This is a genomic window from Mycolicibacterium novocastrense (assembly GCF_001570485.1).
GTDB classification, from domain to species: Bacteria; Actinomycetota; Actinomycetes; order Mycobacteriales; family Mycobacteriaceae; genus Mycobacterium; species Mycobacterium novocastrense.
The window spans coordinates 1-115,343 of sequence record NZ_BCTA01000099.1; the positions used below are offsets into that span (position 1 = coordinate 1).

Sequence of the window (115,343 nt, forward strand, 5' to 3'; positions counted from 1 at the left end):
CACCGAGGAGATCCTGGCCGGGGTCTACGCCCAAGTCCTTGGACTGGAGCGAGTCGGCGTCGACGAATCCTTCTTCGAACTCGGCGGCGATTCCATCCTGTCTATGCAGGTCGTGTCCCGCGCCGCATTCGGTGGAGTGATCGTGAAACCCCGCGACGTCTTCGTCGAGCAGACAGTGTCTCGGTTGGCCCGCGTGGCGCGGGTGGCCTGGGTGGTGGTCCGTGACGGTGATGAGGTCGGCCCCGACAAGGTTGAAGCCACCCCGATCATGCGGTGGCTTCAGCAAGCGGATGGCGCAGTTGATCAGTTCAACCAGACGGTGGTGGTGCACGCCCCCGCGGGTGTGACCGAGGCCGATGTGGTGGTGGTACTGCAGGCATTGCTGGATCGACATCCCATGCTGCGGGCCCGCATCGACGATGAATATTATCGCGGGGCCCCGTGGACATTCGCGGTGCCCGAGGCCGGATCGGTGAACGCCGGTGGGTGCCTGCAGGCGGTCGACGTGCTGTCCGACGCGGCGGTGGTGGAGGCCCGTTCGCGCTTGAACCCGTTGGCAGGTGCGATGGTAAGCGCGGTGTGGGCAGCCGAGACGAATCAACTGGCCTTGGTGGTCCATCACCTGGCGGTCGACGGTGTGTCGTGGCGAATCTTGTTGGAAGACTTGAACATTGCCTGGGCTCAGCACCGCAGCGGGCAGCCGATCGAGTTGTCGGCGGGCGGAACATCGTTCGCCCGTTGGGCGCGGCTGCTCGAGGAACACGCGCACGACCCTGCTGTGGTCGCCCAGGCCGAGGTGTGGCGGCGTGTCGCCGCGACCCCTGCGGCGTTGCCGGCGGTGGAGCCGGGGGTGGATACCTTCGCCAACGCCGGGCAGCTCTCAACGCAGTTGGATCCCGAGACCACGCGAATGCTGCTCGGCGAGGTGCCAGCGGCCTTCCATGCCGGCGTGCAGGACATTCTGCTGATCGCGTTCGGCCTCGCGGTTTCGGAGTTCCTCGCCAGTGGCGCTGCGCCCGTCGGCATCGACGTCGAGGGGCACGGCCGCGCCGACGAATTGGCCGATGATGTCGACTTGTCGCGCACGGTGGGCTGGTTCACCACCAAGTATCCGGTGTCGTTGACCGTTGGTGGTTTGTCGTGGGCACGGGTGATCGCCGGTGACCCCGCGCTCGGCTCGGTCATCAAGTCCGCCAAAGAGGACCTGCGCGCCATGCCCGACGGCCTGACGTACGGGGTGTTGCGCTATTTGAACTCCGATGTCGACCTGGACGGGCCAGACCCTCGAATCGGGTTCAACTACCTCGGACGCCTAGGTGCTGCCGCCGGTGAACTGTCGGATGAGTTCTGGCGTGTCAGCCCTGACAGCGGCGCTGTCGCCCGCGCCAGCCTGGACATTCCGTTGACGCTTCCGCACACGATCGATCTGAACGCCAGCACGGCCGACACCGAGTCGGGTCCGCAGTTGCACGCCAACTGGACGTGGGCGCCCTCGGCGGTCGAGGAGGGTCAGGTCAGCCGGCTGGGCCGACTGTGGTTCGAGGCGCTGGCCGGCATCTGCGCACACGTGCGACGCGGTGGGGCGGGCCTGACTCCGTCCGACATCACTCCGGTTCGGCTGAGTCAGCAGCAGGTCGACGAACTGGAACAGAGATACCGCATCGCGGATGTGTTGCCGTTGACCCCGCTGCAGCAGGGCCTGCTGTTCCACGCCGACGCGGCCCAAGCCGCCGGTGACGACGTGTATGCGGTGCAGTTGGTGCTCACCGTTGCCGGTCCGCTCGACCAGTACCGGCTGCATGAGGCGGTGCGTACGGTGGTGCGTCGCCATCCGAATTTGGCCGCCCGGTTCAACGAGCAGTTCGACCAGCCGGTGCAGATCATCCCGCGTGATGCTGAGGCAGGGTGGCGGTATGTCGAGCTCGCCACCGATGCCGACGAGCAGGCACAGCACGTTCACGCAGCCGAACGGGAGGCGGTGTTCGACCTCGCCGAGAGTCCAGCGTTCCGGGTCGCTCTGATCCGCACCGCAGCGGACCGGCACCAGATCGTGATCACCAGCCACCACATCCTGATGGACGGTTGGTCGCTGTCGATCGTGCTCCAGGAGATGTTCGTCAGTTACTACGGGCAGCGGCTGCCGGCTGCGGTGCCGTACCGGCGGTTCTTCACCTGGCTGGCTGACCGCGACCACGACGCCGCCCAGACAGCGTGGCGCCGAGTCTTGGACGGCTTCGCCACTCCGACTTTGGTCGCTGCACCGGACCGGCTGGGTATCGGGCCGCGGGATACTCGAACGTTCTGGTTACCGCAGGTTGCGACCGGTGCGGTCAGCGAACTGGCGCGAACACATCGCACCACGGTCAGCACTGTGTTGCAGGGCGCCTGGGCGCTACTGCTGACCTCGTTGACCGGCCAGCACGACGTGGCGTTCGGCGTGACGGTGTCGGGTCGGCCCACAGAGGTGCCAGGTGCTGAGTCGATGGTGGGCCTGATGATCAACACCGTGCCGATGCGGGCGAACACCTCGGCGGAGACCACCGTCGCCGATCTGCTCGAACAGCTGCAGAGCAACTACAACGACACCTTCGAACACCAGCACATGGCGCTGCGCGACATCCACCGGCTCACCGGGCACCGCCAATTGTTCGACACCGTCTTCGTTTACGAGAACTACCCGTCCAACACCGCGGCACTCTCGAGCGCCGACGACCTGGGCATCGTCGACGTCTCCAACCGCGACTTCTACCACTACCCACTCGCGGTTCAAGCGGTACCCGGTCGTGAACTGGAACTGCGCGTTCAGTTCCGCACGGATGTGTTCGACGCTGCAGACATCGAATCGCTCGTCGAACGCTTCGAGTGGGTGCTGTCGGCCATGATCACCGATCCCACACGACAGCTGTCGACGATGAATCTGGTTGACGGACAAGACAGGGCCCGAACGGATTCGGTTCCGCTACCCGAAACCCACAGCACCGGTGCTGCCGATCGAGCGCCGGCTACCGTGACCGAGCGCGTAGTGGCCGGCGTTTTCGCCCATGTACTGGAAACAGACCACGTGGGCATCGACGATTCGTTCTTCGATCTGGGCGGAGATTCGCTTTCGGCGATGCGCGCAATCGCCGCGATCAACGCCGCCCTCGACAGCCGGCTCGCAGTCACTGCGCTGTTCGACGCTCCGTCGGTCAGGACCTTGAGCCAGCGGTTGACGGCCCAGTAGACGCGGACGTCCGCGCGACCGTCACCATACGTACGGCACCAGGCGGTGGCGAACCTTCTCGGTGTACTCGCGGTATCCGTCCAGCTCCGCCCTCAGCATGTTCTCCTCGTCGCGGATGCGGAAGGTGAGGATGGCCACGCCGACTATGACGAAGACGAGCCCGACGTAGGAGCCCAGCGCCAGCGGTATGCCGACCATCAGGATCACGTTGCCGCTGTACATGGGGTGCCGCACAATCCCGTAAAGACCTGTCGAGATGACGGTCTGGCCTTCCTCGACGCGAACGGTCGCAGCCGCATGGCTGTTTTGGATGACCACCAGCATCATCACCGTGACGCCGACGGCTACCAGAATGATGCCCAATATGCAGATCGACGTGGGCACCGAGGACCAGCTAAAGCGATGGTCGAGTGCGCTGACTGCCAACATCGACGCGAGAGTCATCCACGATCCGGCCATGACGAACTTCTGGGTCCTGCGCGATTCCGCCGCTGGACCCCCACGCATCCGCCGCTCGAGCGCGACCGGATTCGTTCGCATCAGGTAGATGCTGGGAATCCACCCCGAGAGGGCGAACACAACGAGGAAAACCCACGCTTGCCAGTAGTCGAAGGTGCCTGCCGCCAGGAACAGGATCAGTCCGAACGTGACAGGTTCGACTAGACCGAACGCCAACATCTTAGGAGTGGTCTTCAACGATTCCCCTTCTGGTCCCTGGGCTTCCGGCGAACCGGTCGGCCCGCAGCGCACGTTTGTAAAGTACCGTCCGCCACGGCGACTGGTACGCGAACGGGTCGCACGTCGGACAGCCGCCATGACCACGGCCGGTAACCGATCACCCGGGCACTGGTCACGATCCGCTCGATATCATCTGCGGGTATCGAAAAGCCGGGGATTGTGTCGATCGGAGGCGCATGACTGCACGAGTCGAGGAGTTGGAGTTCCAGGCAGAGGCCCGCCAACTCCTGGAATTGCTGATCCACTCGGTGTACTCCAACAAGGATTCGTTCCTGCGGGAGTTGATTTCGAATTCGTCCGACGCGCTCGACAAGCTGCGGCTGGAGGCGCTGCGCAACAAGGACCTGGACGTCGACACCGCCGATCTGCACATCGAGATCGTCCCGGACAAAGAGGCACGCACCCTGACCGTCCGCGACAACGGCATTGGCATGACTCACGACGAGGTCGTCGAACTCATCGGCACGCTCGCCAAGTCGGGCACCGGCCAACTCCGCCAGCAGTTGCGCGAGGCCAAGAACGCGGCCGCCGCCGAGGAACTGATCGGCCAGTTCGGGATCGGTTTCTACTCGACGTTCATGGTCGCCGACAAGGTCGAGCTGCTCACCCGCAAGGCCGGCGAGAGCCAGGCCACCCGGTGGGTCTCCAGCGGTGAGGCCACCTACACCATCGAAACCGTCGAGAACGCGCCCCAAGGCACCTCGGTCACCCTGCACCTCAAGCCCGAGGACGCCGAGGACCAGCTGCACGATTACACCTCGGAGTGGAAGATCCGGGAACTGGTCAAGAAGTACTCCGACTTCATCGCCTGGCCCATCCGGATGGACGTCGAGCGCCGCACCCCGCCGAGAGAAGAGGGCGGCTCCGAAACTGGTCAGGAGACCGTCACCGTCGAGACGCAGACCCTCAACTCGATGAAGGCGCTGTGGGCCAAGTCCAAGGACGAGGTTTCCGACGAGGAATACAAGGAGTTCTACAAGCACATCGCCCACGCCTGGGACGACCCCCTCGAGGTGATCGCGATGAAGGCCGAGGGCACTTTCGAGTACCAGGCCCTGCTGTTCATCCCGTCGCAAGCGCCGTTCGACCTGTTCACCCGCGACGCCAAGGTCGGTATCCAGCTCTACGTGCGGCGCGTGTTCATCATGGGCGACTGCGAAGACCTCATGCCCATGTACCTGCGCTTCGTCAAGGGTGTCGTCGATGCACAGGACATGTCGCTCAACGTCTCTCGCGAAATCCTCCAGCAGGACCGGCAAGTCACCGCGATCCGCCGGCGGCTGACCAAGAAGGTCCTGTCGACGATCCAGGAGTTGCAGTCCGAGCGGCCGGACGACTACCGCACGTTCTGGACCCACTTCGGGTCCGTCGTCAAAGAGGGTCTGATGTCGGACTTCGACAACCGCGACACCCTGCTGCGGATCTCGTCGTTCGCCTCCACCCACAGCGACGACGAACCCACCACCCTCGCCCAATATGTCGAGCGCATGAAGGACGGTCAGGAGCAGATCTTCTACGCAACCGGACAGTCCCGCGAGCAACTCCTCAAGTCGCCCCATCTGGAGGCGTTCAAAGCCAAGGGTTACGAGGTGCTGCTGCTCACCGACCCGGTTGACGAGATCTGGGTTGGCTCGGTGTCCGACTTCGATGGGAAGCCACTGCAGTCCGTCGCGCGCGGCGAGGTCGACCTCGACTCGGACGAGGAGAAGAGCGACGCCGAACGCGAGGAACAGCAGAAGGAGTTCGCCGAACTGCTCGACTGGTTGAAGGAGACCCTGAGCGAGCACGTCTCGGAGGTCCGGCTCTCCACGCGTCTGACTGATTCGCCGGCGTGCCTGATCACGCCGACCTTCGGCATCACACCCGCGCTCGCCCGCATGTACCGCGCCTCCGGGCAGACGGTGCCGGTCAGCAAGCGGATCCTCGAACTCAACCCCAAGCATGCGCTCGTCGTGGGTCTTCGACAGGCGCACAAGGATCGCGGCGATGAGGCCGGGATGAACGATACCGCCGAATTGCTCTATGGGACGGCGCTTCTGGCCGAAGGCGACCTACCCGACGACCCGGCCAAGTTCGCCGGGCTCATCGCCGAGCGGCTCGCCCGCACCGTGTAAGCGAGTCGCCGAACCTGGGTACCCCCTATGTGCCCTGGTCAGCGGCCGCGGGAAGCCGTTGACCTCATCTATTGTTGAGGTTCTACGGTGATTTCATGAGCATGGAAACGGTCGCGCGGCAGGCGCTCTACCGGCAGTCGCATGCCCGCGGCGGTGACCTGCGGTCGCTGCTGAACGCGGCGTTACTGCGTCGCATCTGGCGCTTCGCCGGGCGCCACCATCCTCGGCTGCGCGCGTTCGTCGCCGTCAGCGTCGTCGCGGCACTCCTCGGCGTCGCCACCCCCGTGCTGGCGGGTAAGGTCGTCGACGCGATCACAGCAGGGTCGCGCGGCACGGTGCTTCTGCTGGCGGCCGTCATCGCTGCGGTGGCCGTCGCCGAGACCGGCGCCTCCCTCGTGACGAGGTGGCTGTCGTCGACGATCGGCGAGGGCTTGATCCTCGACCTGCGCACCGCAGTGTTCGACCACGTGCAACGGATGCCGGTCGCCTTCTTCACCCGCACCCGAACCGGCGCATTGGTCAGCCGGCTCGGCAACGACGTCATGGGCGCGCAGCGGGCCTTCTCCGACACGCTGTCGGGTGTGGTGTCCAACCTCGTGACGCTCACGCTGACGTTGGTGGTGATGCTGTCGATCTCCTGGCAGGTCACCCTGCTCTCGCTGGTGCTCGTGCCGCTGTTCATCGTTCCGGCCCGCCGGATCGGCCGCACCATGGCCCGGCTGTCGCGCGAGGCCGCCGCCCACAACGCGACCATGAACACCCAGATGACCGAACGGTTCTCGGCGCCCGGCGCGACGCTGGTCAAGCTGTTCGGCAATCCCGCGACAGAATCTCGCGAGTTCGCCGTGCGCGCGGGGCGCGTCCGCGACATCGGCGTGAAAACCGCGATGCTGCAGTCGGTCTTCATGAACTCGCTGACGTTCATGTCGGCCCTTGCGCTCGCGCTGGTCTACGGGCTCGGCGGTGCCCTCGCGATCGGGGGCCACCTGCAGGCCGGCGCGATCGTGTCGCTGGCCCTGTTGCTGACCCGGCTCTATGCTCCGCTGACCGCACTGGCCAACGCGCACGTCGAGATCGCCACCGCCCTGGTGTCCTTCGAGCGGGTCTTCGAGGTGCTCGACCTCGAACCGCTCATCGCCGAGAAGGCGGACGCCGTCCCCGTGCCCGCCGGCCCGGTGGCGGTGCAGTTCGACAACGTGCGCTTCTCCTACCCGTCGGCGGACAAGGTGTCGCTGGCCTCACTGGAGGAGGTCGCCGAACTCGACATCCGCGGCGGTGACGAAGTGCTGCACGGCATCTCGTTCACGGCGCAACCCGGTCAGATGGTGGCGCTGGTCGGCTCGTCCGGCGCCGGCAAGTCGACGATCGCCTCGCTTCTCGCCCGGCTCTACGACGTCGACTCCGGTGCGGTGACGTTCAACGGCGTCGACGTCCGCGACGTGTCCTTCGCGTCGCTCAAGGAGACGGTCGGCGTGGTCACCCAAGACGGCCACCTGTTCCACGAGTCGATCCGGGCCAACCTCACGCTGGCGGCATCCGATGCCACCGATGACGAACTGTGGGAGGCACTCGACCGCGCCCGGCTGGCCGACGTGGTCGCCGAGATGCCCGACGGTCTCGACACCGTGGTCGGCGAGCGGGGATATCGCCTGTCCGGCGGGCAGCGCCAGCGGTTGACGATCGCGCGCCTGCTGCTGGGCCGATCACGGGTCGTCGTGCTCGACGAGGCCACCGCCTCGCTGGACTCCGAATCGGAGGCTGCCGTTCAGCAGGCGCTCACCGAGGCGCTCGCCGGCCGGACGTCCATCGTGATCGCGCACCGGTTGTCCACCGTCCGTGCCGCCGATCTCCTCCTAGTCGTCGAGGACGGCCGCATCGTCGAGCGCGGCACGCACTTCGAACTTCTCGCCAACCGGGGCCGCTACGCCGAGTTGTACGAAACCCAGTTCGGAGCCCAGGAAACGGCCGCCGCGTGATTCGAACTATCGCGAAACTGCATTGGCGCAGGCGTCCACTCGACATTTCCCTGCTGGAATGCCGTTTCGGCGCACGAGGTTATCCGGTCGCCCCGCATGGGAAGATGGCCTAAGTGGTCGCTCCCGAAATCCAGGCCCTGCGCTCAGCGCCGGCCATCGCCCCGCCACCGCAACGCCGACGCGCGAGCTCGGACCTGTGGCGGATGCTGCCGTACCTGATGCCGTACCGGGCGCGCTGGATCGCGATGGTCACCGTCGCGATCGCCAGCCTCGCCGCCACCGTGTCGATCCCGCTGATGACCAAGGCCGTCATCGACGGTCCGGTGCGCCACCAGGACCAGCAGGGCCTGTGGCTGCTCGGCACCGCCGCGATGGGCGTCGGCATCACCGAGGCGGTCCTGTGGTTCATCCGCCGTTGGCTGGCGGCGCGCGCCACCATGGGCGTCGAGGCCGACATCCGCAAGGATCTCTACGCCCGGCTGCAGGTGCTGCCGATGAGCTTCCACGGGCGCTGGCAGTCCGGCCAGCTGCTCTCGCGAATCATGAACGACCTCAGCACTATTCGTCGCTTCATGTCTTTCGGTCTGCTCTTCCTTCTGCTCAACGGACTGCAGATCACCGTTGTGACGGCCATCCTGCTGACGATGTACTGGCCGCTGGGCGTGATCGTGCTGGTGTCGATCGTGCCGATCACACTGACCGTCCTGCACTTCCAACAGGAGTACACCCGGTTGTCGCGGCTGGCGCAGGATCAGGCGGGCCACGTCGCCACCCACGTCGAGGAGTCCGCGCTCGGGCTGCGGGTGGTGAAATCCTTCGGGCGCGAGGACTACGTCTACGACCGGTTCGACGAACAACTCTCCGATCTCTATGAAACGCAGATCGATCGCGTGTCGGTCTCGGCGAAGTTCTGGACGCTGCTCGAAGTCATCCCGAACCTGACCTTGATCGTGGTGCTCGGTTTCGGCGCCTACGCCGCCGGTGAAGGTCACGTCACCCTTGGCACCCTGGTCGCATTCATCACGATGATGCTGTCGCTGGTCTGGCCCATCGCCTCCCTGGGCTTTCTGTTGTCGATGACGCAGGAGTCGTTCACCGCCGCGAACCGGATCACCGAGATCTTCGATACGGCAATCGATATCGCCGACGGTCCCGTGGATGAACCGCCGAGCGGTGGACGCCTGGAACTCGTCGACGTCGGATTCCGATTCCCCGACTCGGACGATTTCGCTCTGCGCCATGTCACCCTCACCGTTGAGCCGGGGGAGACGCTCGCGCTCGTCGGGCCGACGGGATCGGGAAAGTCGGTGCTGGCCGCACTGCTGTCCCGGTTGTACGACGTGACCGAGGGATCCATCCGCATCGACGGCCGCGACATCCGCGAACTCACCCTGTCGGCGCTGCGTGAAACGGTGGCCACGGCCTTCGAGGACCCGACGCTGTTCTCCATGTCGGTCGCCGAGAACCTGAAGCTCGGACGCGCCCCCGAAAACCCAGCCTCCGATGACGAGCTGGCCGAAGCGATCGACGTCGCGGCCGCCCACTTCGTCTACGACCTGCCGTTCGGCCTCGAAACCCGCATCGGCGAACAGGGCATGAGCCTGTCCGGTGGGCAGCGGCAGCGGCTGTCGCTGGCGCGGGCGATCCTGGCGGCGCCCAAGATCCTCGTGCTCGACGACACGTTGTCCGCGCTCGACGTTCACACCGAAGCGGTGGTCGAGGAGGCGCTGCGCCGCGTGCTGCACTCCGTCACGGGAATTGTTGTGGCGCACCGCGCGTCGACGGTGCTGCTCGCCGACAAGGTGGCCCTGTTGGAGGACGGCACCATCACCCGCGTCGGCACGCACGCCGAACTGCTGGCGCGGGTGCCGCAGTACCGCTACCTGCTGGCCGCCGATGACGAACTCGACGACGGCACCGAGCGCGCGTGCGCGTGGGAGGACGATCGGGACCGCAGCCGCCTCGACCACGCCGTGGAGGAGCAGGAGGCGCTGCACCGCGACCCTGCGCAGCGACGCTTCGCCGCCTCGGAGGCCGAACGCCGATGACCGCCACCGACACCCCTGATACCGCGACATCAGAATGGCGCGGCAAGTTCGAAGAACAACACGACGACCTCCCGATCGACGAGACCCTCGACCGCCGCCGCGAAGCCCGCTCGCTTCTCGGCGACCTGCTGCGCCCCTACCGCTTCACCGTGGCGCTGCTCGCCCTCGTCGTGGTCGTGGAAAACGCGGCCCGCCTGTCGGTTCCGATCCTCGTGCAGCGCGGCATCGACCGGGGCATCCCGCCGATCGTCGACGGCGGCCCGGCCCACACGCTGCTGATGATCGTCGGCACCCTCGCCCTCGTCGTCGCGGTCCAGGCCACCAGCAGAATGTTCTTCCTCCGCCGCTCCGGGCGCATCGGCCAGAAAGTGCTCCTGGAGCTGCGCCGCAGGGTGTTTCGGCACTTTCAGCGCCTGGACATCGCCCTCCACGACCGGTACACCTCGGGCAGGGTGGTGAGCCGATCCACGAACGACGTCGAAGCCATCCAGGACATGCTCGAGACCGGCTTCGACAGCCTGGTCACCGCGGTGCTCACGCTGTTCGGGACCGCGATCCTGCTCGTGGTGCTCGACTGGCGGCTCGGCTTGATGTGCCTGGGCGCCTTCCCGCTGTTGATCGGGCTGGTGTGGTGGTTCCGCAACGAGTCCGCGAGAACATATCGCCGCGTGCGCGAGAGCGCCGCGCTGGTGATCGTGCAGTTCGTCGAGACGATGACGGGTATCAAGGCCGTGCAGGCCTATCGCCGGGAACCGCGCAACCAGCAGATTTTCGAAGACATTGCCGACCGCTACAAGGCCGACAACGAGCGCACATTCCAACTGCTCGCGATCTTCATGCCCGGTGTCAAGCTCGTCGGCAACCTCACCACCGGTGTGGTGTTGCTTTACGGCGGCTACCGAGTCCTCAACGGTGAGATGACGATCGGCACGCTGACAGCCTTCCTGCTGTACCTGCGGATGTTCTTCGAGCCGATGCAGGAGATCTCGCAGTTCTTCAACACCTTCCAATCGGCGGCCTCGGCACTCGAGAAGCTCGCGGGCGTGCTCGCCCAGCGGCCGGGCATCAAGGACCCGGAGCGCCCCGTCGCGCTGACCGATGTGCGCGGCGAGATCGCCTTCCGCGACGTCCGATTCGAGTACGTCGCCGACCGCGCCGTCCTGCCGGGGTTGACGCTCGAAGTGCCGGCCGGCCAGACCGTCGCGCTGGTCGGTACCACCGGCGCGGGCAAGACCACGATCGCCAAGCTGATCGCGCGGTTCTACGACCCGGTATCCGGCTCGGTGACACTCGACGGCGTTGACTTGCGCGACCTTTCGCAGAGCGACCTACGCCGCCATGTCGTGATGGTCACCCAGGAGAACTTCATGTTCGACGGGACCATCGCCGACAACATCCGGTTCGGCCGGCCCGACGCGACCGACGCCGAGGTCGCCGCGGCGGCCGAGGCCGTCGGCGCCGGCCGTTTCATTGCGGCGTTGCCCGACGGTTACGACACCGACGTCGCCAAACGTGGCGGTCGGCTCTCGGCGGGTCAGCGGCAACTCGTCGCGTTCGCGCGGGCGTTCCTCGCCGACCCCGCGGTGCTGATCCTCGACGAGGCGACGTCATCGCTGGACATCCCCAGCGAGCGCATGGTGCAGCGAGCGCTCGAGACTGTGCTCGCCGACCGGACGGCCTTGGTCATCGCGCACCGGTTGTCGACGGTGCAGGTCGCCGACCGGGTGCTGGTGCTCGAGCACGGCCGCATCGTCGAGGACGGTGCGCCAACGGATCTGATCGCCCGCGGCGACGGCCACTATGCCGCACTACACCGCGCCTGGGTCGAGTCGCTGGCCTGAGACCCGCCGCCGAAACTGAAGATATCCGCGAGATCGGCGCGCGAAACTTCGCGCACAAGTTCAGTTTCGCCGGAGTCAGGCCTGCGCCAGCAGCGCTTTGAGTTTCTCGTTGACCGCCGGCAATTCTGACGTGAGCATCGAGATGATCCGGTCGCGCGCACGCTCGCTGACGTTGGCGGTCACATGGTGCAACGCGTTGAGGCGCGCCGCGTCGACCCACGCCATCATGTCCGGGTCGGAGAACCACTGCAGTTGATTCTGGTTGAAGATCAACATCATCCGCAGCCAGTCGGTCGGTACATGCGGGTAGGGCACCGGCCGGCACAATGCGTTGCGGGCGTCGTCGTGGGGGTACGCCGTTTCGACGTGAGCGATGACGGCCGCGCTGAACGCCGGCTGACAGGTGCGCACCGTTTGCAGGGCGATGTGGTTGCCGTCGAAGATCGTCGTCACCGGCTCCTTGCCCAAACCATCTGCACTGCAGTCGATGTAGAGCACCGATCCGTCGATGTCGCGGACGCCGGCGTCCAACGTGATCCGGCCCGGCTCGATCGCCTGGACGTGGCCCATCCGCACGACGTCGGTGATGCGGCGCAGTTCGGATAGCTCGGCCTGCGACAGGATCGCGCACCGGTACATGGTCGGTTCGACGGACCGGTCGATGCGTTGCAGGCAGCCCTTGTCCTCGAGCCGGGTGAACAGGTCAGGAAGCGACTCCGCCTCGCGCACCGCAGCCAATTGATTGGCGAAGTCGCCGATCGTGTGCTTCGCGAACTGCCGTCCGGGCTGGATGGCCGCCCGGTCCAGCACCCATGACTCGCGGGGCTTGATCCACGTGATTCGCTCCGGTGCGACGCCGTGCCGAAGGAGCCACAGGCATGAGTCCATCGCCGTCTTCCCCGCTCCCACAATGACATAGCGGTCACGCGGATCGGGGAGGCGCGGCAGGCTATTGGGCGGCACGACGTGGACGCCGTCGGCGACGGTGTAGGTCGGGCGTCGCATCGACGGGACGACAACCTCCACCCGCGTGGTCACCACCCGCCGTGCGGTCACCTCGATGTCCTCGCCGCCGAACGTGCGCACCCGCCCGTCGCCGAGGTACTCGCTCATCGGCAGGTACGTCACCCGGCCGGTCGGCAGCAGGTGCTGGGTCATCACCGCATCGAAGTACGCGCACACCTCGGCGCCACTGGCCAACTCGTAATAGCCTGCGTTGAGCCCGAATTGGTCGACGGTGTCACTGCCCAGCCCACGGGAGTTCACCCCGTAGTAGGCCGACGGTTGGTGCAGCCGCACGAACGGGTACGCCGTCGTCCAGTGCCCGCCGGGCTGGTCGTTGCGGTCGACGACCACGACCGTTGCATCCGATTCCTGGACCAGCGTGTCGGTGAACGCGAGCCCCATCGCGCCCGCACCCACGACGAGGTAGTCGGCCTGCAGTGTCCGCCCCATTTATCGCACGCTAGCGAAGAACTTCGCGACGTCGTCGACGTACAGGTCGGGCTGCTCGAACGCCGCGAAGTGACCACCGCGCGGCATCGTCGTCCAGTGGGTGATGTTGTATCCGTTCTCGCACCAACTGCGCGGGGCTTGCAGGATCTCCTTGGGGAAGGACGCGACACCGGTCGGGAGCTCGACCCGATCGAATCCGCCGAACGCGTTGAAACTCTCCCAGTACAGGCGGGCCGACGACGCGCCCGATGCGGTCAGCCAGTACAACATCACGTTGTCGAGCAGTTCGTCTCTGGTCAGCACGTTCTCTGGATGGCCGTCGCAGTCCATCCACGACCAGAACTTCTCCACGATCCATGCGAGTTGCCCGGCCGGGGAGTCGACGAGCCCGTAGCCGAGGGTCTGCGGCCGAGTGGACTGTTGTTTGGAATAGCCCGAGTCCCACTTCTGGTAGTAGGAGCCGCGTTCCAGCGCCCGCTGCTCCTCCTCGGTCGGATTCTCGAGCTTGCCCGGCGGAAATCCGAGCGGCATGTTCAGGTGGATGGCCGTACAGCGGCCTTCGTTGCGGCCAATCTGCGTGGTGACCGCGGCACCCCAGTCTCCGCCCTGCGCGCCGAACCGCTCATAGCCCAGCGCGCCCATCAGGGTGTCCCAGGCCGAGGCGATCCTCTCGATGCCCCAGCCCGTCGCGGTGGGCTTCGCGGAGAAGCCGTAACCCGGCAGCGACGGGCAGACCACGTCGAAGCCGCGTTCGGTGAGCGGTTCGATCACCTTGTGGAACTCGACGACCGAGCCCGGCCAGCCATGGGTGATCAACAACGGAAACGCGTCGGGGCGCGACGAGCGCTGATGGATGAAGTGGATGTCCAGGCCGTCGATCTCGGTGGTGTAGTGGTCGAACCGGTTCAACGCCTCTTCCCGGGCCCGCCAGTCGTATTCTTCGGCCCAGTACCCGGCCAGTTCGCGGGTGTAGTCCAGCGGGATTCCCTGACTCCAGTCGTCGACGCATTCGGCCTCGGGCCATCGCGTGCGGGCCAGCCGCCCCTTCAAATCTTCGAGATCTGCGTCGGGAACTGCGATGCGGAACGGGCGGATCGCTGCCATGTCCGGATCTTGTCACGGGATGAATTCCGGCGTCGGCGGGAGTCGATATCTGTATGGCGGCGATGGCAACAGTGGGACGGCGGGCGTGCGCCGTGCTCGCGGCCGGCTCGGCCTGCCTACACGCGACGATGCTCGGCCACGCGGAAACCCCGTTCGCGGCGACCCTGATGGCGGCAATGGTCGCGGCATGCCTGTACTGCGCGCGTGACCTGTGGCGCGACGGACGCCAGCGCACGTGGTTAGCCGTCGCACTGATGAACCTGGCGATGATCGCACTGCACCTGCCCGCGCCCGGCCACCACCACGGCGCAGCGCCGACCACCGCGCCGTCAACCGTCATGGCACTGGCCACCGTGGTCGCCATGGCCGAGGCGACCGTCGCCGCGGCCGTGCTGTACGTACACAGCCGCGGCCGGGCGGTGGACGGCCCGTGATAATCGGCGGTGATGTGGACCCCGACGCTTATCCTGATCGCCGCCACCACGCTGCTGGCCTGTGTCGTGTTCGGCGGAGGCCTCTACGAGACCATCGTCGTCGACCCCGCCTGGCCGAAGCGTCCCGGCATCATCCAGGCACACAACGGTGGGCTCTCGCGCCGGCGGTTCTGGATCCCGGCGCACACCGCCTTCGAGGTGCTGCTCATCCTCGCGCTCATCGGCTCTTGGTCTCACCCCGACGTGCGCACCGCGCTGCTGGTGGCGCTGGCCAGCCACGCGGTGATGCGCGTGTGGTCGCTGGTCGACTTCGTCCCGAAGGCCGTGGTGTTCGAGAAGTGCGATCCGGCCGAGGTAGACGAGGCCGCGGCGGTGCGCTGGATCCGGCGCAGCCGGCTGCGATTACCGCTGGACCTCGTCACCTGCATCGCGATGCTTGTCGCGCTGGCGGTCGCATAAATGGGCTATCAGCGGGCATAGCTAGGGCCATGAGTGAGGACGCCGGCCGCGCGCCGCAGGAGAACCCGCAGAAGGACCGCTCGGACTGGGTCACCGGTGACGAGCCGATGACCGGTCCGCAGCGCAGCTACTTGACGACGCTGGCGCAGGAGGCAGGGGAGCAGGTCCCAGAGAATCTGACCAAGGCTCAGGCCTCCGAGATGATCGACCGGCTGCAACAACAGACAGGACGGAACCAATCATGATCTCGGCCCAGGATGTACGCGCTCTGCTGAAGTCCGAAGAGAAGAATGCCGTACTGGTCGTCATCGAGGGCCGGGTCGAGGTGATCGGCGCGGGCCGGCTCGCATCGGCCGACTACCGCGGCGCCCTCGAGGTGGTGGCCCGCGACGACCTAGTGCAGCGCCTCGGCGACTCGCCGTCCGACCGCGAAATCGAAGAGCAGGCAGCACAACTCGATACCGCGGTCTCCGAGTTGGGTGGTTGACTCACAGGCCGATTCCCCGGTAGCGCGCCAGCCGTGCCTGCAACCGTTGCTCGCCCGGAACGGCGCGCAGCCCGTGCAGTTCGTTGGCGACGACGGCCGACAACCGCTGCGTGAACTGCAGCGGTTCGTCGGCGGCATCGGGGTTTTCGGGCACGACCACGTCGACGATGCCGTTGCGCAACAGGTCCGCAGACCGAATACCCTGCGCCGCCGCCAGTTCCGGGGCGTGGTCGAGATCGCGGAACACGATCGCGCTGGCTCCCTCCGGCGGAAGCGGCGCCAGCCAGCCGTGCAGCGCCGCCAACACCCGGTCGGCGGGCACCATCGCCAGCGCCGGCCCGCCGCTGCCCTGACCCAACAGCACCGACACCGTCGGAGTGTCCAGGGTGACCAGTTCGGCCAGGCAGCGCGCGATCTCGCCGGCCAGCCCACCCTGCTCGGCCTCGACGGTCAACGCCGGGCCCGCCGTGTCGATCACGAGCACCAGCGGCAGCTGCAGACCTTCGGCCAACGCCATACCCCGCCGCGCCTCACGCAGCGCCGCAGGCCCGACCATTCCGCCGACCACGCGTTGTTGTCCGAGCACCACCGCGGGCTGCCCGCCGAACCGGGCCAGCGCCAACAGCGTCGTCGCCGCCTCGCCCTGCCCGGTGCCCGACAACAGCACCCGCTCGGTCGTCCCGTGCCGCAACAGATATCCCACGCCCGGGCGGTCCGGCCGCCGCGAGGCCTCCACCGACTCCCACGCCGGCACGTCGGGCAGCGGCCCGAGTTCGGGCCCAGACGGCGGCGAGCCCGGCGGATCGGCGACGACGGTCAGCGTCCGGTTCAGCGTCGCGCGCAACGCATCGAGCGGCACCACGCCGTCGATGACGCCGTGGCGGTGCAGGTTCTCGGCGGTCTGGATGCCTTCGGGGAACGGCTCGCCGTAGAGGTGTTCGTACACCCGCGGGCCGAGGAAGCCGATCAGCGCACCGGGCTCGGCGCCGGTCACATGCCCCAGCGATCCCCACGACGCGAACACCCCGCCGGTTGTGGGATGCCGCAGGTACACCAGGTACGGCAGATGCGCGCGCTTGTGCAGCTCGACGGCGGCGGCGATCTTGACCATCTGCAGGAACGCGACGGTGCCCTCCTGCATCCGCGTGCCGCCCGAACTGGGTGAGGCCAGCAGCGGCAGCCGTTCTGCCGTCGCGCGTTGTACCGCCGCGGTGATCCGCTCGGCCGCCGCCACCCCGATCGAGCCGGCCAGGAAGTCGAACTCGCACAGCACCAGCGCGACGCGGCGGCCGAACACGGTCCCTTCGCCGGTCACCACCGACTCGTCCAGACCGGTCTTGGCGGCCGCGGCGGCCAACGCCCGCCGGTAGTCGCCGTCGGCCCCGACATCGAGCGGAGGGCCGTCCCAACTGCGGAACGACCCGGCGTCGAGCACGGCATCCCGCACCGCGAGGGCACCGATCCGGCTCACAGCAACAGGCTAGAGCGCTTTATATAGGCTCGCTCCCATGATTGGTGTGACCCGCGACGGCCACGTGATGACCCTGGAGATGCAGCGCCCCGAGCGCCGCAACGCGCTCAACGCCGAACTCGTCGACGGGCTTCGCGAAGCGATCGAGAAGGCCACCGCCGAGGACGTCCGCGCGATCGTGCTGACCGGGCAGGGCCACGTCTTCAGCTCCGGCGCCGACCTCTCGGGCGGCCAGGGGGTCGCCGACGAACTGCCCGACAAGGCCCGCGCGCTCAACCTGGCGATCGACGCCGCGCCCGTCCCCGTCATCGGCGCCATCAACGGACCCGCGATCGGCGCCGGGGTCATCCTGTCGATGATCTGCGACCTGCGCGTCGTCGCCCCCGAGGCGTACTTCCAGTTCCCGGTCGCGAAATACGGCATAGCCCTGGACAACTGGAGCATCCGACGGCTGACCTCGCTGGTCGGGGCGGGCCGGGCCCGGGGCATGCTGCTGGCCGCCGAGCGGCTCACCGCCGACGTCGCGCTGCAGACCGGGATGGCCAACCGCATCGGCACGCTTGAGGAAGCGCAGGCCTGGGCGCAGGAGATCGCGGGCTACGCGCCGCTGGCCCTGCAGCACGCCAAGCGGGTGCTCAACGACGACGGCGCGTACGAGGATCCCTGGCCCGCGCACAAGGATCTGTTCGACCGGGCGTGGGCGAGCCAGGACATCATCGAGGCTCAGGTTGCTCGCATTGAGAAGCGACCCCCGAGGTTCAAGGGGGCCTGATGATCCGGTCGGCGCTGCGCCTCGGCTTCGGCACGGCCTCACTGCTGGCCGGCGGATGGCTGGTACGCGCATTGCAGGGCGCACCCGCGGCGCTGGGCGCTTCGCCCACCGAGATCGAACGCGTCGCACGGCACTCCCCGAATTACCGCGACGGTGTGTTCGTCAACCTCGAACCGGCGTCGATGATGAGCATCGACGCCGAACAGCAGCGACTGCTGGTGCGCGAGCTGATCGGATCGCGCGGCGTCGCCAAACCGGACGGCAAGATTCCCGTCGTCACCCCGTCACCGACCGAGCTCGACTCGACGCACGTGTCGGCGTGCTGGTTCGGACATTCCTCGGCGCTGGTCGAACTCGACGGCTACCGCGTGCTGGCCGACCCCGTGTGGAGCCGCCGGTGCTCACCGTCTCAGACGGTCGGTCCCGAGCGGATGCACGAGGTGCCCGCTCCGCTCGAGGCGCTGGCCGCCGTCGACGCGATCATCGTCAGCCACGACCACTACGACCATCTCGACATGGACACGATCACCGGACTTGTCCGCACCCAGCGGGCACCGTTCGTCGTTCCGCTCGGCATCGGGGCGCACCTGCGCAAATGGGGGATACCGGAGAGCCGGATCGTCGAACTCGACTGGAACGAGAGCCACACCATCGGCGAGCTCACCCTGGTGTGCACCCCGGCGCGGCACTTCTCCGGTCGCCAGTTCACCCGCAACACCACGCTGTGGGCATCCTGGGTGATCATCGGCCCCCGGCACCGCGCCTTCTTCGGCGGCGACACCGGATACACCAAGAGCTTCGCCCAGATCGGCATGGACCACGGGCCGTTCGACATGACGCTGCTGCCCGTCGGCGCCTACCACCCGGCGTGGCCGGACATCCACATGAACCCCGAAGAGGCGGTCAAGGCGCACCTGGACGTCGCCGACGCCGACCGCGGGCTGCTGGTTCCGATCCACTGGGCCACCTTCCGGCTCGCGCCACACCCGTGGGCTGAACCGGTCGAGCGGCTGCTGCGGGCGGCCGACGCGGAGAAGGTGCAGATAGCGGTGCCCAAACCGGGGCAGCGGGTCCGGTTGGACGCGACACCGCCGCTCGACCCGTGGTGGCGGTTCTAGCCCCGCCTTCCAGCGCACACTTTTTGCCGACGCACTCGCGGTTCGAGTACCCCAACAGTGCGCTCGTCGGGTTACCGTTCAGCTCATGAAAGCACTGGCCAGGGTGGCTGTCGTCGGGTTGCTGCTCGTTGCGGGCTGCGGCGCCGACCGCCCCGAACCCGCCCCGCCGTCCCCGTCGGGCGCGCAGGGCGCGCAGGCCGACGTCCCGCCCCCACTGGTGCCCGCGATGCCCCTACCGGAGAACGCGGTCGACAACGCGGTGGCCGAACTCGACGGCATGGCCGAGGACCTGATGCGCAAGTCGGGAATCCCGGGTATGGCTGTCGCCGTCGTGCACGGCGGAAAGACCGTGTACGCCAAAGGGTTCGGCGTCAAGGACGCCACCAAGCCCGACGGGGACGAGAACCGGGTCGACCCCGACACGGTGTTCCAGCTCGCGTCGGTGTCGAAGTCGCTGGCGGCGACCGTGGTTGCCCACCAGGTCGGTGTGGGCGCCGTCAGCTGGGACACCCCGATCGTGTCCGAGCTGCCGTGGTTCGCGTTGTCCAATCCGGTGGTCACCTCGATGGTGACGGTCGGGGACATGATGTCGCACCGGTCCGGGCTGCCCGACCACGCCGGCGACATGCTCGAAGATCTTGGCTACGACCGTAGGCAGGTGTTGGAACGGTTGCGCCAGCTTCCGCTGGACCCGTTCCGGATCTCCTACGCCTACACCAACTTCGGGTATACGGCGGGCGCCGAGGCGGTCGCGGTCGGTGCGGGCAAGCCGTGGGAGGTGTTGGCCGACGAGGTGTTGTTCCGTCCGCTCGGCATGGGGCAGACCAGCTACCGGTTCACCGACTATCGGGCCCGACCCAACCGCGCGGTCGGCCACATCCACATGGACGAGCGCTACGAACCGGCGTTCGTCCGTGACGCCGACCCGGAAGCCCCGGCGGGCGGTGCGAGTTCGTCGGTCAATGACATGACCCGATGGCTGGCCATGGTGCTCGCCAACGGCAGCCATGACGGCAGACAGATCGTCGCCCCGAAGGCCCTGCTGCCCGCGCTCACCCCGCAGATCGTGTCGAGCCCGGCCACCGAACCCGCGGCCAGGTCGGGCTTCTACGGCTTCGGCTTCAACGTCAGCTCGACCTCGGCGGCGCGCATGGAGCTGAGCCATTCGGGCGCCTTCGAGCTCGGCGCCGGCACGACCTTCCTGATCCTGCCGTCGGCCGACGTCGCGATCGTCGCGCTCACCAACGCCACCCCTTCGGGTGTGCCCGAATCGCTGGCCGCGCAGTTCGCCGACCTGGTGCAGTTCGGCGAGGTGCGCGAGGACTGGTACGGCCTCTACAGCGGGGCGTTCGCCGATATGGAGAAGCCGGTCGGGTCCCTGGTCGGCAAGCAGCCGCCGGCCAACCCGGTACCCGCTGCGCCGCTCGCGTCGTACGTCGGCACCTACCGCAACGACTACTGGGGGCCCGCCCGGGTCATCGAACGCAACGGCGAGCTGCGGCTGGCGCTCGGCTCGAAGCTCGACGTGCCGCTCGAGCACTGGGACGGCAACACCTTCACGTTCTCCTTCGTCACCGAGAACGCGCCGCCGGGAACGGTTTCCACCGCGGTGTTCGATGGGGTCGACCGTGACAAGCTCATACTGGAGTACTACGACACGTTCAAGAAGGGCACGTTCGTCAAGTGACCGCCGCACCCGAAATCCAGGCCGCCGGGCTGACCGAAGCCGAGGTCGCCCAACGCATCGCCGACGGCAAGACCAACGACGTCCCGACGCGGGCGGCGCGCAGCGTATCCGACATCGTGCGGTCCAACGTGTTCACCCGCATCAACGCCATCCTCGGCGTGCTGCTGATCATCGTGCTGTCCACCGGCTCGATCATCAACGGCGCCTTCGGATTGCTGATCATCGCCAACAGCGGCATCGGCATCATCCAGGAACTGCGCGCCAAGCGGACGCTGGACAAGCTCGCGATCGTCGGTCAGACAAAACCGTTGGTGCGCAGGCAGACCGGTGCGGGCTCCGCTACCCAGCAGCTCAGTCCCAGCGAGATCGTCCTCGACGACATCATCGAACTCGGGCCCGGCGATCAGATCGTGGTCGACGGTGAGGTGGTCGAGGACACCAACCTCGAGGTCGACGAGTCACTGCTCACCGGGGAAGCCGATCCGATCGCGAAAGACGTTGGCGACCAAGTCATGTCGGGCAGCTTCGTCGTTGCGGGCAGCGGAGCCTACCGCGCCACCAAGGTCGGCCGGGAAGCGTACGCGGCCAAGCTTGCAGAGGAAGCCAGCAAGTTCACCCTGGTGAACTCCGAACTGCGCAGCGGCATCAACAAGATCCTGCAGTTCATCACGTACCTGTTGATCCCCGCCGGGTTGCTGACCATCTACACCCAGCTGTTCACCACCGAATCCGGTTGGAAGCGCTCAGTGTTGGCGATGGTGGGTGCGCTGGTGCCGATGGTGCCCGAAGGCCTGGTCCTGATGACGTCGATCGCGTTCGCGGTCGGCGTGATCCGGCTGGGCCGCAGACAGTGTCTGGTCAACGAGCTGCCCGCGATCGAAGGCCTGGCCCGCGTCGACGTCGTCTGCGCCGACAAGACCGGCACACTGACCGAGAACGGTATGCGCGTCTCGGATCTCGAGCGGCTCGACGAGGCTGGGCCCACGTGCGAGCTGGGGAACGTCGGAAACATCCTGGCGCAGCTCGCCGCCGACGACGCCCGCCCGAACGCGAGCATGCAGGCCATCGCCGAGGCGTACAAGATGCCCCCCGGCTGGACGGCGACGGCCACCGCGCCGTTCAAGTCCGCCACCAAGTGGAGCGGCGCGTCCTACGGCGAGCACGGCAACTGGGTGATCGGCGCCCCCGACGTGCTGTGCGCACCGGGCTCCCCGATCGCCGAACAGGCCGAACGGATCGGCTCCTCCGGGCTGCGGGTGCTGCTGTTGGGGGCCAGCGACCTGCCCGTCGACCACCCCGACGCTCCCGGGACCGTGACCCCCGCCGCGCTGGTCGTCCTCGAACAGCGCGTGCGGCCCGACGCGCGCGACACCCTCGATTACTTTGCCTCCCAGAAGGTCTCGATCAAGGTCATCTCCGGTGACAACGCGGTGTCCGTGGGGGCGGTCGCGGGCTCGCTGGGCCTGCACGGCGAGTGCATGGATGCCAGGAACCTGCCGGAGGTCACCGACCAGCTGGCCGATGCGCTGGAGTCGCACACCACCTTCGGCCGGGTCCGCCCCGACCAGAAGCGGGCGATGGTACACGCCCTGCAGTCCCGCGGGCACACGGTCGCCATGACCGGTGACGGGGTCAACGACGTACTCGCGCTCAAGGACGCCGACATCGGTGTCGCGATGGGGTCGGGCAGCTCGGCATCGCGCGCCGTGGCCCAGATCGTGTTGCTGGACAACAAGTTCGCGACGCTGCCGTATGTCGTCGGTGAGGGACGGCGGGTGATCGGCAACATCGAACGCGTCTCGAACCTGTTCTTGACCAAGACCGTGTACTCGGTGCTGCTGGCGACGTTCGTCGGCCTGGCCGGCCTGGCGTCGAAATTCTTCGGCACCGACCCGCTGCTGTTCCCGTTCCAGCCGATCCACGTCACGATCGCGGCGTGGTTCACGATCGGCATCCCGGCGTTCATCCTGTCGCTGGCGCCGAACAAGGAGCGCGCGCACCCCGGATTCGTGAAGCGCGTGATGACGGCGGCCCTGCCGTCGGGCCTGGTCATCGGTGTCGCGACGTTCGTCTCGTATCTGGCCGCGTACCAGGGTCGCGAAGCCACGGCCGTCGAGCAGACCCAGGCGTCGACCGCGGCGCTGATCACCCTGCTGGTCGGGGCGATCTGGGTTCTCGCGGTCGTGGCGCGGCCGTACGAGTGGTGGCGGGTCGCATTGGTCGTCGTCTCCGGGCTGGCCTACGTCCTGATCTTCTCCATACCGCTGGCGCAGGAGCTGTTCATGCTCGACATCTCCAACGCCAAGACGACGTCGATCGCGCTGGGAATCGGCGTGGTCGCCGCCGCCGCGATCGAGGTGATCTGGTGGGTGCAGGGCGCGGTGCTGGGAGAGCGACGTCGGCTGTGGCGTGCCGAGTAGCCTCTAGTGCATGGCATTTCTCGACAAGGTGAAGAATCTGCTGGCCCGCAACGCCGACAAGGTGGACACCGCGATCGACAAGGCCGGTGACATCGTCGACCGCAAGACGCAGGGCAAATACGCTCAGCACGTCGACAAGGTCCAGGACGCGGCGCGCAACTACGTGAACAAGGACAACCCGTCCGCGCAGGGCGCACCGCAGCAACCGCCCCAGGCTCCGCCGCAGCAGCAACCGCCCCAGGCGCCACCGCAGCAGCAGCCACCGCAGCCCTGAGCCATGGCCAAACTCTCCGTATCCGTCGACGTCCCCCTGCCGCCGGAGCAGGCCTGGTCGTGCGCATCCGACCTCGCCCGCTACAAGGAGTGGCTGAGCATCCACCGGGTGTGGCGCACCAAGCTGCCCGAAACGCTCGAGAAGGGCACGACGCTGGAGTCGATCGTCGAAGTCAAGGGCATGCCGAACCGGATCAAGTGGACCATCGTGCACTACCGTCCGCCGGAGGCGATGACGCTCAACGGCGACGGTAAGGGCGGCGTGAAGGTCAAGCTGATCGGCAAGGTGCGACCGGCCCAGAAGGAGCCCACCGGATCCACGGTCACGTTCGACGTGCATCTCGGCGGTCCCGCGCTGTTCGGTCCCATCGGCATGGTGGTCGCCGGAGCCCTCAGAAGCGATATCCAGGAGTCGCTGAACCGGTTCAAGTCGGTGTTCGCGCCGGCCCAGTAGGCGGGTCGGTTCTTCGCGTCAGAGCGAGCCGGCGGCCAGGGCGTACTCGCCGAACGGCCGGGCCGATGCCTCTCGGCCGAGGCGGCGCTTCTCGAGGCTGCTGTCGAGGAAGACGGTGGCTCTGGCGCCGACGAGGTGCAGCACCGCGAGAACTCCGGCCGTCAGCGCGACGGTCGAATGCCCGATGAGGAACGCGGCAAGGCAGGCAGTCGAGGCCAACAACGCCATCGCATGCAGAAGCAGCGCCAGCGTGGCCAACCCGTCGGCGGCGCAAGACCCGTCGGCGGTCGGCATGTGGTCGGTCATCGTCATCCTTCGGTAGAGCAGCCCGCTTGATACCCCGACGGAATCGGCTCCAAACCAAGATCATCTGTGATGACGGACACGGGTGCTACCGCGGCGCTGACCGCACCCGGTCGCGCAGCTCCCGCTTGAGCACCTTGCCGTAGCTGTTCTTGGGCAGTTCGTCGATGAACTCGTAGCGTTTCGGGCGCTTGAACCGGGCGATGCGGTCGAGCAGGTGCGCATCCAACTCGTCGGCCGACGCCGACCCGACGATGAACGCGACCACCACCTCGCCCCACTCCTCGTCCGGCGCGCCGACCACGCCGGCCTCGACGACACCTGGATGTTCGAGGAGCACTTCCTCGACCTCGCGGGGATAGATGTTGCTGCCGCCGCTGATCACGACGTCCTTCGACCGGTCGCGCAGCGTGAGCAGGCCGCGGTCGTCGAACGAGCCCATGTCGCCGGTGCGTAACCAGCCATCCTGCAGCGTCGCGGCGGTGGCCTCGGGGTTCTGCCAGTAGCCCGACATCACGACGTCGCCGCGGCAGACGATCTCGCCGATCTCGCCGACATCGGCGGGTGTTCCGTCGGCCCTGCGCACCGCCACGTCCACCCCGGAGCGCGCATAGCCGACGGATCCGAGAACGGCGTCGTCGGCGCCGACGTGATCGGCTCGGCGCAACCCGGTGATGGTCATCGGCGCTTCTCCCTGGCCGTACAGCTGCACGAAGACCGGACCGAACGCGGCCATCGCCTTCTTCAGGCTCTCGACGTACATCGGGCCGCCGCCGTAGACGATGGTCCGCAGGTTGGGCGGACGGGCGCGACCGGTCTGCACCAGGCGTTGCACCATGGTGGGCGCGAGGAACGCGCTGCACCCGGGATGACGCTCGCACAGGTCGAGGAACTCGCTCGGCTCGAACGCCCCCGACTCGGGGATCACCTGGCGCGCCGCGCGCAGCACGTACGGCGGAATGTAGAGCCCCGAACCGTGCGACATCGGCGCGCCGTGCACCAGGGCGCAGTTCTCGTCGGGAGAGTCGAAGTCGGCCAGGTGCGACACCGTCATCGCCATCAGGTTGCGGTGTGACAGCATCGCGCCCTTGGACTTGCCGGTCGTTCCGCTGGTGTAGAACAGCCAGGCCAAAGCCTCTGGATCGGTGGTCGGCGGTTCCGAAGGTTCTGCGCTGAAACAGGTTTCGTAGCCGTCGGTGCCCACGACCGTTATCGGGACCCCCGTCTCCGATTCGAGCGCTGACGCGATCTTCGGCGAGGCGAACACGTGCGCGGCACCGGAATCCTCGAGGATCTGCACCATCTCGCGCGGGTGCAGCTTGTAGTTGATGGGCACATACACACATTCGGTGGCCCACACCCCGAACATCAGCTCGATGATCTCCGGACAATTCTCGCTGGCGACCGCGATCCGGGTGCCGGGCGTACCGAGCGAGGCGGCCAGCCGCAGGGCTCGCTCCCGCAACTGCGCCCACGTTTGGTGTTGCCGCTCACCGTGATACACCGCACCACGGTCGCCGAAGCGGCTCGCGGCCTGATCGAGCAGCGCGAACAGATTCACTGCCGGGCCACCCATTCGGCGTTGAGCGCGAAGTCCGACAGGTACTTCGTCGAACTCCAACCCCCGTCGACGACGATTGTCTGCCCGTTGATGAAACTCGCACCCTCCGAACACAGGAAGGCCACCGTGCTGGCGATGTCGTTCACCTCGCCCAACCGCGGGTACGGGGTCATCTCGGTGTTGATCTTGCGGAACCGCTCATCTTCGAGTCGCGTCGCCACCATCGGCGTCAGCGTCACCCCGGGAGCCACTGCGTTACAGCGGATTCCCTGCGGGCCGTACTGGCATGCGATGTGCTGAGTCAGCGAGGTCAACCCGCCCTTGGCCGCGGAGTACGCGCCACCGCGCAGGCCGCCGACGACGGCGAAGGTCGACGTCACGTTGACGATCCCCGAGCCGGCCTCCATGTGAGTGATCACGTCGCGGGCCAGCCGGAACGGGGCCCGCAGCATCAATCCCAGGAAGTAGTCCAGGGATTCGTCGTCGGTCTCGTGCAACGGCTTGGGGCTGCCGACGCCGGCGTTGTTGACCAGGAAGTCGATCCGACCCCAACGGTCGAGCGCGGTCTGCACGATCCGCTGCGGAGCGTCGTCGGCGGTGAGGTCGACCGCAACCGTCGCGACGCGGTCGGGGTCACCGACGGCCTTCGTCAACCCGGCGAGCCTCGTCTCGTCGCGGCCGGTGCCCAGCACCGCCATGCCCGCCTCGGCCAGTTTGGTCGCACAACCGAAGCCGATGCCGCTGCTCGCCCCGGTCACGATCGCTACCTGAACCATTCTTGCTCCTCGCGTCCGCGGTCATATCAGCGCCGCTCGTATCCGATGCTTCAACACTTTTCCGGCGTCGTTCTTGGGCAACGACTCCCACACCGCCACCTGCTCGGGTGCCTTGAACCGCGCGACCCCGTGCTCCTCGAGCATCGTCCGCATGGCCGTGACATCCGGCGGCGGCTGGTCACCGGCCACCACGACGGCGCACGCGCGCTCACCGGTGCGCTCATCCGGCACACCGACGATCGCGATCTCCGCTATGCCCGGGTGTCCGATCAGGATGTCCTCGATCTCCTTGGGCGAGATGTTCTCCCCGTTGCGGATGATGATGTCCTTGGCGCGACCGGTGACGACGAGGAAGCCGTCGTCGACCCACCGGCCGAGGTCGCCGGTGCGGAAGTAGCCTTCGTCGTCGAAGGCGGTGGTCTCGTCTTCTGGGTGCAGGTAGCCGACGAGCATCTGCGGCCCGCGGGCGCGGATCTCGCCGTCGACGAGTTTGATGTCGGCGATCCCCGGTCTGCCGTCGGTGTCGGCGGCGTGGTCGGCGTCGTCCAACGAGCCGACTGTGGTCACCGGAACCTCGGTCGAACCGTAGACGCGCGACACCGCCGCGTTGTCGAAATATGCGGTAGCACTTCGGATCAGCGACGGCGGCACCGACGCGCCCCCGCAGATGAAGACCTTCAGTTCGGGTAGCCGCGTCCCGGCCCGCTCGGCCGCACCGAGCAATCCGTCGAGGAACGGCGTGGCCCCCGCCATGTGCGTGACCCGCTCGTCGAGCATCAACGCCACCGCGGCGTCGGGATCCCACCGTTGCATCAGCACGGCCGTACTGTCCAGCAGCAGGGGGCATTCGAACGCGTAGATCGACCCGCCGATGTGCGCGATCGGGGACGGCACCAGGAACGTGTCTCCGGGCGCCACGCGCCAATGCCGGCCGATCTGACGGATCAGCGCGTGGACCGAGTTGTGCGTGTGCAGCACGCCTTTCGGCCGGCCGGTGGTCCCCGACGTGTAGAGGATCATGCGCACCGTGTCCGCGTTCAACACCGGCAGCACGCCCGTGCCCCCGCCGCCCAGGAGTGATTCGAACGGTGTGTGATCGCCCGCGTCCCCCCGTACGACGACGACTTCGGGCGGGGCGGGCATCGCGCCGGTCACGCGGTCGAGCATTGCGACATAGTCGTGTTTGTTGAAGTCGGACGGCACGAAGACCGCACGGACGTCGGCGTCGCGGAGAATGAACGCCAGTTCGCGATCGCGCAGCGACGGCAGGATCGGGTTGACCACCATGCCGGCCAGCGTCGCCCCGTGGTAGACGACGGCGGCCTCGTGCCAGTTCGGCAGCATGAACGACACCACGCTGCCGGCGGGCATCCGCGACATCAACGCGTGTGCCAGTGCCACTGCCCGGTCGTGCAGTTCGCGGCAGGGGAGTCGGATGTCGCCGTCCACCAACACGGTTCGCTCGGGCGTCGAGGCGGCCGAGTCGCGCAGTGCGTCGGCCAGCGTGTCGTGCACCCACAGCCCGCGCCGGTAGGCGTCGGCGCTGCGCTTCTCGTCGACCCGCACGGCCTAACCCTTGATCCGGCGCATCGTCATCGAGTGCCGGTACCGCGACGAGGGATGGGTGTTGATGGTCACCTGCGCGACCTCGCCGTCGGAGGTCGTGTACGCGCGGCGCATCTCCAGGGCGGCGCTGCCGGCATCGACCTTGAGCGCGTTGGCGAGCTCGGGCGAGACGGTGATGGCCGCCATCTCCTGATGCACCTCGACGATGCTGACCCCGAACAGGTCCTCGATCAGCGGAAAGATGGGTCCCGAATGGCGTTGCAGCAGACGGCCGACCGCGGCGAAGGCCCGATTGATGTAGTACTCGGTGGTGCAGACCGGGGTGTCGCTGCCCACGGCCTGCCGGCACCCGCGGACCGCCAGCCACTGCGTACCGGTCTTCAACCCGGTGTGGTCGGCCAGGTCGTCGTCGACGGTGACCATCGCGTTGGACTCGATCGTGAGCTGGGCTCCCGCCGCGAACGCCAGCAGGTCGTCGATCGAAACCACGTCCTGGGCATAGGAATTGGAGGCGGGTCGGGGAACCACGAGGGTCCCGGCGCGTGGCCGCGACGCGATCAGGTTGTCCTCCCGCAGCCGCCGCAACGCCTCGCGGACGGTGTAGCGGCTGACCGCGAAGCGTTCGCACAGTTGTTGTTCGGTGGGAAGCTGCGAGCCGACGGGATAGATCCCGTCGACGATCTCCTTGCGCAGGGTCCGCGCCACCTGCAGGTAGCGATGGTCGGTGGGGCTGACGGTCATGTGCGCCGCAGCGCGAGCACGCTGCCCTCGCCGTCGGCCGACACATACAGTGTGCCGTCGGGGCCGACGGCGATACCCGCGAACGGTCCCTGCGGTCCGGAGAACGGCGGCATGCCCTTGAGCGGCTTGGGCTGCACACCCGGCGGCGGACCCACCGGCAGGTCCGACGCGATCGTGGTGCGCGCGTCGGTGGCCAGGTTCACCGCGACGACCTCCTTGGCGCCGGCGTCGACGATGTAGAGCACCCCGTCGGCGACCGCGATGCCCTGCGGCCGCTGCAGACCGTCGACCACCGTTTCCGTCGCGCCGCCGACGGCGACCACCCGTCCCGCCCCGGATTCGGCGACCAGCGGGCGACCGTCGGCGTCGAAGGCCACCCCGACCGGATCCCGCAGATCCGTCGCCAGCACCTCGGGACCGCCCGACCCCAGCGCGTGCACGCGTCCGGTGCCGAGCTCGGTGAACACGATCCGCTCATTCGGGCCGACCGCGACCCCGTAGAGCTGGTCGAAACCGTCAGCGAGATAGTCGGTCAAGCCATCGGCGGGGCGGTACCGACCGATCTGGCCACCGGAGGTGGACACCACGAACGCGCCGCCCGCAACAGGTGCCACCCCGCGGAGGAAGCCCGGGTAGCCGGGGGAGAACAGCATCCCGACAGTCTGCAGCGAGCCGTCATCGCCGACGATGTAGAAGTAGGTGCCGTCGGCGACGTAGAGCCGACCGTCCTCACCGAAGGCGAGATCCAGCGGCCAGTTCAACCCGCCGCCGAGCAATGTGCGGGTCTGACCCTCACCGACGATCTCGGTGATCTCCCCGGTGAAGTTCGAGACGAACAGCCGGTCTCCGACGAACGTCAGGTTGTCGATCCCCGGGTTCAGCTGGGCCAGAACGGTTTTCTCCCCGTTGCGGGGGTCGATGCGCAGCACCTGGCCACTGGCCACCTGTGTGGAGACCAGATAGCCCTGCGAATCGAACTTCACCGCATCGGGGACGCCGAGGTCGGCGGCCACCCGTTGCGGCTCACCGCCATTGGGGTCGATGCGCCAGATCTCGTTGGCCGTCATCAACGGGTAATAGAGCAGGCCGTCCGGACCCACCTCCATGGCGTTCGGTGAGGGCAGGTTCTCCAACAGAATCCGCTCGGCGCCCGTGCCGCGGTCCAGTTCCATCAGCCGCCCACCGTCGCGGCACTCGTTGACGAACAAGCGATCCTGATGCACGGTGATGCCGTTCGCGCACGGTAGGTCGTCGCGCAGCACCCGCGTGCGACCCGCGGCGTCACGCACGCTGACCCGTCCGTCCATCACCTCGGTCGCGAACAGGTTGCCGTCACCGTCGAAGGCGACGTCGTCGGGGGCGACGATGTCGCCGCCCTTGGCGCTGATGGTCTCGAGCTTCCCGGTGCCCAGATCCAGCGCGCTGATCTGGCTACCCGTCACCTGGGCGACGTAGACGCGCCCGTCCGGACCGGTGCGCAGACCGTTCGCACCGAACAGCCGGCTCGGCGCGGTGATCCGCTCGACTCGCCATCCGGGCGCGGCGGTCGGATTTCCGCCCGGATAGCGAGACTGCTGCAGGGACCCCGTCGCCGGTTGTGTCATGACCTGGCACGTTAGCAAACCCGCTTAGTCCAGACAATAGGCTCGGAAAGAAGTCACCCCGGCCTTGACGGGTCGATTCACGCTGGGGAATAGTGTTCTGCAACATGGAGAGCAACACTCGTTGTCCGGACAAATAGCATGGACGACCTCTTGAGGCTGGACGGCCGGATCGTCGTGGTCTCGGGTGCGGGCGGCGGCGGAATCGGCACCACCGTGACCCGGATGGCCGCCGAGGCCGGTGCCACGGTGGTGGCCGTCAGCCGGTCGAAAGAGAACCTCGACGAACACATCGGGCCGCTCGCCGATCAGGGCCTGCCGGTCATTGCGGTATCGGCCGACGCCTCCACCGACGAGGGCATCGCCACCGTGATGGAGCGGGTCCGTCGCACTGAGGGCGATCTCTACGGACTGGTGAACATCGCGGGCGGCGCGGCGCCGTCGACATGGATGCCGTCGACCCGGGTGACGCGCGAGGATTGGCGGGCGTTGTTCACCGCGAACCTCGAAACCGCGTTCTTCATGAGCCAGGCGGTATGCGCAGAACTGCGCGACCGTGGCCTGAAGGGTTCGGTCGTCTCGGTGTCGTCGATCAGCGGGATGAACACCGCGCCGTTCCACATCGCCTACGGCACGGCGAAGGCGGCGGTGGTCGCGATGACGCGCACCATGGCCGCGGAGTTGGCGCACGACGACATCCGTGTCAACGCGGTGGCGCCGGGGGTGACCGAGACCGCCGCGTCGCGCACTTACGTCGACGTCGACCCTGACCGGGATCGGCGCGCGATCGCGATGGGCAGGCGGGGTCGGCCCGAAGAACAGGCGGGGGCCATCCTGTTTCTGCTCTCGGACCTGTCGAGCTACATCACCGGGCAGACGATTCTCGTCGACGGTGGGCTCAACCTGAAGTGGACGCACCTGGGTGCCGACAACACGTCGCTGTTCTTGAAAGACGAAACCTTCCGCGCAGAGATCAGTCGGTTCTAAGGAGTTTGAGATGACCGATACGCAGGACCGTGAAGTAGAAGTGCCGGAGGAGCTTTCGGAGCCGTTGACGATCCCCGTCGAGGCGTACGTCTCGGAGGAGTACGCGCGCGCGGAGCGGGACAAGCTGTGGCGCAAGGTGTGGCAGCAGGTCGGTCGCGTCGAGGAACTGCCCGAGGTCGGCAGTTACCTGACCTACGACGTCCTCGACGACTCGATCATCGTCGTGCGCACGGGGGCGAACGAGTTTCGGGCGCACCACAACGTGTGCATGCACCGCGGCCGGCGCCTCGTCGACACTCCTGACGGGGAGAAGAACGCCGTCGGCCGTGCCCGCAAATCGTTCGTTTGCGGATTCCACGGCTGGACATACGGTCTCGACGGGGCGTGCACTCATATCCGCGAACAGGACGACTGGAAGGGCGCGCTCACTCCGGAGAACACCCACCTCGTTCCGGTCCGGGTCGACACCTGGGGCGGCTGGCTGTTCATCAACATGGATCCCGACTGCGAGCCCCTCGCCGACTATCTGTTCCCGGCCGCCAAGATCCTCGACCCGTTCGGGCTGGAGAACATGCGCTACAAGTGGCGCAAATGGCTGTATTTCGACTGCAACTGGAAGGTCGCGCTGGAGGCGTTCAACGAGACCTACCACGTGTTCACCACGCATCCGGAATTCAACAAGTTCGGTGAGTTCAAGGGGTGGGCCAAAGCGCAGGGCAGGCACAGCAACATCGGGTACGACGCGCCCAAGGACATGGAGGCCACCAAGTCCAAGATCCGGCTCGGCACCGGCGACGACCCCCGCGTCTCCACCGCGGAGATGCAGATGTACACGTGGGAGCAGACCAACGCGACGACCACCGAGACGCTGGTGAACGCGGCCAAGCGGCTCGTCGACGAACTGCCCGAGGGCACGCCTCCCGACAAGGTTCTCGAGCACTGGCTGGCCTCGGCACGCCGCGACGACGAGGCGCGCGGCGTCGTCTGGCCGACCATTCCGCCCGACATCCTCGGGCAGGCCGGTACGGCGTGGCAGGTCTTCCCGAACTTCCAGATCGGCCAGGGCCTGACGACCGCGCTGTGCTACAGCGCCAGGCCCCACCCGAGCTACGACCCCAACAAGTGCATCTTCGAAGTGGCGACCCTGGAGCTGTTCCCGAAGGACCAAGAGCCGCAGACACATTGGGAGTACACGCCCAAGGACAGCCCGAACTGGCTGTCGGTGCTGCCCCAGGACTTCTCGAACATGGCCGCCGTGCAGCAAGGCATGAAGTCGCTGGGCTTCCCGGGCACCAAACCCAACCCGTACCGCGAGCGCAGCACCGTGAACCTCCACTACCAGTTGTCCAAGTACATGGGCACCGGCGAACCGAAAGAGCTCTGAGCTATGACAATGTTCGACACCTGCGGGCCCACCGAGACGCCCGACGACATCGACATCGACGCGCTTCGGGAGAAGTACGCCCAGGAGCGGGCGAAACGGCTTCGGCCCGAGGGTTCCAAGCAGTACGTCGAGTTGACCGACGACTTCGCCGGCTACTACGAGGTGGACCCGTACACGCCCGTCGCACCCCGTGACCCGATCGTCGAGGACATCGACGTCGCGGTGCTCGGCGGCGGCTTCGGCGGGCTGCTGTCGGCGGCGCACCTGAAGAAGGCCGGTGTCGAGGACGTCCGCATCATCGAGCTGGGCGGCGACTTCGGCGGCGTCTGGTACTGGAATCGGTATCCCGGCATCCAGTGCGATAACGAGTCCTATTGCTACATACCGCTTCTGGAAGAGCTCGATTACATCCCGAGCAAGAAGTTCGCCGACGGCCCCGAGATCTACGAGCACTGCCGGCGCATCGGCAAACACTTCGGCCTCTACGACTCGGCGATCTTCTCCACCCAGGTGCGGGACATGCGCTGGGACGAGGAGATCAAGCGGTGGCGCCTGACCACCAACCGCGGCGACGACATCCGCGCACGGTTCGTGGTGCTGGCGTCGGGGCCGTTCCACCGGCCCAAGCTGCCCGGCATTCCGGGCATGAAGGACTTCAAGGGGCACAGCTTCCACTCGTCGCGGTGGGATTACGACTACACCGGCGGCGACTACACCGGCGGTATGGACAAGCTGGCCGACAAGCGTGTCGCGATCATCGGCACCGGCGCCACCAGCATCCAGGTGGTGCCTTTCCTGGCCCGAGATGCCAAGCACCTGTATGTCTTCCAGCGCACCCCGTCGACGGTCGACGTGCGTAACAACACGACCACCGATCCGGAATGGGTCAAGACCCTGCAGCCCGGATGGCAGAAGGAGCGCCAGCGCAACTTCCACTCGTGGACGTTCGAGGGCATGGCTCTGGGGCAGCCGGACCTGGTGTGCGACTTCTGGACCGAACTCGGTCGCAACACCGCGGCGCGGGTGCTCTCGCTCGAGGATCCCGCGTCGATGACGCCCGAACAGTTCATGGCGATCCGCGAGGAAGAGGACTACAAGATCATGGAGCGGCTGCGCCGCCGGATCGCCGAGATCGTCGAGGACGCCGACACCGCCGAGGCGCTCAAGCCGTACTACCGCTTCCTGTGCAAGCGGCCACTGTCCAACGACGACTATCTGCCCGCCTTCAACCGGCCCAACGTCACGTTGGTCGACGTGTCCGATTCCAAAGGTGTGGAACGGATCACGGAGAAGGGCATCGTCGCCAACGGTCAGGAGTACGAGGTCGACTGCATCATCTACGCCAGCGGCTTCGAGATCACCACCGAGATCAGCAGGCGCTATTCGATCGACGCGATCGAAGGACGCGACGGCGTATCGCTCTACGACTACTGGCACGACGGCTACAAGACCCTGCACGGCATGACAAGCCGCGGCTTCCCCAACCAGTTCTTCACCGGCTTCACCCAGGTCGGCATCTCGGCCAACATCGCGGCCAACTACGAACTGCAGGGCGAGCACATCGCCTACATCATCGCCGAGGCGCTGAAGCGGGGCGCGACCGTCGTCGAGCCGACGCCCGACGCCCAGGAGCAGTGGTGCCAGACCATTCGCGAAACCGCCGTCGACAACTCGGCTTTCGACGCCTCCTGCACTCCGGGCTACTACAACAACGAGGGTGGCGGTGGCGGGGAGGGCATCCGCTCACACCTCGGCGAACCCTACGGTCCGGGCTTCTACGCGTTCGGCGACCTGCTGAAGGAGTGGCGCGACAAGGGCGATCTCGATGGCCTGGTACTCGAGAAGTAGCGATGGATGAGCTGCGCTTCGACGGTCAAGTGGCCGTCGTCACCGGCGGCGGCAGGGGGCTGGGCCGCTCATACGCCTTGCTGCTGGCCCAGCGGGGCGCCAAGGTCGTCGTCAACGATCCGGGCGGCAGCCTGGCCGGTGAGGAATACGATCCGGTCCACCCGCCATCCGATCGACCGGGCCCCGCCGAAGAAGTGGTCCGCGAAATCACCTCTGCCGGAGGGGAAGCCGTGGCCAACACCGACTCGGTGGCCACCCCGGCCGGTGGACGGTCGATCGTCGAATCGGCCCTGGAGCACTACGGGCGCATCGACGTCCTGATCCACAACGCCGGCATCGTGCGCCGCGCTCCGCTCGCCGAGATGACGTATGACGACTTCGAAGCGGTGCTCGACGTTCACCTCCGCGGCGCGTTCCACGTTGTGCGCCCTGCCTTCCCGGCGATGTGCGACGCGGGCTACGGGCGCATCGTGTTGACGTCCTCGATCGGCGGCCTGTACGGCAATCACCAGGTCGCCAACTACGCGGTCGCCAAGGCCGGCGTCGTCGGGCTGTCCAACGTGGCCGCGATGGAGGGCGCCGCACACAGCGTCAAGAGCAACGTGATCGTGCCCGCCGCCGTGACCCGGATGGCCGAGGGCATCGACACGTCCGCGTATCCACCGATGGGCGCCGAGTTGGTCGCCCCCGCGGTGGGGTGGCTGGCGCACGAATCATGTTCGATCACAGGTGAAGCGCTGATCGCGCTGGCCGGCCGGATCGCTCGGGCCGCAGTCGTGGAGACGCCTGGGGTCTACCGGCCGTCGTGGTCGATCGAGGACGTCGGCGCGCAGATCGGTGCGATCCGCGACATGTCCGAACCGGTGGTGTTTCCCGTGGTGCCCGACGGGCACGGCGATCACATCAAGTACAGCTTCGCGATGGCGCAGAAGGGCGGTGTGCATGCCTAGCGGCCCGCTGACCGGCGTGCGTGTCGTCGACCTCACCGCGATGGTGATGGGTCCGTACTGCACCCAGATCATGGCGGACATGGGCGCCGACGTCATCAAAATCGAACCGCCGCAGGGGGATAACACCCGCTTCATCTCCGTGGGTCCCTCGCCGGGGATGAGTGGGGTGTTCGTCAACGTCAACCGTGGTAAGCGCAGCGTGGTGCTCGACCTGCAGACCGAACACGGAAAGGCGGCGATGCGCGCGCTCATCGAACGGTCCGACGTGTTCATCCACTCCATGCGCGCCAAGGCGGTCGCCAAGCTGGGCTTCGGCTACGACGACGTCGCGGCCATCAATCCCGCGATCGTCTACACCAACTGCTACGGCTATGGCCGCCGCGGACCCGACCGCGACCGCCCCGCCTACGACGACACCATCCAGGCCGAGGCCGGATTGCCCGCGGTGCAAAAGCAATTGACCGGAGAGGCCGATTTCGTCGGCACGATCATGGCCGACAAGGTCGGCGGGCTGACCGCCCTCTACGCGACGATGATGGCGCTGTTTCATCGCGAGCGCACCGGGGAGGGCCAGGAGGTCGAGGTCGCCATGTTCGAGACGATGGCGTCGTTCATGCTGGTCGAACATGCCAACGGCGCCATGTTCGACCCCCCGCTCGGTCCCGCCGTGTACCCGCGCACGGTCGCACCGAACCGCAGGCCGTATCGGACCAGCGACGGGTACATCGCCGCTCTGATCTACAACGACAAACATTGGAACGCGTTCATTGACGCTGTGCAGCCCGCGTGGAACAACGACAGCTACGCCACCCTCGAGAAGCGTGCGCACAACATCGATGTCGTGTACGGGCTGCTGGCCCAGACCATGACGGAACGCACCACCGCCGAATGGCTGGATCTGTTCGGGAAACTCGAGATTCCCGCCGCGCCGCTGAACACCCCCGACGCGCTGTTCGACAACGAACACCTGAACGCGGTCGGACTCTTCGAGACCGTCGAGACCGCGGACGGGCCGGTGCGCTTCCCCGGGGTGCCGACGTGGTTCTCCCGCACCCCCGGCAAGGTCGCGGGCCCCGCACCGACGCTGGGCGCCGACACCGACAGTGTTCTCCAAGAGCTCGGTGACCTGGGCCTGGCCGCGGCAGCGCCCGAGTCGGTGTCCGCGCCCGAGCCCGCTGGCACGCCTCAGCCGGCCGAGCCCCCTCCCGCCGAGACTGCGCTTTCTGACGGAAACGGGCCGAATCTGGTCAAAAACCGCAGTTTCGGCGCGTCGGAGGTGGGGTGAGAGTGGATTTCGCGATGGGCGCCAAGGCCGCGGAGTTACGCAATGAGCTGCGCGCACTGGTCAAAGAGCAGGTGCCCGAGAACTATCTGGGTGCGTTCACCGACGATCCCGCCGATTTGGAGATCGCACAACGGTTCTGCCGCATGCTGGCCGAACGCGAACTGCTGTGCCTGTCGTGGCCGAAGGAGTTCGGCGGTGGTGGGGCGTCGGTGTGGGAGCAGACGGTCGTGCGCGAGGAGATGTGGGCGCACCACGAACCGCGCGGCGCCCAGTACATGGGCGTCAACTGGGTCGGCCCGATCATCATGCGGCACGGCACCGAGGAGCAGCAGCGCACACACCTGCCGCCGATCGCGCGCGGCGAGGTCATCTGGTGTCAGGGCTTCTCTGAACCCGAGGCCGGCTCCGATCTGGCATCGCTGCGCACCACGGCCCGACGCGACGGTGAGGGCTGGCTGGTGAGCGGGCAGAAGATCTGGACCTCCTACGCGACGATGGCGCAGTGGTGCTTCCTGCTGGCCCGCACGTCGCGCGGTGAGAAGAAGCAGCAGGGCCTCACGATTTTCCTTGTCCCGATGGATGATCCGGCGATCCAGGTCCGCCCGATCCGCTGCATGATGGGCCCGCATCACCTCAACGAGGTGTTCTTCGACGACCTGCGGGTCACCGAGGCCGATGTGCTCGGGACGGTCGATGCGGGCTGGTCGGTGGTGCAGGACGTGATGGCCTTCGAGCGGGTGGGCATCGCCCGCTACGCACGCTGTGAACGACTGCTGGCCGCGGCGCCCACCGTGCTCGGCGACCGCTGGGACGACCTGCCCGCCGAATTGCGGGGGCGGTGGGTGCGGATGCTGACGCACTGTCGGCGTGCTCGGCTAATGGCGTACCGCGTGGTGTCGCTGCAGAGCAGCGGACGCATTCAGCCCGGTGACGCCGCGGCCTACCGGATCGCGGTCACCAAGCTCGACCAGGACAGCGCGGAAGTCCTGATGGACATCGCGGCAGAGGTGTCGCACGACGATCCCCGCGCCTCCTGGTTCCTCGGCGAGGTTGAGGACCACTGGAAGTACTCGCAGGCCTCCACCGTGTCGTCGGGCAGCATCGAAATGCAGCGCATCCTGCTGTCGCGGGCCATGCTGGCGGCGTCGAAATGAGCGAGATGATCCTCGACCTGTCCGATGACGCCAAAGAGTATGGGCGCGAGGCGCTTCGGGCATTCGAGGCGGCCGGCGGCGATGAGCTCGTCCAACAGGCCGAGGCCAAACCCGAGGCCCGTGAGTCGTTGGTCGGCGCGAGCCTCGCGGGGCTCGGCGCCTGGGAACTCGATGCGCGCAGCGACGCCGACGGCCTGGAAGCGGCCGCGGCGCTGTGCCGCAGCGCGGGATACTGGGCGCTGCCGTATCCGGTCGCGGAACGGCTGGCCGCCCCGACCGATCTGGACACCGACGGCCTGATCGTGGTGGCCGGCAACCGGCCCGCCGCAGCGGTGGCCGGGACCGAGAGCCGTTGGACGACAGTCACGCTGGACGGCACTCGCAGCACCGTGACCGAAATAGGTCCCGTCGGGCCGGGTTTCGTCTCCGAGTTGAAGACGGCCGTCGTCGACGACCAGGGTGCCGCGGATGTCGCACTCGGACTGGTACTGCCGTGCTGGACGCTGCTCGGCATGCTCGACCGGGCGATCGAGCTGACCGTCGCTCACGTCAGCCTGCGCAAGCAGTTCGGCCAGACGCTGTCGTCGTTTCAGGGTGTGCAGTTCCAGCTGACCGACGCCGAGGTCGAACGCAGCGGCCTCGACATCCTCGCCAAGTACGCGTTGTGGAGCATCGCCACCGCCCGGCCCGAGGCGCTCACCGACGCACTCGCACTGCGGTTGTCGGCGCTCGAAGCCGCCGAAGTCGTGTTCCGCGTATGCCACCAGTTGCACGGTGCGGTCGGCTTCTGTGACGAGACCACCCTGTCGTGGCTGTCCCGTTACAGCCAGCCGTTGCGACGGCTGCCTCTCGGGCTGTCGGCGACCCGCGATGCCTTGACCCGCGAGGCGGGCCGCGCAGGCCTGACGGGGTTGTACGCATGAAGGTCGCGGTGATCGGCACCGGCTTCGGCAAGCACGCCGCGGCCCCCGCGTACGCTGCAGCGGGCTTCGATGTGGAGGTCGTCAGCCCGCGCGACGACGCCGCGGTCAAAGCCGCGCTGGCCTCGGATGTCGACCTGATCTCCGTGCACTCCCCGCCGTTCCTGCACCTCGAGCACGTCACCGGCGCCATCGAACACGGGCATGCGGTGTTGTGCGATAAGCCATTCGGACGCAACGCCGACGAGGCGGCGCAGATGCGCGATATGGCCCGTGATGCGGGCGTCCTGCACTTCCTGAACTTCGAGTTCCGGTTCAACGAATCATGGTCACGGCTCAAGGAGCTGGCCGACGGCGGGTCGATCGGCACACCCAGGCACCTGCACTGGACGTTCTTCGGAAGCGGGCTGCGTGGCCGCAAACTCGGCTGGATCAACGACCGCGAACTCGGCGGCGGCTGGATCGGCGCCTACGGCTCCCATCTGATCGACTTCACCCGGTGGCTCTTCGGCAGCGAGATCACCGAATGCGGCGGCATCACCCGCATCGACGGATCGCCCGACCAGGCCACCGCCGAGGATGCCTACTCGGCATGGTTCGCAATGGCCAACGGCTGCACCGCCACTCACGACACCGGTTTCGCGGCCGCGGTGCCCACGCCGCCGTCGGTCACGCTGCTGGGCAGCGACGGCACCGTCGAACTGACCGCCGATACGACGCTGGTGGTGCGCCGGCCCAGCGCTGATCCCGAGACCACTGAATTCGCACCGCCGCCGCGGCGCTCACCCCCGCCTGCGCTCTCGGCGTTCTTCGGACACGTCGCCGAGGCGTTGCGCAGCGGGACTCAGATCACCCCGGGCTTCGACGACGGCCTGGCCGTCGCGCGCGTGATGGACCACCTGCGGGCCGGGGCGGTGTGCCTATGACCGCCGAGCTCGACCGGTTTCGGCAGATGGTGCGGCAGTGGTGCGTCGAGCACATCCCGCCAGACTGGCGCGAAACACAGACCGGCGCAACCGATGAGCAGTTCGTCGCCTTCCAGAAGCAGTGGTTCGCCGAACTGCACAGCGCCGGCTTCGCCGTCCCGCACTGGCCTGCCGAATGGGGCGGCGGAATGTCGGTGGCCGAACAGGTCGTGCTGTATCAGGAACTGGCCGCGCACGACGCCCCGCGACTGGTGCTCGCGTTCGTCGGCATCCACCACGCCGCGTCGACGCTGTTGGTCGCCGGCACCGAAGAACAGAGGCGACAGCACCTGCCTGCGATCCTCGACGGCGAGATCTGGGTGCAGGGCTTCTCCGAACCCGAGGCCGGCTCAGACCTGGCGAGCCTGCGCACCACCGCGCGCAAAGAGGGTGACTCGTACGTCGTCAACGGCCAGAAGCTGTGGGCGAGCGGAGGCAAGCACGCGGACTGGTGCCTGCTGCTGGCTCGCACCGACCCGGATGCGCCGAAGCGCGAGGGGATTTCGTACTTTCTGCTCGACATGAGCACTCCCGGCGTCGAGGTCCGTCCCATCCGCAATGCGATCGGCGACTCGCACTTCTGCGAGATATTCCTCAACGACGTGACGATCCCCGCAGCCAACCTGATCGGGGCGGAGAACGACGGCTGGCGGGTCGCCCAGGCCACTCTGGGCGCCGAGCGCGGCATGACGATGCTCGAACTCGCCGAGCGCCTCGGAAACGCGGGCTTTCGCTGGCTGGTCCGAAGCGCTCCCGTCGACGACCCGATCGTCGCCGACCGGCTGGCGCAGTTCGAAACCGAGATCACGGGCCTTCGGGCGCTGTGCCGAAAGGTGGTCGAGGACAACGAGAGAGGCACGGCCAGCCCGGCCGACGCCTCGATCGTCAAACTTTTCTACAGCAAACTACTTCAGCGCATGACCAACTTCGGCGCGGAAATCGGCGGGTTGACCGCCCACACCGAACTGGCCAAGCCGATGTCAAGTGGCTGGGAGTCGGGCGCGTGGGTGCTCGACTTCATCGGATCGTGGGAATGGACGATCCCCGGCGGTGCGAGCGAGATCCAGCGCACGATCATCGGCGAACGCGGACTGGACCTGCCACGGGAACCGAGCGCCGTCTGATGACCGACTTCACCGAATTCCACGACGAACTGCGCTCGGTGGCAGGCGATCTGCTCGCCAAGGACCGCAACCTCGAATGGCCGACGCTGATCGATGCCGGCTGGGTCGGGCTCGAGGTGCCCGAGCAGTTCGGCGGCGCGGGTGCGTCGTTCGCCGAGGTCGCGGTGATCTGCGAGGAGATCGGACGCGCCGCCGGCGACACCCACTTCCTCGGCAGCGCGGTGCTCGCCGCCGCAGCGCTGAACGCGGTGCGGCCCAGCGACACTCGCGACAATCTGCTCACCGAACTCGCCAACGGCGCGACCCGGATGACCGTCGCGCTGGAACCGCACGACTTCGTGCCCGACGCCGAGGGTGCGGACCGGGTGCTGATCGTCACCGACCGCGGCATCGCCGTGACCGCACAACAAGCCACGCCGCGCCCCGTCGTCGACGAGACGCGGTCGCTGGCGGCCGTGTCACCGGATACGGCGGGCGCCGAACTGTTGCCGTTCGCCGACGACACCGCCGTGCCACGCCTCCGCGACCGCGCCGCCGTGGCCATCGCCTGCGACAGCCTCGGTCTGAGCGAGGCCATGCTCACCGCCACCGTCGGATACGTGAAGGTGCGTCAGCAATTCGGCAGGGCCATCGGCTCGTTCCAGGCCGTCAAACACGCCTGCGCCGACATGCTCGTCAGCATCTCCGTGTCCCGCCAACTCGTCGGTGCCGCAGTGCAGGCCGTCGCCGAGGACGCACCGGATGCCGGAGTCGCCGTCTCCATGGCCAAGTCGTACGCCTGCGCGGCCGCGGTCGACATCGCCGGCAAGGCCATGCAATTGCACGGCGGCATCGGATACACGTGGGAGAGCGGCATCCACGTCTACCTCAAACGCGCCACCCTGAACCGATCACTGTTCGGCTCTCCGTCAGCACATCGCCAAGAACTAGCCAAGCGCTACCAGTAAAGGAGCTTCACATGGGTGTACCCGTATACAAGCGCATACTCGACCTGTTCGAGGCCGAGGGCGTCAACACGCTGTTCGGCATCCCCGACCCCAACTTCGTGCACATGTTCACCGAAGCCGACGCCCGCGGATGGTCGGTGGTCGCACCGCACCACGAGCTCAGCGCCGGGTTCATGGCCGAAGCGGCATCGCGGATGACGGGCACGCCGGGACTGTGCATCGGAACGCTGGGCCCGGGCATGGCCAACATCGCGGGCGCGATCCAGTGCGCACTCGTCGAGAATTCACCGGTGATCTTCCTCGGCGGGCAGCGCGCCCGCGTCACCGAGCGTCGGGTGCGTCGCGGTCGCATCCAATTCGTCCAGCAGGAACCGCTTTTCGAGGCTTCCGTCAAGTTCAGCAGCTCGATCGAGTACGCCGACCAGACCGACGAGATCATCCGCGAGGCGATCCGTCGATCCATGTCCGGTACCCCCGGCCCCAGCTACGTCGAGTACCCGTCTCACGTCATCCTCGAAGAACTCGACGTGCCGGATCCGTTGCCGCCGCACCGGTATCGCCTCGTCAATCAGGGCGCAGGCGAACGCGAGGTCGCCGAGGCGGTCAAACTGATCAAGGCGGCGAAGAACCCAATCCTGCTGGTGGGCCACGGAGTCCACACCTCGCGCACCCAGGAACAGGTCAGGCAGTTGGCCGAGCTGATGGCCTGCCCGGTGATCCAGACCTCGGGTGGCACGTCGTTCATCCCGGGCCTGCAGGACCGCACGTTCCCGTACCTGTTCTCCCCGGCGGCCAACGAGGCCGTCGAGAAGTCCGATCTGTGCGTGGCGCTGGGAACCGAGCTCGGTGAGCCCATGCACTACGGCCGGACCCAGCACTGGGCGGAGGGCGACGCCAACCGCAAATGGGTTCTCGTCGAACAGGATCCGACTGCGATCGGGGTGAACCGACCGATCGACGTGCCGCTGGTCGGCGATCTGCGCGGTGTGGTCCCGCAGCTGGTCGAGGCGCTGCGCGACAACCCGCGGACACCGTCGGCCGACTTCGAGGCACTGATCAAGGCAGACGCCGCCGAACTCGCCCGGGTGGCCGAAGAAGCGCCGAGCGGTCGCTCGCCGATTCACCCGGCCCGCTACGTCGTCGAGGCCACGAAGGCCTTCGACGAGTGCACCGAGGACGGCATCCTGGTCCGCGACGGCGGCGCGACGGTGATCTTCCAGTGGACCTACTCGCAGACCAAGCCACGCGACGTGATCTGGAACCAGAACTTCGGCCATCTCGGCACGGGCTTGCCGTACGCGGTCGGCGCATCGGTCGCCGAGGGCCGCAAACGCCCGGTCATGCTGCTCACCAGCGACTCGGCGTTCCTGTTCCACATCGCCGAACTCGAGACGGCGGTGCGGGAGAACCTGCCGCTGGTCTGCGTCGTCGGGGTCGACCATCAGTGGGGCCTGGAGGTCGGCGTCTACAAGCGCACGTTCGAACAGCCGTCGCCGCAACCCGGCGTGCACTGGAGCAAGGACGTCCGGCTCGACAAGGTCGCCGAGGGTTTCGGGTGCCACGGCGAGTACGTCGAGAAGGACGAGGAGATCGGCCCGGCGATCAAGCGGGCGTTCGCCAGTGGTAAGACCGCCGTCGTGCACGTCTGCATCGACCCGAAGGCCAACTCCGAGGAGATGCCTAAGTACGACCGATTCCGCACCTGGTATGCAGAAGGCACGCAGTAGGACCACGTAATAGAGAAGAGTAGAGCCATGCGTGAATATCTGAAGTTCTACATCGACGGCCAGTGGGTCGACCCGATCCGGCCCAACAGCCTCGAGGTCGACAACCCGACCACCGAACAGGTCTCCGGCAAGATCGCGATCGGTTCCGCGGCCGACGTCGACGTCGCGGTGCAGGCCGCCCGCCGGGCCTTCAACACCTGGTCACAGACCAGCCGCGACGAACGACTCGACCTGCTGCAGGCGATCATGGGCGAGTACCAGAAGCGCGCGGGCGACCTCGCCGACGCGGTCAACGAGGAGATGGGCGCGCCGGCGTCGCTGGCGGCCGGCCCGCAGGTCAACCTCGGGCTCGGCCACCTCGCCACGGCCATCGAGGTGCTGAAGAACTTCGAGTTCGAAGAGCAGCACGGCGCGACGCTCGTCGTGAAGGAGCCGATCGGGGTGTGCGGGTTGATCACGCCGTGGAACTGGCCGATCAACCAGATCGCCTGCAAGGTGTTCCCCGCGCTGGCCACGGGCTGCACGATGGTGCTCAAACCGTCGGAGGTCGCACCGTACTCGGGCCAGATCTTCACCGAAATCCTCGACTCGGCAGGCGTTCCCGCCGGGGTATACAACATGGTGTTCGGTGACGGGCCGGGCGTCGGAGCGGCACTGTCGGCCCATCCCGACATCGACATGGTGTCGTTCACCGGGTCGACGCGCGCGGGTGTCGACGTCGCCAAGAACGCGGCGCTGACCGTCAAGCGCGTCACCCAGGAACTCGGCGGTAAGAGCCCGAACATCGTCCTCGACGACGACGACTTCGCCAAGAGCGTGACCGCGGGTGTCTCGGTGATGATGATGAACAGCGGTCAGAGCTGTAACGCACCGTCGCGCATGCTGGTGCCGAATTCCCGCATGGACGAGGCGATCGCGATCGCCCGCGAGGTGGCGGGCGCGGTCAAGGTGGGCGACCCGGACGACAAGACCGCGATCGGACCGGTGGCCTCCAAGGCGCAGTTCGACAAGATCCAGGGCCTGATCCAGAAGGGCATCGACGAGGGCGCGACCGTCGCCGTCGGCGGCACCGGACGGCCGGACGGGCTCGACAAGGGCTACTACGTCAAGCCGACGGTGTTCGCGAACGTCACCAACGACATGACGATCGCCCGCGAGGAGATCTTCGGCCCGGTGCTGTGCATCCTCGGCTACGACGACCTCGATCAGGCGCTCGAGATCGCCAACGACACGGAATACGGTCTGGCGGGCTATGTTTCGGGCGCCGACCTGGAGAAGGCCCGCGCGGTGGCGCGGCGGATCCGGGCGGGCTCGGTGGCCATCAACCACGGCTTCGACATGGCCGCTCCGTTCGGCGGCTACAAGCGCAGCGGCAACGGGCGCGAGTGGGGCCACTTCGCGTTCGACGAGTTCCTGGAGATCAAGGCCGCGCTGGGCTACGCGCCGGAGGCCGCCGGATAGGGATGTCGGTGTCCAAACAGTCGCTATTCGACTGTTTGGACATCCGAATCGCAAGCGGTTCAGCGCGTATATCGTCACGTGGGTGACGGTACGAGGCGAGAAGTACGAATACGGCATCGATTTCGACCGCATCGCGGCGATCGACATCCACACCCACGTCGAGATCGACTGCCACGGCCACAAGGCCTACGTCGACGAGCTCGTCGAGGCGACCGAGAAATACTTCAAGATGCCACCGGGCGCCACGGCCGGTGTCGACGCGGTCGCCGACCTGTACCGGCAGCACAACACGGCCTCCGTCGTCTTCACCATCGACGCGCGCACGGCGATGCGCCACGTACCGAACTCGATCGAGGACCTCGTCGCCGGCGCCGCGCGCAACAACGACGTGCTGATCCCGTTCGGCAGCGTCGACCCGTGGCACGAGCGGCGCGCGGTGCACCGCGTGCACGAGCTCATCCGCGACTACGGGGTCAAGGGCTTCAAGTTCCATCCGAGCATGCAGGCGTTCGAACCCAACGACCGTCGCTTCTACCCGATCTACGAGGCGATCACCGAGGCCGGACTGCCCGCGTTGTTCCACACCGGGCAGACGGGGATGGGCTCGGGCCTGCCGGGCGGGCACCGCATCAAGCTGCGCTACTCCGATCCGATGCTGCTCGACGACGTCGCCGCCGACTTCCCGGATCTGACGATCGTGATGGCCCATCCCGCGGTGCCGTGGGTCGACTCGCAGATCGCGATCGCCACGCACAAGGCCAACGTGTACATCGACCTGTCCGGGTGGAGCCCGAAGTACTTCCCGCCGCAGCTGGTCCGCGCCATGAGCCGGCAACTGCGCACCAAGGTCCTGTTCGGCACCGACTTCCCGTACATCCAGATCGACCGGTGGCGTGCCGACTTCGACACCCTCGATATCGACCCGGCGGTGCAGTCGCTGATCTACAAGGAGAACGCGCTGCGGGTCCTGGGGGTCGCGCGCTAGTCCGATGAGTTTTCGGGCGGACGGCGGTCTGCACCGGTGACTGACCACTCACCGAGAAGGAGACCATTGTGCCCGTCCGCAATTCCGCCCCCGTGGGCGCCCCCACCTGGATCGACCTGGCGTCCTCCGACGTCGAACGCTCGCAAGCCTTCTACGGCGAGGTGTTCGGCTGGACGTTCGAGTCGGCGGGCCCCGAATACGGCGGCTATGTCACCGCGTCCAAGGACGGCAGGCCGATCGCCGGCCTGATGTTCAACGACCCGCAGTGGAACAGCCCGGACGGCTGGACCACCTACTTCCACACCACCGACGCCAACGCCACCCTCGACGCGGCGATCGCCGCGGGCGCGACGACGTGCGGAGCACCCGTGATGGAGGTCAAGGACAAGGGCTGGATGGGCATGCTGTCCGACCCCAGCGGCGCGTTCGTCGGGCTGTGGCAGCCGGGTGGGCACCGCGGATTCGAGGTCGTCAACGAGCACGGGGCACCGGTGTACTTCCAATGGACCGGGCGCGACTACGCCAGGTCGCAGCAGTTCTACCGCGACCTGTTCGGCTGGCAGCTCGAGACGGTGTCCGACACCGACGAATTCCGTTACAGCACGGCAAACTTCGACGGTGAGGCGTTGCTCGGCCTGATGGACGGCAGCGCCTTCCTCCCCGAGTCCGAGCCTTCGCACTGGAACTTCTTCCTGGGCGCCGACGACGTCGACAAGACCGTGCAGTTGGTCCTCGACAACGGCGGCGCCGTGATTCGCGGCGCCGAGGACACGCCGTACGGTCGGTTGGCCGCGGTGGCCGATTGCACCGGGGCGGCCTTCAACCTGTCCTCGCTGCGGTGAGCGAGCGTCAGGCGGTCATCAGGTAGTCGGTCCTGCCGACGAAGACGATGCTCGCCGGGTTCGGCGTGGTGGCCGCGTCGACGACGGCGTCGGCGAAGGTCATGTGGCTCATGTCGCCGGACACCACCGTGAGCTGCACGCCGGCCTGGCGGAACTCCGAACGCCTTGTCAGCAGGGCGGTTTCGCCGGCCCGCATGCTGGCCGCGACGGCCGTGTACCCCTTGGGCACCGCCTTGTCGGGGAAGAAGTGGGCCTGATGGCTGGTGACAAAGACGATCCGTCCGCCGACCGGCATCAGCGGTAGAGCCGCCAGGGCGAGCCGGCGTTGGGCGTCGCGGTTGAGGCGCATCGCGCAGTCGGGGTCCGCACCGGTGTCCAGCGCGTCCGACGAGTTGAGGATCAACGTGTCCAACCGACCGAAGCGCGATGCGATGCCGTCGATCACCTCCGCGGATTCGACCTCGTCGGAGATGTCGCGCGTCACGGCGACGTGGGTGTCGGCGCCGGCGAGCTGGCGCGCGACACGCGCGCCGAGGCCTCTCGAGCCGCCGGTGACCAGGACGATTCGTTCGGGTTGGTGATCCATGTCGGGCTCCTTCCGTCGCTGCGCGCCCGCGTGGCCCCAACCGTACACCTATTTCTAAGAAAAATAAGGTCTATCTAAGGTCACAATAAGGTAGCCGTCGGTCATGATGGTGGCGTGGAGTCGACCCGCATAGACCGGTGGTTGTGGTCGGTCCGGTTGGCGAAGACCAGGCCCGACGCCGCCGAGGCATGCCGGGGCGGGCACGTCCGGATCAACGGGCGGCCCGCCAAGCCGGCCACCCCGGTATCGCCCGGCGACGAGGTGCGGGCCCGCCTCGGGCAGACCACGCGCGTGGTGGAGGTGTTGCGGGTGATCCACAAGCGGGTGGGCGCGGCCGACGCGTCGACGTGTTATCTCGACCGGACACCCAAGCCTGCGGTCACCGAAGCGGTGCAATTCGCGGCCCGCGATCGCGGTGCGGGCCGACCGACCAAGCGCGATCGCCGGATGTTGGAGAGGCTGCGGGCTCGATGAAGTTCAGCCTGTCGGGGCTGCGAGCTCGAAGTCCGCGAAATCGAAACCCGGCACCACGACGCAGCTGACCAGGCTCGGCTCGTCGTCGCGGGGGCGGGCGCGCTGCCAGTGGCCCGGCGGCACGACGAACTGGGGCTGCTCGCCGGCGAGGATGTCGACCCCCAGTAGATGCGTTGTGGCGCGGTCCTGTTCGGGCCCGACCTCGAGCAGTAGCGGGCTGCCCGCGTGGAACAGCCACAGCTCGGCACTGCGCACGGTGTGCCATGCCGACTGCTGACCGGGCATCAGCAGGAAGAGGATCGCCGTACCGGCGCTGCGCGGGCCGGTGTAGTCCGGCGGCAGTGCGGACTGCGGCACCATCAGGTCACTGCGCCACGTCTCCCTGTACCACCCGCCCTCCGGATGGGGGGACAGGTCGAGGCGCTGCGCCCATTCCGGAAGATCGGTCATTCCAGTACCTGCCTTTTTCGTTTTGGACACTCCAGACTAGAGACCGGGGCGGTGCGATCCAGCCGGATAGGCTCGTGGCATGTCGCGAGTGCGCCCCGGATGGCTGGTCGCATTGTGCGGGGCGATCGTGTCGGTGAGCGCTTGGCTGCCGTGGCTGACCGCGAACGGCGGCCGGGTCAGCGCGATCGGCGGCATCTTCGGTGACCTCCCCACGCCGAAACCCGGATTCGGGGTGGGCCAGTTGATCGTGCTGCTGGCCTCGTTGCTGATCGTCGCGGGTGCGATGTCGGCCCGAGGATTCTCGGCTCGCATCGCATCGACTGCCGCGCTGGCCATTTCGGTGCTACTGGTGGTCCTCGCCGTGTGGTACTACCGGCTCTACGTGTACCCACCGGTGTCGGCCGGCTACGGGCTCTACCTCGGCGCCGCCGTCGCCGTGGTGGCGGTGGTCTTGTCGGTGTGGGCGATGGTGGCCGCGTGGGCGACGGTCGCCTAGGTGGCGTGAGCGGGTTCGTCGAGCCGGTCGTCCTGACCGGCGACCAATGGGTGGCGTTGGAACCGCTGCGCCGTGAACATATTTCGGAGATCGCGGCCGTCGCCGCCGACGGTGAACTCGGGCGCCTGTGGTTCACCGCGGCGCCCGCAGCCGACTCCGTCGAGCGATGGGTGGAGGCCAGACTGGCGGTGCAGGCGCCCGACACCGGTCTGACCTTCGTGGTGCGGCGCCACGACGGAACACTGGTCGGGTCGTCGAGCTACATGAACGTCGACGGCGCCAACCGGCGGCTCGAGATCGGCAACACCTGGTATGTCGCCTCGGCGCGGCGCACCGGCGTCAACTCCGAGACCAAGCTGCTGATGCTCGGCCATGCGTTCGACGAGTTGGGTTGTTTGGCAGTCGAATTCCGGACGCACTTCTTCAATATGGCCAGCCGTGCGGCGATCGAGCGCCTGGGTGCCAAACTCGACGGGATACTGCGCAGCCACCAGGTGCTGCCCGATGGTTCGCGCCGGGACACTGTGGTGTATTCGATTCTCGACGTCGAGTGGCCGGCTGTGCGCAACAACCTGCGGTACCGGTTGAGCCGTCACGCGTGACGTGCGGCCTCTTGGATGAGCTGAATCCGCGAGGCGCATCCGAGCTTGGCGTAGACATGGGTCAGATGTGTCTGCACGGTGCGCGGCGAGATGAACATCCGCTCGGCGATGGCCTTATTGCCCAGTCCGTCGACCGCGTGACGGACGACGTCCCGCTCGGTCGGCGTGAGCGACTCCCATCCGCTCGCGGGCCGTTTACGGTCGCCCCGCCCGCGTTGGGCGTAAGCGATGGCTTCCTCGGTCGACATGGCCGAACCCTCGGCCCAGATGGCGTTGAACACGCCTTCTCCCAGGGCTTCTCGGCACAGTGCAACCGCATCGTCGTATCCGATCGCGTACACGGGCCACCGAGCCACGCCCATCGCGCTTCGGCCCGCGGTGGCCGCGCCGAAGAGCCGGGCCGCGTGCCGGTGATTGCCATAGTCGGCCGCACAACGCCCGAGAGCTTCGAGCGCCTCGGGAACGCGCAGGAACGCACCGGTGACCAGAGCGAGCGCCAGGGCCTCGTGGGCGTCCCGCTCGGCTTGGTCGCGTTCGCCCTGGGCAAGCGCTACGTGAGCTCGCGCGACGAGCGCGTTCAGTTGGTAATTGCCGACCGTGAGGCCGACCGTTTCGTCGACCCACCGGCGTGCGGCGGCGACCTCACTGCACGCGAGCAGCGCCAGGGTCATCGGAGTGAGGGCTCGCACGTAGGGCATCTGCTCGGGAACGGTTTGTCCTATCGCCGCTTCGCACTCCGCCTTTGCCTCCGCGCCCCGGTCGGCGGCCAGGGCGGAAAGTGCCCAGGCAATGTGAATCTTGTCCTCATGGAAACCGCCCATCGCGATCGAGGTCTCGCGTGCTTCTTCGGATTTCGCCCGAGCCGCCGACGCCCTCCCCTCGAATGCGAACGAGTTGCTCTCGACCGTCAGTGCGAACAACTCGAGCATCGGTTCGCCGGCAGCGTGTGCCGCTTCGCCAAGTCCCCGGAGCACGTCGTCGGCTCCTGACACTCCGCCTTGCCAGCCCATCGCCGTCGCAAGCCAGATCCGGCAATGACGCGACACGAAGCCATCACCGATGGCGTCGGCGACGCGACGACCCTCTTCCGCTGCCAGTTGCGAGGCGATGGGCTGGCCGGCCACATTCGTGGCGACGGCCAGACAGCTGAGGAAATAGCACACCTTTGATCTGTCGCCGCTCCTGCGCGCGAGCTCGATCGCATCAGCCCAGTACGCCTGTGACACCTCCGGGTTGTAGTAGGCCAGCGCGCCGCAGGCGGCCAGGCAGCATGCGATCAGTCCTTGGTCGCCCAGGGCCCGGGCAGCTGCCAGCGCCTCCTGGCCGCGCTCCAAGCTTGCGACTTCGGCGGTCCAGCCGGTCAGAATGCTCCTGTCTGCGACGGCGCGCACCCAGACCGCTGGAGCGACGTCGTCGTCCCGATAGCGCTTGTCATTGAAAACGAGATCGAACGCGGCGATGCCTTCGCGCATCCTGCCGCGCGTCTCCCAGAGCCGCTGCAGAGCCGAGGTCATCTGCAAGGCGGGCTCGAACTCCCCGCTATCGATGCTCCAGGCATGCGCCGCGCGTAGATTCCCGGTCTCCCGCTCCGCCCATCCGATGAGTCCATCGTCGCCCTCCAGCCCAGTTGCCGTGGCGACGTAGTGGTCTCGATGCCGAGCCCGTATCAGGCTGGCTTCGCCTGATTCGGCAAGCTTTTCGAGCGCGTACTGGCGGACGGTCTCGAGCAGGCGATACCGCATGGTGGCCGCGTCTTCCTCGGCGGTGACGAGCGACTTGTCCACGAGCAGGGTGAGCTGGTCGAGGATCTGGAATTCCTCGGCTTCGCTGGTGGCCGCGACAGCGCGCGCAGCGTCGAGGTCGAATCCGTCCATGAATACGCCCAGCCGTCGAAGCAGGACCTGCTCCGGCTCGGTCAACAGCGCATGAGACCAATCAACGGAGGCCCGCAGGGTTTGTTGGCGCCGCATGGTGTTTCGGGCACCGCCGGTGAGGAGCCGGAACCTGTCGTTGAGGCTGTCCGCGATCTGGCGCAGTGACAATGCGCGAATCCGGGCCGCCGCCAACTCGATCGCGAGCGGCATCCCGTCGAGTCGACGGCAGATGTCCGTCATCAGTTGAAGGTCGTCGCCCGAGGCGTGGAACGTGGGCCGCGCCCGTTGGGCCCGGTCGGTGAACAGCGCGACGGCTTCGTTCTGCAACGACAGCGAGGGCACTCGCCAGGTGATCTCTCCGGACACCGCGATCGGTTCACGGCTGGTGGTGAGAATCGTCAACCGCGGGCAACTGCTCAGCAGTCGTGTGATCACGTCACCGCACGCGTCCAGGAGGTGTTCGCAGTTGTCCAGTAGGAGCAGGATTTCGCGGTCACCGATGAAGCGCTGCACCGTCTCAAGGGGGGACCGCCCGGGCTGGTCGGGCAGGCCGAGCGTGCGGGCGATCGTGATCGAGACGACCGCCGGATCGGCGATGGCTGCCAAGTCGACCCACCACAGGCCGTCGTCGAATTCTCCGGACGATGCATTCGCGGCCTCAATGGCGAGACGTGTCTTACCGGCACCACCCGCTCCTGTCAGGGTGACAAGGCGATTGTCGAGGAGCAGCCGGCATACTTCCTCCAGCTGTTGAGCGCGGCCGACGAAGCTGGTCAGTTGTGCCGGGAGATTTTGTGAGCGTGAGCTTTTGGCGGTGCGTAGCGGTGGAAAGTCGTTACGGATTGCGGGGTGACACAGCTGCACCACGCGTTCGGGCTTGGGTAGGTCGCGAACCGGATGCGTCCCGAGTTCGGCGAGCCATGCATCTACGGGTAAGCGGTCGGACACCAAATCGGTTGTCGTACCGGACAAGACGGTCTGCCCGCCGTGCGCAAGATCGCGGATCCGGGCGGTGCGGTTGATGGTGGGGCCGATGTAGTTGGCCTCGTCACGCAATTGCACTTCTCCGGTGTGCAAGCCGATACGCAGCCGGAGCGGTGTCAGTGCAGCGCGCTGTAGGTCAAGGGCGCATGCCACCGCGTCGCTTGCACGCCCGAACGCGATGACGAAGCTGTCACCTTCGCCCTGCTCGATGGGCCGGACGCCGCTGTGCGCGCCGATGACCTCGGCCAGCGTTCGATCAAGGTTGGCGAAGGCCGCCGTCATCTCATCGGGCTGGGTCTCCCAGAGCCGGGTGGATCCCTCGACGTCCGCCAGCAGCAGCGTCACCGTTCCGGTCGGTACCAGCTCGCTCACGCCCAAGTCGCTCCAGTTCAACGGCGCCGCGTCGATTCCAGTCATGCTAACCAGCGTGCGGCCGTCAGCACGGCGAAACATCGGCGCGGATGCGTAGATCTGTCGCAGAGGGGCGCGTAGACACGCCGAAACTGCGGCCAGATCGCAGGATCGGGTTGGAACGCGATCTGACCGCAGTCTCGAATGGGTGCGGCTAGCCGGCTTCGACGGTCGTGGTCTCGATCGACTTCTGGCCGCCGCCGTGGGCGACGTCGATCTTGCGCGGCTTGGCGCGTTCGGCCATCGGGATGGTCACGGACAGCACGCCGTTCTCGTAGGTGGCCGAAATCTTCGACGCGTCAATGCCTTCGCCGAGGGACAGCTGCCTGCGGTAGGTGCCGAAGAACCGTTCGTTGGCCAGCCACTGCACACCGTCATCCGAGCGTGCCGTGCGGTGTGCGGAGATGGTCAGCGTGCCGTTGTCGACGCTGACGTCCACCGAGCCGGGGTCCACGCCGGGCAGATCCGCGGTCAGCAGGTAGTGGTCGTCGACCTTGCACAGGTCCATCGGCATGAACCGGGGGGAACGATTTGATCCGGTCTGGTTCGTCAGCAGGCCCCGGGTCAGAGCATCAAGTTCGGTGAACGGATCAAAGCGAAGCACAGCAATCCACCTCCTATGCCACTCAGAGCCCGCCACCCTGGCGGGCAGCCAAATTACTGTGCGCACCTGTAAGTTTAGCACTCGACGCCAGAGAGTGCCAGAAAATTTTCAGGAGATTTCCACGGCCGAGACCTGTGCGCCGGCCAGCGGTCGGCCGCATCCGTCGCATGTGAAGACGGCGGTGAAGCGCTGCCCGCATGCGGTGTGGGTCAGCACGACCGCAGGCCCCTCGAGGTCGGTGAACCAGCGCTGAGCCCACTGCAAAGCCGACACCAGAATCGGGAACAGCGCACGGCCCTTCTCGGTCAGCTCGTACCGGGTGCCGACGTCGACGAGGACCCCGTTGGCGGTGAAGATGGCCAACCGGTCGGCGATCGATCCGGGCGGCGCGCCGAACTGAGCCTGGAAGTCGGTGAACCGCCGAACGCCGACGAATGCCGCTACCAGCAGCGCGAAGCCCCAGCGGTTCCCCATGACACTCATCGTCTGCGGAAACAGACCCGCAGACGATTGCTGATCGGCCGCCGAGCGCCTGCGCGTCATGGTGGTCGAGGGCACCGATCGCTCCCACGACCCACTCGGACCCCATTGAGCGACAACATCTTTGTCACCTGCGCTCTCGCCGCACGAACGGCACGTCACCATCGGGGTGAAATCGGCGCCGCATGCGGCATGGCGCATGGCGGGCAGCGGCTCGGCGTGGCCGGGCACCCAGCGACGCTCCCACTCCCAGATCGACAGCAACACCGGCCACAGCGACCGGCCGCGCCGCGTGCCGAGGTACTCGAAACGCGGTGGCCGGTCTTGGTATTGACGACGCTCGAGCAGTCCCGCATCCGTCAGCGTCCGAAGCCGCGCCGTCAGCACGGAGTTGGAGATCGGCAGGCGAGACTTGAAGTCACCGAACCGGGTCGCCCCCAGCAGCGACTGCTGCATGACGAGCAGCGTCCATTCGTCGCCGAGCAACCCGAGCATGCGGGCGACGGCGTTCGGCTCGGACACGGGCTCGGATGGGGGCACCTACAGGCCGATGGCCTCGGCCGCCGTATCGGTCTCCCGCCACCGTCGCAGCTCCGACCCCGGAGCCCACGTCGAGTGCGTTCCGCTGGAAATGCGTTCCGGCAGTGCCAGTTTGCACACCGGTCCGTCGTCGACGCTCGCCGCGTCGAACACCAGGCAGAAGGAGGCGTCGGCGATCATGTCGGTGGTGAGCGTGACCAGGTAGCCGTCGTCCTCGGCAGTGGCCCCCGAACGCGCCGCCATCGCGGTTTCGCTGCCGTACACCCCGTCGGGGAAGCTGAACCGCTGTTCGGCACCGGTCTGCAGATCGTGTTTGACCAGGCCGTCGAACAGGAACCAGCCCGGCCTGCCGGTGGCCGCGTACGTGTAGCGGTAGGGCAGCCCGGCGTAACCGCTGTTGATCATGCCGAATTCGGTGATGGAGTCCGTCAGCTGCTCCTCGGTGGTCTGCCCGGTGACGAGGTCGAACCGCCACCGGTGCAACCGAGTCTGCAGCCCGTCGAGGGAGAGGTACCGGAACATCTTCTGGTACACGTCGCCGGTGCCCACCGGTGTGGGATCGCCCTGGAAGAACCCGTCGAGGACGATTTCGTCGCCGTCTTCGTACGCGTTCGTGAAGTGCAGCACGAACGTCGGATCGGCCTCGAACCACCGGATGTCGGCGGCTCCTCCGCGGCGGGGGATCACGGCGAACCGCGACGGTATGTCCTGGTGGAATCCGGGAAAGTGGAGGTCGGCTTCGAGCAGCTCGGGATCCCAGAACATCGGAAAGTCGTTGAGGATCGCGTAGTTCTCGGTGAACGCCATATCGTGCGGCAGCCGAGGACCGGGAAGCGGTACGTCGGTGAGGTGGACGAGGTCGCCGCCCTCGTCGACGACGCCGTAGCGCATGTACGGGTCCTGTTTGCTGTACGAGAAGAACAACAGTTCGCCGGTGCGGTCGTCGACCTTCGGGTGCGCCGAGACGCCCCAGTCCGCGGGGAATCGGCCGTGCCAGTCCTCCTTGCCGAGGGTGTCGCCGGAGAACGGGTCGATGCGGTAAAGATCGCCGCACTGATAGTGACTGGTGAGCGCGACGCCGCGATGCACGATGACGTCGGTGCTCGACGCGTCCTTCATCAGGGTCCGCGCGCCCCAGCCATAGTCGCGCTTGGCCAACTCGATCGGCTCGGCCAGCCCCGGCCACAGCGGTCCGCCGGCATCGTTTTCGGCCAGCAGACCGTCGGTACGGACAAAGCGGTTGCGGTAGAACGCTTCGCCATCACGGAAGCCGACGATGTGCACCATGCCGTCACCATCGAAGGGGTGATAGAGCTTCAACGCCGGATGCAGCGGATTCTCGGTGTTGCGCAGGTAGACACCGTCCAGGTCGGACGGGATCTCGCCCTCGACCACCGCGAGGTCGTCGGCATTCCACTCCGTGTTCTGGGGACGCCAGGGTCCGGTGCGGTAGGGGTGGTCGTCGTCATCCGGAAGCGTCGAGAGGTACTTGCCGACGATCTCCACATTCGCGCTGCCCATGTCAGGCCCTCCCGCCGATGAAACTGGGGTCTCGGCGGTGCGACCGTCGATGACAGAGACGGTACTACAACTAAGAGAGTGACCTCCCGGGGATGGCCGAAGAGGGCGGCCCCGCCGGCTCCTGTCTGAACCGACGAGACCTCAGCGCGAGTAACGGTCGACCGTCACCCGAGCTTGAACCACGACATGCCCAATACCAAGAACGCCAAACAATCGTGTACACCGAAGCCCGAAGGGGAAGACTTCTGGCCATGACGCAGCCTCGTACGCATGAACTGGCTGAGCGGATGGCCGAGCTCGCACGGGCGTCTGCTCCGCCGCGCACGGTCGACGACGTGCTGAACGACGTCACAGCCACCGCGCGCGAGCTGATGCCCGGTGCGGACACGGTGGGCGTGCTGTTGATCGGTAGGGGAGGCAAGTTTGAATCGCTGGCCGGGACGTCAGAGCTACCCCACACACTCGACGAGATCCAGATGCAGTCCGGCGAGGGCCCTTGCGTCGAGGCCGCACTGAACGAATCGATTCTGCGAACCGATGACTTCCGCACGGAAGAGCGCTGGCCGCTATACGCCGCGGCCGCGGTCGAGCACGGTGTGTTCAGCGGTCTGTCGGTCAAGCTCTATACCGCCGATCGCAGCGCCGGAGCGCTCAACATGTTCGGCTTCAAACCGAACGCCTTCGATGCCGAGGACGAAACCATCGGCACGGTGCTGGCCGCACACGCCGCGGCGGCGATCCTGGCCAGCCGGGAAGGTGAACAGCTGAAGTCGGCGATGGCCACCCGGGATCGCATCGGTCAGGCCAAGGGCATCATCATGGAGCGCTACGGCGTCGACGAGATGCGGGCCTTCGAGATGCTCAAACAGCTCTCCCAGGACAGCAACGTCAAGCTCGCGGACGTCGCGCAGCGCGTCATCGACACGCGCAGCGGCGCCTGAACCGCGAGCCGTTCGATAAGTCACCAGTCGGATCCATCGGCAGTTGGTGACCTTCGACTCTTCGGTACGCCCCGCAAACCGTCGAGCATGGGGGGCGTGGCTTACTCGACGCCGGTCAGGAGGAGGAGATGAGCTCGACGGCAGCGAAGCCGGGTCCGCGCGGCATCGTGGTCGGAGTGGACGGATCTCCGCCGTCTCGGGTGGCGACCGACTGGGCCGCGCGTGACGCAGCGTTGCGGGGCGTGCCCTTGACCGTGGTCCATGTGCTGCCGTCGAACGGCGGATGGGTGGACCTGCCGACGTCCGGCGAGTTCGCCGTCGAGCGGCAGCGCCGCGGGACGGCGGTGATCAACGACGCTCTGGGGCTCGTGAGCGATGCCCTCGGCGCCGCGCCCGACATCGAGGTCAATCATCGCGTCCTCACCGGCGCCACGGTTCCCGAACTGGTCGACCTGTCCCAGAGCGCCGAGTTGATCGTCGTCGGCTGCCGTGGCCTGGGAGGTGTCAAGGGTCTGCTGCTCGGCTCGGTCAGCTCCGGTCTTGTGCATCACGCGCACTGCCCGGTGGCGGTGATCCATGACGAGGACCCCCTGATGGATCATCCGGCGACGGCTCCGGTGGTGGTCGGCATCGACGGCTCGCCCGCCTCGGAGCTGGCTACCGAGATCGCCTTCGACGAGGCCGATCGTCGCGGCGTGGGGCTGCTCGCCGTGCACGTATGGACGGGCAGCAGAGATCTCGGCGCACAGGAGAGCGGTACACGGCCGGAAGAGGAACTGGCGCAACGCCTTGCCGGCTGGAGCGAGCGCTATCCCGATGTCGTCGTTCAGCGCATCGTCGGCCCGGGTGATCCCGCCCGCCGGCTGCTCGAGGAATCCGAGCGCGCCCAACTCCTCGTGGTGGGCAGCCGCGGTCTCGGCGGCTTCTCCGGGATGTTGCTCGGCTCGGTGAGCTCGGCGGTCGCGCAGGCGGCACGCATGCCGGTCATCATCGCTCGGCGCTGACGCCCAGGGACTTTCGCCTCTACGCCGCAGCGCGCGACACGGGTCATGATGGCTTCACGGGCCAACGAATCCCGAAGACAGGAGTTTCCATGCGAACAGGTGCGGTGGTGGTCGGCGTGGACGGCAGCGATGCCGCGGGCAATGCCGCCCGATGGGCGGCAGCGGTGGCATCGAGATACAACACGTCGTTGCACATCGTGCATGCGCTACCGGCCGTCGGGCACAACCTGACGGACACCGTCGCCGCGATGCGAGCGGCCGTCCTCGCGCACCAGCGCGAAAATGCCGACGCCATTCTGCGCCGCGCAGAGGAGATCGTGCGCGCGCAGGAAACCGAACTCGAGGTGACGACTCTGTCCACCGATGTTCCCATCACCGAGGTGCTGGTGGAACTCGGCAAGAGCGCACGGATGATCGTTGTCGGCAACGATGAAGTCACCGCTGCGGGTGCACTGTTGCTGGGCTCGACGACACTGGCCGTCGCCACGCGCGCCGACTGCCCCGTTGTCGCGTGGCGAGGGTCAAACCTCGTGCCGACGGACGATCCGGTAGTCGTCGGGGTGGACGGGACTCCGTCGTCTCTGGCCGCCTTGGAGAACGCATTTGAATTCTGCGAACGGTTCAACGCGAAGTTGGCGGCCGTACGATCGACGTCGTCGCCGCTGCGCACGGTCGCCGCACGACTGCCGCTGCTGATCGACTGGGATGCGCTCGAGACGGCGGAGTGGGCGCAGCTGACGAATGACGTCGACCGATACAACCAGCGCTACCCACAGGTTTCGGCACCGTGTTTCGTCGAGCACGCCAAACCCGCTGCGGCACTCATCGATCGTTCTCACGCGGACGGCGCGCAGCTGCTGGTGGTCGGAAGCCATCGGAAGCCCGCGCTCACCAGCGCCATCCTGGGGTCGACCGCGTTGAATCTGTTGCAACACGCCACCGTTCCGGTCATGGTCTGCCGACCGAGCCGATGACGGGCAGGCCGTCTTTCGCGGTTAGGGTCTTCCGGCCCTGTTGCCCAGAGGGTGGCTGCGGGAGGGTTCAGATATGACGACCGCGTCGGTTACTGCGAGCACCCGCCGAGACCCGTTGACCGGCAACGGGAATCTCCACGCGGAGGTCCATGAGACACACACGGGGCTGGTTGCGCTCATCGGGGACCGCGCATACAAGACGAAGAAAGCGATCGTCACGGACTTCCTCGACTTCGGCACCCGCGAGCTTCGCGAGCAGGCGTGTCAACGCGAAGTGGCCCTGAATCGCAGGTTGGCGCCCGACAGCTATCTCGGTGTCGGCCACTTCGCCGCGCCGGGAGAGCCCGCCGAACCCGTCATCGTGATGCGTCGATATCCCGAATCCGCCCGGCTCGCCGCGCTCGTCCGCAACGGTGATGCCGTCCACGGATACCTCACCGCCATCGCGGACCGATTGGCGCGGTTCCACCGGGAGGCGCTACGAGGCCCCCAGATCGACGAACAGGCGACGGCTGCGGTGATCTCGGATCGCTGGCACCAGAATCTCGCTGAGCTGAGGCGATACGTCGACAGCGTCATCCCCGAGGCGACGCTTCGCGAGGTCACACGCCTGGCCGACCGGTACGTGGCCGGCCGTGACCAACTGTTCGCGCAGCGGATCGCGTCGGGCCGCGTCGTCGACGGTCACGGGGACCTGCTGACACAGGACATCTTCTGCACGCCTGACGGTCCGGTGCTGCTGGACTGCCTCGAATTCGATGATCGACTGCGCTACGTCGACGGTGTCGACGACGCCGCCTTCCTCGCGATGGACCTGGAGTTCCTCGGCCGCAAAGACCTCGCCGAGCACTTCTTCGACGAGTACCTGCGACGGGCCGACAACCCAGCACCGCGGTCCCTGAGGGAGTTCAGCGTCGCGTACCGCGCCGTGGTGCGGGCCAAGGTGGACTGCATCCGCGTCGATCAAGGGCACAGCGAAGCGGCGGCCGACGCGATACGCCATCTCGACATCGCTCTCGCCCACCTGAGATCGTGCACCGTCCGGTTGGTCATCGTCGGCGGCGGTCCGGGAACCGGCAAGACCACCGTCGCGCACGGCCTGGCAGAACAAGTGAACGCCCGGGTCATCTCCACCGACGCGGTGCGCCGCGAGCTACAACGGTCCGGCGTCATCGCCGGGCAGGTCGGCGAGCTGCACGAGGGACTGTATGCACCAGAGAACGTGCGCGCCGTCTATGACGAGGTGCTGCGTCGAGCCCGTGCGCTGCTGTCCACCGGTCAGACAGTTGTGCTCGACGGCACCTGGCGCGATGCGCAGCAACAGGAGAGGGCGTACCGACTGGCTACCGAGACCTCTTCGGCGCTAGTGCATTTCGTGTGTGCGCTCTCACCGTCGCAGGCCGCCCAACGGGTCGTGGCCAGAGGGCCGTCGAGTTCGGATGCGACACCACAGATCGCCGTCGCGCTCGGCGAGAACGCAGGCACGGGCCCATTCCACCGAATCGACACCGCTCATCCGCTTGAGGAATCGGTGAACGAGGCGCACCGGATATTTCAGCTGGCTGTCGGTGGGGGTCGTGATGACGGAGCAGTTGACGGCGCTTGACGCGATTCCCCGGTGCCGTCATTCGACATGACCGGCTTCGTCCTGATGAATTGCTTTGAACGGTGGCAGGATGCCCTTGCGCTGCGCCACCCCGATGTTGGCCATGACGTGCTCGAGCAACTCGTCGTAGGCGGAGCCGTCGATCAGAAGCTCGGCCGGCCCGTGATGTAACAGGTAGGCGTCCAGGCGCCGGTCGATCGGCCAGTCGACATAGATCGGTCCGGCGAATTCCGAGCGGAAGAAACCCCACACGATCGTGTCACGCCTCTCCTCGGTCTCCTCGTCGTGCTCGGTTGGGTTCATCTCATGGCCTTGGCGTCGGCTGGATCCATGCCCGCCTCACCTCAACCGTGCGGCTTCGAGTAGCAGCCGCCGCTCGGCTGCGGCGATGACCCGCCGGGTGGCATCAGCGGCATCGGGGTTGACCGATACCGACGTGATGCCCATCCGCACCAGGTATTCGGCGAATGCCGGGTTCGTGGACGGCGCCTGACCGCACAGTGACGAGGTGATGCCGTGTTTCCTTGCCGTGCCGATGATCTGGCCGATGGCATCGAGCACGGCGGGGTCGGATTCGTCGAACAACTCAGCGCACACATCGGAATCACGGTCCACCCCGAGCATCAGCTGAGTCAGATCGTTGCTTCCGATCGACACTCCGTCGATGCCCATCCCGATGAATTCGGGAAGCCAGTGCACGACCGAAGGCACCTCGGCCATCACCCAGCGGTGCAAACCCCGCTGCCGGCCGAGCGGACTCGCGTCGACGAGCTCGAGGCAAGCCTCGAGTTCCCATTTGGTGCGGACGAACGGGATCATCAGCCCGACATTGGGCGACCGCTCCCGCACCCGCGCCAGCGCCTCCAGTTCCAGCGCGAACAGGTCCGGCTCGTTCACATATCGGTAGCAGCCGCGATAGCCGATCATCGGGTTGTGTTCGATCGGCTCGTAGGTCTCGCCGCCCTTCAAGCCGCGGAATTCGTTGGTGCGGAAGTCCGTCGCCCGATAGATGACCGGCCTAGGTGCGAACGCTGCGGCGATTCGCCCGACAGACGCCCCCAACTGGTCCACAAGCGTGGCCTGCTCCCCGTGGGCGATGAGGTCACGGGGATGACGGCCGCCCAGCGCCTCGGTCAGCATGAACTCGGCGCGCAACAGCCCCACACCGTCAACCGGTTGTGCGGCAACGGTTTCGGCGGACTCGGGCATGGCCAGGTTGACGTAGACCTTCGTGCCGGTGGCTTCGCTCTGCGGTCGGCCCGGGGCACCCTGCTCAATCGCCGATGTCGTCGACGACGGCCGCACCCGGCCGGACACCACCTCGCCGCGGGCCCCGTCGACCGTGACCGTCGTACCGTCGTGGAGGTCTCTGGTCGCAGTCCGGGTCCCGACGACGCACGGCACGCTCAATTCGCGAGCCACGATTGCGGCGTGGCACGTCATGCCGCCGGTGTCGGTCACCAGCGCCGCGGCTCGGCGGATGGTGGGCAACCAGTCGGGATTGGTCATCTGCGCGACGAGGATCTCGCCCTCCTCCAACTTCGCGCCCTCGTCGGGTGACTCCAGCACCCGCACCTTTCCCGAGGCGAGTCCGGGTGCCGCGGCCAGGCCGCGGGCCAGCACCAGGTGCTTGTCTGCGGCGGCGGGAGTGGTGTGGCCCAGCGTGGTGATCGGCCGCGCCTGAACCAGATAGGTCTTACCCCCCGCGATCGCCCACTCGGTGTCCTGGGGGCAACCGTTGTGTCGCTCGGTCGCGATGGCCAGTTCGGCTATCGAGCGCAGTTCTTCGTCGGTCAGTACGCGGGCATCGGCCTGAGATTCGTCGAGGTCGACGACGGCATCGTGCCCGTCGTCGCCACGCACGATTTTGAAGGCCTTGTGGCCGAGTCGGACATCGAGGGGTTGGCGCGTCTCCTTGGAGACGATGTAGGTGTCGGGCTCGACCTCACCGGACACCACGACCTCGCCGAGACCGAACGCTCCCTCGATGACGACTCGGTCCTGGGCGCCGTTGCTGGGGTCGGCGGTGAATGCGACTCCGGCCTTTTCCGAATGGACCATCTCTTGTATGACGACCGCCATCGCCGGGTCACTGGTGAAGCCGCGGCTGGCGCGGTAGGTGATGACGCGCGGGCTGAACAGCGACATCCAACACCGCACCACCGCCTCCACCAGCGCCTCGTCGCCGGTGACGTTGGTGATGGTGGCGTTCATTCCCGCGAATGAGGCGTCCGCGCCGTCCTCGCCGGTGGCCGAGGATCGCACCGCGACCACCGCGCCCGGCCCCAAGCCGTGGTACGCCGACAGGATCAGCCGTCGCACCTCGTCGTCGGCACCGGCCTTGCGCACCAGGCCCTGCATGCGCTCGGAGAGCTCGGTGAGCATGGCGGTGTCGGCGACGGCGTCGAGCGCCTCTCGATGCAACGCGTTCAGCTCGGCTTCGACCCCGCCGGACCTCATGGACCGGCGGTAACAATCCCGCAGCAGAACGAATCCGGGTGGAACGGGCAGGTTGGCGGCGACCAACTCACCCATGTTGGCGCCCTTGCCTCCGGCCTCTTCGGCATCGGCGATCGTCAGCTCGGAGATATCGCGGATGAAGGTGAGATCGTCTCGAACGTCCATAGGGCTCATCCTGCTCCGGACGGCGTGTGGGACGTACCGTCGGAGGGCCACGACGGTGAGGACCAACGTCCCGATCGCGGAAGTGCTTAAGTCCCTAACCGGTTCGATGAGTGACTTCGGTCCCTTCCCCCCGGGACCGCTGAAGAGATCCGATGGGGACACGATCTCTTTCGGAGGAGGGGCGATGAAGCTTCCGGTGTTCGTTGACCCGCGCTATCACGACGCGGTGATCTTCGGCCTAGACGGCGTTGTGGCCGATACCGCCGAAACACCGGCTGACCGTTTGCCCCTGGCCGAGTCCACCGTCAAGTTGGTGCGCCAACTCAGGGCCGCCGATATCGCGACCGCGCTCGTCTCGTCGGGGGGCAATGGCAGCGCAGTCGCCCGGTCGGCAGCAGGCGACCTGTTCTCGATGTGCACTGATCCTTCCTCGACCCCGGCCCTCCAAGATTCTCAGGGCCGACACCGTGACGTCCTGCACCACGTGGCGCGAAGCCTCGGAGTAGCTCCGGCGCGCTGCGTCGTCGTCGACGACGACGTAGCGGGGGTGGCGGCGGGACGCGACGGCGGATTCGGACTGGTCGTCGGGGTGGACCCGGCCCGAGACGGTGCAGCGCTGCTTCGGGCCGGTGCCGATGTGGTGGTCGGCGATCTCGTCGAGGTGACGGTCCGCGACGGCTACCAACGCCTTTCCGCCACGGCCGACGCACTGCTGTCGTACAGCCAGATCGCACCCTTGGCCGACACCCGGCAACCAGCGGTACTCCTGGACTTCGACGGAACCATCTCCCAGATCGTCAACGATCCCGACGCGGCGACCCTGATCTCCGGAGCGGGTGAGATGTTGGCGTCCCTGGCCGCCAGCTGCCCGGTCGCGGTGATCAGCGGCCGGAGTCTGGACGACATCCGGTCGCGGGTCGGTGTTCCCGGCCTCTGGTACGCGGGCAGCCACGGATTCGAGCTCGTGGCCCCTGACGGCTCGCATCATCAGAATGAGGCTGGGGTACAAGCGATTCGCACGCTCGCCACTGCGACGGCAGAACTCCGTGAGCGGCTGACCGGTGTGGACGGGGTCATGATCGAGAACAAGCGGTTCTCGGTGGCCGTGCACTACCGCAACGTCAACCCCGAACAGGTTGACCGGGTGGTCGCCGCGGTACGGATAGTGGGGCAACACCACAAGTTTCGAATCGGCGGCGGGCGCAAGGTCATCGAACTCCGGCCCGACGTCGGATGGGACAAGGGTAAGACGCTGGAATGGATCCTCGATCAGGTCGACGGCTCGCGGCCGCTACTACCCATCTACATCGGTGACGATCTGACCGATGAAGATGCGTTCGACGCGGTGCGCCACAAGGGTATCGGCGTCGCGGTCCGCAGCGACGAATCGGGGGACAGGCGATCGGCGGCCCGGTTCACCCTGGAGGGGCCCGAGCACGTGTGTCGGTTCCTCGGCCGGCTCACCGACCAGTTGGCCGCAGAACGGGATACGGCCAATGATCCGTGGAAGTTGACGTTCGGCGGCTACGAAACAGCCGACGAGAAGCTGCGAGAAGCGCTGTGCACCATGGGTAACGGTTACATGGCCGTACGGGGCGCGGCACCGGAATGCGCTGCGGGGGAGTTCCACTACCCGGGGCTGTACGTCGCGGGTGTCTACAACCGCCTGACCGACGAGGTGGCGGGATCGGTGATCGACAACGAGAGCCTGGTGAACCTGCCGAACTGGCTGCCGGTGACCTTCCGCATCGACGACGGACCGTGGCTGGACATCGACGAGGTGGACGTCTCCTCGTACCTGGTCACGATCGACCTGCGCGGGGCAACGCTGTGGCGCGACTTCACGTTCACCGACCGGGCCGGGCGGACCACCCGGGTGTCGCAGAGCAGGTTCGTGGCCATGCACCTTCCCCACGCCGCCGCCGTCCAGACCACAGTGCGGGCCGACAACTGGTCCGGACGGCTCGAGTTTCGCACTCTGATCGACGGTGACGTCCAGAACCATGGAGTCGAGCGCTATCGCGAACTGTCGTCGCGCCACGTCAACGTCGTCCAAGCGCGCGAGATGTCCGAGGACTCAGTGTTGTTGGCGGTGCGGACCGTCGAATCGAATATCGAAGTCGCCATCGCAAAGCGCAGCACGGTGCGCGGCGAGAACGAAGGCCTCGAATCCGCCCGTCGCCTTGTCGACGATCCAATGCAGGTGGGACGTGAAATCGCCCTCGATGTCAGGGCGGGACAAGCGGTCACGCTCGAAGAGGTGGTGACGCTGTACACGAGCCGTGACCACGGAATCTCCGGTCCGGTTTCGGCCGCCGAACGTGAACTGCGCCGGATCGGTGGATACGCCGAACTCGAACGCGGACACCAACTGGCATGGGCGCACCTGTGGGAGCGATTCAACATCGAGATGGGTGCGGATGCGGACCTGCGTCGTATCGTGCGCCTGCACCAACTCCACCTGATGCAGACACTGTCTCCTTATACCGCCGACCTGGACGTCGGCGTCCCGGCTCGTGGGCTGCACGGTGAGGCATACCGGGGACACGTGTTCTGGGACGAGCTGTTCGTCTTCCCGGTGACGAACATGCGACTGCCCAAGGTCACCCGATCGCTGTTGATGTACCGCTACCGTCGCCTGCCCGAGGCTCGCCTGGCCGCCGCCGAGGCGGGTCATGCCGGTGCCATGTATCCGTGGCAGTCCGGAAGCGACGGACGTGAGGAAAGTCAACGGCTACACCTCAATCCCCGATCCGGCCGGTGGAACCCGGATGCGAGCGCTCGCGCTCACCACATCGGGCTTGCCATCGCCTACAACGTGTGGCAGCACTACGAGGTCACCGGCGACATCGGATTCCTGATCGACTACGGCGCCGAGATGCTCGCCGATATCGCGAGATTCTGGGTAAGCATGGCCGAATACGACCCGACCAGGCAACGCTATGTGATCTGCGGGGTCATCGGACCCGACGAATTCCATTCCGGTTATCCCGGAAGGGAATACGACGGGATCGACAACAACGCCTATACCAACGTCATGGCGGTCTGGGTGATCGTGAGGGCCCTGGAAGCCCTCGAACGGATCCCGCTGTATTACCGGCTCGCATTGCTGGAAACGCTCGGCATCAGCGACGCGGACCTCGCGCTCTGGGAAGATGTCAGCCGGCGGATGTTCGTGCCCTTCCACGACGGCGTGATCAGTCAATTCGAAGGCTACGAAAAACTCAAGGAACTCGACTGGGAGGGCTACCGCAGCCGGTACGACAACATGCAGCGGCTCGACCGCATCCTCGAGGCCGAGAACGACAGCGTCAACAACTATCGGGCATGCAAACAGGCCGATGCCCTCATGCTGTTCTATCTGCTGTCCGCCGACGAACTCTACGAGCTCTTCGACCGGCTCGGATACCGCTTCACTCCTGAGCAGATCCCGAGAACCATCGAGTACTACCGGGTGCGGACCTCGCACGGATCGACATTGAGCGCCGTCGTCCACGCGTGGGTATTGGCTCGGGGAAACCGGCATCAGGCGATGGAGTTCTTCCGGCAGGCGCTGGCTTCCGACATCGTCGACATCCAGCGCGGCACAACGGCCGAGGGCATCCACCTGGCCGCGATGGCGGGAAGCATCGACCTCCTGCAGCGGTGCTTCACCGGGCTGGAGATCCGGCGCGACCGCATCACGCTGGGGCCGTCGTGGCCGAAATCGCTTGGACACCTGGAGTTCACCTTCCGCTATCGGGGGCACCGGCTGCGACTGGGGGTCTTCGGCCGAAGCGCTACGCTGAGCGCCGAGCCCGGCGATGCCGCACCCGTGCTGGTGGAATGCCGTGGCGAGACGCACATCCTGCATGCCGGCGGCACCGTCGAATTCGACGAGCAACCGTCGGCGGCGAGCATGGCGTCTTCATCCAGCGTGGCCGGCTGTGCGTGACGGGTACGGTCACCCCATGCCCGAAGAGCCCCGGGCGGTTGCATTACCGCCCGATTTCGAGCCGACGGAGCACCGAGGGGCGCCCGAATCCTCTGCCGATGCCAAGCCGATGATCGTCACCCTGGCGATGAACCCGGCACTGGACGTGACCATCGATGCCGACATCGTGCGCCACACCGACAAGGTCCGGTGTGAAGGAGCCCGGTACGACCCGGGTGGCGGTGGTGTCAACGTGGCGCGCTTCGTCCGGGCTCTCGGCGAGTCGGTGACGGCGGTCTATCCCGCGGGAGGACCGACGGGCGCAATGGTTTCAGAACTGGTCGACCAAGCCGACGTCCCGGCACGACGCGTCCCGATCGCGAACGCCACGCGGGAGAGCTTCACGGTCAACGAACGCAGTACCGGAAACCAGTTCCGGTTCGTGTTCCCCGGCCCGCGCCTCGTCCCTGCCGAGCAGGATCGGTGCCTGGATGAGTTGGCATCGGCTGCGGCGTCGGCGGAATTCGTCGTCGCCAGCGGCAGTCTCCCACCTGGTGTGCCTGCGGACTTCTTCGAGCGGGTCGCAGGCCTCTGCCGAGAACTCGGTGTCCTGCTGATCCTCGACACGTGGGGCGGGGGACTGCGTCACGTGAAGTCGGGAGTGTTCGTGATGAAGCCCAGCGTGCGTGAACTCCGTGAATGCGTGGGACTTCCGCTCGAAACCGAATCCGAACAGCTGGCGGCCGCTCAGGGCCTCATCGAGCGCGGAGTCACACAGGCGGTCGTGGTTTCGCTGGGCGCGGAGGGAGCGCTGCTGGTGACACCTCATGACGGCTATCGATTCCCGCCCCTGCCCGTTCAGGCGGTCAGCAGCGTGGGGGCGGGTGATGCGATGGTCGCGGGTATGACGGTTGGCTTGACCCGCGCCTGGCCGCTCGTCGAGTCGGTGCGGTTCGGCATCGCCGCCGCCACCGCCAAGCTGCTGATGCCCGGAACGGCGGCCTGCACCCGCGCCGACGTCGAGCGGTTCTTCGAGGTAGTGCCCGAGCCCCTCCAGATCAGCGGTGAGAGCGAAGCGGTCCGCGACTGAATATCGGGGTGTTGTCCATCGCCGCGCGATGAATACCCCTGGCGTCAGCGGACATTCGCGCACCGGGGTAGCCGAGGCGCAGCCGGCTGTAGTCCGCGACGGTGGTGAAACCCGCCAAATGATGCCGTCGGCTCCGGCAGGTGCCCGCTCCCCGGAGCCGGCGTCACCGAGCTTGGTCGGTTTCGCGGGGACTTTCGTCTCTTCGCCGACCGCTACGCGGCTTGAAGCTTCACCACCAAGTTTGCGTGCGATCCACGCCGGACGCGTAGCATCGGCCCCTGCGGGATGGTGATCGTCGAACAGGAGCGGAACGGCAGAGCGGTGACCGACAGAGACCGGTCCGGGAGCGACGCCGGCGAGCGTCCGCTTCGGGAGACCTTGTCCCAGTTGCGACTTCGCGAGTTGCTCTCGGAAGTCCAGGACCGCGTCGAGGAGATCGTCGAAGGACGCGATCGCCTCGAGGGGTTACTCGACGCCATGCTCGTCGTGACGTCCGGGCTGGAACTGGACCGGACGCTCAAAACGATCGTTCACACCGCAATCGAGCTGGTCGACGCCCGTTATGGGGCGCTGGGCGTGCGCGGGCGTGGCCACGACCTCGTCGAGTTCGTCTACGAGGGCATCGATGACGAAACGCGGGCGGCGATCGGCCACCTGCCGGAGGGGCGCGGCGTCCTCGGGCTCCTGCTCGACGACCCGAAGACGATTCGGCTCGACAACATCGCGCACCACGCCGTGTCCGTTGGATTTCCGCCGAACCATCCCCCGATGGTCACCTTCCTCGGCGTGCCGATCCGAATCCGCGACGAGGTCTTCGGCAACCTCTACCTGACCGAGAAAGCGGGTGGCCAGCCGTTCAGCGAGGACGACGAGGTCCTCGTCCAGGCGCTCGCGGCGGCCGCCGGGATCGCCATCGAGAACGCCCGGCTCTACCAGCAGGCCAAGGACCGGCAGTCGTGGATCGAGGCCACCCGCGACATCGGCACCGAACTGCTGTCGGGCGCCGATCCGGCAAGGGTGTTCCGGTTGGTCGCCGAGAAATCACGTCAGCTCAGCGGAGCCACTCTGACCGCGGTGTTCGTTCCGGAGGACAGCGATTTGCCGCCGATGGAAGCGACCGAGCTCGTCGTCGCTGCAGCCGCGGGGGAGACCGCCCTGGATGTGGAGTCGGTTCCTGTCGTAGGCAGCCCTGTTGGCGAGGCGTTCACTGGGCGCACGCCGATGCGGTTCGACGGCCTGGGTCTCGGTGCGGGTGAAGGCGGAACGGCCCCCGCGCTCCTGTTACCGCTGCGCGCAGTCGATGACGTCGCGGGAGTTCTGGTTGCCCTCCGGCCTGTCGGGGCGCCGCCCTTCAGCGACGAGAACATGGACATGATGGCCGCGTTCGCCGATCAGGCGGCCTTGGCATGGCAGTCGGCGAGCACGCAACGGCAGATGCGAGAACTCGACATACTGACCGACCGGGACCGCATTGCCCGCGATCTGCACGACCATGTCATCCAGCGACTGTTCGCCGTCGGGCTGGCGTTGCAGGGGACGATCCCGCGGGCGCGCACCCCGGAGGTGCAGGAGCGGCTCACCGGCTGCGTCGACGACCTCCAGGAAGTCATCCAAGAGATCCGGACCGCGATCTTCGACCTGCACAACTCGCGACCGGGCGTCACCCTCCGACAGCGGCTCGACGAGGCGATCGATCAGTTCGCCGACCCGAACATGCGCACCACGACGAAATTCTCGGGTCCGCTGTCGGTCGTCAACGACAAACTCGCCGAGCACGCGGAAGCGGTGGTGCGCGAGGCGGTCAGCAACGCCGTGCGGCACGCGGACGCCACCGCGTTGCAGATCGGCGTGACCGTCGCAGACGATCTGCGTATCGAGGTCGTCGACAACGGTTGTGGTATCGCCGCCGACGTGAGGCCGAGCGGGTTGGCGAATCTGCGCGCCCGCGCCGAGGAGGTTGGTGGGCGGTTCATCGTCGAGGGCGCCGTCGGCGGCGGAACCATCCTGACGTGGTCCGCACCGCTGACCTGACGGTCGAATACCGCCTCTGAGCTGCGAAAATACAAAGTGCCCCCGGCAGGATTCGAACCTGCGACACCGGCTTTAGGAGAGCCGTGCTCTATCCCCTGAGCTACGAGGGCGGACCGCTGGGAGCTTACCGGCTGGCCGACCGCCGCGAATCAAACGTCACTGCCGGAGTCCGGCGTCGATTACGCTACTGTAAGTTCCGTAATTGCATGCGGCCGTCGCGGTCAGGAGGAGGTCTCGTGCGCAGTCGCTACGCGGGTACGCCGTTCACAACGCCCACCGCAGAGATCCAGCGGGCGCTCGAAGACGTCAGCGTCCCGACGCTGTTGCTCAGCCTCGTGCACATCACCGGTGACACCCGCTTCATCCGCGACTACGCCCAGGCCGGGTTGTTCCTCAACGAGGTCCAGGGCTTCATGTCCGAAGAGGACAAGGCCCGTGCGCGGGCCGAGGCGCTTGAGGTGATCACCGCCTACCGCGACCGCGGCTGCCCCGAACCCGTACCGCTGAGCGCGTCCGTCGTCAAACAGATGATGGATTGGGCCGCTTGCGAACCCGTCGGCGAGGAGTATCTGCCGCTTCTGACCGAGGAACTCGACCTCGACGGCGCCGATCCGCGCAAGCCCGAGCCCATCGATCCGGACGCGGCGGCAACGCTACCCGTGCTCGTCATCGGCTGCGGTGAGTCCGGACTGCTCGCTGCCATCCGGCTCAAGCAGGCCGGTCTGCCGTTCTCCGTGGTGGAGAAGAACGCCGGCCCCGGCGGAACCTGGTGGGAGAACAGCTATCCGGGGGCCCGTGTCGACGTAGCCAACCACTTCTACTGCTACAGCTTCGAACCCAGCAACAACTGGAGCCACTACTTCGCCGAGCAACCGGAGCTGCGGCAGTACTTCGTCGACGTGATGGACAAACACGGTATCAGCGAACACGTGCAGTGGGAGACCGAGGTGGTCTCGGCCGAATGGGACGACGCGTCGGGCACCTGGACCGTCGCCCTGCGCGCCAAGAACGGCCGTGTCTCGAGGGTCACCGTCCGCGCGATCATCAGCGCGGTCGGCCAACTCAACCGGCCGCAGGTGCCCGACATCGAGGGAGCGGACACGTTCGGCGGCCCCGCCTTTCACTCCGCCGCGTGGAACCACGGCGTCGACGTCACCGGCCGGCGTGTCGCGCTGATCGGCGCCGGGGCAAGCGGATTCCAGATCGCGCCCGCGATCGCCGACCGGGTCGAGCATCTCGACGTCTACCAGCGCACCGCCCAGTGGATGTTCCCGAATCCGATGTACCACAAGGAAGTCGGCGACGGCACCCGCTGGGCGATGGAACATCTGCCGTTCTACAGCCGCTGGTACCGCTTCCTGTTGTTGTGGCCGGGCGCCGACAAGGGTCTGGACGCCGCACGCGTCGATCCCGCCTATCAACAAGGCGATTACGCGGTTAGCGACATGAACGCCGCCGCGAGGATGATGTTCACCGACTGGATCACCACCCAGGTCGAGGGCGACGAAGAACTGCTCGCCAAGGTCCTGCCCGACTACCCCGCGACGGGTAAACGCACGCTGCAGGACGACGGCACCTGGTTGCACACCCTGCGCCGCGACAATGTCGAGTTGGTCCGAACGCCGATCGAGCGGATCACGCCGACGGGCGTGGTGACCGCCGACGGCCGCGAACGGCGCGCCGATGTCATCGTGTACGCCACGGGTTTTCGCGCCACCGAGGTGCTGTGGCCGCTGCGGATCACCGGCCGCGACGGCGACGGCAACCCGATCGATCTGCGCGACGTCTGGGGGGATCGGTCGTACGCGTACCGAGGGATCATGGTTCCGGGCTTCCCGAACTTCTTTCTCACCTACGGCCCCGGCACGCATCTGGCGCACGGCGGCAGCCTCATCTTCAACTCCGAATTGCAGATGCGCTACATCGGCCAGTGCCTGCGCGCCCTGGCCGACGGGGCGCACTCGATCGAACCGAAGGCCGACGCCACCGACGACTGGCGCCGCCGGTCACAGGAGGCGATCAAGCTGACGGTCTGGGCGCACCCGTCGATCAAGCATTCCTATTTCAAGAATGCCCGCGGCGAGATCCACACCGTCAGCCCGTGGAAGCTCTACGAGTACCACGACGCCGTGCGCGAACCGGAGTGGTCGGACTTCGTGGTGCGCTCGGCCGATACCGCTGCGGCGCAACCGTTATAGCTCGGCGATCACCTTGGCGAACGGCTCGGCATGCAGCTGCTGGACCGTGATGTAGCTGATGCCGTACGTCTCGCGGTAACCGCGCAGTGTGTCGGCGATCTCGCTCGTCGACCCCGACAGCACCGCGGGAGTCGCCAGCAGTTCCTCTTCTGACAGATGGGGCAGGAATCGTCGGGTGATCGACAGGTCGGGCTCACCCGAATCGTCGGTCGGCATGGCCGTGACGGCGAGGTTGAGCTCGAGGTCGTCGAACCGGTCGCCGGCCGCTTGGCGAACGAACGCGATCCGGTCGGCGAGCGGATCGCAGGTCGCGGTGATCGGGGCGCCGCCGGTCAGCCCGATGATGTCGGCGCGCTGCGCGGCCAGCGTCAACAGCTTGTCGCCGTTGCCCGCGATGAGGATCGGCACATCGGGTGCGTGCTCGGTCATGTGCTCGGTGACGTGGCGCAGCCAGTCCACGCGCTGGCCGGCCGTGGGATACGGCAGCTCGGCTTGTTCGAACTCCTCCTTGACGTAGCCGGCGCCCAGGCCGAGGTCGAAGCGCCCGCCGCTGAGGTCATGCAGCGTGGTCACCTCGCGCGCGAGCAGCGCGGGCCGGTAGAAGCCGGCGTTGAGCACGAACGTGCCCACGCGGAGCCGCGCGGTCGCCATCGCCATCGCCGTCATCATCGAGAACGGCGCGGTGGTGTAGAGGTGGTCGGCGACGTGGACGATGTCGTAGCCCATGTCCTCGGCGCGGCGCGCCCACTCCTGCACCGATTTCTGACGGCGCGCGGCCTGCAGTCCGACGCCGAACCGGAACGGTTTGGTCACGGATCGATCGTAGGAGGGTCGCAGGTCGACAAAGGATGTTTGGCGCACACACGCTCGGGGCAATAAATCTCACGCCGACTCCGACCCCCCGGAGTCCCACTAGCCGAAGGATTTGTTGCCCCGATCCGGCCCGTCGTGAACCATCCGACGGGCCGGATCAATATTTCTGCCCATGGCCACGCACCCCACGATCGGCGTCGAAGAAGAGTTCCTGCTCGTTGACCCCACGAGCGGGGAACCGGTCGCGCTCAACGAGGCCGTCGCCCGCGAGGCCGCCGGCCGTGGTGTGAAACTGCAACTCGAACTGACCACCTGCCAGGTCGAGACCACCAGCGAAGTGGTCGGCTCGACCCGCGAACTGCGCGACCAACTGCTGCGGCTGCGCCGGCTCTCCGCCGAGGCCGCGGACGCCGCCGGCGCACGGCTGCTGGCGGTCGGGCTGCCGCCCACGCTTCCGCGGGAGTTTCCGATCACCGACACCCCGCGGTACCGGGAGATCGGCGAGAAGTTCGGCATGATCGCTCACGAGCAGGGGATCTGCGGCTGCCACGTGCACGTGGCGGTGCCCAGCCGGGAAGCCGCGATCCGCGTCAGCAACCGCCTGCGACCATGGCTGCCCACCTTGCTGGCGTTGAGCGCGAACTCGGCGATCTACCGCAACTCCGACACCGGCTATGCCAGCTGGCGCAGCGTGCTGTGGGCGCGGTGGCCCAGTGCGGGCCCACCGCCGCACTTCGACTCCGTCGACGAGTACGACGCCGTCGTGTCGATGCTGCAACAGGCCGGCGCGATGCGTGACGACGGCATGGTCTATTGGGACGTGCGGCCGTCGAAGAACTTCCCGACGATCGAGGTGCGCGTCGCCGACGTGCCCGCGACGGTGGCCGAGACCGTGCTGCTGGCCGCGTTGACCCGGGCCGCGGTGATGACGGCGTTGCAGGACGAGCGGCGCGGCGAGCCGACGCCACCGCTCGCCGCGCATGCGCTCAAGGCCGCGTACTGGAAGTCCGCGCGCGACGGCCTCGACGGCGATGCGGTCGACCTGCTGGAGAGCCATCAGCGCGTGCCCGCCCGCGAGTTGCTGGACCGGCTCGTCGAGCACGTACGGCCCGCGCTCGAAGCCGTGGGTGACTACGACGTGGTGTTCGACGAGTTGCGCCGCGTCACCGAACAGGGCAACGGCGCCATCCGGCAGCGGCGGGCGTGGCAGCGCCGCCGGGACGTGCGCGATGTCCTGGCGGAGGCGGCCGAGGCGACGATGGCGGGCACCTAGGCCAGGGGGAGCTCGGCGAACGGCGCGCTGGTCGGCTCCGCCGAACCGCCCGGCGGTTCGATGGTGAAGGCCAGCGTGCTCGAGTCGCCGAGGTCGGGCAGCACGGCGGTGGTCGACGGGGCAACGGCCTGCGCGTCCATGGTGCCCGCGGGATGCGGGCCCTCGGCGTCGACGAGCCACATCTGGTAGACGGTGCCGGGTTGCGGCGGGGTGACGTTGTTCATCACCAGCACCCCGGCATCCTTCTCGCGGGAGAACACCACGGTTGCGGTGCCGCCGCCCGGAATCTCACCCGAGACGGTGCGCACATCGGGCGCTGCGAACACCTGCTCGGCGGTTGAGGGTGTGTCGGCCGGTCGCAGCGCGAGACCGACGCCCAGGGCGCCCGCGCCGACCACGACCACGGCGGCAGCGGCCAACGCGGCCTTCTGCCAGCGCGTCGGCCGCGGCCGCAACTGGCGTACCGGCTCGACTCGCCCGCCACCGACCTCGCCCAGCAGGCGCTCGCGAAGCTGCGGGGGCGGTTCGGTCGCGGTGGCCGCCGACACCACCGCCATGGCCTCGCGGACGTTGCGCACTTCCTCGGCGAACGCCTGCGCGACGGCGGGCGGAGCGGCCGCGAGGCGGCGGTCGACCCCCTCGCGTTCGGAGTCGGAGATCGCGTCCAGGGCGTAGGGCGCCGCGAGGGCGCCGAGGTCGGAATCCATGGGCTCGGTCATGCCATCCCCAAGCACTTGCGGAGACCGCGGAGGCCGTCGCGCATCCGCGATTTGATTGTGGCGAGATTCGCCGACAGTCGTTCGGAGACCTGGGCGTAGGTCAGCCCGTCGTAGTAGGCCAGCTGGATGCACTCGCGCTGGACGTCCGTGAGCGATCCCAGGCAGTTGGCGACCTGGCGGCGTTCGTCGCGCATGATCACCGAGTCGACGACGTGATCGGCGGGCGCTTCGACGGTGGTCGCGCCGTAGCGGTCCTCCCGCTGCGTCGCCGCCTGCTCGGACCGCACCCGGTCGACCGCGCGGCGGTGTGCGAGTGTCATCAGCCACGCCAGCGGGGAACCCGCCGAGGGGTCGTAACTTCCCGCGGTGCGCCACACCTGCAGGTAGACCTCCTGCGTCGTCTCCTCGCTGTACCCGGGATCGCGCAGCACCCGGGTCACCAGGCCGTACACCCGCGCACGGGTGCGATCGTAGAAGGTGGCGAATGCCTCGACGTCCTCCTCGGCAACCTGGCGAAGCAGTTCGTCGAGGTCCGTGGTCACCAGCGGTAGCCTAGCCACCTGCGTGGGCACCGTCATGAATATCGCGATCTGGCCACGTTGCCGGCGAAAGCCTCTGTCGGAGCGACAGTTTCGCCCACCACTTCGGTATCGCGCACCACGGGCACCCGCCGCAGCCACAGCGTGAGGTGCTGGAGCCGGTACTCCAGCGCGGTCATCAGCGGCGCGAGCGGGGCCTTCGCCTGCATCAGCAGCACCTCGGCGACGGCCGCGCGCCTGCGTGTGCCACGCACGGTGGCGATGAACGCCGGGCCGTTGCCGCGGTGCAGGGATACGGTCACGTTCACCTCGTCGTCGGGGTGCGGGGCGCGCACCAGGTAGTGGCCGTCGGCGCCGTTGAACGGCGACACCCGCAGCTTCTTCGGTGCCACCGACGTCCCGTCGGGGCTCGGCGGCAGCAGGTACGCATGCCGTTCACCGTGGCGGTTGTGCATCTCCATGACGATGTGGCGTACGACGCCCGCCGAGTCGTGGCACCAGTACAGCGTCACCGGGTTGAACGCGTAGCCGGCCACCCGGGCCTGCAGCAGCGCGGTGACCCGCCCGCCGCCCAGGTCGACGCCGCGGTCCCACAGGAACGCGTCGATGCGCTGCCGCAGCGAGTCCCCCGGCGCACCGTCGAGGTGGTCGCGGGCGTCGAAGCGCGCGAAGGGACGCAGCCACCACGGCACCCTGGGAAGCCGGTCGACGTCGACCAGCCAGCTGTATCCGTGATGCTCGAAATGGTGGTACACCGGCGCTCGACGCAGGTGCGCCGTCCGGGTGCGGTACAGGTACGAACCATCCACATAGCGGTATTCGGAGCCACACGCGAGGCGGATGGGTGCTCAGGTGGAGCGGAGTTCCCAGGAATGTGCGGTGGCGACGAGCCCGTGGATCAGTGCGGAGGTCGCGGGGGTCAGCCCGTCGTCACCCGGTAGCTGGCTGCGCGGGCTGATACCACGCACTCTCGGCGTCAACTCGAGTTGCGCACCGCCTCCGCGGACGCGGTTGACGGGATTGTCGGGGTGCAGCCCCCGTAGTTCCCGTGGGATCGCGTCGAGATCGGTGATGACTTGATAGCCGGGCACTTCGACCTGTTTGGCGAGGTGCTCGGCGAGTGCGCGGTTGCGGCCGCCGGCGAGCAACTGTGTGCTGCGACCGATGCGGCCGTACCCGTGCAGTGACACGGCGACGTCGACGTGGTCGAGGAACTCCGCGAGGCGCACGGACTCCCGCGCCAGGTACAGCGCCGAGGGCAGATGGTGCGGATAGTGGTCGGGATGGCGCACCGTGTACAGCGAGGCGCCCGCCGCGTCGGCGGCACGGTCGGCGATCACATCGGTCATCTGCTCGAGACCGCCGCCGTGGATGGCCAGAAAACCGAAGCGCGAGCGCAGGATTCGGTCTTCGACGATGCCTGGCTGCGCCAGGAGCTCTGAAAGCGACTGCGGGGCAGGGATATCCGAGTGGCCGGAGCGCCCGGGCCAGTGCGCTGGATCCCACCGCTTGAGGAAATCGACCCAGCGGGGTGGCAGGCCGTGGTGCAGGGCGCCGTCGATGATGCGCTCCAGGTAACCGGGCCGCGGCGGGCCCGGTTCGACGCGATGGTCGATGTACACCCATGCCTCGGCGGGCCCGTCGTCGGTGTGCACGGTGAGCCGGTCGCGGCGGTAACGCACTGGAACGCCTTCGGCGCTGTCGAGCACCGCCAGATCGCGGTCGTTGAGTTGCCACAGCACGCCGTGCACTTCGGAGCCGTGGAACGGTTCGACCGTGGCGACGCCGCGCTCGTTGATCAGCCAGTCGTGGTCGGTCAGCATCGCCGGCCGCGGGTGGGCCGCGTCGGGACACCGCAACGCCATCTGCGCGACGTTGAGGTTCGAGCCGTAGGCGAAGTAGGCGTGCATCAACCCGTCAGCGTCAGGTAGATCAACACCACGTTCAAAAGAGTAATCAGGCCGGCGATCACCCACCCGACAGCCGTCGTCACCCGGTGGTTGACGTCGGCGCCCATCAGAGTCCGGTCGCTGGTCAGCCGCACGAGCGGGATCAGCGCGAACGGTATCCCGAACGACAGCACCACCTGTGACAACACCAGCGCCCGGCTGGGATCCAGGCCGATCGCCAGAACCGCCAGCGCGGGCAACAGCGTGATGAGGCGGCGCAGCACCAGCGGAACGGAGCGGTGCAGCAGGCCCTGCATGATCATCGCTCCGGCGTACGCGCCCACTGACGACGACGCCAACCCCGAGGCGAGCAGGCCGATCGCGAACAGCAGCGCGATCGTCGGCCCCAGGGTCTCGCCCACCGCGGCGTGCGCGCCCTCGATCGAATCGGTGTTGTCCTGACCCCGCAGGTTCGTCGCGGCCACCAACACCATCGACAGGTTGACCGCGCCGGCGATCACCATCGCGATGCCGACGTCCCAGCGCGTGATCCTCAGCAGCAACCGCCGCATCGGCCCGGGTTCGGGGTGGCCGTGCCGGTCCCGGGCCAGCCCCGAATGCAGATACACCGCGTGCGGCATCACGGTCGCGCCCAGCATCGCCGCCGCGATCAGCACGCTCTCGGTGCCCGCGAATCTGGGCACCAGCCCCGCCGCCGCCTCGTCGAGCGGAGGAGGAGCGACGAACAGGCTGGCGAGGAAACCGACCGCGATGACCGCCAGCAGTCCGGTGATGACACGTTCGAACGAGTTCTGGCCGTGACGGTCCTTGACCATCAGCAACACCAGCGAGACGACGCCGGTGATGATGCCGCCGGTCAGCAGCGGGAGGTCGAACAGCAAGTACAGCGCGATCGCACCACCCACGACCTCAGCGAGATCGGTTGCCATCGCGACCATTTCGGCTTGCAGCCAGTAGGTCAGCCGGGTGCGGCGGCGCATCCGGCCACCGACCGCCTCCGGCAGCGACATGCCGGTCACCAGGCCGAGCTTGGCCGAGAGGTACTGCACGATGCAGGCCATCGCGTTGGCCGCCACGATCACCCAGATCAGCAGGAAGCCGAACTGGGCGCCGGCGCTGACGTTGGCGGCGACGTTGCCGGGGTCGACGTAGGCGATGGCAGCCACGAACGCCGGTCCGAGCAGCAGCCAGTTGCGGCGCGCCTTCACCTCGGTGCCCTGGCCCACCCCACCCCTTTCTATCCGGAACTGCGAATAGAAAAGTTAGGGTAGCCGAAACCCCGGGCGTCAGTGGCGGGTGGGGCTACTTGTGCCCGCCGCCGAGCCCGATGATGAGGCCGCCGCCCCATGGCCAGCCCCAGTACGGGCTGGTCTGCACCGACGGTGACGTGACGATCTGCGAGCTTCCGTTGGTCTGGCACTGCGTGGTGTTGGGGCCGATGCTGGTGCACTGCGGCGCGGCGCCGGCGACGGGTGCGACGAGTGTCAGCACACCGATGACGCCTGCCGCGAGAGTCGCTGTGAGATAACGAGATCGGGCCTTCATGATCGGCCTCCTCGGCCAGGGGCACTTCTGGTCAGCGGTCACGCCTGGAGCGAGCGCTGCGAAAACGTTGTGAGTCAGTCCCGCACGATCACGGGAAGAAGAAGCCGTCGCCCTCCCACATGCTGCCCCAAGGGCCGACATACTCCTGCTCGGCGGGAGTCGCGTTGATGGAGACGTTGCCCGGCGTCACGCACTCGGTGGTGGATCCGCCGATGGCCTGGGCGCCGCCGGTGTCGACGCACTGCGGCAGGGTGGGGTTCGGGTTCGGAGCCGGTTCGGCAACGGCCGGCGCGGCCGCAGCGAGCGCCGCGGCGATGCCGCCGGCAGCGATCACCGGTGCGAGATGACGAAGTGTGGTCCGCATAGGCACGTCCTCGATTCTGATCGACCCCCGGCTTTAACGCACAGCGTACAACCCTTTTCCGGTGATCAGCGGCAAGTCGAGTGTGGTGCGGATACCCGGCGGCGCGGCCACGACCGCGGGGATCGCGTTGACGACGCGGGCGGCCGTCGCGACGAGTCCGGCATGGTTGTGGTCACCGTTTGGGCTGCTCAGACACAGGTCGACCGTGTATGACGGTTCGCCGGTGATCTCGATGCGGTACGAGCCACCTTCCTGGGCGGGCTGCGGCCAGTCCGGGTGGAGGTCGTCGCGTAGCCGGGTGACATGTTCGAGCACGACGGCAACCTTGCCGTCCTTGATGCCCTGGACTTCGAAGCGCAGCGCCGCCGCGGTGCCCTTGGCGATGTGGCCCGAGGCGATGTCGAAATCCTCGGGAGCCGGTTCGCGCACATAGGTTTCGGACACCTTGTCGAGTTCGATGCCGAGTCCCGCCGCCAGCTGCCTCACCACCGATCCCCAGGCCAGGCTCAGGACACCGGGCTGCAACAGCATCGGGATCTCGTCGAGCGGCTTGCCGAAGCCCATCACGTCGAACATCACCGTTGCGCTGTCGTAGGTGTCGTAGTTGATGATCTCCATGCACCGGATCTGCTCGATGCTCTGACAGGTTCCGGCGAGCGCGAGCGGAAGCAGGTCGTTGGCGAAGCCGGGGTCGATGCCATTGACGAACACGCTCGATCCGCCCGTCTGCGTGGCTTCCTCGATCGGCTTGACGAGTTCGGAGGGCAGCACCTCCCACGGGTACTGCAGGAAAACCGCGCTGCTGCCGACGACGTTGACGCCGGCAGCCAGGATGCGTCGGTAGTCCTCGAGCGCCTCGGGCAGTCGGTTGTCGGCCATCGCGGTGTAGACCGCGCACTCGGGGTTGGTCGCCAAAACCGCGTCGAGGTCCGTCGTGGCGGTGATGCCCATCGAAATGCCAAGGCCGGCAAGCACACCCGCGTCCTCGCCGACCTTGGCCTCCGACGACACCCAGACGGCGGTGAGCTCGTACTGCGGATCGTTGATGAGTTGTGTCAGCGCGTGCCTGCCGACGTTGCCGGTGCCGACCGCGGCCACCTTGATCGTCATGGAAGTCCTCTCACAGATCCGGGATGGGCATGTCGAGATTGGGCACCGTCAGACCGCCGTCGACCTCCAGCGTCTTACCGGTCAGGTAGCTGCCCGCGGGCGAGGCCAGGTACACCGCCGCGGCGGCGATATCCTGCGGATCGCCGAGCCGGCGCATCGGGGTGGCCTGCTCCATCGGCTTACGCAGCTCGTCGTTGGAGGCCACGATGTCGAGCGCCGACGTGAGGATGGACCCCGGCGCGATCGCGTTGACCCGGATCCGCGGGCACAGGTCGAGTGCGGACAGGCGGGTGTAGTGGGCCAGCGCGGCTTTGGCCGTTCCGTAGGCGGCGAATCCCCGGCCGGACAGCCGTCCCATCGTGGAGGTGATGTTGATGATGCTGCCGCCGCCGGAGTGCTCGAGCATCAGCGGAACCGCTGCGGTGGTGAGCGCGTGCGCGGTGGTCACGTTGAAGGTGAACGCGTCGCGCAGGTCCTTGGTGGAGGTGTTCAGTAGCGCGTTGGGCATGGTGCCGCCGACGTTGTTGACGACGATGTCTAGTTTGCCGAACGCCTCTATTGCGGCGCCGGCCAATGTGGCGGTGTCGGCGGGGTGGGCGAGGTCGGCGACCACGATGTGCGCCTTGCGACCGACGCCCTCGATCTGCTCGGCGACTTCCTCGAGTTGGGACTGTGTGCGAGACGCGATCACCACGTCCGCACCGGCTTCGGCGAATGCGAGCGCCATCGCGGCACCCAGGCCGCGACCGGCGCCGGTGACCACAGCGACCTGATTGTCGAGCCGGAATCTGTCAAGAATCACGTTTCGAATCCTTCCCTCGCCGGCGAACCGTAACAGGGCGCGGCGCCGTGCGTGAGGGGTTTCTGAAACACGTTCTACTTTTCGCGAGACGTACAACAGGGTGGTGCTTCGACCGGTTGGCACGACCCTGTTGTACGTCTCGCGAGAATCAAGGGCGACGGCGACGAGCGGCTGGCGGCGACTGGCTATTTCTTGGCGGCGGACTTCTTCGCGGGAGACTTCTTGGCGGTCGATTTCTTGGCGGCCTTCTTGGCGGGTGTCTTCTTCGCGGCGGTCTTCTTGGCGGCGCTCTTCTTCGCGGGCGCCTTCTTGGCCGGCTTATCGTCGTCGTCGGAACTCTTTGAGCCGCCGCGACCCTCGCGTCGCGCCTTGACGCTGGCTTCGAGCTTGGCCAGTAGATCGGAGACGTCCTCGGTCTCGTCGAGTTCCTGCGGCTGCTCCTCGGTGGTGAACGCTTCGCCGCCTTCGAGTTTCGCTTGGATCAGCTCGCGCAACTGCTCCTGATAGTCGTCGTGGTAGCGGTCGGGGTTGAAGTCATCGGTCATCGAGTCGACGACCTGGGTGGCCATCTTGAGCTCGGCGGGCTTGATGTCGACTTCCTTGTCCAGCACCGGGAAATCGGGATCGCGGATCTCGTCGGGCCACAACAGCGTCTGGATCACCATGACGTCGCGCTTGCTGAAGTCCTGAACCCGAAGTGCCGCGAGCCGGGTCTTGTTGCGCAACGCGAAGTGCACGATCGCGACCCGGTCGGTCTCCTTGAGCGTCTTGGTCAACAACACATACGACTTCGACGATTTGCCCTCCGGCTCGAGAAAGTAGCTGCGGTCATACATCATCGGGTCGATGTCGGCGGCCGGGACGAACTCCAGCACCTCGATCTCGCGGCTGCGTTCCTCGGGCAACGTGGCGATGTCCTCGTCGGTGATGATCACCGTCTGGCCGTCGTCGGATTCGTAGGCCCGGGCGATGTCGCGGTACTCGACTTCCTCACCGTCGATTTCGCAGACGCGTTTGTACCGGATGCGCCCGTTGTCCTTCGCGTGCACCTGGTGGAACTTCACATCGTGGTCCTGCTGCGCGCTGTAGACCTTGACCGGGACGTTCACCAGGCCGAACGCGATCGAACCCTTCCATATGGAACGCATCAACCCAGTATGGCCGATTCCAGGGCCGCATCGCGGCTACGGCGATCGGGAAGGTCGGCGCCGGCGCGGGCGACCGTCAGCGCCGCCGACATCGCGGCGCTCCGTATGGCGGTCCGCAGGTCGGCCGTGCCGATCCGGGCCAGGTCACGGCGCTGCTGGGCGCCCAGCAGCCCCAACGTCCACAGTGCGTCGATCAGACCGCTCATGTACGCATCGCCCGCGCCCACGGTGTCGACGACGTCGACCTCGAACGCCGGCACTTGCACCAGACCTTGCGCACACAGTGCGAACGACCCCTGCCCGCCCATCGTCACCACGACGATCGACGGGCCCAGCGACAGCCACGTCTGTGCGATCTGCTCGGGCGGGCGGCCCGGATCGAGCCACCGCATGTCCTCATCGCTGGCCTTCACCACGTCGCAGCGCTCGATGAGTCGGTCGATGCGGGCGCGTGCGGCGTCGGCGTCCTCGATCAGCGCCGGCCGCATATTCGGATCGAACGTCACGGTGGCCGAGGGGTGGTAGGTGTCGACCAGTGCGGCGGTGGCAAGGCATCCAGGTTCGAGCACCGCGGCGATCGAACCGGTGTGCATCACCAGCGGCGGCCCGGCTTCGGGTGTGCCGGTCAGTTGCCACTCGATGTCGAACTCGTACTGTGCCGAGCCCTGCTCGTCGAGCGTGGCCAACGCCGTCGGGGTTCGGGTAGCATTCGTACTTCCCGTAACCAGTTGCACCCCAGCATCTTTGACATAGTCGACAATGCGCCGACCACGCTCGTCGTCGCCGATGTGGGTGAGAAAGTCGACGCCGCGGCCCAGGCGGGCCAGTCCGACCGCCACGTTGAGCGGGCTCCCGCCGACGTGTTCACCCGTGACGCGCCCGCCTTGCTCGACGACGTCGATCAAAGCCTCGCCGATCACCAGGGCCCTCATGGCGCCTCCTCCCGGGAATCTGCCTCGCGCGTCATCCGAACGCGGGCCGGCAGAGCCGTTGTTGGAAGCTCGAGGAAGGCTGAACCTCTTGTGTGACAACACTTTAAAGCAATCGACGAAGCTTCTTAGAGAATTCTTCGGAGATACGTCGCCAAGTCCTTAGAGTTCGCTCATATGTTCGATTGTATGAACTCCGAAGCGGTGCGAGCAGCGGTTGCCACGCTGCGCGCCGCGTTCGACGAACTGGCCGCGCTGCCCATCGACACGCTCGCGCCGACGGATTTGGTCGGCGTGCTCGACGAGCTCGAAACCCTCACCTGCCAGATGCCTGCGCAGAGCCACCGCCTGCTGGCGCGCTTGCAGGCCGAGAAGACCGCCAAGGAGATGGGCGCCAAGTCGTGGTGCGACGTTCTGTCTATCCGGTGGCGTATCTCTGCCAGCGAGGCGCGCCGCCGACTCCTTGAGGCAGCATTGTTGGCGCCACGGCGCACACTGACCGGAGAACCACTCGAGCCGGTACTGCCAGCGACCGCGATCGCCCAGGCGCACGGGTTCATCAACCGTGAACACGTCAAGGTGGTACGGGAGGCGATGGGCCGCATTCCGGCAGCGGTCGATTCCCTCACCCGCGCGCAGATCGAAGTCGACCTGGCCCGCTGCGCCGCCGGCGTTGGCCCAAAGGTATTGAAGGACAACGCCGACCGCATCCTGTTCCTGCTCGACCAGGACGGCCCCGAACCCGACGACAGGGAGCGTGCACGGCGCCGCGGGTTGTGGAAGGGGCCGCAGGGTCCCGACAAGATGATTCCGGTGAGGGCCACGCTGACTCCCGAAGCATGGGCGATATTCGAGGCCGTCTTCGCCAAGTGGGCCGCGCCGGGTATGTGCAACCCCGACGACGAGAATCCCTGTGTCTCCGGTACACCGACACAAGAGCAGATCGACCAGGACCACCGTAGTCTGGCTCAACGTCAGCACGATGCGTTGATCGCGATAGGGCGCAGCGTGCTGGAAAGCGGTGAATTGGGTCAGCACAACGGGTTACCGACTTCGGTCATCGTCCGCACCACCTTGGGAGAACTCGAGAGGCTTGCGGGCATTAGCGTCACCGGCGGCGGCACGGTCATCCCCATCGCCGATGTCATCCGCATGGGCGCCCACGCCAACCACTACCTGGCGGTGTTCGACAAGGCCACCGGATCGGCGCTGGACTTGTTCCGAGCCCGCCGCGTGGCCTCGCCGGCCCAGCGAATCGTGCTCATCGCCCGCGACGGCGGCTGTACGAAGCCGGGGTGCACCGTGGCGGCGTACGGGTGCCAGGTTCATCACGCCGCCTGCGACTGGGGCAACGACGGGCAAACCAACGTCGACGAACTCGGCTTGGCGTGTGGGCCCGACAACCGCATGGTCGGCCCCGACGGCTGGACCACCCGGGTCAACGACATCAACGATGTCGAGTGGATACCGCCCCCCCACCTCGACACCGGACAAGCCCGTGTCAACGACTTCCACCGTCCGGAACGACTACACCGTCCACCGGACGAAGACCCCGATGTGCCGGAAGTTGACGCTGAGGACCCGAGTTCGGCTTCGGCCAGCAGCGAGACACACGGGCCGGAACCCGATGCGGCCTGATGTAGCGGCGCCGCGACTGCTCGACCTCTCGGACGAGCAGTCACCCCACGACTTGTGGATTCCCCGGGTCCAGGCCGTCGGCCAGGTTCGGGTCGAGTCCACTGGGCGAGTGGGTGAACTCCTGGTGCGCCGGCGGGCGGCAGTTGTTGTCCATCGGCGTCTGGTCACCCGAGCAGTAGGGCACGAGATCCTGCGGATCCCCCGCGGCCTGCGGTGCCGCCAGCAGGGCGGCGGCCGCGATCAGCGCCGCTTGCAGACCCGCCGCCGCGACCAGCACCGCCGAGGAGATTCTCGCCACGGGTTCAACGTAGCAGCGGGTATACGTTCACACTGTGGATCGATTCGGCCGGGTGAAGCTGACGAACCCGGACAAGGTGCTGTACCCGGCGACGGGCGATCGGCCGAAGGCCGTCACAAAAGGTCAAGTGTTCGACTACTACGTCGGCATCGCCGAAGCCATGATCCCCCATATCGCGGGCCGCGCCGTGACCCGCAAGCGCTGGCCCAACGGCGTCGAGGAACCGTCGTTCTTCGAGAAACAACTCGCCTCGTCGGCACCGGACTGGCTGGAGCGCGCGTCGGTCACCCACCGCTCAGGGACGACGACCTATCCGCTGATCAACACCGCCGAGGGCCTGGCCTGGATCGCGCAGCAGGCCGCACTCGAAGTGCACGTCCCGCAGTGGCGGTTTGTCTCCACGGACGACGGCCCGCCGACGCCCGGTCCCGCGACCCGCATCGTCTTCGACCTCGACCCCGGGGAGGGGGTGTCCTTCCGCCATCTCTGCGAGGTCGCCCACGAGGTCCGCGGCCTCATCACCGACATCGGGTTGACCACCTTCCCGCTCACCAGCGGTAGCAAAGGACTGCACCTGTACGTCCCGCTCGAGGAGCCGATCAGCTCCCAGGGTGCATCGGTGCTCGCGCGGCGGATCGCACAACAGCTCGAGAAGACGATGCCCAAACGGGTGACCGCGACGATGACCAAGAGCGTGCGCACCGGCAAGGTCTTCGTCGACTGGAGCCAGAACAACGGCGCCAAGACGACGATCGCGCCGTATTCGCTTCGCGGACGCGAACATCCGACCGTTGCCGCACCGCGCACCTGGGACGAGATCGAAGACCCCAAGCTGCGACACCTGAACTTCGACGAGGTGCTCGACCGGGTGCAGGAGATGGGGGACCTGCTGGCGCCGCTCGACGAGGCCGTGCCCGTACCGGACCGGCTGACTACCTATCGCAGCATGCGCGACGCGTCGAAAACCCCCGAGCCGGTGCCGAACAAGCCGCCGAAGACCGGGAACAACGACAAGTTCGTCATCCAGGAACACCACGCCCGCAGATTGCACTACGACCTGCGGCTCGAACGCGACGGTGTGCTCGTGAGCTGGGCGGTGCCCAAGAACCTGCCCGACACCCCGTCGGTCAACCACCTCGCCGTGCACACCGAGGACCATCCGCTGGAGTACCTGACCTTCCACGGTGAGATCCCCAAGGGGGAGTACGGCGGAGGCAAGATGATCATCTGGGACACCGGCACCTACGAGGCAGAGAAGTTCAACGACGTGCCGCCCGATAGCACCAAAGAGGGCGGCGAGGTCATCATCAACCTTCGCGGCGAGAAGGTCGACGGCCGCTACGCGTTGATCCAGACCGATGGCAAGAACTGGCTCGCGCATCGCATGAAGGACCAGAAGCGCCCGCACGCAGGCGATCTCGCGCCGATGCTGTCGACCGAGGGCTCGGTCGCCAGGCTCAAGGCGAGCCAGTGGGCGTTCGAGGGCAAATGGGACGGCTACCGGGTGATCGTCGACGCGGACCGGGGCAGGCTCACGGTCCGCTCCCGGCGTGGCCGTGACGTGACCGGTGAATTTCCCCAATTCGAGGCGGTGGCGGCCGATCTCGCCGACCACCATGTCATCCTCGACGGCGAGGCGGTCGCCCTCGACGAGTCCGGTGTGCCCAGCTTCTCGGAGATGCAGAACCGCGCGCGCTCCACCCGGGTGGAGTTTTGGGCGTTCGACATCCTGCACCTCGACGGTCGCTCGCTGTTACGCGCCAAGTATTCCGACCGGCGCCGAATACTCGAGGCACTGGCCGAGGGCGGCGGATTGATCGTGCCCGACCAGTTGCCCGGCGACGGCCCCGAGGCGATGGAGTACGCGCGCAAGATGCGCTGGGAGGGCGTGGTCGCGAAGAAGCGCGACTCGACCTATCAGCCGGGCCGGCGGTCGAAGGCCTGGATCAAGGACAAAGTTTGGAACACACAGGAAGTCGTGATCGCAGGCTGGCGACAGGGTGAAGGCGGACGCTCGAGCGGCATCGGCTCGCTGATGCTCGGCATTCCGGCCGACGGAGGTCTGCAGTTCGTCGGGCGCGTCGGAACCGGTTTCACCGACAAGGCGCTCGCCGAGCTCAAGAAGACCCTGAAACCGCTGGAGACCGACGAGAGCCCGTTCAACGAGCGACTGCCCCGTCAGGACGCCAAGGGTGTGACCTTCGTGCGGCCCGAACTCGTCGGCGAGGTGCGTTACAGCGAGCGGACGTCGGACAACCGTCTGCGCCAACCGAGTTGGCGTGGTCTGCGGCCCGACAAGGTCCCGGACGAGGTCACCTGGGAGTAGGCGCCCGCAGCGCTTCCTGCATACCCCGGGTCGCGAGCACGTCGGCCAGTTCGTTGTCGGCGACCCCCGAGTGGCCCTTCACCCAGAACCACTCGACTTGATGTGGCGCGCAGGCCAATTGCAGCCTCTTCCAGAGGTCGACGTTCTTCACCGGTTGTTTGGCGGCGGTCAGCCAGCCGTTGCGCTCCCAGCCGAGCACCCACTTCGTGATGCCGTTGCGGACATAGGTGCTGTCGGTGTACAGGTGCACGACGACGGGCCGGGTGAGCGCCTCGAGCGCCATGATCGGCGCAGTCAGCTCCATCCGGTTGTTGCTCGTCTGCGCCTCGCCCCCGCACATCTCGCGGACGTGCGCACGCTGACGCAGCACGGCGCCCCAGCCGCCGGGGCCCGGATTGGGCCGGCAGCCGCCGTCGGTGTGGATGACGACCGGGTCCTTCCTCACCCGCCGAGGATAAGCATCGACCTCGAGCGGGCGGCTCAGCGACGCGCGGGGGGCGAGATCATCGCCGTACGTACCGACATCCCGAACTCCTGATGCCGCAGCGTGGTGATTCGGCGCCCGGGCTGCACCGCGTCCTTGACCGGCCCCGTGGCGGCACCGAAGTATGCAGCGGTCGCGTCGATGTCGGCGACGACGTAGGTGATGCCCCACAGCGTCGACGGGGCCTCGCTCGTGGTGCCCGGTGAGCCGACGACCTCGACGATCACCCCGCCGAACCGGAAGAAGATCTGCCGGATCGACCGACCGCCCAGCTCGCCGTCGCGTTCGCGTCGCGGGGCCACGCCAATGGCGGTGAGCGCCTGAACCGTCCGATCCAGATCGGGTGACAGCAGCACGACGTGGTCGATCGCGGTGACGCCGTTCGGGTGCTCGGCAGGCGTTGCGGCGGCGACGCTGGACCTCGACGTCGGGATGCCGTCGACGTCGGAGAGCACGGCGTCCGGCGGTAGGCCGCACAACGACCATCCGACGATGCCGCGGCCACGGTCGGGGCCGACAAGCCGGACGCGAACGCCGCCTATGCGGCAGACGGCGTCGTCGTCGATCGTGAAGCCGGCCCGACCCCATGCGTCCGGCGGATCGGCGACGTCGATCTCGTCGACCCTGACGGCGGCTGATGTCACCGTTCGAGTATGGCCGTCGCCCGGGGCGGGGAGCGAGGCCGTCGGGCGCAGTTCACCCACCGCAATCCGCCAGCCCTTTGCCTGACGTACCGCGCAGTATGGGCATCGCGCCGGAACCGCGGAATCGTGCGTCACAGGTGCGCTTGCTCGGTACTTTGAGAGCGAACGATCCGCAGTTCACCGGAGGGCGGTGGCACATGGCCGGGGGAATGGCGAATGAGTTAGCGGCCGCCGGATTCACCGACGCGGTCGAGATCGGCCGGGGTGGCGGTGGCGTCGTCTACCGGTGCTACCAACAGTCGTTGGCGCGCAGCGTCGCGATCAAGGTGCTGGCTTCCGACCTCGATGACGACGACCGCGAGCGGTTCATGCGCGAGGGCTATGCCATGGGTGCGCTCTCCGGGCACCCGAACATCGTGAACATCCTGCAGGTCGGCGTGACCGAGAGCAACCGGCCGTTCATCGTGATGCCTTACCACCGCGAGGGCTCGCTTGCGGAGCGGTTGCGGCGCGAGGGCCGCATCGCATGGCCGGAGGCCCTGCGCATCGGCGTGAAGCTCTGTGGCGCACTGGAAACCGCGCACCGGACCGGCACGCTGCACCGCGACATCAAACCCGCCAACGTGCTCTTCAACGATTACGGCGAACCGCAGCTGAGCGACTTCGGGACCGCCCGGATCGCCGGTGGGTACAAGACGGTGACCGGCTTCTTCACCGGCACCCTGTCCTACACAGCCCCAGAGGTTCTCGAGGGGAGCCCGCCCACCGTCGAGGCCGACGTGTACTCCCTCGGCGCCTCGATCTACGCGCTGATCGCGGGTAAGCCGCCCCATGAGCGCAAGAACGACGAAGATCTCATCGCCCACTACCTGCGCATCACCTCGACACCGATACCGGATCTGCGTCCTCAGGGCATCCCCGCCGACGTGTGCGCCGTGGTGGAGAAGGCGATGGCCCGCGAGCCCGGAGACCGCTACGCATCCGCTGCGGAGTTCGGTCACGAGCTGCAGCTGGCGCAGCGGCACAACGGGTTGACCGCCGACGTCATGGCACTGGGCGAGCCGAACGCACCGCCCGAACAGCCAGAGGGCACGCAGGCCGTCCCGATCTCGGAGCTCGTCGAGCCGTCCGTGTCCGCCCAACCAGAACCACTGCCGCCCGCCCCGCCGCGGAGGCCCGCCCAATCCGGTGAGCCCGCCGAACCCTTGCCCGAGCCGGGAATGTTCGCCCACACCGCGTCGATCAGCCAGTCGAGCCTGCCCTGGCAGGTGCCGCCGGGGGTGGGACCCGATCCGGCGGGGGCCGCTGCGCCGAAAAGGCGTAACCGTAAGCGGGTCCTGATCGTTTCGGGCGCGATCGTGGGGGTTCTGCTGCTGGTGGCCAGCGGCGTGTTCGTCATCGCCTCGACGCGCGACTCCGGCGACGGCCAAACCGCTGCCCCCGCACAACCGGTCGCCGAAGCGCAGCCCGCCTGGCGTCCGATCGCCGACGCGCGTGTCGCCCGCGATGCGGTGGCCGACACTGAAGCCGACGGCACCATCTGGGTCTTCGGCGGCCTCGGCGCCGACGGGCGCGTCAGCGGCAGGCACGAGGGCTATGACCCCGCGATCGACAGCTGGAAGAGCGGCGAGGACCTGCCCGTCCCCGTGCAGCGCGCGATGGCGGTGACGTGGCGGGAGAACCCGGTCGTCCTCGGCGGGTGGCGCACGGAAGGCAACGAAACCAAGGTCGCCACCGATCGGGTGTGGCGGGTGGTCAACAGTCGCTGGACCGAACTGCCGCCACTGTTACAGCCGCGGGCGGCCGCGGCCGCCGCCGTGGTCGGTGACCGGATCGTCGTCACCGGCGGAGTGGACGCCACGGGCAAGCTGCTGAACACCACGGAAATCTTCGACGGGACCTCCTGGAAGCTCGGGGCGCCGATCCGGACCCCGCGACAGATGTTGAGTGCGGCCTCCGACGACAAACTCGTGTACGCGATCGGCGGCACGACGGGCAGCGCGGACGTGGCGACCGTCGAAGCGTACGACCCGGTCGCAGACACCTGGACGGTCCTGCCCGAACTGCCCGAAGCGCGAAGCGATTTCGGCATCGCGGCCACCGACGAGCGGTTGGTGGTGGTGGGCGGCACCTCTGGGGGGCAAGTGCTCAAGAGTGTGCTCGCCTTCGACCTGTCGACGACGACGTGGTCTGGGCTGCCCGACATGGGCACCGCACGCCACGGTATGGCGGTGGCCGCGGTGGGCAATCGGGTGTACGCCATCGGCGGCTCGACGGGCACAAGTGACGACAGGATCACCGCGTCGGCGGAAACGCTGAAACTGCCTGCGCGCCAACCACAGCCGGCAGCCAAGTGGCGCGCGCTCCCGGATGCGCCGACCCCGCGGTTGATGATGGCGTGGACGGTGCTCGACGACAAGATCTGGATCGCAGGTGGTATCCGCGAGGGCGAGACCCTCGACACCGTCGAGAGCTTCGACCCGCAGACGGAGGATTGGCAGCCTGCGCCGCCGCTGCCGATCCCGCTGCACCACGCGACAGCCGCCGCCTACAAAGGGGACGTCGTCGTCATCGGAGGCGCCACCGACACCATCGCCGAGACCTCGAACAAGGTGTTCGCACTGCGCGACGGCAAGTGGACCGAACTTCCCGCTCTGCAGCACGGTCGCGCCGGTGCTGCGGCGGCCGTCGTCGGCGACAAGCTGGTGGTGGTCGGCGGCCAGAGCGACAAACAGCTCGTCGTGCCGACGGAGGTGTTCGACGGTGAATCGTGGAGCCAGGCCGCCGACATGCCCACTCCGCGTGAGCATCTGGCCGCGGTGTCGGACGACCGCTATGTCTACGCTGTGGGCGGGCGCTCGCTGAGCGCCGACGAGAACACCGCCGCCTTCGAGCGGTTCGATCCGTCGTCGGGAGAGTGGGAGAAGCTGACGGACATGCCGACTGCGCGCGGCAGTTACGGCGCCGCCTACCTCGACGGCCGGATCGTCGCGGTGGGCGGCGAGGAGCCGACGCGCGTGCTGGCGACGGTCGAGATGTACGACATCGCCAACGCCAAGTGGACGACGGTGGCGCCCATCGGAACTCCGGTGCACGGCCAGGTGGTGGCCGCCGTCGGTTCGACGGTGTACTGCATCGGCGGTGCCGACCGGCCGACCCACGAGGGACCCGTCGCCACCGTGGAGGCCCTCGACTTCACGTAGTGCGCAGTTGTGCGAGGGTGACGGCGCCGCGCCGAAGCGCCTCGTTGGCCAGCCGGACCCGACGATCGCCTTCGGCGGGGATGGCGAACTTGTCGTAGAGATTCTGCAGATGCTGTTTGACCGCGGCCTCGGTGACGAACAGTTCGCCCGCCATCCGGCGCACCGACGCCGGTTCGGGGAACGGGTCATCGGAAACCAGCGGCCGGCACAACACGACGAGCACGTCGAGTTCGCGGCGGGTCAGCCGCGGCGGGGGCTCGACGGCCTGGGCGGTCACCGTCTCCTCGTCGAGCCTGCCGTCCCCGCTGTCCCTCACCTCCCAGAACACCAAACGCGACTTGCCGAGGCGCACCTCGTCACCGGACCGCAGCACACGTTCGGCGGTGATCCGCTCGCCGTTGAGAAAGGTGCCGTTGCGGCTCCCGAGATCCCTTATGGACCAGGCGAATCCGAGGTTCTCGAGCACGGCGTGCAACCGCGAGACGGTCTCGTCGTGCTCGAGTGACACCGCATTGGTGGAGGCCTTGCCGAGCGTCACCCGCTGACCGCTCAGCGGCAACAGCTCCCGCCCCGAGGGCCTCGAGATTTCCAGGTGCGACGACATGGGACCTCCTATCGAGGCAATTCTTGCCCAGATGGGAGGTCCCTCGTCGACGAACGCTCACGGCCGATGGGTGAACCTCTTGTAGGCGCGAATGACACGCTTGGCCGGGGCCGACTCGAACAGCGGGGCCAGGGCCATTCGCTGCGGTCCCGCCCGCGTGGCGCCTTCAGGAAGGCCAGCCCCAGCACCAGCCCGAAGATCAGGTGTCCGACCAGAGTGATCGTCACCGTCGCGACGTTCAGCGGGAACATCATCTCCTCGCCGCGCGGAGCCAGCGCAACCGTCGCCATCAGACCCGCCCACGTCGGGAACACCGCGAAGGCGACCGATGCCAGCACCGCGTGGACGTTTCCTCCACCGGTCGATGCCCAATGCGAACGCGACCACGAAGAAGGCCACGCCCAGGCCGCCGCCGTCGCCGATGTAGCGCCACACGTAACCGACCGCCGCGCTGCCCGCGGTGTCCGGCTCACCGGTGACGAAGGACCCCATCACGGGGATGAAGTCGCCCATCAACCCCAGCACGTGCACCGCGAACAGCCGGGCTGCGTCGTAGACGATGCAGGCGACCATGCCGGCGATCAGCCCACGACCCACGATCATGTCGATCCGGTGCGGGGCGAACGCGATGAGCGCGCCCAGCACCGCGCCCAGCGCGATCACCACCACCGACGTGACGTTCTGGGGAACCAGGCCGAACACGTCGACCGAGATGCCCAGGATCGGCATCGAGGCCAGCAGCAGGACCAGAAACAGCCGTGCCACATCCCATTTCGTCGGCGGCTTCTTGACCGTGCTCAGGTCCAGGTACCGCTGCCGCACCGTGTTGGCGACCTTGCCGACGACCGGCAGGTCGATCGGCCGCAACCGCACCGTCTTGCCGTCGAAGGCGCTGGTGGCCTTCGGCAGCAGCGCAGTCGCCGAGACAGCCGGACGCAACCGGGTCGTCATGGCGTCGGTGCGAGCGACCGCTATGGGGAGTGGTCGCACCGGCAGATCGCCGGGACGCAGCCGAACTGTTTGCTCTGTCGCGGGCATGGGACTTCCTGTCGGATCGCTGTGACCAGTACGGATTCATGGTCGCGATCGCGCCGCCGCAGGAGAATGGCCGCCACGCCACATTCCGGCCGTTCGAGGACAGGTTTTTCTGTCCTGAAGGCAAGCGTGCCGGGGTGTGGAACGCGCAGCCAGTGGGTAGCCTCGGAGCAATGGGGGCTGAGCAGGCAGCTCTTTCCGATCTCACCTTGGACGAGGTGAGCACGATCAGCACTCAGACCGTTCGACTACACCGACCCGAACGAACACAGGTCGAGATCAATGACGCCGCGGATGCCGGTGAGTTCCTCGAGGATGCCTACGGCGTCTGCCTGCGGCTGTCCAACAAGTCGACGGTGCACCGGGAAGCGCCGCTTCTCACCCATCGCCGTACCACCGTCGGCCCGTTGACAATCGACAAGCTGTCCATCGCGGGTCATGTCGAATTCGGACCGGACCCCCTGAACAAGGTGGCCGTGATCTGGCCGGACAGCGGGCGCGTCGCGGCGACGTGCGACGGATTGGTCAGCGAGGACGGAGCCGGCGACGTCGCGGTGCTGAGCCAACCGCACCTGCCCTTCCACGCCAGTGGGGACGGGCTGCGAGCGACAGCGGTGCTGCTGGACCCGGCGACCGTGTCGGGGGTGGCCACCGGTTTGCCTGCCAGCCAGGCTCCGCTGCCGATCCGCTTCCTGAGTTTCTCGCCGGTCGATGCCGCCGCAGCCGAGTTGTGGAAGAAGACCGTCACCTACATCAGGGACGGGGTGCTCGCCGACGACAGTACGGCCACTCCTCTGGTTCTCGGATCTGTCAGCAGGCTGCTGGCGTCGGTCACGCTGGCGACGTTCCCCAACAGCGCGGTGGCCGACCCCGGGCCCGACGACCAGGCGGCGCACAAGCCGGTCATGCTGCGTCGCGCGATGGAGTACATGGACGCCAACGTCTCCAACGACATCGCGCTGACCGATATCGCCGAGGCCGTTCACCTGACGCCGCGCGCGGTGCAGTACATGTTCCGCAAGCATCTGGAGACCACGCCGCTGCAGTACCTGCGCCGGCTACGGCTGCACTATGCGCACCAGGAACTGGTCGCGGGCGACCGGTTGCACTCGACCGTCACCGAGATCGCCGCCCGCTGGGGCTTCGCCCACACCGGGCGGTTCGCCGTGCTGTACCGCCAAACCTACGGCCAGAGCCCCCATACGACCTTGCGCGGCTGAGCGCCTCGTCGGCCCCCGGCGACGTATCGTGGTACCGACGCTGACCTGCTGCGGGAGGGGCGATGAGCACCACGAACCCGAATGAATCGGTTCCCTACTCGGCCGAGGAACGTGCCGGTTTGGCCCGTACCCGTGCGGAGGAGCTGCGACGGCGCCGTGCCGACCTGGAGCACGGCGTTTCGGTCGACTCACAGGCGGTTTGCGCAGGCCCGTAAGCGGGCGGAGCAGTCCCTCGACCGGGCCCGACGCGCCCATCGTGCCGCCGCCGATCGGCACCGGGAGGCCGAACGCGCCCACATGCGCGCCGCCGCCGCCCACGAGCAGGCGGCTCTGCTGGCCGGGGACGGTAACGGGGAGGCCCATCAGGACGCCGCCGAACACCACCGCGAGGAAGCCCGCCGCCATGAAGCCGCTCGGGTGTCCGAACTCGAACGCGAGGAAGAGGATTTCCGAAGGGAGTCCTAGCGCTGTTGTGGTTCCATCAACAGCAAGGCGCCGTTCACTGCGTCCTCATCGGACCGAAAGGCCGCGCAGGAAACGCGAATTCGGGTGGCCCGGCCGCGGCGGTTGACGGCATCCACCACGGCATCGGCGGTGACGTCGGCGTCGACGAACGCCTTTCCGATCAGTGGCTTGATCTGCTCGGTGGGCAGGCCGATGTCCAGCGATCCCAGCACCTTTCCCTTCGTCTCGTCCGCTCGCAGGCCCCAGAGCTCCTCACAACCGCGGTTCCACACCAGCACCCGCATCTCGCGATCCACCACCACCATGCCGAAATGGATGGAGTTGATCAGCGCGTCGAGGAACGCCTTGGCGTCGTTGAGCTCGACGCCGCGCTCGCGCAGCGTGTCGTTGATCGTGTGCAGTTCGTCATTGGTGGACTGCAGCTCCTCGTTCATGGTCTCGAGTTCTTCGTTGGTGGACTGGAGTTCCTCGTTGGTGGTCTCCAACTCTTCGTTGGTCGACTGCAGCTCCTCGTACGCGGACTCGAGCTGGCGGTTGGTCTGCATCAACTTGTCGAACAGCGCCTTGGTCGTGGTCATATCGAAGAACACGATCGACACGCCGAGCAACCCGTTCTCGCCATCGACCAGCGGATTGACATCACGTCGTGCCCACTGTCTTTGGAGCGTAGGCGGCGTCCAAGTTCGACGCCACATCGTCGAGGTCGGAATCGAATAGGTCGGCGTAGACATCGAGAGTCACTTTCGCGCTGCGGTGTCCCAGCATGCGTTGTAACGCCAGTACGTTGGCTCCGGCCGATACCGCCAACGAAGCACAGGTATGTCGCAAATTGTGCGGAGTAATCGTGGGCAACCCGGCTCGTCGCAACGCTGCGGCGAACCAGCCAGTGGAGGAGCGCTGACGAGGGATGTAGCCGTCATCAGGGCCAGGGAAGATCAAGGCGTCGCGTGCCTTGCCCACACAGAGACGTGACAAGTCACCGAGGAGAAATTCAGGGACTGGCACTGACCTCGCCCGGCGCTCCTTCGTGGGTCCAACCTGATGGCGGCCTCCGATTTCCACGGCGTTGATCGAGACGAGAACCCGGCGTCGAAGGAAGTCGACGTCGCCGACCCGTAGTGCAATGGCCTCACCCCACCGCAGGCCACAGAACGCCAACAGCAGCACCAAAACTCGGTGCTCACCCGCCTCGACACCAAGTGCGTGCACGTCCGACGCCGTCAGGTAGCAGTGTCGGCGCGCGACCCGGCGTGGCAGGTTCTCAACGCCGCGGGCTGGATTGATGACCAGCCGGTGGGCCTTGACCGCATCGCTCAAGATTCCCGACAGCACCGCATGCGCACGACGAACCGTGGTCGTCCCATGACCGCGACGTGCCATCGCCGTGATCCATGCCTCGACCTCGATCGTGGTGATTCCGGCGATGTCCCGCATCGCCCAGATCGGCTGAACATGTGTCCGCCAGGAGGACTCCAGGGTGCGGTAGTGAGACTGTGCGGTAAGTTGCTTCTTCTTGTCCAGCCATGCCTGCGCAAGCTCGTCTACTGTGACACGCCCTGCAGCCGTAGACACGAAGGTGCCCAGGGCTTTTCGTGCTTCGATAGTTGCGGCGAACGCCCTGGCGTCTCGCTTCGTCGCAAACCCGCGCTTATCGGTCTGCCGTCGGTCCGGTGTTCGATAACGCACGCGCCACCGCCGTCCCGACTTGGTCTCATACGCTTCCACCGTCGCCATTGACTTGCCTCCAGACGCGCCGCCTTGCCAACAAAAATGCAACGCTGACGGCGACCGAACTATTCCAGCATGGAGCTGTCCAGGATCCGGCAAACAAGTTGCGCGGCAACGACTTACGGGCTAGTCGGATGTGTCGGGCGTTGAGCATCCGGCCGACGGATGTACATTGTTCTCTAGCAAGGCCGAGCCGCCGAGTCCGGCGGCACCGCGTAGCTCAGTAGTCGGTTTTGAAATCACGTCGACCGATGAGCCGGCCGGCAGGGGGTAGGACTTAAGGTTCTGCGTTGAGGAATCGACCTCCCGCTCGCGAGTTCCGGACTTGCCGCTGATGTTCTTGTCGAGTGTTGTTTTTCATGGTTCCCGCCTGGCCGGTTCATCGCGACGCACCGGCGAGCGGATACTCGCACGAAAATTGTCGAACGCCGGGAAAGCGAACACGCGGTGGGCTGAAATGTAACTGAGCGGATCACGGTTATCCGATGTTGACGAGGTGAGATTGTCGCTGTACTCGCCCGCGGGTACCAACGGCAAATCAGCCGCCGGCGACGTCGCAGCAGTTGGCTAGGTAGGCGTCCACTGCTATGGTTCAGAGCATGGCTCTGCTTAGCAGAAACAGCTGGCCAGATGCTGGCATCGTCATGTTGCTACGAGACGAGATCGAGAACTCCGAGCGTGAGCATCTCGACGAGTCCGCGCACAGCCGTCCGGGCGCGACGCTTCGACTCGAGCAGATGTTCGTGGCCGACCACTAGCTACGTCCCGACACATCGCGGAGACAGACAAACTGATGAAATATCCGACGTGCACGCAGCAGGGCATGAGTGGTTATGAAGACAGGGCCCTGCTCGCAGGTGCGGTTGTGTCGTGTAACGGACACTACGCTTTCGGCCTGGCGGACCTCACTGATGCCGACCCCACCCGTTGTTCGTCCTCAATCCGCTGCCGTGGCTGACCGGGACCCGTTCGACATCGCCGGCAACGTCATCGTGGTAACCGGGGGCGCCAATGGCATAGGTGATGAAGTGGTTGCAGATCTCGTGAACGCTGGCGCCAACGTAGTGGTGGCCGACCTCGCGCCACCGCCCGGCCGGCCGACGGTGATCTATCATCGTGCGGACGTCACCGACGAAGACGCGCTCGCAGATCTCGTCAACGACACCGTGGAGCGCTTCGGCCAGATAGACGGCTTGGTCAATTGCGCTGCGATGTATAAGGCGCTCGGCTCCAAGAAGTCCTTGGAAGAATTGACCATCCAAGAATGGGACGACGTCCTACGCATCAATGTGCGGGGTACGTGGCAAGCGATGAAAGCCATTCTGCCAGCGGTGCCAGCGCGGGGCGGTCGCGTTGTGAACGTTTCCTCGTCGACCGCGCGGACGGGAACGCTCGGTTTTCCGCATTACATCGCCTCCAAGGCTGCAGTCGAGGGCCTCACCCGCGCTGCGGCCCGAGAGCTGGGCGCGCGTGGAATTACCGTCAACGCAGTCGCCCCAGGGCTCGTGGACGACGAGGCGACAAACGAACTCAACGATCCCATCTACGTCGCGCAGGCGGTCAACCGCCGGTCAATCAAGCGGACGCTTTTCCCGGCGGATGTCGCGTCCGTGGTGCGATTTCTATGCAGCGGCGGCAGCGCGTTCATCACCGGTCAAGTCCTGATCGTCGATGGCGGGGGAGTATTTGTCTGAGTCTCGACCTACCGTGAGGTCTGACAAAGAAAGTCGCCGTCCATAATCCCCTCCGCGGTGCAAGTCTGCGCTCACCCACACCGCTGACGGCAGAGTCCGGTCCCGGTGTCTTTGACAGGCCGCGCAACATCGGCGCGGGCCTTCGACCAACGCCCACGACGTCGAGCGAGGCGGCTGGTTGGTTCTGAATACCTAATGGTATTACTATTAGGGCAATTTGATCGGGCGTGAACGGCCGATGGTGGGAGAGAAAGAGAAGTAGCTGAGGTAAAGGTGCTACGCGCAGAGGTTAACGAGCTTTTGACCAGGACCGGGCCGGGGACGCCGATGGGGGATTTGTTCCGCCAGTACTGGATTCCAGCCTTGCTCGCCGAGGAGCTGCCGGAGGATGATTGCCCACCGGTACGCGTGAAGCTTCTGAACGAGCGAATGATCGCTTTTCGTGACAGTCACGGCAACTTCGGCCTGATCGACGAGTTCTGCGCGCACCGTGGCGCCTCACTGTGGTTTGGCCGCAACGAAGAGGGCGGTCTGCGATGTCCCTACCATGGTTGGAAGTACGACGTCACGGGACAAGCCGTCGAGGTGCCGTCAGAACCTGTGGGGTCCACCTTCTGCGCGCACGTCAAACTGACGTCCTACCCGCTGATGAAGATCGGGGGCGTGCTGTGGACTTACATGGGAGACCCCGCGAAGCAGCCGCCGTTACCGGAATTCGAATTTGCTCTTGTGCCGGCCGATCAGACCTTCACGTCCAAACGATGGCAGGAATGCAATTGGCTGCAAGCCTTCGAAGGTGGCATCGATTCCAGTCATGTGTCGTTCCTGCATTCCGGGGGCCTTAAGTCGGACCCGCTGTTCAAAGGCAGCAAGGCTAACGACTACAACATGGCGGACCTCAAGCCGTTCTTCGAGGTCGCGGACTCCGAGGGTGGTTTGTTCGTTGGTGCCCGGCGCAACGCTGACGCCGATAACTATTACTGGCGCATCACGCCGTGGGTGATGCCGTGCTTCACGATGGTGCCGCCACGTGGGGATCATCCTGTCCACGGCCACTTTTGGATCCCCATCGACGATGAGAACTGTTGGGCGTACTCGTTTGACTATCACCCCGTGAGACCGTTGACTTCGCAGGAAGTTGAGGCGATGAAGGACGGGCACGGGGTGCACAGTGCCAACATCCCTGGCACGTACCGACCGCAGGCGAACAAGGACAACGACTATCTGATGGATCGTGCGGCGCAGAAGCGTGGAGACACATACTCAGGCGTGCGGGGTATCGCGATCCAAGACTCGTCGCTGCAGGAGAGCATGGGACCGATCGTCGATCGGACCAAGGAGCGGTTGGTGTCTGCCGACAGTGGCATCATCAAAGCGCGTCAAAAGTTGAAGCGGGCGGCTGAGGCGTTGCGCGACAAGGGTACGACTCCTCCAGGTGTTGACCCTGAACATCATCGTGTCCGGTCTGCGGCCGTCGTCCTTCCGCGTGACGCATCGTTCAGCGAGGCGTGCCGAGAAGATCTCAGGGTGCGCGAAGGCGTGCGGCAGACATCGGTATGACCAGTCCACTTCAGCCGATTCTCGGGAGTAGTTGCGCGCGTGCGACATCTGCTGCCGAGATGCGATACCGGATCAACCGCCCGATCGCCGGGCGGAGGGGCGTGCGCGTCATTGCGCTCGACGGTGGTGCACGAGCGATCATCGAGCGGCTTTCATCTCAGCCGTGGGGATGTGCACGCTTCCTGTCGGTAGCCGAACCGAGAAGGAATGCGGAGGAGCAGGATTGGGTTTCGCTGCTCGACACCGACGGCGCCGTCTCCAGTCTTGCGGAGGAGCTTGCCGCCGCCGATGTGGTCGTCATGGTTGCCACCACCGGTGGGGATGCCGCTGCAGCAAGCATCATCGGTGCGGCGAGCACGGTTCGCGCGATCATGACCGCTGGCGTCGTCGTCAGGGAAGGCGCGGCGGCGAGTCAGACCGTTGCTGTGCTGCGGCCTCTTGCGCGGGTACTCGTCGTCAGCGGTCACGAAGAAGACGTGTCCGATCTGCTCTCAGCGCTGCGAGCCTGAAGGGACCCGCCGTGGGCACGAAGGTGAAAATCGCTGACCTGCAGGACATGAAACTGCGTGGGCAGAAGATCGTCGGTGTGGTGGCGTGGGACTACCAGATGGCACGAATAGTCGATCGTGCCGGCGTCGACTTGGTGTCGGTTGGTGACACTGTGGGAGTCAACCTGTGGGGTCAGCCGAATCCGCTTGAAATCACCATGGATCAGATGGTCGTGGTGTGTCAGGCAGTGCGCCGCGGTGTCCGGCGCGCCTTGCTGTCCTGTGATTTCCCGTTCGGTCCGCTGCAGGACGGGCGAAAGAGTGCTGTGCGGGCAGCAATTCGTCTCGCCAAGGAAGCCGGCATCGACATGGTGAAACTAGACGGGGCATCCGATCATCTAGATGCCGTGACCGCGGTGACGCGTGCAGGGATTCCCGTGTTCGCTCAGTTCGGTATCACCCCGCAGACTTCCCTCAAATACGGTGTGACGTATAGCGCCACACCGAGCGCCGAGGATGCGATTTCAGACGAACTTCTCAATGAGATGGTTTGTGAGGCCCGTCGTCTCGCTGATGCGGGCGCAGTGCTGCTGAACTTCACGAATTCGGGACCCGTCGTTGGGGCGGCAGTGGCCGAGGCGGTGCCCATCCCGGTGCTCGGTGGATTCGGTGGCGGCTCGTGGCTGGACGGCCGGATCCGGATGGCAACAGCCGCAATCGGTTACAGCGCCGATGGTCTCGACAGCCCACCGGATACCTATGCCAACGTCGCCCAGATCGCGCTGGACGCCATCACGGCGTATGCAGATGACGTGCGGGCTGCTCGCCAGATCAAGGGAGGTCTTCGACGTTGAACGTGGCTTCGGCGAGGATCGATGGCATTGAAACGCGTTACGCGGTAGCAGGTTCGGGCCCGCCGCTGCTGATGTTCTCGCCCGGCGGCTTCGCCGCCTCCATGGATGCGTGGGAGAAGCACGGCCTCTATCGTCGAACGCGGATGCTGTCACAGTTGCAGGAGCGGTTCCAATGCATCACGTTCGACAAGCGTGAGGCCGGCGAGTCTGGCGGGCGCGTCGAGCGTGTCTCATGGGCTGATTACGTGAGACAGGGTGTCGGCCTGTTGGACCATCTCCGGCTGGGCCGAGTGCATATCATGGGTGCCTGCATTGGGTGTTCGATCGCGGCGTGCATGGCGAGCGCTCATCGCGGGCGGGTTGGGGGGATGGTGCTGTATTCGCCGGCCGGCGGCGTACGGTACCGGCGAAAGCAGCTCGAACGGTTCCGCGCCCACCTTGCCTACGCCGCGGAGCACGGGCTGGCCGGTGTTGCCGACCTGGCGGCAACGACCGACGGCAACTTCTCCTCAGATGCCAGACTGGGTCCGTGGGTCAGCGTGTTGCGCTCCGACCCTGATTTCGCCGCGCAATACCGTGGTCTCGGCAGCCGTCAATACCAGATCACTGTCGCGGCGATGGCGACTCTGTTGTTCGACCGTGACACCGTGCCTGGCCCTGAAGCTGATGACCTACTGGTGTCGGACGTGCCCGCGCTCATCGTGCCGGGTGAAGATGCGTCGCATGCGCCCTCCGCGGCGCGTTACCTACAGGAGTGCCTTCCCATCAACGAGTATTGGGACGTTCCGGTCGCGGCGCAGACCGCCGAAACTGCGCCGGCGCGGGTGATCCGTTTCCTGGGGTCAGTTGCCCTTTGAGACGTGCTTTGCCGTTCGGCCGATGTGGGTACGCATCACGGACGTCGCTTTGTCGACATCGCGCTTCTTGATCGCCACCACAAACTGGCGGTGCTCCCGAATGCCTCGGATACCCATCTCCGGGTGTGACTGCTGGACGTGGCGCATCGAGAGCAGAGTGGGTCCGTGAAAAGATTCAGCCAGCATCGCGATTGCCTTGTTATGGCTGGCCTGGGCGACGCGTGCATGGAACTCCGCTGACAGTTCCATCGGATAGAAACCTTCTTTCAAAGCCGCGTCGCCCCGGTCGCAGATCTCTGTCAGTTCGTCGATGTCCTGTTCAGTCGCACGCTCGCACACGAGCGGGATGATTCCGATCTCGAAAACCTGCCGCGCTTCGGTCACATCTTTGTCGGTCAGGCCCGACAAGCTGAGCAGATCCTCGATGCCTTCACCGATACGCTGGCTCGTTGGTGCCGTCACAAACGCGCCGCCGTGGGCGCCGACCTTGATGCGCACCATGCCGTTCGCCTCGAGGCCGCGCAATGCTTCGCGCACCGTAACCCGGCTCACCCCGAACTTGTCACAGAGTTCACGTTCGGCAGGCAGGCGGTCGCCCGGCCGCAGCTGACCTTCCCGAATCAACACACGTATCTGGTCGACAATCATCGCCGAGGCCCGGCCCGGACTGACCGGGCTGAACATCGAATCAGCCGGGGTCGTCGAGGGACTCTCGGATGCAGGCATGGCCCAATGATAAGGCGATCGCCCTGGCGGTCGTCCGCCACTTGAGCGCCGGCGTGGCGTGGCCGCTTAGAGGTAGACGCCTCCTCGTAACAGTGGCATTAGCTTATCGCCTTTGTCGTAACGCAGCGCCGCTCCGGTCGGTATGTCCAGGGCACGTACCTGCGCGGGCATCATCTGTTCCACAATCATACGAATCATTCGCAGTGGATTTCCATGTGCCACAACTAATGTGACTGGCTGGTTCGCCAATCGACTGCTATCGCGGAAGTCCAATAGGGCAGAACCCGTGCTCGCACGTCGGCTAGAGGAGAACCCGCGTCATCAGTCGATCCGCCGCGAACAGCGGCGGAAATCCCCGTGCCAGCTCGCCACGAATGCGTGCGATTCACAGCCGTTCGCGTCGATGCGCATCCTTCCTCGTCCCGTATCCCGTAGGTCCCCAACCTCAAGGTATTATGGTCAGGCCTTAATCTCTTGACTGGAGTACCACATGCCAAAGGTTGTCTTCATCGCTCCGGACGGTTCGCAGCGCGTGGTGGATGCGCATCTCGGCGAGCCGGTCATGTCCGCCGCCGTACGCAACGGCGTTCCCGGCATCGTAGGCGAGTGTGGCGGAAACTGCAGCTGTGCCACCTGCCACATCTATGTCGATGAAGAGTTTGCAGTTGACGTTGGTGGGCCTCAGGGAATGGAAGAGGACCTACTCGAGCTCGGTGCTGCCGCCGAACGGCGTGAGTTGAGCCGATTGTCTTGTCAGATCACGATGATCGAGTCGCTCGACGGCCTGATCGTTCACATTCCAGAGGAGCAGTGAGGGTGAGCGCAGGGACGTTAATCGTCGGCGCCAGTCAAGCAGGAATCCAACTGGCTCTTTCGCTTCGTGATGCAGGAGAAGGCGGACCAATAACACTAGTTGGCGACGAGCCGCATGCGCCGTACCAACGGCCCCCATTGTCGAAGTCCTACTTGCAGGGTGACATCGGCTTCGAACAGCTGCTACTCCGTGCCCCGGAGTATTTGGCGGGCCAGGACATTTCGGTACTCACGGGTGAGCTTGTCAATTGGGTTGAACTAGAGGGGGAGGGGCCGTCAGGAGTCGCGCTTACAGCGTCAGGAGAAACGCTGTGGTTCGATAAGTTGGCGTTGACCGTTGGCGCCAGTCCACGGCGACTGGCCGTGTCGGGCGCCGATCTCGACGGGGTGATGTACCTCCGGACAGCGAATGACGCCGCGAAGCTGCGCCAGCTCCAGGGCGAAGCAGAATCCGTCGTCGTGGTCGGCGGCGGGTTCGTCGGACTCGAAGCCGCGGCGGTTGCGCGTGCCCAAGGTAAAACGGTGACCGTGGTTGAGGCCGCCGATCGGTTGATGGGGCGAGCCGTGGCACCCGTGGTCTCCGGCTTCTACCTCGATGCGCACGCGCGCCGCGGTGTCACCATATGTCTGAACGCGGAAGTAGTGTCGCTGACCGGGCGGGATGCCCGCGTGCAATCGGTGGAATTGTCAGACGGCAGCAGCCTTCCCGCAGATCTTGTAATCATCGGTATCGGAGTCGTGCCCCGGACCGAACTCGCGGACCAACTGGATCTCGTTTGTGACGGTGGCATTGTTGTCGACCGCTTCGCGCGTACCAGCAATCCGAACGTCGTGGCGGCGGGCGATTGCACTGTTCAACCCGATTGGCGTACCGGCAGCGGCAAAGTACGCTTGGAGTCGGTTCAAAACGCCATAATTCAGGCCAAAGCGGCTGCCGCGACATTGGCGGGCAGGGTGGAGTCAGACCTGCCGGTGCCGCGGTTCTGGTCCGAACAGTTCGATCTCAAGCTTCGCATCGCCGGCCTGTCGAGGGGACACGACTACTACTTGGTTCGCGGCGCTCCCGAACGTGAGTCATTCTCCGTGCTCTATTACCACGACGACGCTTTGATGGCGGTTGACTCCGTCAACGCGCCAGGTGACTACATGGCAGTACAAAAGGCGCTCGCCCAAGGATCCACAATCCGGGCCCAGGATGCCCGCGATGTCTCGGTTTCGCTTCGCGAGCTGATCCGTCCCGCACCCGCGGAAGCTAGACGAATACGTCCTCGATCTTGATCGGTCGACTCAAAATGTGTTGCGCCAGTGCGAACTCCAACAATTGCTCGAGCATTGGCCGGTTGAGCTCAACACCATAGGGCAGCGGGTCTGCGCCCGTCGTCTTCATCACCTCGGCGTACATCCGATCGGTTGGGCTGGTCACCCGTCCGTCGGAGAGCCGAGCGACATAGCGCTCCTTGGCTTTACTGAATGCTGCGTACACTGCAGCCGCAGCGTCCGGGTAGTGCTGCAGCACCTCGTCCTTGAGGACGATGAGGTGGTTGATGGGGTAGAACGAACGATCACGCAAGGCGCTGATTGCGGCACCGTGGGGGTCGGCGATCAACGGCGCGATATCAGGATGGTCGACGTCGACGCCGATGACCGCATCGATTTCGCCTGCGATCAACATATCGGCCAAGTCTGCGTCGGGGCCGGCGGAGACCACGTTGGGCGGAGGGACGTACGACTCCACGTGTTCGTCGCCGGAAAGCAGCCAAGTCACGCGGTCGAGGTCGACGTCGTGCTCCGCGGCGAGAATGCCGCGCGCCCACACACCCGTGGTGACGGTATACCCGCGGTTGACGCCGACCCGCCGGCCTTCGAGGTCTTTCGGGTGTCGGATCGTCGAGTGCCGGTTGTACAGGATGGCCCCGTGGTGAAACCCCCGCACGAGAAAGACTGGTAAGGCGGTGAAGGCGACACCGTGTTCACGTGCGGTCAGGTAGGTCGTGAGCGCCATCTCGCTGACGTCGAACTCCAGGTGCCGAACCATTCGGCGAAACCCCTTGACCAACACGGGTATTTCCTCGAACTTCAGCTGAAATCCTGCAGGAGCTACCGAGCCGTCCTTGACGGCTTGGTTGGCTCCTTGAGAGCGCGTCAGCGTGGTCAGCACGCGGCGGTTTTCAGGCATCAGTCTCCGGGCACTGGCGGCTTGGATAGCCTATTGGTAAATTGGCATGACCATTGTGTCACGGTCGCTGCGGGGCCGCGGCAAGTCATGCCATCATCCGGAGTCATCACCGCGGCACAACAGGCGATTTGCGGATCGCCCTGCGGCGAGCGCGGCAGTTTTAGGCGCCGGCTTTGAGCACATCGCGCTGATGCTGAGAGCACCGTATCCGGATCGTGTCGCGGAGTGTGTTGCCGAAACCATCGTTCCCGAGGGTCGAAGGGCTGGCGGTGTTGGCAACCCTTGGAAAACGGGCAGTTACCGGCAATGGCGGCCGATGCCGCGGATGGTAAATTGGCATGACCATAATGCCAAAAGGCGATTGCGAGGATGAGTTGGTCGAGCGCGTTTTGGCTGCTGTACGTACGGCGCCGAACACCACCGAGTTGCGGGATTTGCCCCTGCCGGAACTGTCCGATGATTCCGCGCTGCTGAAGGTGGAGGTCGCCGGGATATGCGGCACGGATGTCAAGATGTATTCCAAACCGCCATTCGACGAGCCGGTGATCATGGGCCACGAGAACGTCGGCATCATCGCCGCGGCGGGAAAGAAGTTCACGCGGTTGCACGGTGTGGGCGAAGGCGACCGAATCTTCGTCGAGCATTACGTTGGTTGCTATCAGTGCGAATGGTGCCGGATCGGCGAGTACCGCCACTGCGAGGCAACCGACTGGCGAACGAACGCCGATGCGCGCAGATACGGCTACACCTCAGCTAACAACGCCGGAACGCTGTGGGGTGGCTTCTCCGAGTACATGTACTTGCCGTGGAATGCGGTGGTACATAAGGTGCCCGACAGTGTCGATGCTGAACTGGCCGGTCTCGTTACTCCCTTGTCGAACGGCATCGAGTGGGCACTGATCGCCGCAGGTGTCGGTTACGCCGACACTGTCCTGATTCAAGGACCGGGCCAGCAGGGACTGTCGCAAGTCGTGGCTTGCAAGCAAGCCGGCGCGTCCCAAATCATCGTTACGGGCGCGACCCGGGACAAAGCTCGCCTGGACCTCGCGCTGGAACTCGGTGCAGACGAGGTCATCGACATCGTTGCAGAAGCTCCCCACGACCGGATAATGGACTTGACCAACGGGCGCGGCGTCGACTTCGTACTCGACTGCACCTCGCGGGCTGGTGTGGGACCGGTGTTACTCGGCATCGACGCCTTGAAACGCCGTGAGGGCACATTGCTCATCCAGGGGGAACTAGCTGCGTTCCCCGATTTTCCGGTGAAGAAGCTTACTGAGAAGGCCATCACGATCCGAAGCGCACGCGGCCATAGTTACCGCGCGTGTGAGCTCGCACTCGAACAGCTTGCGTCGCGACGGTTTCCGCTGGAGCGGCTGTCCACGCACAAGTTCGCGCTCGATCAGGTCGACAGGGCTATCCGAGCGCTGGCTGGTGAGACAGAGGACGCCGACGTGATCCACATTTCGCTGATGCCTTGGCTGGGAAAGGAGTCCTGACGGTGTCTGTCGTCATCCGCAATCCACCTCGCGCCCATCCCGCGGTGCGGGAGGAGCTCGCCCAGTTCGGCGTTGCGACCATTCATGAAGCACAGGGCCGCACCGGGCTGCTCGCTGCGTACATGAGGCCGATCTACACCGGTGCACGGGTCTGCGGATCCGCGGTGACTGTCAGTGTGCCGTCAGATGACAACTGGATGATCCATGTGGCGGTGGAGCAGTGTGAGGCAGGTGATGTCCTGGTAGTCGCTCCCGAAGAGCCCTCGGAGTATGGGTTTTTCGGTGAATTACTGGCCACGGCACTCGCGGCCCGGGGTGTGAGTGGTCTGGTGATCGACGCCGGATGCCGGGACGTCACGGAACTCGCGGCCATGAATTTTGCAGTCTGGTCGAAATGTGTCTCAGCACAGGGCACGGTGAAAAAACGTCTTGGCTCGGTCAATGTCGGGATTACTTGTGCCGGCGCCTGGGTCGAACCGGGTGACGTCGTGGTCGGCGACGACGACGGTGTCGTCGTCGTCCCCCGCACGGAGGCCGCTGCGGTCGCAGCGGCCGCCAGGCTGCGCGAGACCAGGGAAGCTGAGAACCGAAAGCGTTACATGCACGGTGAACTCAGCCTGGACGTCAACAACATGCGTGCCGACCTTGCCTGCGCGGGGTTGCGCTATGTCGACTATGAGGACGCCGTGCGGTGATCATTGACATCCACGGTCACTACACCACGTCACCGCCGGCGCATCAGGCGTTTCGTGACCAACAGCTCGCGGCGTTGGAAGATCCCAGCGTGCCCGCGCCGGCAGCGCCGAGGATCGGTGACGACGAGCTCCGAGAGAGCGTCGAGAACAATCAGCTGCGCGTGCTTCGCGAGCGAGGTGGTGATCTGATGCTGTTCTCGCCGAAAGCTTCCGGGATGGAGCACCATATAGCGGACCAGGCCACCGCCACCGCTTGGGCCCGTGCGTCCAACGACCTGGTCCACCGTGTGACGCAACTTTATCCCGACGCTTTCGCGCCAGTGGCTCAGTTGCCGCAGACGCCTTGTGGAGACCTGCGTGCGGTGGTCGACGAGCTACGACGTTGCGTGGATGAACTCGGTTTCGTCGGGTGCAACGTCAACCCGGACCCGACGGCCGGGTACTGGACGACGCCCCCGATGACGGACGAATACTGGTACCCGCTGTACGAGGTCATGATCGAGTTGGAAGTGCCTGCGATGGTGCATGTTTCGACCTCGTGTAATCCAAACTTCCACACGCTCGGCGCGCACTACCTCAACGCTGACACGAGCGTTTTCATGCAGTTCGTGGAGTCTGACTTGTTCCAGCGATTTCCGAAGCTGACCTTTGTGATCCCGCACGGAGGTGGCGCCGTCCCGTACCACTGGGGCCGTTACCGCGGCTTGGCGGCTCGGCTGGGCAGACCAGACCCAAGCGAACTCCTTGAAAATGTGTACTTCGACACTTGCGTCTATCACCAGGCTGGAATCGATCTGCTGCACCGGGTGATCGGTCCGGCGAACCTGCTTTTCGCGTCCGAAATGCTCGGCGCGGTTCGCGGAGTTGACCCGGACACCGGAGTCGCATGGGACGACACGCTTGTCTACATCAACGAACTCGATTTGAGTGAGAGAGAACACCACGCAGTGGTGGAGGGTAACGCGCGCAGGGTGTATCCCCGGCTGGACCGGCATTTGGCCAGTAAAGATCTCGCCGGCACCGGATCCGCCGTAGCCGACGTCCGCTTCGGATGAGGGGACGGGCGACATGGATAGGTCTCGCACGGCAAGCGGGGGGCGACTCAATACAACAGAAGGAGCCGAGAGTCGGTGAGCACGATCCCAGAGTTCGACGTCGATATCTTCTCCGACGAGGTGTTGCGTGATCCGTTTCCCACGTACGCCCGCATGCGTGAGCTGGGGCCGGTCGTCCGCCTGACCGCTAATGGCGTGCTCGCGGTGGCGCGGTATGCCGAAGTGCGGGCAGTCCTCATTGACCACACGCGATTCATATCCGGCAAAGGTGTCGGCTTCAACAGTCAGTTCAACGAGGTCCGTAGACACAGCGTCATCGCGTCCGACCCGCCACGCCACGAGATGCTGCGCGGTGTTCTCCAGGATCGTTTGGGGCCTCGCTCAATTCGCAATGTGGAGCAGGTCATTCGGCCCAGAGCTCAATCGCTTGTCGACGAGATGACCAGAAGAGGCTCCTTCGATGCGGTGACCGACTTCAGTCAGGTCTTTCCCGTAGAGGTCGTCGGAGAGCTGATCGGCCTCCCCGTTGATGCTCGCTCGGAGTTGCTGCGCTGGGCCAGCGGTGCGTTCAACGCCTTTGGGCCGCCAAGTGATCGCACCTCCGGAGGCCTGGCCGACATCGCCGAGCAGTTCGAGTACATCCGCACCGTCGCAACGAGGGACCAACTGGCGCCGGGCAGCATGGGTGCCGCGGTATACGAAGCGGCCGACGCTGGGATCATCCCCGAGGAGTACTGCCTGCACCTACTTTCGGCGTACCTTACGGCGGGGATGGACACGACCGTCAATGCGCTTGGGGCGATGGTGTGGCTGCTCGGGACGCATCCTGAGCAGTGGCACGAACTCCGCGGGTTACCGCACCGGGTCAACGCCGTCGTGAATGAGGTGTTGAGGATCGAAGCACCTGCGCAGCTCTTCTCCCGTGTCGCAGCGGTGGACGCCGAGGTAAGCGGAATTGAGATCGCCGCGGGTGAGCGGGTTGCTGTCATCTATGGAAGCGGCAATCGCGATGAGCGCCAGTATCCGGAGCCAGACAAATTCGACATTCACAGAAACGCCGCGGGTCATTTGACCTTTGGAACCGGTCTTCATGCCTGCGCGGGTCAGGTGTTGGCCCGGATCGAGCTCCAAGCGGTATTAGAATCGATGATCGAGCGCGTCGAGACGATCACGATTGGCGAGCCCATCCGCAAGCTCAACAACGTGTTGCGTGGATTCCATAGTGTCCCTGCGACTTTCACGCCCGCTGTGGTCAAGAATCCAGTACTTTCCGGAGAATCGGCGTGATCGGCAGTCGCCACAGCCATATCTATGTCGATGGTGTCTGGCAAGAGTCCAATTCCGATGCCTTCATCGACCTCACCGATCCGGCCACCGAGGACTGGGTCGGGAGCGTTCCAGACGGGAGCCCCGCCGATGTAGCGTCAGCGGCGATGGCGGCGCACGCCGCGCTGCGGGGGTGGGCCGAAGCGCCATCCAAAGATCGTGCAGCCCTGATCGCCGCGCTGGCCGACCGTTTCGATGAACGACGCGAGGAGATCGCGCACCTCGTGACGGCCCAGAATGGAGCCGTCATCTCGAGGTCACGTCGTACCAATGGCACTCGTCCCATAGCTCTCTACCGTCACTATGCCGAGGAAGCCGAATCGTTCGAGCCCGAAGTTGCTAGTGCCGACGGGAAGAACATCGTCAGACGTGAACCGGTGGGCGTCGTCGGGATCATCATCCCGTGGAATGCGCCCCAGTCACTATTAGCCCACAAGCTGGCTCCGGCTCTCGCCGCAGGGTGCACGGTCGTCGTGAAACCTGCGCAGGAAACACCTTTGGACTCATTGCTCATCGGGGAGCTCGCTGCGGCAGTCGGATTCCCTCCCGGTGTGATCAACATCGTCACCGGTGGCCGCACGACAGGGTCCGCGGTGGTTGACGATCCGAACATAGACATGGTGTCCTTCACGGGTTCCACGGATGCCGGTCGCGTAATCGCCTCGCGTGCAGGGCATTTGTTAAAGCCGGTCGTAGCGGAGCTGGGTGGGAAGTCGGCGGCCGTGTTGCTCGACGATGCGGACCTCGAGCTCTTCTCCGACAACTTGGTCACCACCTGCCTGCCGAATACGGGGCAGGTCTGCTACTCGTGCACGCGTGTCATCGCGCCTCGCGCACGCTTCAGCGATGTACTCGAGGTCGTCACATCATGCTTGGCCAGTGCTCAGGTGGGTGACCCGCTGGATCCAGGGACAGTCTTCGGTCCGCTTGTCAGCGCGGCGCAGCGTGCACGTGTCGAGGACTACATCGACTCGGCTCGTGCCGAAGGAGCTCGGGTGACCCTCGGAGGTGGCCGTCCGTCCATTGCGACCGGCTTCTACGTCGAGCCCACGGTGATCGTCGACGTCGACCGTACGATGCGCGTGTTCCGCGAAGAGATATTTGGGCCCGTGCTGGTCGTGGTTCCTCATGACGGAGATGAGGACGCGACACGAATGGCCAATGATTCGTCATATGGGCTTGGCGGTGCGGTGTTCAGTCGTGACGTCGAGCGTGCGACGGCGGTGGCGCGCAAAATGCATACCGGGCGCATCTCGATTAACGCGCGGAGCCACGGTGTCTCCGACCCAGCCGAGGGATACAAAGACAGCGGAGTCGGCGGCTCGCTCGAGATCTCCTCCCATCTTCGACTCAAGTCCATTGCCGGGGTGGCCGACGTCGACCGGCATGCGAAAAGCGCTCGGCAGTAAGAAGGCTTTGCCTGGCAACACTTGCGCGAACCCCGTTAACCCTGTCCATAACGTCGATGACGTTGCCGCCCAAAAAGGAAGGTCACATATGACAACCACAGTTCGCGACATCAGCATCATCCGAGCTGCCGTCGACCGTATCCAAACCGCTTTCGTGACAGGGCAACCAGCACTTCCGGTGCGCACGCTGATCGGCGCGGAGGACATTGATTCGGCGTATGCGGTTCAGCAGGAGCTCAACGCTCGCCGGGTGGCGGCGGGCGGAGTGGTAATCGGTCGAAAGATCGGCCTGACTGCTCCTTCAGTACAGCAACAACTCGGCGTCGACCAACCGGATTTCGGTGTCCTATTTGCGGACATGGACGCATCCGGCGAGACGCCCGTTCCTTATCGAAAGTTGTTGCAGCCCAAGGTCGAAGCCGAAGTCGCCTTCGTACTCGCGGAAGATATCGACAGAGATGTGTCAAGCGAAGATCAAATTCGAGGATCGATTCGCTACGCCGTTGCGGCACTGGAGATCGTGGACAGCCGCATAGCGAATTGGGACTTGAGTATCGCTGACACCGTGGCGGACAACGCCTCCAGCGGGCTGTTCGTTCTGGGGAAGAACCGGCTCGAAATCGACGAATTCGAGCCCCGGGACGTCGTCATGCGAATGTCGGCCGATGGCGTTCCGGTATCAGCCGGCTCTGGAGCGGCCTGTCTAGGTGACCCGATCCTTGCATTGATGTGGTTGGCCAGGACAGCTGCTGCGTACGGGCAGCCACTTCGCGCTGGCCAGATCGTTCTTTCAGGAGCGCTTGGACCCATGGCCGCGGTCAGGCCCGGAGTTCATGTCGAAGCGGAGATCGAGCCTTTGGGATCGGTTTCCGCCACGTTCTCAGAGGCATGATGGCAATGACGAAAGTCGCCATCATCGGTTCGGGGAACCTGGCACCGACCTACTGCAGAACATCATGCACATTACCGCGGTACTGGACGTCGCCGGGATGGTGGGCTTAGATCCCGCTAGCCGGCGTCCAAGGGGGAGAGGTCGGTTTCCAATAACCCGTGAGGGCCTACAGGGCCTGATTGCGATGTCTCATTTCGACGAGATCGACATCGTGCTATGGAGAAGCGAGGTTTGATCGTGCGCCTCGGCGTCGGTGGACGTCTACCGCCTTCGTCGCTGTAGCGCTTATTCGTCGAACCCTTCATCTGGGATGGCAAACACCGCCCGTGCGTTTTCGTTGAGATTGGCAAATCCATCGATAATCACCTGCTTCACGCGCATCTCGTTGTCAGCTATGCGAATCAGCCACGTGCGAAAGGCCGACCCGGTGAATTCTTCGCTGACCAACGAGGGTGCTTTCCAGCGTCGAAAGTAGAACTCAAAGATGGGTCGTCAGCTCGACCACACCCTCCTTCGCCGGGATGTAGGAAAGTACGTGGCGCAGTTCCAGGCGTTCGTCGAAGATCCCGGCCGGTTGGTCAAGGTACGTCTGCAGACCATCGCGGCCTTTCCACTGGTAACCACCACGAAAACCGATCTGAAAGTCGTCGGTGAGGACCGCCGCGAACATCGGTTCGGCATTCCGTTGCTTCTCCATGCTTAGGAACGCGTCGAGGGTGGCAATGAAGCCAGGCAAATCTGGGGCGCCGCTGAGCATTTCACTGTCGGCTTCCACTTTTTTGGACGTCATCAGCCGAGATTGCGGGCTAGCTCGGCGGCGGCGTCTGTTAGGGCAGTGCGAGCTTTGCGGATATCTGAGGGCCGGAATCGATAACTGGGCGCTGACGCATTCAGTGCCAGCCTCATCTGGGAACCTCCTACGGGTACGGCCACGGCAACGGACGCGACGCCTTCCTCACTTTCCTGGTTGCTGGTCGCAAACCCACTTTTCCTGACCTCTGCCAATTGAGCGCGCAGTTCGGTGAGGGTACGCACGGAATGCTCGGTGAGTGGCTCCAAATGTGGGTCGGGATACAACTGGTCAAGCTCGTCATCGGATAGTCCGGCGAGTAGGACTTTACCTGTCGACGTGCAATGTGCAGGACGTGTAGTACCCAAACGCGATATCACTCGAACAGCAGAAGGGCTTTCGAGTGCCGCGATGAAGCGAACGAGTCTGCCGTCCAACGTTCCTACGTGCACGGTTTCTTGCAACGTCTCCGCGAGGTGGCGCAGAATCGGCGCGGCGGTGCGCGGTATGTCCATCCTGGAGTGCACAGCGAACGCCACGTTCGTCAAGGACGGTCCGGGCTGGTATGCCCTGCTGATCGGATCTTGGCGGACAAAACCGCGGTACTGAAGCATGGATAACAGGCGATGCGCGGTCGACGAAGCGACCTGCAGGTACTCGCTGGCGTCAGTGAGCCGGATCTCAGAGCGGTCTCCGAGGAGGAGGATTAGGCGAAGAGCATTGTCGACAGACTCGATCGGATATTGCGGGAGCTTTCCGGTGCTGTCATGCTCCATGCCCGCGACAGGAGGTTTCTGCATGACAGAGACCTTACCGCGGTGAAAGCCGAATGCAGCTCGAAGAATCGCGACGCTCAGGCATCGGCGGCGTAATGTCGCCTCACCGCACAACATCTGGCACCGCCGTCGGCCCGGGCGGTCCGCAGACTTGCTTCCCGCGGCGTCGTCGTCGGTGACCAGTCCAATCCGTAGGCGGCGCAAAATCTCCGACGAAATCTGCTCGGCCAGTACCGCTGACAGCTGCTGGCATCCCACGCATGCCTGCCCGTGCGCAGCAGTACCGGGCCGGTCGTTTTCGTTACGGGCCCTGTGCCCACTCGTCGCAAAT

101 protein-coding genes, 1 tRNA gene and 2 pseudogenes are annotated in these 115,343 nt (G+C 66.2%); 60 read left to right on the plus strand and 44 right to left on the minus strand.

Annotated elements, in window-relative coordinates; genetic code table 11:
• On the plus strand, positions 1-3,223 hold a 3,223-nt coding region (locus RMCN_RS29345; RefSeq protein WP_067396636.1), incomplete at its 5' end, for a condensation domain-containing protein.
• A 21-nt stretch (positions 3,224-3,244) separates the two neighbouring features.
• Here RMCN_RS29345 and RMCN_RS29350 read toward each other — a convergent pair.
• Complete coding sequence (locus RMCN_RS29350; RefSeq protein ID WP_084377859.1) at positions 3,245-3,901, minus strand: methyltransferase family protein; 657 nt, start codon at positions 3,899-3,901, stop codon at positions 3,245-3,247.
• Between the two features lie 236 nt (positions 3,902-4,137).
• Between RMCN_RS29350 and htpG the strand changes: the two genes are divergently transcribed.
• The 4 genes from htpG to RMCN_RS29370 all read left to right on the plus strand — a co-directional run bounded on the left by htpG (position 4,138) and on the right by RMCN_RS29370 (position 11,940).
• Positions 4,138-6,075 (plus strand): molecular chaperone HtpG, encoded by a 1,938-nt coding sequence (gene htpG, locus RMCN_RS29355; protein WP_067396639.1) that lies wholly within the window; start codon positions 4,138-4,140, stop codon positions 6,073-6,075.
• 95 nt (positions 6,076-6,170) lie between these two features.
• On the plus strand, positions 6,171-8,051 hold the full coding sequence (locus RMCN_RS29360) for an ABC transporter ATP-binding protein (RefSeq protein WP_067396640.1): 1,881 nt from the start codon (positions 6,171-6,173) through the stop codon (positions 8,049-8,051).
• A 113-nt stretch (positions 8,052-8,164) separates the two neighbouring features.
• Entirely contained in the window at positions 8,165-10,099 is a 1,935-nt protein-coding gene (locus RMCN_RS29365) for an ABC transporter ATP-binding protein (RefSeq protein WP_067396641.1), read from the plus strand.
• The gene (locus RMCN_RS29370; RefSeq protein ID WP_067396642.1) at positions 10,096-11,940 is read left to right on the plus strand and encodes an ABC transporter ATP-binding protein; all 1,845 of its coding nucleotides are present in this window, start codon (positions 10,096-10,098) and stop codon (positions 11,938-11,940) included. Before RMCN_RS29365 ends, RMCN_RS29370 begins: the two co-directional genes overlap by 4 nt.
• A 75-nt stretch (positions 11,941-12,015) precedes the next feature.
• Here RMCN_RS29370 and RMCN_RS29375 read toward each other — a convergent pair whose 3' ends face one another.
• On the minus strand, positions 12,016-13,395 hold the full coding sequence (locus tag RMCN_RS29375; RefSeq protein ID WP_067396643.1) for an NAD(P)-binding protein: 1,380 nt from the start codon (positions 13,393-13,395) through the stop codon (positions 12,016-12,018).
• Complete coding sequence (locus tag RMCN_RS29380; RefSeq protein WP_067396645.1) at positions 13,396-14,499, minus strand: epoxide hydrolase family protein; 1,104 nt, start codon at positions 14,497-14,499, stop codon at positions 13,396-13,398.
• Between the two features lie 53 nt (positions 14,500-14,552).
• On the opposite strand from RMCN_RS29380, the gene RMCN_RS29385 reads away from it, so the two are divergent.
• The 4 genes from RMCN_RS29385 to RMCN_RS29400 are packed head-to-tail and all read left to right on the plus strand — an operon-like array spanning position 14,553 to position 15,879.
• Positions 14,553-14,933 carry a hypothetical protein gene (locus RMCN_RS29385; RefSeq protein WP_067396646.1) on the plus strand — a complete coding sequence of 127 codons (381 nt, stop codon included), beginning with the start codon at positions 14,553-14,555 and terminating at the stop codon, positions 14,931-14,933.
• 12 nt (positions 14,934-14,945) lie between these two features.
• Positions 14,946-15,392, plus strand: a complete 447-nt coding sequence (locus RMCN_RS29390) for a hypothetical protein (protein ID WP_067396648.1) — start codon at positions 14,946-14,948, stop codon at positions 15,390-15,392.
• A 29-nt stretch (positions 15,393-15,421) separates the two neighbouring features.
• Positions 15,422-15,637, plus strand: coding sequence for a DUF3072 domain-containing protein (locus RMCN_RS29395; protein ID WP_067396650.1), 216 nt, complete (start codon positions 15,422-15,424; stop codon positions 15,635-15,637).
• The gene (locus tag RMCN_RS29400; protein ID WP_064350695.1) at positions 15,634-15,879 is read left to right on the plus strand and encodes a hypothetical protein; all 246 of its coding nucleotides are present in this window, start codon (positions 15,634-15,636) and stop codon (positions 15,877-15,879) included. The genes RMCN_RS29395 and RMCN_RS29400 overlap by 4 nt, the downstream gene beginning before the upstream one ends.
• Before the next feature lies 1 nt (position 15,880).
• Here RMCN_RS29400 and RMCN_RS29405 read toward each other — a convergent pair whose 3' ends face one another.
• Positions 15,881-17,350 (minus strand): acetyl-coenzyme A carboxylase carboxyl transferase subunits beta/alpha, encoded by a 1,470-nt coding sequence (locus RMCN_RS29405; protein ID WP_067396652.1) that lies wholly within the window; start codon positions 17,348-17,350, stop codon positions 15,881-15,883.
• A 37-nt stretch (positions 17,351-17,387) separates the two neighbouring features.
• Between RMCN_RS29405 and RMCN_RS29410 the strand changes: the two genes are divergently transcribed.
• The 6 genes from RMCN_RS29410 to RMCN_RS29435 all read left to right on the plus strand — a co-directional run bounded on the left by RMCN_RS29410 (position 17,388) and on the right by RMCN_RS29435 (position 24,074).
• The gene (locus RMCN_RS29410; protein WP_067396654.1) at positions 17,388-18,122 is read left to right on the plus strand and encodes an enoyl-CoA hydratase; all 735 of its coding nucleotides are present in this window, start codon (positions 17,388-17,390) and stop codon (positions 18,120-18,122) included.
• Entirely contained in the window at positions 18,122-19,240 is a 1,119-nt protein-coding gene (locus RMCN_RS29415) for an MBL fold metallo-hydrolase (protein ID WP_067396656.1), read from the plus strand. The genes RMCN_RS29410 and RMCN_RS29415 overlap by 1 nt, the downstream gene beginning before the upstream one ends.
• Before the next feature lie 85 nt (positions 19,241-19,325).
• Complete coding sequence (locus tag RMCN_RS29420; protein WP_067396658.1) at positions 19,326-20,927, plus strand: serine hydrolase; 1,602 nt, start codon at positions 19,326-19,328, stop codon at positions 20,925-20,927.
• Entirely contained in the window at positions 20,924-23,347 is a 2,424-nt protein-coding gene (locus RMCN_RS29425; RefSeq protein ID WP_067396660.1) for a cation-translocating P-type ATPase, read from the plus strand. The genes RMCN_RS29420 and RMCN_RS29425 overlap by 4 nt, the downstream gene beginning before the upstream one ends.
• Positions 23,348-23,357: 10 nt before the next feature.
• Entirely contained in the window at positions 23,358-23,621 is a 264-nt protein-coding gene (locus RMCN_RS29430) for an antitoxin (RefSeq protein WP_067396662.1), read from the plus strand.
• A gap of 3 nt (positions 23,622-23,624) precedes the next feature.
• The gene (locus tag RMCN_RS29435; RefSeq protein WP_064412203.1) at positions 23,625-24,074 is read left to right on the plus strand and encodes a type II toxin-antitoxin system Rv0910 family toxin; all 450 of its coding nucleotides are present in this window, start codon (positions 23,625-23,627) and stop codon (positions 24,072-24,074) included.
• An 18-nt stretch (positions 24,075-24,092) separates the two neighbouring features.
• Here the strand turns inward: RMCN_RS29435 and RMCN_RS29440 are convergent, their stop codons facing one another.
• The 6 genes from RMCN_RS29440 to RMCN_RS29465 form a co-directional block, all read right to left on the minus strand.
• Entirely contained in the window at positions 24,093-24,380 is a 288-nt protein-coding gene (locus RMCN_RS29440) for a hypothetical protein (protein WP_131808625.1), read from the minus strand.
• Between the two features lie 85 nt (positions 24,381-24,465).
• A complete protein-coding gene (locus RMCN_RS29445) occupies positions 24,466-25,938 on the minus strand; it encodes an acyl-CoA synthetase (protein WP_067396804.1) in 1,473 nt (490 codons plus the stop codon).
• On the minus strand, positions 25,935-26,714 hold the full coding sequence (locus tag RMCN_RS29450) for an SDR family NAD(P)-dependent oxidoreductase (RefSeq protein ID WP_067396666.1): 780 nt from the start codon (positions 26,712-26,714) through the stop codon (positions 25,935-25,937). Before RMCN_RS29450 ends, RMCN_RS29445 begins: the two co-directional genes overlap by 4 nt.
• Before the next feature lie 21 nt (positions 26,715-26,735).
• On the minus strand, positions 26,736-28,280 hold the full coding sequence (locus RMCN_RS29455; RefSeq protein ID WP_067396668.1) for an AMP-binding protein: 1,545 nt from the start codon (positions 28,278-28,280) through the stop codon (positions 26,736-26,738).
• A 3-nt stretch (positions 28,281-28,283) separates the two neighbouring features.
• On the minus strand, positions 28,284-29,021 hold the full coding sequence (locus RMCN_RS29460) for a GntR family transcriptional regulator (RefSeq protein ID WP_067396670.1): 738 nt from the start codon (positions 29,019-29,021) through the stop codon (positions 28,284-28,286).
• The gene (locus RMCN_RS29465; protein WP_067396672.1) at positions 29,018-30,625 is read right to left on the minus strand and encodes a Vgb family protein; all 1,608 of its coding nucleotides are present in this window, start codon (positions 30,623-30,625) and stop codon (positions 29,018-29,020) included. The genes RMCN_RS29460 and RMCN_RS29465 overlap by 4 nt, the downstream gene beginning before the upstream one ends.
• Before the next feature lie 138 nt (positions 30,626-30,763).
• Between RMCN_RS29465 and RMCN_RS29470 the strand changes: the two genes are divergently transcribed.
• From RMCN_RS29470 to RMCN_RS29535, 14 genes are all read left to right on the plus strand, one after another.
• On the plus strand, positions 30,764-31,609 hold the full coding sequence (locus RMCN_RS29470; RefSeq protein ID WP_067396674.1) for an SDR family NAD(P)-dependent oxidoreductase: 846 nt from the start codon (positions 30,764-30,766) through the stop codon (positions 31,607-31,609).
• A 10-nt stretch (positions 31,610-31,619) separates the two neighbouring features.
• A complete protein-coding gene (locus RMCN_RS29475; protein WP_067396675.1) occupies positions 31,620-32,993 on the plus strand; it encodes an aromatic ring-hydroxylating oxygenase subunit alpha in 1,374 nt (457 codons plus the stop codon).
• 3 nt (positions 32,994-32,996) lie between these two features.
• Complete coding sequence (locus RMCN_RS29480) at positions 32,997-34,841, plus strand: flavin-containing monooxygenase (RefSeq protein WP_064412195.1); 1,845 nt, start codon at positions 32,997-32,999, stop codon at positions 34,839-34,841.
• Between the two features lie 2 nt (positions 34,842-34,843).
• Positions 34,844-35,791, plus strand: a complete 948-nt coding sequence (locus RMCN_RS29485) for an SDR family NAD(P)-dependent oxidoreductase (protein WP_067396677.1) — start codon at positions 34,844-34,846, stop codon at positions 35,789-35,791.
• On the plus strand, positions 35,784-37,076 hold the full coding sequence (locus tag RMCN_RS29490) for a CaiB/BaiF CoA transferase family protein (RefSeq protein ID WP_067396679.1): 1,293 nt from the start codon (positions 35,784-35,786) through the stop codon (positions 37,074-37,076). Before RMCN_RS29485 ends, RMCN_RS29490 begins: the two co-directional genes overlap by 8 nt.
• Positions 37,077-37,090: 14 nt before the next feature.
• Positions 37,091-38,230, plus strand: a complete 1,140-nt coding sequence (locus RMCN_RS29495; RefSeq protein ID WP_201029008.1) for an acyl-CoA dehydrogenase family protein — start codon at positions 37,091-37,093, stop codon at positions 38,228-38,230.
• A gap of 5 nt (positions 38,231-38,235) precedes the next feature.
• Entirely contained in the window at positions 38,236-39,153 is a 918-nt protein-coding gene (locus RMCN_RS29500; protein WP_067396805.1) for an acyl-CoA dehydrogenase family protein, read from the plus strand.
• Positions 39,150-40,076, plus strand: a complete 927-nt coding sequence (locus tag RMCN_RS29505) for a Gfo/Idh/MocA family protein (RefSeq protein ID WP_067396683.1) — start codon at positions 39,150-39,152, stop codon at positions 40,074-40,076. Before RMCN_RS29500 ends, RMCN_RS29505 begins: the two co-directional genes overlap by 4 nt.
• Positions 40,073-41,239: an acyl-CoA dehydrogenase family protein gene (locus tag RMCN_RS29510; protein ID WP_067396685.1), complete on the plus strand. Its 1,167-nt coding sequence runs from the start codon at positions 40,073-40,075 to the stop codon at positions 41,237-41,239. The genes RMCN_RS29505 and RMCN_RS29510 overlap by 4 nt, the downstream gene beginning before the upstream one ends.
• Positions 41,239-42,186, plus strand: coding sequence for an acyl-CoA dehydrogenase family protein (locus tag RMCN_RS29515; protein WP_067396687.1), 948 nt, complete (start codon positions 41,239-41,241; stop codon positions 42,184-42,186). The genes RMCN_RS29510 and RMCN_RS29515 overlap by 1 nt, the downstream gene beginning before the upstream one ends.
• An 11-nt stretch (positions 42,187-42,197) precedes the next feature.
• A complete protein-coding gene (locus RMCN_RS29520) occupies positions 42,198-43,913 on the plus strand; it encodes a thiamine pyrophosphate-binding protein (RefSeq protein ID WP_067396689.1) in 1,716 nt (571 codons plus the stop codon).
• Positions 43,914-43,940: 27 nt separating this feature from the next.
• Positions 43,941-45,374, plus strand: a complete 1,434-nt coding sequence (locus RMCN_RS29525) for an aldehyde dehydrogenase family protein (RefSeq protein ID WP_067396690.1) — start codon at positions 43,941-43,943, stop codon at positions 45,372-45,374.
• Between the two features lie 82 nt (positions 45,375-45,456).
• On the plus strand, positions 45,457-46,359 hold the full coding sequence (locus tag RMCN_RS29530; protein ID WP_067396692.1) for an amidohydrolase family protein: 903 nt from the start codon (positions 45,457-45,459) through the stop codon (positions 46,357-46,359).
• Between the two features lie 68 nt (positions 46,360-46,427).
• Positions 46,428-47,201, plus strand: a complete 774-nt coding sequence (locus tag RMCN_RS29535; protein ID WP_067396694.1) for a VOC family protein — start codon at positions 46,428-46,430, stop codon at positions 47,199-47,201.
• A 7-nt stretch (positions 47,202-47,208) separates the two neighbouring features.
• Here RMCN_RS29535 and RMCN_RS29540 read toward each other — a convergent pair whose 3' ends face one another.
• Positions 47,209-47,787: an SDR family oxidoreductase gene (locus tag RMCN_RS29540; protein ID WP_067396696.1), complete on the minus strand. Its 579-nt coding sequence runs from the start codon at positions 47,785-47,787 to the stop codon at positions 47,209-47,211.
• A 114-nt stretch (positions 47,788-47,901) separates the two neighbouring features.
• On the opposite strand from RMCN_RS29540, the gene RMCN_RS29545 reads away from it, so the two are divergent.
• Positions 47,902-48,261, plus strand: coding sequence for an Hsp15 family ribosome-associated heat shock protein (locus tag RMCN_RS29545; RefSeq protein ID WP_067396698.1), 360 nt, complete (start codon positions 47,902-47,904; stop codon positions 48,259-48,261).
• Positions 48,262-48,264: 3 nt separating this feature from the next.
• Here RMCN_RS29545 and RMCN_RS29550 read toward each other — a convergent pair whose 3' ends face one another.
• Positions 48,265-48,711, minus strand: coding sequence for a cupin domain-containing protein (locus RMCN_RS29550; protein ID WP_067396700.1), 447 nt, complete (start codon positions 48,709-48,711; stop codon positions 48,265-48,267).
• 79 nt (positions 48,712-48,790) lie between these two features.
• Here RMCN_RS29550 and RMCN_RS29555 point away from each other — a divergent pair, with 79 nt between their 5' ends.
• Both RMCN_RS29555 and RMCN_RS29560 read left to right on the plus strand, forming a co-directional pair.
• Positions 48,791-49,207, plus strand: a complete 417-nt coding sequence (locus RMCN_RS29555) for a hypothetical protein (protein WP_064412181.1) — start codon at positions 48,791-48,793, stop codon at positions 49,205-49,207.
• A gap of 5 nt (positions 49,208-49,212) precedes the next feature.
• Positions 49,213-49,809, plus strand: coding sequence for a GNAT family N-acetyltransferase (locus RMCN_RS29560; protein WP_067396807.1), 597 nt, complete (start codon positions 49,213-49,215; stop codon positions 49,807-49,809).
• Here the strand turns inward: RMCN_RS29560 and RMCN_RS29565 are convergent.
• The 4 genes from RMCN_RS29565 to RMCN_RS29580 all read right to left on the minus strand — a co-directional run bounded on the left by RMCN_RS29565 (position 49,800) and on the right by RMCN_RS29580 (position 56,223).
• Complete coding sequence (locus tag RMCN_RS29565; RefSeq protein ID WP_067396702.1) at positions 49,800-53,084, minus strand: LuxR family transcriptional regulator; 3,285 nt, start codon at positions 53,082-53,084, stop codon at positions 49,800-49,802. The genes RMCN_RS29560 and RMCN_RS29565 overlap by 10 nt on opposite strands.
• 148 nt (positions 53,085-53,232) lie before the next feature.
• On the minus strand, positions 53,233-53,682 hold the full coding sequence (locus RMCN_RS29570; protein ID WP_067087341.1) for an Hsp20/alpha crystallin family protein: 450 nt from the start codon (positions 53,680-53,682) through the stop codon (positions 53,233-53,235).
• Between the two features lie 108 nt (positions 53,683-53,790).
• Positions 53,791-54,657 (minus strand): winged helix-turn-helix transcriptional regulator, encoded by an 867-nt coding sequence (locus tag RMCN_RS29575; RefSeq protein ID WP_067396809.1) that lies wholly within the window; start codon positions 54,655-54,657, stop codon positions 53,791-53,793.
• Positions 54,658-54,702: 45 nt separating this feature from the next.
• The gene (locus RMCN_RS29580) at positions 54,703-56,223 is read right to left on the minus strand and encodes a carotenoid oxygenase family protein (protein WP_067396704.1); all 1,521 of its coding nucleotides are present in this window, start codon (positions 56,221-56,223) and stop codon (positions 54,703-54,705) included.
• A 251-nt stretch (positions 56,224-56,474) separates the two neighbouring features.
• Between RMCN_RS29580 and RMCN_RS29585 the strand changes: the two genes are divergently transcribed.
• From RMCN_RS29585 to RMCN_RS29600, 4 genes are all read left to right on the plus strand, one after another.
• Entirely contained in the window at positions 56,475-57,164 is a 690-nt protein-coding gene (locus tag RMCN_RS29585; protein ID WP_067396706.1) for a GAF and ANTAR domain-containing protein, read from the plus strand.
• 128 nt (positions 57,165-57,292) lie between these two features.
• Positions 57,293-58,168: a universal stress protein gene (locus tag RMCN_RS29590; protein ID WP_067396707.1), complete on the plus strand. Its 876-nt coding sequence runs from the start codon at positions 57,293-57,295 to the stop codon at positions 58,166-58,168.
• A gap of 89 nt (positions 58,169-58,257) precedes the next feature.
• Positions 58,258-59,142 (plus strand): universal stress protein, encoded by an 885-nt coding sequence (locus RMCN_RS29595; protein WP_067396710.1) that lies wholly within the window; start codon positions 58,258-58,260, stop codon positions 59,140-59,142.
• Positions 59,143-59,215: 73 nt separating this feature from the next.
• Positions 59,216-60,748, plus strand: a complete 1,533-nt coding sequence (locus RMCN_RS29600) for a bifunctional aminoglycoside phosphotransferase/ATP-binding protein (RefSeq protein WP_067396712.1) — start codon at positions 59,216-59,218, stop codon at positions 60,746-60,748.
• Positions 60,749-60,766: 18 nt separating this feature from the next.
• On the opposite strand, the gene RMCN_RS29605 is transcribed toward RMCN_RS29600, so the two are convergent.
• Entirely contained in the window at positions 60,767-61,051 is a 285-nt protein-coding gene (locus RMCN_RS29605) for a hypothetical protein (RefSeq protein ID WP_067396714.1), read from the minus strand.
• Between the two features lie 36 nt (positions 61,052-61,087).
• Positions 61,088-63,373, minus strand: a complete 2,286-nt coding sequence (gene ppsA / locus RMCN_RS29610; RefSeq protein ID WP_067396715.1) for a phosphoenolpyruvate synthase — start codon at positions 63,371-63,373, stop codon at positions 61,088-61,090.
• A 184-nt stretch (positions 63,374-63,557) separates the two neighbouring features.
• Between ppsA and otsB the strand changes: the two genes are divergently transcribed.
• Entirely contained in the window at positions 63,558-67,307 is a 3,750-nt protein-coding gene (otsB, locus tag RMCN_RS29615; RefSeq protein ID WP_067396717.1) for a trehalose-phosphatase, read from the plus strand.
• A 109-nt stretch (positions 67,308-67,416) separates the two neighbouring features.
• On the plus strand, positions 67,417-68,376 hold the full coding sequence (locus RMCN_RS29620; protein ID WP_067396719.1) for a 1-phosphofructokinase family hexose kinase: 960 nt from the start codon (positions 67,417-67,419) through the stop codon (positions 68,374-68,376).
• A 1-nt stretch (position 68,377) separates the two neighbouring features.
• Here RMCN_RS29620 and RMCN_RS31745 read toward each other — a convergent pair.
• A pseudogene (locus RMCN_RS31745) lies at positions 68,378-68,547 on the minus strand (3-oxoacyl-ACP synthase); the annotation flags it as partial.
• Positions 68,548-68,661: 114 nt separating this feature from the next.
• Here RMCN_RS31745 and RMCN_RS29630 point away from each other — a divergent pair.
• Positions 68,662-70,407, plus strand: coding sequence for a GAF domain-containing sensor histidine kinase (locus RMCN_RS29630; RefSeq protein ID WP_165604497.1), 1,746 nt, complete (start codon positions 68,662-68,664; stop codon positions 70,405-70,407).
• Positions 70,408-70,444: 37 nt separating this feature from the next.
• On the opposite strand, the gene RMCN_RS29635 is transcribed toward RMCN_RS29630, so the two are convergent.
• Positions 70,445-70,517 (minus strand) — tRNA-Arg (locus RMCN_RS29635).
• 126 nt (positions 70,518-70,643) lie between these two features.
• Between RMCN_RS29635 and RMCN_RS29640 the strand changes: the two genes are divergently transcribed.
• Entirely contained in the window at positions 70,644-72,605 is a 1,962-nt protein-coding gene (locus RMCN_RS29640) for a flavin-containing monooxygenase (protein WP_067396721.1), read from the plus strand.
• Here the strand turns inward: RMCN_RS29640 and RMCN_RS29645 are convergent.
• The gene (locus RMCN_RS29645; protein ID WP_067396723.1) at positions 72,600-73,418 is read right to left on the minus strand and encodes a TIGR03621 family F420-dependent LLM class oxidoreductase; all 819 of its coding nucleotides are present in this window, start codon (positions 73,416-73,418) and stop codon (positions 72,600-72,602) included. The two genes, RMCN_RS29640 and RMCN_RS29645, sit on opposite strands and share 6 nt — an antisense overlap.
• A gap of 172 nt (positions 73,419-73,590) precedes the next feature.
• Between RMCN_RS29645 and RMCN_RS29650 the strand changes: the two genes are divergently transcribed.
• Positions 73,591-74,691 (plus strand): glutamate--cysteine ligase 2, encoded by a 1,101-nt coding sequence (locus RMCN_RS29650; protein WP_067396725.1) that lies wholly within the window; start codon positions 73,591-73,593, stop codon positions 74,689-74,691.
• Here RMCN_RS29650 and RMCN_RS29655 read toward each other — a convergent pair.
• From RMCN_RS29655 to RMCN_RS29705, 11 genes are all read right to left on the minus strand, one after another.
• The gene (locus RMCN_RS29655; protein WP_067396727.1) at positions 74,688-75,410 is read right to left on the minus strand and encodes an anti-sigma factor; all 723 of its coding nucleotides are present in this window, start codon (positions 75,408-75,410) and stop codon (positions 74,688-74,690) included. The two genes, RMCN_RS29650 and RMCN_RS29655, sit on opposite strands and share 4 nt — an antisense overlap.
• Positions 75,407-75,988 (minus strand): sigma-70 family RNA polymerase sigma factor, encoded by a 582-nt coding sequence (locus RMCN_RS29660; RefSeq protein ID WP_067396729.1) that lies wholly within the window; start codon positions 75,986-75,988, stop codon positions 75,407-75,409. The genes RMCN_RS29655 and RMCN_RS29660 overlap by 4 nt, the downstream gene beginning before the upstream one ends.
• Positions 75,985-76,758: a DUF1365 domain-containing protein gene (locus tag RMCN_RS29665; RefSeq protein WP_067396731.1), complete on the minus strand. Its 774-nt coding sequence runs from the start codon at positions 76,756-76,758 to the stop codon at positions 75,985-75,987. Before RMCN_RS29665 ends, RMCN_RS29660 begins: the two co-directional genes overlap by 4 nt.
• A 39-nt stretch (positions 76,759-76,797) precedes the next feature.
• Complete coding sequence (locus tag RMCN_RS29670) at positions 76,798-77,859, minus strand: poly-gamma-glutamate hydrolase family protein (protein ID WP_067396733.1); 1,062 nt, start codon at positions 77,857-77,859, stop codon at positions 76,798-76,800.
• The gene (locus RMCN_RS29675; protein ID WP_067396735.1) at positions 77,859-79,085 is read right to left on the minus strand and encodes an Nramp family divalent metal transporter; all 1,227 of its coding nucleotides are present in this window, start codon (positions 79,083-79,085) and stop codon (positions 77,859-77,861) included. Before RMCN_RS29675 ends, RMCN_RS29670 begins: the two co-directional genes overlap by 1 nt.
• A gap of 76 nt (positions 79,086-79,161) precedes the next feature.
• On the minus strand, positions 79,162-79,404 hold the full coding sequence (locus tag RMCN_RS29680) for a hypothetical protein (protein ID WP_067396738.1): 243 nt from the start codon (positions 79,402-79,404) through the stop codon (positions 79,162-79,164).
• Between the two features lie 88 nt (positions 79,405-79,492).
• Positions 79,493-79,768 carry a hypothetical protein gene (locus RMCN_RS29685; RefSeq protein WP_067396740.1) on the minus strand — a complete coding sequence of 92 codons (276 nt, stop codon included), beginning with the start codon at positions 79,766-79,768 and terminating at the stop codon, positions 79,493-79,495.
• Between the two features lie 33 nt (positions 79,769-79,801).
• Positions 79,802-80,878 carry an NAD(P)H-dependent amine dehydrogenase family protein gene (locus RMCN_RS29690; RefSeq protein WP_067396741.1) on the minus strand — a complete coding sequence of 359 codons (1,077 nt, stop codon included), beginning with the start codon at positions 80,876-80,878 and terminating at the stop codon, positions 79,802-79,804.
• Positions 80,879-80,888: 10 nt separating this feature from the next.
• Positions 80,889-81,680: an SDR family oxidoreductase gene (locus RMCN_RS29695; RefSeq protein ID WP_067396743.1), complete on the minus strand. Its 792-nt coding sequence runs from the start codon at positions 81,678-81,680 to the stop codon at positions 80,889-80,891.
• Between the two features lie 185 nt (positions 81,681-81,865).
• The gene (gene ku, locus RMCN_RS29700) at positions 81,866-82,828 is read right to left on the minus strand and encodes a non-homologous end joining protein Ku (protein ID WP_067396745.1); all 963 of its coding nucleotides are present in this window, start codon (positions 82,826-82,828) and stop codon (positions 81,866-81,868) included.
• Positions 82,828-83,760 carry a carbohydrate kinase family protein gene (locus RMCN_RS29705; RefSeq protein WP_067396747.1) on the minus strand — a complete coding sequence of 311 codons (933 nt, stop codon included), beginning with the start codon at positions 83,758-83,760 and terminating at the stop codon, positions 82,828-82,830. The genes ku and RMCN_RS29705 overlap by 1 nt, the downstream gene beginning before the upstream one ends.
• 186 nt (positions 83,761-83,946) lie before the next feature.
• On the opposite strand from RMCN_RS29705, the gene RMCN_RS29710 reads away from it, so the two are divergent.
• Positions 83,947-85,395 (plus strand): HNH endonuclease signature motif containing protein, encoded by a 1,449-nt coding sequence (locus RMCN_RS29710; RefSeq protein WP_409366081.1) that lies wholly within the window; start codon positions 83,947-83,949, stop codon positions 85,393-85,395.
• 40 nt (positions 85,396-85,435) lie between these two features.
• Here RMCN_RS29710 and RMCN_RS29715 read toward each other — a convergent pair whose 3' ends face one another.
• The gene (locus tag RMCN_RS29715) at positions 85,436-85,693 is read right to left on the minus strand and encodes a hypothetical protein (RefSeq protein WP_308206375.1); all 258 of its coding nucleotides are present in this window, start codon (positions 85,691-85,693) and stop codon (positions 85,436-85,438) included.
• 34 nt (positions 85,694-85,727) lie between these two features.
• Between RMCN_RS29715 and RMCN_RS29720 the strand changes: the two genes are divergently transcribed.
• Complete coding sequence (locus RMCN_RS29720) at positions 85,728-88,019, plus strand: ATP-dependent DNA ligase (protein ID WP_067396751.1); 2,292 nt, start codon at positions 85,728-85,730, stop codon at positions 88,017-88,019.
• Here the strand turns inward: RMCN_RS29720 and rnhA are convergent.
• Together rnhA and RMCN_RS29730 are read right to left on the minus strand one after the other, a co-directional pair.
• Complete coding sequence (gene rnhA / locus RMCN_RS29725) at positions 88,006-88,464, minus strand: ribonuclease HI (protein WP_067396754.1); 459 nt, start codon at positions 88,462-88,464, stop codon at positions 88,006-88,008. The two genes, RMCN_RS29720 and rnhA, sit on opposite strands and share 14 nt — an antisense overlap.
• Positions 88,465-88,499: 35 nt before the next feature.
• Entirely contained in the window at positions 88,500-89,147 is a 648-nt protein-coding gene (locus RMCN_RS29730) for a VOC family protein (protein WP_067396757.1), read from the minus strand.
• Between the two features lie 197 nt (positions 89,148-89,344).
• Here RMCN_RS29730 and RMCN_RS29735 point away from each other — a divergent pair, with 197 nt between their 5' ends.
• Positions 89,345-92,350, plus strand: coding sequence for a serine/threonine-protein kinase (locus RMCN_RS29735; protein WP_067396817.1), 3,006 nt, complete (start codon positions 89,345-89,347; stop codon positions 92,348-92,350).
• Here the strand turns inward: RMCN_RS29735 and RMCN_RS29740 are convergent.
• Positions 92,343-92,954: an FHA domain-containing protein gene (locus RMCN_RS29740; RefSeq protein ID WP_067396760.1), complete on the minus strand. Its 612-nt coding sequence runs from the start codon at positions 92,952-92,954 to the stop codon at positions 92,343-92,345. The genes RMCN_RS29735 and RMCN_RS29740 overlap by 8 nt on opposite strands.
• 57 nt (positions 92,955-93,011) lie before the next feature.
• Positions 93,012-93,992 carry a hypothetical protein gene (locus RMCN_RS29745; protein ID WP_234787832.1) on the minus strand — a complete coding sequence of 327 codons (981 nt, stop codon included), beginning with the start codon at positions 93,990-93,992 and terminating at the stop codon, positions 93,012-93,014.
• A gap of 170 nt (positions 93,993-94,162) precedes the next feature.
• Here RMCN_RS29745 and RMCN_RS29750 point away from each other — a divergent pair, with 170 nt between their 5' ends.
• Together RMCN_RS29750 and RMCN_RS29755 are read left to right on the plus strand one after the other, a co-directional pair.
• Positions 94,163-95,209, plus strand: coding sequence for an AraC family transcriptional regulator (locus RMCN_RS29750; protein ID WP_067396820.1), 1,047 nt, complete (start codon positions 94,163-94,165; stop codon positions 95,207-95,209).
• 156 nt (positions 95,210-95,365) lie between these two features.
• Entirely contained in the window at positions 95,366-95,674 is a 309-nt protein-coding gene (locus tag RMCN_RS29755) for a hypothetical protein (protein ID WP_131808626.1), read from the plus strand.
• Here RMCN_RS29755 and RMCN_RS29760 read toward each other — a convergent pair.
• Positions 95,671-96,354, minus strand: a pseudogene (locus tag RMCN_RS29760) (DUF2203 family protein); the annotation flags it as partial. The gene RMCN_RS29755 and the pseudogene RMCN_RS29760 overlap by 4 nt on opposite strands.
• Positions 96,314-97,408, minus strand: coding sequence for a site-specific integrase (locus tag RMCN_RS29765; protein ID WP_067396763.1), 1,095 nt, complete (start codon positions 97,406-97,408; stop codon positions 96,314-96,316). The pseudogene RMCN_RS29760 and the gene RMCN_RS29765, both read right to left, overlap by 41 nt.
• A 593-nt stretch (positions 97,409-98,001) precedes the next feature.
• On the opposite strand from RMCN_RS29765, the gene RMCN_RS31195 reads away from it, so the two are divergent.
• From RMCN_RS31195 to RMCN_RS29790, 6 genes are all read left to right on the plus strand, one after another.
• A complete protein-coding gene (locus RMCN_RS31195; RefSeq protein WP_165604498.1) occupies positions 98,002-98,160 on the plus strand; it encodes a hypothetical protein in 159 nt (52 codons plus the stop codon).
• 192 nt (positions 98,161-98,352) lie between these two features.
• A complete protein-coding gene (locus RMCN_RS29770; protein ID WP_234787833.1) occupies positions 98,353-99,096 on the plus strand; it encodes an SDR family NAD(P)-dependent oxidoreductase in 744 nt (247 codons plus the stop codon).
• Positions 99,097-99,423: 327 nt separating this feature from the next.
• A complete protein-coding gene (locus RMCN_RS29775; protein ID WP_234787834.1) occupies positions 99,424-100,656 on the plus strand; it encodes an aromatic ring-hydroxylating dioxygenase subunit alpha in 1,233 nt (410 codons plus the stop codon).
• Positions 100,657-100,757: 101 nt separating this feature from the next.
• Entirely contained in the window at positions 100,758-101,165 is a 408-nt protein-coding gene (locus RMCN_RS29780) for a 3-methyl-2-oxobutanoate hydroxymethyltransferase (protein WP_234787835.1), read from the plus strand.
• 11 nt (positions 101,166-101,176) lie between these two features.
• A complete protein-coding gene (locus RMCN_RS29785) occupies positions 101,177-101,998 on the plus strand; it encodes a 3-methyl-2-oxobutanoate hydroxymethyltransferase (RefSeq protein WP_084377869.1) in 822 nt (273 codons plus the stop codon).
• A gap of 2 nt (positions 101,999-102,000) precedes the next feature.
• A complete protein-coding gene (locus tag RMCN_RS29790) occupies positions 102,001-102,855 on the plus strand; it encodes an alpha/beta fold hydrolase (RefSeq protein WP_067396772.1) in 855 nt (284 codons plus the stop codon).
• Here RMCN_RS29790 and RMCN_RS29795 read toward each other — a convergent pair.
• Positions 102,841-103,581, minus strand: coding sequence for a FadR/GntR family transcriptional regulator (locus tag RMCN_RS29795; protein ID WP_067396774.1), 741 nt, complete (start codon positions 103,579-103,581; stop codon positions 102,841-102,843). The two genes, RMCN_RS29790 and RMCN_RS29795, sit on opposite strands and share 15 nt — an antisense overlap.
• A gap of 490 nt (positions 103,582-104,071) precedes the next feature.
• On the opposite strand from RMCN_RS29795, the gene RMCN_RS29800 reads away from it, so the two are divergent.
• Both RMCN_RS29800 and RMCN_RS29805 read left to right on the plus strand, forming a co-directional pair.
• Positions 104,072-104,395, plus strand: a complete 324-nt coding sequence (locus RMCN_RS29800; RefSeq protein WP_067396776.1) for a 2Fe-2S iron-sulfur cluster-binding protein — start codon at positions 104,072-104,074, stop codon at positions 104,393-104,395.
• Between the two features lie 2 nt (positions 104,396-104,397).
• Positions 104,398-105,672, plus strand: a complete 1,275-nt coding sequence (locus RMCN_RS29805; RefSeq protein WP_067396779.1) for an NAD(P)/FAD-dependent oxidoreductase — start codon at positions 104,398-104,400, stop codon at positions 105,670-105,672.
• Here RMCN_RS29805 and RMCN_RS29810 read toward each other — a convergent pair.
• Entirely contained in the window at positions 105,647-106,570 is a 924-nt protein-coding gene (locus tag RMCN_RS29810) for a substrate-binding domain-containing protein (RefSeq protein ID WP_067396782.1), read from the minus strand. The two genes, RMCN_RS29805 and RMCN_RS29810, sit on opposite strands and share 26 nt — an antisense overlap.
• Before the next feature lie 338 nt (positions 106,571-106,908).
• Here RMCN_RS29810 and RMCN_RS29815 point away from each other — a divergent pair, with 338 nt between their 5' ends.
• The 6 genes from RMCN_RS29815 (at position 106,909) to RMCN_RS29840 (ending at position 113,446) form a co-directional block, all read left to right on the plus strand.
• Entirely contained in the window at positions 106,909-108,069 is a 1,161-nt protein-coding gene (locus RMCN_RS29815) for a zinc-dependent alcohol dehydrogenase (protein WP_084377873.1), read from the plus strand.
• 2 nt (positions 108,070-108,071) lie between these two features.
• On the plus strand, positions 108,072-108,764 hold the full coding sequence (locus RMCN_RS29820; RefSeq protein ID WP_067396786.1) for a 4-carboxy-4-hydroxy-2-oxoadipate aldolase/oxaloacetate decarboxylase: 693 nt from the start codon (positions 108,072-108,074) through the stop codon (positions 108,762-108,764).
• The gene (locus RMCN_RS29825) at positions 108,761-109,819 is read left to right on the plus strand and encodes an amidohydrolase family protein (protein WP_067396788.1); all 1,059 of its coding nucleotides are present in this window, start codon (positions 108,761-108,763) and stop codon (positions 109,817-109,819) included. Before RMCN_RS29820 ends, RMCN_RS29825 begins: the two co-directional genes overlap by 4 nt.
• A gap of 75 nt (positions 109,820-109,894) precedes the next feature.
• The gene (locus RMCN_RS29830; protein WP_067396789.1) at positions 109,895-111,106 is read left to right on the plus strand and encodes a cytochrome P450; all 1,212 of its coding nucleotides are present in this window, start codon (positions 109,895-109,897) and stop codon (positions 111,104-111,106) included.
• Positions 111,103-112,554: an aldehyde dehydrogenase family protein gene (locus RMCN_RS29835; RefSeq protein ID WP_067396791.1), complete on the plus strand. Its 1,452-nt coding sequence runs from the start codon at positions 111,103-111,105 to the stop codon at positions 112,552-112,554. Before RMCN_RS29830 ends, RMCN_RS29835 begins: the two co-directional genes overlap by 4 nt.
• A gap of 88 nt (positions 112,555-112,642) precedes the next feature.
• On the plus strand, positions 112,643-113,446 hold the full coding sequence (locus tag RMCN_RS29840) for a 2-keto-4-pentenoate hydratase (RefSeq protein ID WP_067396793.1): 804 nt from the start codon (positions 112,643-112,645) through the stop codon (positions 113,444-113,446).
• 285 nt (positions 113,447-113,731) lie between these two features.
• Here the strand turns inward: RMCN_RS29840 and RMCN_RS31750 are convergent, their stop codons facing one another.
• The 3 genes from RMCN_RS31750 to RMCN_RS29850 are packed head-to-tail and all read right to left on the minus strand — an operon-like array spanning position 113,732 to position 115,036.
• Positions 113,732-113,893: a hypothetical protein gene (locus tag RMCN_RS31750; protein ID WP_234787836.1), complete on the minus strand. Its 162-nt coding sequence runs from the start codon at positions 113,891-113,893 to the stop codon at positions 113,732-113,734.
• A gap of 31 nt (positions 113,894-113,924) precedes the next feature.
• A complete protein-coding gene (locus RMCN_RS31755; RefSeq protein ID WP_234787837.1) occupies positions 113,925-114,236 on the minus strand; it encodes a hypothetical protein in 312 nt (103 codons plus the stop codon).
• Positions 114,236-115,036 carry an IclR family transcriptional regulator gene (locus tag RMCN_RS29850; protein ID WP_067396825.1) on the minus strand — a complete coding sequence of 267 codons (801 nt, stop codon included), beginning with the start codon at positions 115,034-115,036 and terminating at the stop codon, positions 114,236-114,238. Before RMCN_RS29850 ends, RMCN_RS31755 begins: the two co-directional genes overlap by 1 nt.
• Positions 115,037-115,343 lie beyond the last annotated feature (307 nt).

Coding starts and splice junctions, on each gene's coding strand:
- RMCN_RS29620 (WP_067396719.1), top strand. CDS start 67,417: ATGATCGTCACCCTGGCGATGAACCCGGCACTGGACGTGACCATCGAT.
- RMCN_RS29380 (WP_067396645.1), bottom strand. CDS start 14,499: ATGGCAGCGATCCGCCCGTTCCGCATCGCAGTTCCCGACGCAGATCTC.
- RMCN_RS29510 (WP_067396685.1), top strand. CDS start 40,073: ATGACCGCCGAGCTCGACCGGTTTCGGCAGATGGTGCGGCAGTGGTGC.
- RMCN_RS29710 (WP_409366081.1), top strand. CDS start 83,947: ATGAACTCCGAAGCGGTGCGAGCAGCGGTTGCCACGCTGCGCGCCGCG.
- RMCN_RS29410 (WP_067396654.1), top strand. CDS start 17,388: ATGATTGGTGTGACCCGCGACGGCCACGTGATGACCCTGGAGATGCAG.
- RMCN_RS29745 (WP_234787832.1), bottom strand. CDS start 93,992: ATGCCCGCGACAGAGCAAACAGTTCGGCTGCGTCCCGGCGATCTGCCG.
- RMCN_RS29400 (WP_064350695.1), top strand. CDS start 15,634: ATGATCTCGGCCCAGGATGTACGCGCTCTGCTGAAGTCCGAAGAGAAG.
- RMCN_RS29440 (WP_131808625.1), bottom strand. CDS start 24,380: ATGACCGACCACATGCCGACCGCCGACGGGTCTTGCGCCGCCGACGGG.
- RMCN_RS29565 (WP_067396702.1), bottom strand. CDS start 53,084: ATGACTGGAATCGACGCGGCGCCGTTGAACTGGAGCGACTTGGGCGTG.
- RMCN_RS29850 (WP_067396825.1), bottom strand. CDS start 115,036: ATGCAGAAACCTCCTGTCGCGGGCATGGAGCATGACAGCACCGGAAAG.
- RMCN_RS29505 (WP_067396683.1), top strand. CDS start 39,150: ATGAAGGTCGCGGTGATCGGCACCGGCTTCGGCAAGCACGCCGCGGCC.
- RMCN_RS29775 (WP_234787834.1), top strand. CDS start 99,424: ATGGGGGATTTGTTCCGCCAGTACTGGATTCCAGCCTTGCTCGCCGAG.
- RMCN_RS29395 (WP_067396650.1), top strand. CDS start 15,422: ATGAGTGAGGACGCCGGCCGCGCGCCGCAGGAGAACCCGCAGAAGGAC.
- RMCN_RS29815 (WP_084377873.1), top strand. CDS start 106,909: ATGACCATAATGCCAAAAGGCGATTGCGAGGATGAGTTGGTCGAGCGC.
- RMCN_RS29520 (WP_067396689.1), top strand. CDS start 42,198: ATGGGTGTACCCGTATACAAGCGCATACTCGACCTGTTCGAGGCCGAG.
- RMCN_RS29800 (WP_067396776.1), top strand. CDS start 104,072: ATGCCAAAGGTTGTCTTCATCGCTCCGGACGGTTCGCAGCGCGTGGTG.
- RMCN_RS29385 (WP_067396646.1), top strand. CDS start 14,553: ATGGCGGCGATGGCAACAGTGGGACGGCGGGCGTGCGCCGTGCTCGCG.
- RMCN_RS31195 (WP_165604498.1), top strand. CDS start 98,002: ATGGCTCTGCTTAGCAGAAACAGCTGGCCAGATGCTGGCATCGTCATG.
- htpG (WP_067396639.1), top strand. CDS start 4,138: ATGACTGCACGAGTCGAGGAGTTGGAGTTCCAGGCAGAGGCCCGCCAA.
- RMCN_RS29735 (WP_067396817.1), top strand. CDS start 89,345: ATGGCCGGGGGAATGGCGAATGAGTTAGCGGCCGCCGGATTCACCGAC.
- RMCN_RS29600 (WP_067396712.1), top strand. CDS start 59,216: ATGACGACCGCGTCGGTTACTGCGAGCACCCGCCGAGACCCGTTGACC.
- RMCN_RS29595 (WP_067396710.1), top strand. CDS start 58,258: ATGCGAACAGGTGCGGTGGTGGTCGGCGTGGACGGCAGCGATGCCGCG.
- RMCN_RS29370 (WP_067396642.1), top strand. CDS start 10,096: ATGACCGCCACCGACACCCCTGATACCGCGACATCAGAATGGCGCGGC.
- RMCN_RS29460 (WP_067396670.1), bottom strand. CDS start 29,021: ATGACCGTCAGCCCCACCGACCATCGCTACCTGCAGGTGGCGCGGACC.
- RMCN_RS29740 (WP_067396760.1), bottom strand. CDS start 92,954: ATGTCGTCGCACCTGGAAATCTCGAGGCCCTCGGGGCGGGAGCTGTTG.
- otsB (WP_067396717.1), top strand. CDS start 63,558: ATGAAGCTTCCGGTGTTCGTTGACCCGCGCTATCACGACGCGGTGATC.
- RMCN_RS29500 (WP_067396805.1), top strand. CDS start 38,236: ATGATCCTCGACCTGTCCGATGACGCCAAAGAGTATGGGCGCGAGGCG.
- RMCN_RS29485 (WP_067396677.1), top strand. CDS start 34,844: ATGGATGAGCTGCGCTTCGACGGTCAAGTGGCCGTCGTCACCGGCGGC.
- RMCN_RS29555 (WP_064412181.1), top strand. CDS start 48,791: ATGTCGCGAGTGCGCCCCGGATGGCTGGTCGCATTGTGCGGGGCGATC.
- RMCN_RS29540 (WP_067396696.1), bottom strand. CDS start 47,787: ATGGATCACCAACCCGAACGAATCGTCCTGGTCACCGGCGGCTCGAGA.
- RMCN_RS29810 (WP_067396782.1), bottom strand. CDS start 106,570: ATGCCTGAAAACCGCCGCGTGCTGACCACGCTGACGCGCTCTCAAGGA.
- RMCN_RS29470 (WP_067396674.1), top strand. CDS start 30,764: ATGGACGACCTCTTGAGGCTGGACGGCCGGATCGTCGTGGTCTCGGGT.
- RMCN_RS29590 (WP_067396707.1), top strand. CDS start 57,293: ATGAGCTCGACGGCAGCGAAGCCGGGTCCGCGCGGCATCGTGGTCGGA.
- RMCN_RS29840 (WP_067396793.1), top strand. CDS start 112,643: ATGACAACCACAGTTCGCGACATCAGCATCATCCGAGCTGCCGTCGAC.
- RMCN_RS29605 (WP_067396714.1), bottom strand. CDS start 61,051: ATGAACCCAACCGAGCACGACGAGGAGACCGAGGAGAGGCGTGACACG.
- RMCN_RS29435 (WP_064412203.1), top strand. CDS start 23,625: ATGGCCAAACTCTCCGTATCCGTCGACGTCCCCCTGCCGCCGGAGCAG.
- RMCN_RS29420 (WP_067396658.1), top strand. CDS start 19,326: ATGAAAGCACTGGCCAGGGTGGCTGTCGTCGGGTTGCTGCTCGTTGCG.
- RMCN_RS31755 (WP_234787837.1), bottom strand. CDS start 114,236: ATGACGTCCAAAAAAGTGGAAGCCGACAGTGAAATGCTCAGCGGCGCC.
- RMCN_RS29630 (WP_165604497.1), top strand. CDS start 68,662: ATGGTGATCGTCGAACAGGAGCGGAACGGCAGAGCGGTGACCGACAGA.
- RMCN_RS29475 (WP_067396675.1), top strand. CDS start 31,620: ATGACCGATACGCAGGACCGTGAAGTAGAAGTGCCGGAGGAGCTTTCG.
- RMCN_RS29390 (WP_067396648.1), top strand. CDS start 14,946: ATGTGGACCCCGACGCTTATCCTGATCGCCGCCACCACGCTGCTGGCC.
- RMCN_RS29575 (WP_067396809.1), bottom strand. CDS start 54,657: ATGCTCGGGTTGCTCGGCGACGAATGGACGCTGCTCGTCATGCAGCAG.
- ku (WP_067396745.1), bottom strand. CDS start 82,828: ATGCGTTCCATATGGAAGGGTTCGATCGCGTTCGGCCTGGTGAACGTC.
- RMCN_RS29490 (WP_067396679.1), top strand. CDS start 35,784: ATGCCTAGCGGCCCGCTGACCGGCGTGCGTGTCGTCGACCTCACCGCG.
- RMCN_RS29525 (WP_067396690.1), top strand. CDS start 43,941: ATGCGTGAATATCTGAAGTTCTACATCGACGGCCAGTGGGTCGACCCG.
- RMCN_RS29680 (WP_067396738.1), bottom strand. CDS start 79,404: ATGAAGGCCCGATCTCGTTATCTCACAGCGACTCTCGCGGCAGGCGTC.
- RMCN_RS29360 (WP_067396640.1), top strand. CDS start 6,171: ATGAGCATGGAAACGGTCGCGCGGCAGGCGCTCTACCGGCAGTCGCAT.
- RMCN_RS29705 (WP_067396747.1), bottom strand. CDS start 83,760: ATGAGGGCCCTGGTGATCGGCGAGGCTTTGATCGACGTCGTCGAGCAA.
- ppsA (WP_067396715.1), bottom strand. CDS start 63,373: ATGGACGTTCGAGACGATCTCACCTTCATCCGCGATATCTCCGAGCTG.
- RMCN_RS29655 (WP_067396727.1), bottom strand. CDS start 75,410: ATGACCGAGCCCATGGATTCCGACCTCGGCGCCCTCGCGGCGCCCTAC.
- RMCN_RS29670 (WP_067396733.1), bottom strand. CDS start 77,859: ATGCACGCCTACTTCGCCTACGGCTCGAACCTCAACGTCGCGCAGATG.
- RMCN_RS29495 (WP_201029008.1), top strand. CDS start 37,091: ATGGGCGCCAAGGCCGCGGAGTTACGCAATGAGCTGCGCGCACTGGTC.
- RMCN_RS29465 (WP_067396672.1), bottom strand. CDS start 30,625: ATGACACAACCGGCGACGGGGTCCCTGCAGCAGTCTCGCTATCCGGGC.
- RMCN_RS29580 (WP_067396704.1), bottom strand. CDS start 56,223: ATGGGCAGCGCGAATGTGGAGATCGTCGGCAAGTACCTCTCGACGCTT.
- RMCN_RS29795 (WP_067396774.1), bottom strand. CDS start 103,581: ATGCCTGCATCCGAGAGTCCCTCGACGACCCCGGCTGATTCGATGTTC.
- RMCN_RS29350 (WP_084377859.1), bottom strand. CDS start 3,901: ATGTTGGCGTTCGGTCTAGTCGAACCTGTCACGTTCGGACTGATCCTG.
- RMCN_RS29375 (WP_067396643.1), bottom strand. CDS start 13,395: ATGGGGCGGACACTGCAGGCCGACTACCTCGTCGTGGGTGCGGGCGCG.
- RMCN_RS29660 (WP_067396729.1), bottom strand. CDS start 75,988: ATGACGGTGCCCACGCAGGTGGCTAGGCTACCGCTGGTGACCACGGAC.
- RMCN_RS29550 (WP_067396700.1), bottom strand. CDS start 48,711: ATGACCGATCTTCCGGAATGGGCGCAGCGCCTCGACCTGTCCCCCCAT.
- RMCN_RS29480 (WP_064412195.1), top strand. CDS start 32,997: ATGACAATGTTCGACACCTGCGGGCCCACCGAGACGCCCGACGACATC.
- RMCN_RS29515 (WP_067396687.1), top strand. CDS start 41,239: ATGACCGACTTCACCGAATTCCACGACGAACTGCGCTCGGTGGCAGGC.
- RMCN_RS29450 (WP_067396666.1), bottom strand. CDS start 26,714: ATGGTTCAGGTAGCGATCGTGACCGGGGCGAGCAGCGGCATCGGCTTC.
- RMCN_RS29415 (WP_067396656.1), top strand. CDS start 18,122: ATGATCCGGTCGGCGCTGCGCCTCGGCTTCGGCACGGCCTCACTGCTG.
- RMCN_RS29765 (WP_067396763.1), bottom strand. CDS start 97,408: ATGGCGACGGTGGAAGCGTATGAGACCAAGTCGGGACGGCGGTGGCGC.
- RMCN_RS29690 (WP_067396741.1), bottom strand. CDS start 80,878: ATGACGATCAAGGTGGCCGCGGTCGGCACCGGCAACGTCGGCAGGCAC.
- RMCN_RS29685 (WP_067396740.1), bottom strand. CDS start 79,768: ATGCGGACCACACTTCGTCATCTCGCACCGGTGATCGCTGCCGGCGGC.
- RMCN_RS29585 (WP_067396706.1), top strand. CDS start 56,475: ATGACGCAGCCTCGTACGCATGAACTGGCTGAGCGGATGGCCGAGCTC.
- RMCN_RS29430 (WP_067396662.1), top strand. CDS start 23,358: ATGGCATTTCTCGACAAGGTGAAGAATCTGCTGGCCCGCAACGCCGAC.
- RMCN_RS29650 (WP_067396725.1), top strand. CDS start 73,591: ATGGCCACGCACCCCACGATCGGCGTCGAAGAAGAGTTCCTGCTCGTT.
- RMCN_RS29750 (WP_067396820.1), top strand. CDS start 94,163: ATGGGGGCTGAGCAGGCAGCTCTTTCCGATCTCACCTTGGACGAGGTG.